Source organism: Streptomyces sp. WAC03905, from assembly GCF_057371075.1.
This window is the reverse complement of the sequence record NZ_JBXYDZ010000003.1, coordinates 6,322,458-6,435,063: the sequence shown is the minus strand read 5'-3', so window position 1 is coordinate 6,435,063 and position 112,606 is coordinate 6,322,458. Positions and strand designations below refer to the sequence as shown.

Annotated in this window: 104 protein-coding genes, 1 pseudogene and 1 riboswitch (2 of these 106 only partly in view); of the genes and pseudogenes, 23 read left to right on the top strand and 82 right to left on the bottom strand. The window is 71.7% G+C overall.

Annotated features, from left to right (window positions below; all coding sequences use genetic code 11):
* Positions 1–618: the 3' portion of a uridine kinase family protein gene (locus AC2RP6_RS31620; RefSeq protein ID WP_486449259.1), read on the top strand. The gene continues 18 nt to the left of window position 1, outside the view; the window shows 618 of its 636 coding nt (coding positions 19–636); its start codon lies off the left edge, out of view; its stop codon occupies positions 616–618.
* Between the two features lie 389 nt (positions 619–1,007).
* Positions 1,008–2,939: an AAA family ATPase gene (locus AC2RP6_RS31615; protein ID WP_486449258.1), complete on the top strand. Its 1,932-nt coding sequence runs from the start codon at positions 1,008–1,010 to the stop codon at positions 2,937–2,939.
* A 53-nt stretch (positions 2,940–2,992) separates the two neighbouring features.
* On the opposite strand, the gene AC2RP6_RS31610 is transcribed toward AC2RP6_RS31615, so the two are convergent.
* From AC2RP6_RS31610 to ribD, 10 genes are all read right to left on the bottom strand, one after another.
* Positions 2,993–4,036, bottom strand: coding sequence for a hemolysin family protein (locus AC2RP6_RS31610; protein WP_486449257.1), 1,044 nt, complete (start codon positions 4,034–4,036; stop codon positions 2,993–2,995).
* Positions 4,033–5,463 (bottom strand): hemolysin family protein, encoded by a 1,431-nt coding sequence (locus AC2RP6_RS31605; protein WP_486449256.1) that lies wholly within the window; start codon positions 5,461–5,463, stop codon positions 4,033–4,035. The genes AC2RP6_RS31610 and AC2RP6_RS31605 overlap by 4 nt, the downstream gene beginning before the upstream one ends.
* Positions 5,464–5,663: 200 nt before the next feature.
* Positions 5,664–6,128, bottom strand: coding sequence for a PH domain-containing protein (locus tag AC2RP6_RS31600; protein WP_486449255.1), 465 nt, complete (start codon positions 6,126–6,128; stop codon positions 5,664–5,666).
* A 125-nt stretch (positions 6,129–6,253) separates the two neighbouring features.
* The gene (gene hisG, locus AC2RP6_RS31595; RefSeq protein ID WP_486449254.1) at positions 6,254–7,102 is read right to left on the bottom strand and encodes an ATP phosphoribosyltransferase; all 849 of its coding nucleotides are present in this window, start codon (positions 7,100–7,102) and stop codon (positions 6,254–6,256) included.
* Between the two features lie 69 nt (positions 7,103–7,171).
* Complete coding sequence (locus tag AC2RP6_RS31590; protein ID WP_381756936.1) at positions 7,172–7,453, bottom strand: phosphoribosyl-ATP diphosphatase; 282 nt, start codon at positions 7,451–7,453, stop codon at positions 7,172–7,174.
* Positions 7,454–7,514: 61 nt separating this feature from the next.
* Positions 7,515–8,000, bottom strand: coding sequence for a 6,7-dimethyl-8-ribityllumazine synthase (ribH, locus tag AC2RP6_RS31585; protein ID WP_007262951.1), 486 nt, complete (start codon positions 7,998–8,000; stop codon positions 7,515–7,517).
* A gap of 51 nt (positions 8,001–8,051) precedes the next feature.
* Positions 8,052–9,341 carry a bifunctional 3,4-dihydroxy-2-butanone-4-phosphate synthase/GTP cyclohydrolase II gene (locus AC2RP6_RS31580; protein ID WP_486449253.1) on the bottom strand — a complete coding sequence of 430 codons (1,290 nt, stop codon included), beginning with the start codon at positions 9,339–9,341 and terminating at the stop codon, positions 8,052–8,054.
* Positions 9,338–9,991, bottom strand: coding sequence for a nicotinamide mononucleotide transporter family protein (locus AC2RP6_RS31575; RefSeq protein ID WP_486449252.1), 654 nt, complete (start codon positions 9,989–9,991; stop codon positions 9,338–9,340). The genes AC2RP6_RS31580 and AC2RP6_RS31575 overlap by 4 nt, the downstream gene beginning before the upstream one ends.
* A complete protein-coding gene (locus AC2RP6_RS31570) occupies positions 9,988–10,617 on the bottom strand; it encodes a riboflavin synthase (RefSeq protein WP_486449251.1) in 630 nt (209 codons plus the stop codon). The genes AC2RP6_RS31575 and AC2RP6_RS31570 overlap by 4 nt, the downstream gene beginning before the upstream one ends.
* On the bottom strand, positions 10,618–11,682 hold the full coding sequence (ribD, locus tag AC2RP6_RS31565; RefSeq protein ID WP_486450520.1) for a bifunctional diaminohydroxyphosphoribosylaminopyrimidine deaminase/5-amino-6-(5-phosphoribosylamino)uracil reductase RibD: 1,065 nt from the start codon (positions 11,680–11,682) through the stop codon (positions 10,618–10,620).
* A gap of 223 nt (positions 11,683–11,905) precedes the next feature.
* A riboswitch (FMN riboswitch) is annotated at positions 11,906–12,035 on the bottom strand.
* A gap of 309 nt (positions 12,036–12,344) precedes the next feature.
* Between ribD and AC2RP6_RS31560 the strand changes: the two genes are divergently transcribed.
* The 3 genes from AC2RP6_RS31560 (at position 12,345) to AC2RP6_RS31550 (ending at position 16,531) form a co-directional block, all read left to right on the top strand.
* Positions 12,345–14,699, top strand: coding sequence for a chitinase C-terminal domain-containing protein (locus AC2RP6_RS31560; protein ID WP_486449250.1), 2,355 nt, complete (start codon positions 12,345–12,347; stop codon positions 14,697–14,699).
* Between the two features lie 100 nt (positions 14,700–14,799).
* On the top strand, positions 14,800–15,699 hold the full coding sequence (locus tag AC2RP6_RS31555; protein WP_486449249.1) for an RNA polymerase sigma-70 factor: 900 nt from the start codon (positions 14,800–14,802) through the stop codon (positions 15,697–15,699).
* Between the two features lie 58 nt (positions 15,700–15,757).
* Complete coding sequence (locus AC2RP6_RS31550; protein ID WP_486449248.1) at positions 15,758–16,531, top strand: SDR family oxidoreductase; 774 nt, start codon at positions 15,758–15,760, stop codon at positions 16,529–16,531.
* A 2,196-nt stretch (positions 16,532–18,727) separates the two neighbouring features.
* Here AC2RP6_RS31550 and AC2RP6_RS31545 read toward each other — a convergent pair.
* Positions 18,728–19,870, bottom strand: coding sequence for an ROK family transcriptional regulator (locus AC2RP6_RS31545; protein ID WP_486449247.1), 1,143 nt, complete (start codon positions 19,868–19,870; stop codon positions 18,728–18,730).
* Between the two features lie 64 nt (positions 19,871–19,934).
* On the opposite strand from AC2RP6_RS31545, the gene AC2RP6_RS31540 reads away from it, so the two are divergent.
* The 4 genes from AC2RP6_RS31540 to AC2RP6_RS31525 all read left to right on the top strand — a co-directional run bounded on the left by AC2RP6_RS31540 (position 19,935) and on the right by AC2RP6_RS31525 (position 24,023).
* A complete protein-coding gene (locus AC2RP6_RS31540; protein WP_486449246.1) occupies positions 19,935–21,173 on the top strand; it encodes an MFS transporter in 1,239 nt (412 codons plus the stop codon).
* Between the two features lie 107 nt (positions 21,174–21,280).
* Complete coding sequence (locus AC2RP6_RS31535; protein WP_486449245.1) at positions 21,281–22,678, top strand: uracil-xanthine permease family protein; 1,398 nt, start codon at positions 21,281–21,283, stop codon at positions 22,676–22,678.
* A 76-nt stretch (positions 22,679–22,754) separates the two neighbouring features.
* A complete protein-coding gene (locus AC2RP6_RS31530) occupies positions 22,755–23,396 on the top strand; it encodes a DUF5995 family protein (protein WP_486449244.1) in 642 nt (213 codons plus the stop codon).
* A gap of 54 nt (positions 23,397–23,450) precedes the next feature.
* Complete coding sequence (locus AC2RP6_RS31525) at positions 23,451–24,023, top strand: hypothetical protein (RefSeq protein ID WP_486449243.1); 573 nt, start codon at positions 23,451–23,453, stop codon at positions 24,021–24,023.
* Between the two features lie 112 nt (positions 24,024–24,135).
* Here AC2RP6_RS31525 and AC2RP6_RS31520 read toward each other — a convergent pair whose 3' ends face one another.
* Entirely contained in the window at positions 24,136–25,833 is a 1,698-nt protein-coding gene (locus AC2RP6_RS31520; RefSeq protein ID WP_486449242.1) for a flavin monoamine oxidase family protein, read from the bottom strand.
* Positions 25,834–25,903: 70 nt separating this feature from the next.
* Complete coding sequence (locus AC2RP6_RS31515) at positions 25,904–26,704, bottom strand: carbon-nitrogen hydrolase family protein (RefSeq protein WP_486449241.1); 801 nt, start codon at positions 26,702–26,704, stop codon at positions 25,904–25,906.
* A 411-nt stretch (positions 26,705–27,115) separates the two neighbouring features.
* Here AC2RP6_RS31515 and AC2RP6_RS31510 point away from each other — a divergent pair, with 411 nt between their 5' ends.
* On the top strand, positions 27,116–27,307 hold the full coding sequence (locus tag AC2RP6_RS31510) for a DUF1059 domain-containing protein (protein WP_486449240.1): 192 nt from the start codon (positions 27,116–27,118) through the stop codon (positions 27,305–27,307).
* 31 nt (positions 27,308–27,338) lie between these two features.
* Here the strand turns inward: AC2RP6_RS31510 and AC2RP6_RS31505 are convergent, their stop codons facing one another.
* Together AC2RP6_RS31505 and AC2RP6_RS31500 are read right to left on the bottom strand one after the other, a co-directional pair.
* Positions 27,339–27,794: an Lrp/AsnC family transcriptional regulator gene (locus AC2RP6_RS31505; protein WP_030027017.1), complete on the bottom strand. Its 456-nt coding sequence runs from the start codon at positions 27,792–27,794 to the stop codon at positions 27,339–27,341.
* Positions 27,795–27,804: 10 nt separating this feature from the next.
* Complete coding sequence (locus tag AC2RP6_RS31500) at positions 27,805–29,295, bottom strand: amino acid permease (RefSeq protein WP_486449239.1); 1,491 nt, start codon at positions 29,293–29,295, stop codon at positions 27,805–27,807.
* A gap of 493 nt (positions 29,296–29,788) precedes the next feature.
* Between AC2RP6_RS31500 and AC2RP6_RS31495 the strand changes: the two genes are divergently transcribed.
* From AC2RP6_RS31495 to AC2RP6_RS31470, 6 genes and pseudogenes are all read left to right on the top strand, one after another.
* The gene (locus AC2RP6_RS31495) at positions 29,789–30,958 is read left to right on the top strand and encodes a GDSL-type esterase/lipase family protein (protein ID WP_486449238.1); all 1,170 of its coding nucleotides are present in this window, start codon (positions 29,789–29,791) and stop codon (positions 30,956–30,958) included.
* Positions 30,959–31,074: 116 nt separating this feature from the next.
* The gene (locus AC2RP6_RS31490; protein WP_486449237.1) at positions 31,075–32,049 is read left to right on the top strand and encodes an SCO0930 family lipoprotein; all 975 of its coding nucleotides are present in this window, start codon (positions 31,075–31,077) and stop codon (positions 32,047–32,049) included.
* Between the two features lie 126 nt (positions 32,050–32,175).
* Positions 32,176–33,001: pseudogene (locus AC2RP6_RS31485) on the top strand (LytR/AlgR family response regulator transcription factor).
* 187 nt (positions 33,002–33,188) lie between these two features.
* Entirely contained in the window at positions 33,189–33,464 is a 276-nt protein-coding gene (locus tag AC2RP6_RS31480) for a hypothetical protein (protein ID WP_486449236.1), read from the top strand.
* A gap of 96 nt (positions 33,465–33,560) precedes the next feature.
* Positions 33,561–35,291 (top strand): sodium/solute symporter, encoded by a 1,731-nt coding sequence (locus AC2RP6_RS31475; RefSeq protein WP_486449235.1) that lies wholly within the window; start codon positions 33,561–33,563, stop codon positions 35,289–35,291.
* Positions 35,288–36,535: a histidine kinase gene (locus AC2RP6_RS31470; RefSeq protein WP_486449234.1), complete on the top strand. Its 1,248-nt coding sequence runs from the start codon at positions 35,288–35,290 to the stop codon at positions 36,533–36,535. The genes AC2RP6_RS31475 and AC2RP6_RS31470 overlap by 4 nt, the downstream gene beginning before the upstream one ends.
* 143 nt (positions 36,536–36,678) lie before the next feature.
* On the opposite strand, the gene AC2RP6_RS31465 is transcribed toward AC2RP6_RS31470, so the two are convergent.
* The 28 genes from AC2RP6_RS31465 to AC2RP6_RS31330 form a co-directional block, all read right to left on the bottom strand.
* Positions 36,679–38,142 (bottom strand): GuaB1 family IMP dehydrogenase-related protein, encoded by a 1,464-nt coding sequence (locus AC2RP6_RS31465; RefSeq protein WP_486450519.1) that lies wholly within the window; start codon positions 38,140–38,142, stop codon positions 36,679–36,681.
* Between the two features lie 298 nt (positions 38,143–38,440).
* The gene (locus AC2RP6_RS31460; RefSeq protein ID WP_486449233.1) at positions 38,441–39,613 is read right to left on the bottom strand and encodes an XdhC family protein; all 1,173 of its coding nucleotides are present in this window, start codon (positions 39,611–39,613) and stop codon (positions 38,441–38,443) included.
* Positions 39,613–40,926: an IS701 family transposase gene (locus tag AC2RP6_RS31455; protein ID WP_486449232.1), complete on the bottom strand. Its 1,314-nt coding sequence runs from the start codon at positions 40,924–40,926 to the stop codon at positions 39,613–39,615. Before AC2RP6_RS31455 ends, AC2RP6_RS31460 begins: the two co-directional genes overlap by 1 nt.
* Before the next feature lie 72 nt (positions 40,927–40,998).
* Complete coding sequence (locus AC2RP6_RS31450) at positions 40,999–41,646, bottom strand: TMEM175 family protein (protein ID WP_486449231.1); 648 nt, start codon at positions 41,644–41,646, stop codon at positions 40,999–41,001.
* 101 nt (positions 41,647–41,747) lie between these two features.
* On the bottom strand, positions 41,748–42,089 hold the full coding sequence (locus AC2RP6_RS31445; protein ID WP_486449230.1) for a nuclear transport factor 2 family protein: 342 nt from the start codon (positions 42,087–42,089) through the stop codon (positions 41,748–41,750).
* 12 nt (positions 42,090–42,101) lie between these two features.
* The gene (locus AC2RP6_RS31440) at positions 42,102–43,685 is read right to left on the bottom strand and encodes an ATP-binding protein (protein ID WP_486449229.1); all 1,584 of its coding nucleotides are present in this window, start codon (positions 43,683–43,685) and stop codon (positions 42,102–42,104) included.
* On the bottom strand, positions 43,682–44,950 hold the full coding sequence (locus tag AC2RP6_RS31435) for an MFS transporter (RefSeq protein ID WP_486449228.1): 1,269 nt from the start codon (positions 44,948–44,950) through the stop codon (positions 43,682–43,684). Before AC2RP6_RS31435 ends, AC2RP6_RS31440 begins: the two co-directional genes overlap by 4 nt.
* A 42-nt stretch (positions 44,951–44,992) precedes the next feature.
* Positions 44,993–45,823 (bottom strand): FAD binding domain-containing protein, encoded by an 831-nt coding sequence (locus AC2RP6_RS31430; protein ID WP_486449227.1) that lies wholly within the window; start codon positions 45,821–45,823, stop codon positions 44,993–44,995.
* Complete coding sequence (locus AC2RP6_RS31425) at positions 45,820–48,225, bottom strand: xanthine dehydrogenase family protein molybdopterin-binding subunit (RefSeq protein ID WP_486449226.1); 2,406 nt, start codon at positions 48,223–48,225, stop codon at positions 45,820–45,822. The genes AC2RP6_RS31430 and AC2RP6_RS31425 overlap by 4 nt, the downstream gene beginning before the upstream one ends.
* A gap of 5 nt (positions 48,226–48,230) precedes the next feature.
* Positions 48,231–48,743 carry a (2Fe-2S)-binding protein gene (locus tag AC2RP6_RS31420; protein WP_436319145.1) on the bottom strand — a complete coding sequence of 171 codons (513 nt, stop codon included), beginning with the start codon at positions 48,741–48,743 and terminating at the stop codon, positions 48,231–48,233.
* Positions 48,740–49,354, bottom strand: a complete 615-nt coding sequence (locus AC2RP6_RS31415) for an NADPH-dependent F420 reductase (protein ID WP_486449225.1) — start codon at positions 49,352–49,354, stop codon at positions 48,740–48,742. The genes AC2RP6_RS31420 and AC2RP6_RS31415 overlap by 4 nt, the downstream gene beginning before the upstream one ends.
* Positions 49,355–49,380: 26 nt before the next feature.
* Positions 49,381–50,865, bottom strand: a complete 1,485-nt coding sequence (locus AC2RP6_RS31410) for an aldehyde dehydrogenase family protein (RefSeq protein ID WP_486449224.1) — start codon at positions 50,863–50,865, stop codon at positions 49,381–49,383.
* A 48-nt stretch (positions 50,866–50,913) separates the two neighbouring features.
* Complete coding sequence (locus AC2RP6_RS31405) at positions 50,914–51,654, bottom strand: type 1 glutamine amidotransferase domain-containing protein (protein ID WP_486449223.1); 741 nt, start codon at positions 51,652–51,654, stop codon at positions 50,914–50,916.
* A gap of 69 nt (positions 51,655–51,723) precedes the next feature.
* On the bottom strand, positions 51,724–52,467 hold the full coding sequence (locus tag AC2RP6_RS31400) for a MinD/ParA family ATP-binding protein (protein ID WP_486449222.1): 744 nt from the start codon (positions 52,465–52,467) through the stop codon (positions 51,724–51,726).
* Complete coding sequence (locus tag AC2RP6_RS31395; RefSeq protein WP_486449221.1) at positions 52,467–53,726, bottom strand: PP2C family protein-serine/threonine phosphatase; 1,260 nt, start codon at positions 53,724–53,726, stop codon at positions 52,467–52,469. Before AC2RP6_RS31395 ends, AC2RP6_RS31400 begins: the two co-directional genes overlap by 1 nt.
* A complete protein-coding gene (locus AC2RP6_RS31390; RefSeq protein ID WP_486450518.1) occupies positions 53,708–54,163 on the bottom strand; it encodes an ATP-binding protein in 456 nt (151 codons plus the stop codon). The genes AC2RP6_RS31395 and AC2RP6_RS31390 overlap by 19 nt, the downstream gene beginning before the upstream one ends.
* A 14-nt stretch (positions 54,164–54,177) precedes the next feature.
* A complete protein-coding gene (locus tag AC2RP6_RS31385) occupies positions 54,178–54,489 on the bottom strand; it encodes an STAS domain-containing protein (RefSeq protein WP_486449220.1) in 312 nt (103 codons plus the stop codon).
* Positions 54,490–54,505: 16 nt separating this feature from the next.
* The gene (gene glgX, locus AC2RP6_RS31380; protein ID WP_486449219.1) at positions 54,506–56,653 is read right to left on the bottom strand and encodes a glycogen debranching protein GlgX; all 2,148 of its coding nucleotides are present in this window, start codon (positions 56,651–56,653) and stop codon (positions 54,506–54,508) included.
* The gene (locus tag AC2RP6_RS31375; RefSeq protein ID WP_486449218.1) at positions 56,650–56,994 is read right to left on the bottom strand and encodes an STAS domain-containing protein; all 345 of its coding nucleotides are present in this window, start codon (positions 56,992–56,994) and stop codon (positions 56,650–56,652) included. The genes glgX and AC2RP6_RS31375 overlap by 4 nt, the downstream gene beginning before the upstream one ends.
* Before the next feature lie 37 nt (positions 56,995–57,031).
* Complete coding sequence (locus tag AC2RP6_RS31370; RefSeq protein WP_486449217.1) at positions 57,032–58,855, bottom strand: AGE family epimerase/isomerase; 1,824 nt, start codon at positions 58,853–58,855, stop codon at positions 57,032–57,034.
* Position 58,856: 1 nt separating this feature from the next.
* On the bottom strand, positions 58,857–59,279 hold the full coding sequence (locus AC2RP6_RS31365; RefSeq protein WP_486449216.1) for a VOC family protein: 423 nt from the start codon (positions 59,277–59,279) through the stop codon (positions 58,857–58,859).
* Between the two features lie 23 nt (positions 59,280–59,302).
* Positions 59,303–59,914, bottom strand: coding sequence for a DJ-1/PfpI family protein (locus AC2RP6_RS31360; protein ID WP_486449215.1), 612 nt, complete (start codon positions 59,912–59,914; stop codon positions 59,303–59,305).
* Positions 59,907–61,511 carry a GMC family oxidoreductase gene (locus AC2RP6_RS31355; protein WP_486449214.1) on the bottom strand — a complete coding sequence of 535 codons (1,605 nt, stop codon included), beginning with the start codon at positions 61,509–61,511 and terminating at the stop codon, positions 59,907–59,909. The genes AC2RP6_RS31360 and AC2RP6_RS31355 overlap by 8 nt, the downstream gene beginning before the upstream one ends.
* A 10-nt stretch (positions 61,512–61,521) precedes the next feature.
* Positions 61,522–61,893: a nuclear transport factor 2 family protein gene (locus AC2RP6_RS31350; RefSeq protein ID WP_486449213.1), complete on the bottom strand. Its 372-nt coding sequence runs from the start codon at positions 61,891–61,893 to the stop codon at positions 61,522–61,524.
* Between the two features lie 13 nt (positions 61,894–61,906).
* Positions 61,907–62,362 carry a nuclear transport factor 2 family protein gene (locus AC2RP6_RS31345; RefSeq protein WP_486449212.1) on the bottom strand — a complete coding sequence of 152 codons (456 nt, stop codon included), beginning with the start codon at positions 62,360–62,362 and terminating at the stop codon, positions 61,907–61,909.
* Between the two features lie 22 nt (positions 62,363–62,384).
* Entirely contained in the window at positions 62,385–62,819 is a 435-nt protein-coding gene (locus AC2RP6_RS31340; RefSeq protein ID WP_486449211.1) for a nuclear transport factor 2 family protein, read from the bottom strand.
* A gap of 48 nt (positions 62,820–62,867) precedes the next feature.
* The gene (locus AC2RP6_RS31335; protein ID WP_486449210.1) at positions 62,868–64,508 is read right to left on the bottom strand and encodes a thiamine pyrophosphate-binding protein; all 1,641 of its coding nucleotides are present in this window, start codon (positions 64,506–64,508) and stop codon (positions 62,868–62,870) included.
* Between the two features lie 42 nt (positions 64,509–64,550).
* Positions 64,551–65,375, bottom strand: a complete 825-nt coding sequence (locus AC2RP6_RS31330; RefSeq protein ID WP_486449209.1) for a type 1 glutamine amidotransferase domain-containing protein — start codon at positions 65,373–65,375, stop codon at positions 64,551–64,553.
* 272 nt (positions 65,376–65,647) lie between these two features.
* On the opposite strand from AC2RP6_RS31330, the gene AC2RP6_RS31325 reads away from it, so the two are divergent.
* From AC2RP6_RS31325 to AC2RP6_RS31305, 5 genes are all read left to right on the top strand, one after another.
* Positions 65,648–65,914, top strand: coding sequence for a UBP-type zinc finger domain-containing protein (locus AC2RP6_RS31325; protein ID WP_486450517.1), 267 nt, complete (start codon positions 65,648–65,650; stop codon positions 65,912–65,914).
* Positions 65,911–67,698: an FAD-dependent oxidoreductase gene (locus AC2RP6_RS31320; RefSeq protein WP_486449208.1), complete on the top strand. Its 1,788-nt coding sequence runs from the start codon at positions 65,911–65,913 to the stop codon at positions 67,696–67,698. Before AC2RP6_RS31325 ends, AC2RP6_RS31320 begins: the two co-directional genes overlap by 4 nt.
* 55 nt (positions 67,699–67,753) lie before the next feature.
* On the top strand, positions 67,754–68,263 hold the full coding sequence (locus AC2RP6_RS31315; RefSeq protein ID WP_486449207.1) for a hypothetical protein: 510 nt from the start codon (positions 67,754–67,756) through the stop codon (positions 68,261–68,263).
* A gap of 72 nt (positions 68,264–68,335) precedes the next feature.
* Entirely contained in the window at positions 68,336–68,665 is a 330-nt protein-coding gene (locus tag AC2RP6_RS31310) for a putative quinol monooxygenase (RefSeq protein WP_362635778.1), read from the top strand.
* A complete protein-coding gene (locus AC2RP6_RS31305) occupies positions 68,662–69,132 on the top strand; it encodes a group II truncated hemoglobin (protein ID WP_486449206.1) in 471 nt (156 codons plus the stop codon). Before AC2RP6_RS31310 ends, AC2RP6_RS31305 begins: the two co-directional genes overlap by 4 nt.
* A 333-nt stretch (positions 69,133–69,465) precedes the next feature.
* Here the strand turns inward: AC2RP6_RS31305 and AC2RP6_RS31300 are convergent, their stop codons facing one another.
* The 14 genes from AC2RP6_RS31300 to fmt form a co-directional block, all read right to left on the bottom strand.
* Positions 69,466–69,936 carry a barstar family protein gene (locus AC2RP6_RS31300; protein ID WP_486449205.1) on the bottom strand — a complete coding sequence of 157 codons (471 nt, stop codon included), beginning with the start codon at positions 69,934–69,936 and terminating at the stop codon, positions 69,466–69,468.
* Positions 69,933–70,361 (bottom strand): guanyl-specific ribonuclease, encoded by a 429-nt coding sequence (locus AC2RP6_RS31295; RefSeq protein ID WP_486449204.1) that lies wholly within the window; start codon positions 70,359–70,361, stop codon positions 69,933–69,935. Before AC2RP6_RS31295 ends, AC2RP6_RS31300 begins: the two co-directional genes overlap by 4 nt.
* A gap of 49 nt (positions 70,362–70,410) precedes the next feature.
* Positions 70,411–70,632 (bottom strand): CarD family transcriptional regulator, encoded by a 222-nt coding sequence (locus AC2RP6_RS31290; protein ID WP_030036649.1) that lies wholly within the window; start codon positions 70,630–70,632, stop codon positions 70,411–70,413.
* 113 nt (positions 70,633–70,745) lie between these two features.
* Complete coding sequence (locus tag AC2RP6_RS31285) at positions 70,746–71,762, bottom strand: sugar-binding transcriptional regulator (RefSeq protein ID WP_030841494.1); 1,017 nt, start codon at positions 71,760–71,762, stop codon at positions 70,746–70,748.
* A gap of 138 nt (positions 71,763–71,900) precedes the next feature.
* Positions 71,901–72,587: a ribulose-phosphate 3-epimerase gene (rpe, locus tag AC2RP6_RS31280; protein ID WP_030036653.1), complete on the bottom strand. Its 687-nt coding sequence runs from the start codon at positions 72,585–72,587 to the stop codon at positions 71,901–71,903.
* 584 nt (positions 72,588–73,171) lie between these two features.
* Positions 73,172–74,605, bottom strand: a complete 1,434-nt coding sequence (locus AC2RP6_RS31275; RefSeq protein ID WP_486449203.1) for a DUF6177 family protein — start codon at positions 74,603–74,605, stop codon at positions 73,172–73,174.
* Between the two features lie 386 nt (positions 74,606–74,991).
* Positions 74,992–75,426 (bottom strand): hypothetical protein, encoded by a 435-nt coding sequence (locus AC2RP6_RS31270; RefSeq protein ID WP_486449202.1) that lies wholly within the window; start codon positions 75,424–75,426, stop codon positions 74,992–74,994.
* A gap of 56 nt (positions 75,427–75,482) precedes the next feature.
* Entirely contained in the window at positions 75,483–77,657 is a 2,175-nt protein-coding gene (locus AC2RP6_RS31265) for a proline-rich domain-containing protein (RefSeq protein WP_486449201.1), read from the bottom strand.
* Positions 77,654–78,037 carry a DUF6507 family protein gene (locus AC2RP6_RS31260; protein WP_486449200.1) on the bottom strand — a complete coding sequence of 128 codons (384 nt, stop codon included), beginning with the start codon at positions 78,035–78,037 and terminating at the stop codon, positions 77,654–77,656. Before AC2RP6_RS31260 ends, AC2RP6_RS31265 begins: the two co-directional genes overlap by 4 nt.
* 219 nt (positions 78,038–78,256) lie before the next feature.
* A complete protein-coding gene (locus AC2RP6_RS31255) occupies positions 78,257–79,213 on the bottom strand; it encodes a hypothetical protein (protein WP_486449199.1) in 957 nt (318 codons plus the stop codon).
* Positions 79,210–81,039 (bottom strand): alpha/beta hydrolase, encoded by a 1,830-nt coding sequence (locus AC2RP6_RS31250; protein WP_486449198.1) that lies wholly within the window; start codon positions 81,037–81,039, stop codon positions 79,210–79,212. The genes AC2RP6_RS31255 and AC2RP6_RS31250 overlap by 4 nt, the downstream gene beginning before the upstream one ends.
* Before the next feature lie 6 nt (positions 81,040–81,045).
* A complete protein-coding gene (locus tag AC2RP6_RS31245) occupies positions 81,046–81,510 on the bottom strand; it encodes a hypothetical protein (protein WP_486449197.1) in 465 nt (154 codons plus the stop codon).
* Positions 81,511–81,719: 209 nt separating this feature from the next.
* Positions 81,720–83,195 (bottom strand): RsmB/NOP family class I SAM-dependent RNA methyltransferase, encoded by a 1,476-nt coding sequence (locus tag AC2RP6_RS31240; protein WP_486449196.1) that lies wholly within the window; start codon positions 83,193–83,195, stop codon positions 81,720–81,722.
* Positions 83,196–83,314: 119 nt separating this feature from the next.
* The gene (gene fmt, locus AC2RP6_RS31235; RefSeq protein WP_486449195.1) at positions 83,315–84,259 is read right to left on the bottom strand and encodes a methionyl-tRNA formyltransferase; all 945 of its coding nucleotides are present in this window, start codon (positions 84,257–84,259) and stop codon (positions 83,315–83,317) included.
* A gap of 260 nt (positions 84,260–84,519) precedes the next feature.
* On the opposite strand from fmt, the gene AC2RP6_RS31230 reads away from it, so the two are divergent.
* Positions 84,520–85,071: a hypothetical protein gene (locus AC2RP6_RS31230; RefSeq protein ID WP_486449194.1), complete on the top strand. Its 552-nt coding sequence runs from the start codon at positions 84,520–84,522 to the stop codon at positions 85,069–85,071.
* Between the two features lie 160 nt (positions 85,072–85,231).
* On the opposite strand, the gene AC2RP6_RS31225 is transcribed toward AC2RP6_RS31230, so the two are convergent.
* The 14 genes from AC2RP6_RS31225 to pyrR all read right to left on the bottom strand — a co-directional run bounded on the left by AC2RP6_RS31225 (position 85,232) and on the right by pyrR (position 101,818).
* A complete protein-coding gene (locus tag AC2RP6_RS31225; protein WP_486449193.1) occupies positions 85,232–87,361 on the bottom strand; it encodes a primosomal protein N' in 2,130 nt (709 codons plus the stop codon).
* 57 nt (positions 87,362–87,418) lie between these two features.
* Complete coding sequence (metK, locus tag AC2RP6_RS31220) at positions 87,419–88,627, bottom strand: methionine adenosyltransferase (protein ID WP_350996735.1); 1,209 nt, start codon at positions 88,625–88,627, stop codon at positions 87,419–87,421.
* 197 nt (positions 88,628–88,824) lie between these two features.
* Positions 88,825–90,039 carry a bifunctional phosphopantothenoylcysteine decarboxylase/phosphopantothenate--cysteine ligase CoaBC gene (coaBC, locus tag AC2RP6_RS31215; protein ID WP_486449192.1) on the bottom strand — a complete coding sequence of 405 codons (1,215 nt, stop codon included), beginning with the start codon at positions 90,037–90,039 and terminating at the stop codon, positions 88,825–88,827.
* A gap of 129 nt (positions 90,040–90,168) precedes the next feature.
* The gene (gene rpoZ / locus AC2RP6_RS31210; RefSeq protein ID WP_004948662.1) at positions 90,169–90,441 is read right to left on the bottom strand and encodes a DNA-directed RNA polymerase subunit omega; all 273 of its coding nucleotides are present in this window, start codon (positions 90,439–90,441) and stop codon (positions 90,169–90,171) included.
* 73 nt (positions 90,442–90,514) lie between these two features.
* Complete coding sequence (gene gmk, locus AC2RP6_RS31205) at positions 90,515–91,078, bottom strand: guanylate kinase (protein WP_403965611.1); 564 nt, start codon at positions 91,076–91,078, stop codon at positions 90,515–90,517.
* A gap of 61 nt (positions 91,079–91,139) precedes the next feature.
* Positions 91,140–91,463, bottom strand: coding sequence for an integration host factor (locus AC2RP6_RS31200; RefSeq protein WP_030008746.1), 324 nt, complete (start codon positions 91,461–91,463; stop codon positions 91,140–91,142).
* Between the two features lie 314 nt (positions 91,464–91,777).
* Entirely contained in the window at positions 91,778–92,617 is an 840-nt protein-coding gene (pyrF, locus tag AC2RP6_RS31195; protein ID WP_486449191.1) for an orotidine-5'-phosphate decarboxylase, read from the bottom strand.
* On the bottom strand, positions 92,614–93,723 hold the full coding sequence (locus tag AC2RP6_RS31190) for a quinone-dependent dihydroorotate dehydrogenase (protein WP_486449190.1): 1,110 nt from the start codon (positions 93,721–93,723) through the stop codon (positions 92,614–92,616). Before AC2RP6_RS31190 ends, pyrF begins: the two co-directional genes overlap by 4 nt.
* A gap of 99 nt (positions 93,724–93,822) precedes the next feature.
* Positions 93,823–97,131 (bottom strand): carbamoyl-phosphate synthase large subunit, encoded by a 3,309-nt coding sequence (gene carB / locus AC2RP6_RS31185; RefSeq protein WP_486449189.1) that lies wholly within the window; start codon positions 97,129–97,131, stop codon positions 93,823–93,825.
* Entirely contained in the window at positions 97,124–98,272 is a 1,149-nt protein-coding gene (gene carA, locus AC2RP6_RS31180) for a glutamine-hydrolyzing carbamoyl-phosphate synthase small subunit (RefSeq protein WP_486449188.1), read from the bottom strand. Before carA ends, carB begins: the two co-directional genes overlap by 8 nt.
* The gene (locus AC2RP6_RS31175) at positions 98,269–98,850 is read right to left on the bottom strand and encodes a PH-like domain-containing protein (RefSeq protein ID WP_486449187.1); all 582 of its coding nucleotides are present in this window, start codon (positions 98,848–98,850) and stop codon (positions 98,269–98,271) included. Before AC2RP6_RS31175 ends, carA begins: the two co-directional genes overlap by 4 nt.
* Entirely contained in the window at positions 98,847–100,133 is a 1,287-nt protein-coding gene (locus AC2RP6_RS31170; protein ID WP_486449186.1) for a dihydroorotase, read from the bottom strand. The genes AC2RP6_RS31175 and AC2RP6_RS31170 overlap by 4 nt, the downstream gene beginning before the upstream one ends.
* Positions 100,134–100,135: 2 nt before the next feature.
* Entirely contained in the window at positions 100,136–101,131 is a 996-nt protein-coding gene (locus AC2RP6_RS31165; protein WP_486449185.1) for an aspartate carbamoyltransferase catalytic subunit, read from the bottom strand.
* A gap of 111 nt (positions 101,132–101,242) precedes the next feature.
* Entirely contained in the window at positions 101,243–101,818 is a 576-nt protein-coding gene (pyrR, locus tag AC2RP6_RS31160) for a bifunctional pyr operon transcriptional regulator/uracil phosphoribosyltransferase PyrR (protein WP_486449184.1), read from the bottom strand.
* Between the two features lie 285 nt (positions 101,819–102,103).
* Between pyrR and bldD the strand changes: the two genes are divergently transcribed.
* Positions 102,104–102,604: a transcriptional regulator BldD gene (gene bldD, locus AC2RP6_RS31155; protein ID WP_030026184.1), complete on the top strand. Its 501-nt coding sequence runs from the start codon at positions 102,104–102,106 to the stop codon at positions 102,602–102,604.
* Positions 102,605–102,816: 212 nt separating this feature from the next.
* On the opposite strand, the gene nusB is transcribed toward bldD, so the two are convergent.
* The 11 genes from nusB to ruvX all read right to left on the bottom strand — a co-directional run.
* The gene (gene nusB / locus AC2RP6_RS31150) at positions 102,817–103,251 is read right to left on the bottom strand and encodes a transcription antitermination factor NusB (RefSeq protein WP_486449183.1); all 435 of its coding nucleotides are present in this window, start codon (positions 103,249–103,251) and stop codon (positions 102,817–102,819) included.
* 2 nt (positions 103,252–103,253) lie between these two features.
* Positions 103,254–103,820 (bottom strand): elongation factor P, encoded by a 567-nt coding sequence (gene efp / locus AC2RP6_RS31145; RefSeq protein ID WP_030656220.1) that lies wholly within the window; start codon positions 103,818–103,820, stop codon positions 103,254–103,256.
* 59 nt (positions 103,821–103,879) lie between these two features.
* Entirely contained in the window at positions 103,880–104,986 is a 1,107-nt protein-coding gene (locus AC2RP6_RS31140; RefSeq protein ID WP_053625032.1) for an aminopeptidase P family protein, read from the bottom strand.
* Positions 104,987–105,107: 121 nt separating this feature from the next.
* A complete protein-coding gene (locus AC2RP6_RS31135) occupies positions 105,108–105,896 on the bottom strand; it encodes an AAA family ATPase (protein ID WP_486449182.1) in 789 nt (262 codons plus the stop codon).
* A gap of 92 nt (positions 105,897–105,988) precedes the next feature.
* A complete protein-coding gene (aroQ, locus tag AC2RP6_RS31130; RefSeq protein WP_486449181.1) occupies positions 105,989–106,429 on the bottom strand; it encodes a type II 3-dehydroquinate dehydratase in 441 nt (146 codons plus the stop codon).
* Positions 106,426–107,517 (bottom strand): 3-dehydroquinate synthase, encoded by a 1,092-nt coding sequence (gene aroB / locus AC2RP6_RS31125; RefSeq protein WP_486449180.1) that lies wholly within the window; start codon positions 107,515–107,517, stop codon positions 106,426–106,428. Before aroB ends, aroQ begins: the two co-directional genes overlap by 4 nt.
* Positions 107,514–108,032 carry a shikimate kinase gene (locus AC2RP6_RS31120; RefSeq protein WP_486449179.1) on the bottom strand — a complete coding sequence of 173 codons (519 nt, stop codon included), beginning with the start codon at positions 108,030–108,032 and terminating at the stop codon, positions 107,514–107,516. Before AC2RP6_RS31120 ends, aroB begins: the two co-directional genes overlap by 4 nt.
* Entirely contained in the window at positions 108,029–109,213 is a 1,185-nt protein-coding gene (gene aroC, locus AC2RP6_RS31115; RefSeq protein ID WP_364851860.1) for a chorismate synthase, read from the bottom strand. Before aroC ends, AC2RP6_RS31120 begins: the two co-directional genes overlap by 4 nt.
* Before the next feature lie 249 nt (positions 109,214–109,462).
* A complete protein-coding gene (locus AC2RP6_RS31110; RefSeq protein WP_486449178.1) occupies positions 109,463–110,290 on the bottom strand; it encodes a shikimate dehydrogenase in 828 nt (275 codons plus the stop codon).
* Positions 110,291–110,296: 6 nt separating this feature from the next.
* Positions 110,297–112,039 carry an endolytic transglycosylase MltG gene (gene mltG, locus AC2RP6_RS31105; RefSeq protein WP_486449177.1) on the bottom strand — a complete coding sequence of 581 codons (1,743 nt, stop codon included), beginning with the start codon at positions 112,037–112,039 and terminating at the stop codon, positions 110,297–110,299.
* Between the two features lie 129 nt (positions 112,040–112,168).
* On the bottom strand, positions 112,169–112,606 hold the 3' portion of the coding sequence (gene ruvX, locus AC2RP6_RS31100; RefSeq protein ID WP_030656200.1) for a Holliday junction resolvase RuvX. Its footprint extends 33 nt past the window's final position; the window shows 438 of its 471 coding nt (coding positions 34–471); the start codon falls outside the window, past its right edge; its stop codon occupies positions 112,169–112,171.

Here is a 112,606-nt window from a genome sequence, read left to right as displayed (position 1 = left end):
CTTGAGTCACTCGCCCGGGAGCTCGCCGCCCTCCCGTGCTCCCTCGGCCCGGTGCGCCTGATCGGGATCGACGGGCACGCCGGATCCGGGAAGAGCACCTTCGCGGGGCGGCTCGCCGAGGCGCTGGGCGGGGCGCCCGTGCTGCACCTGGACGACGTGGCCAGCCACGAGGAGCTGTTCGGCTGGGAGGAGCGGCTGCGCGCGCAGGTGCTGGAGCCGCTGGCGGGCGGACGGCCCGCGCACTGGGCACCGTACGACTGGGTGGAGCGCCGCTTCGGGCCGGAGCGGGTGCTGGAGCCGGCGCCGGTGCTCCTGGTGGAGGGGGTCGGCGCCGGGCGGCGGGCGCTGCGCCCGCACCTGGCCCGGCTGCTGTGGATGGAGACCCCGCGGGCGGAGTCCTGGACGCGGGGCCGCCGCCGGGACGGGCGTGAACTGTCCGACTTCTGGGACGGGTGGGAGCGCGCGGAGCACGCGCACTTCTCCAGTGATCCTTCGCGCCCCTTCGCCGGCACCCTGGTACGCCAGAGCGGTACGGGATACGAGTGGTCTTCCGGGACCGGAGCGACGGCTGGAACCCCCGCTTCTGTCACCGACGGTGACGAACTCCCCCGGGCCTGAGGGGGCCCGGAAGTCCGCCCGGCCGGGCCCGCGCCGACCCGCTTGACCCGGGGCCCGCAGCGGCCTTACGTTCTCCATGCGGGGCCTTCACCGGTTACCGCGCACGCGGAGCCCCCGATTGTTCCCCCGTGATCGGGGGCTTCGTTCTGCCCGTGGACCCCCTCGGCACGGGCGGCGCACGGGCCATGCGGACCCCGGACGTTCACCCTGTGTCACCACTCCCGCCCGTGGCGCCCACCCGAACCGGAGCCCCCGCACCCTACGTAAGGTGCGAAAGCGCAGGTACGATGCAGCCCTGATTTCAGCGACGCCAGGCGGGGGCACCGGACAACTCGCGCGCTCGAAGCGGGGGTTGCCGCGCACCACGGGGCAGGCTTGTGGGGGACGTGATGGATTTCGGCACGCCGGGCAGCATGCACGCCCCGGCCGAACTCGCTTGGCTGCGAGGGGTCGACGCCTGCACCATGGGCGCCTACCCGCAGGCCGAGGAGGAGTTCCGGACGGCCGTGCGGCTCGACCCCTCGATGGCCGACGCGTGGCTGGGCCTGCACGCGCTCCGGGTCGACACGGGCAACGCCCTCTTACGCATGTACGCGCACCGGGACCGCTTCGGCGAGCAGCGCGGCCGGCACCGCAGGACGCTCAACTCCTGGTACTGGCTGGGCTGGTGGGTGCAACCGGTGCTGGAGAACCGGCGGGACCTGCTGCTGGCCCACGCCTCGCACTGGCTGGACGGCCGGCACGTGCCGGAGCTGGACCAGGCCCTCGCCGCGCTGCCGCCGGTGGACACCGACCCGCAGGTGCGGTTCCTGCACGCCTGCCGGGCCTATCTGGTCAAGGACTGGGAGCAGTTGGTCCGGCACACCGAGCCGCTGGTGAACGATCCGCTGCTGGGCATCGAGGCCGGGCTCTTCGGCGGTATGGCGCGGGTCCGGCTGGAGATGTACGGGCAGGCGGAGCCGATGCTGTCGGCCGCGCTGATGCGCTGCCGCAGCGAGCAGCCGCAGCGCAAGGAGCTGCGGTACTGGCTGGCCCGGGCGCACGAGGGCACGGGGCGCAGTGCGGCGGCGCTGCCGCTGTACCGGGCGGTGCACCGGGTGGACCCCTCCTTCATGGACATCGCGGCCCGGCTGACGGCCATCGAGGACGGCGACGACACCGACGGCATGGCCGATCTGGCCGGTCTGGCGGGGTATTCGGGGTACGGCGGGTACGCGGGCCACGGTCCGTCGCCGGTCGGCGGTGACTTCGCGGCGGTCGCCCTGGGCGGAGGCCCGCTGGGCGGGGGGCCCGTGCAGGACATCGCCGCGGACGGGCAGGTGGGCGCCGACCCGCTGGTGCCGCCGCCTCCCCCGCCGGGCCGGACGGAGGGCGTACGGCGCAGGGCGCCCGTCCCGCCGCAGGGCTCCGCGCAGGGGCTGCCGACGGGGCCGTCCGACCCCGCGGCGCTGGCCGAGGCGCTGGCGGAACTGGAGCGGATGGTGGGCCTGGAGCCCGTCAAGAGGCAGGTGAAGGCCCTCTCGGCGCAGCTGCACATGGCGCGGCTGAGGGCGGGCCAGGGGCTGCCGGTGCAGCCGCCGAAGCGGCACTTCGTGTTCTCGGGTCCCTCGGGGACCGGCAAGACGACGGTGGCACGGATCCTGGGCAGGGTCTTCTACGCGCTGGGGCTGCTCGGCGGGGACCATCTGGTGGAGGCCCAGCGGGCCGACCTGGTGGGCGAGTTCCTGGGGCAGACCGCGGTGAAGGCCAACGAGCTGATCGATTCGGCGATCGGCGGGGTGCTGTTCGTGGACGAGGCGTACTCGCTGTCGAACACGGGCTACAGCAAGGGCGACGCGTACGGCGACGAGGCGTTGCAGGTGCTGCTGAAGCGGGCCGAGGACAACCGGGACCACCTGGTGGTGATCCTGGCGGGCTACCCGGCCGGGATGGACCGGCTGCTGGCGGCGAACCCGGGACTGTCGTCCCGGTTCACCACGCGGGTGGACTTCCCCAGCTACAGGCCGCCGGAACTGACGGCGATCGGCGGCGTGCTGGCCGACGCGAACGGGGACCACTGGGACGAGGAGGCCCTGGAGGAGCTGCGCAGCATCAGCGGGCACGTGGTGGAGCAGGGCTGGATCGACGAGCTGGGCAACGGCCGTTTCCTGCGCACCCTGTACGAGAAGAGCTGCGCGTACCGGGACCTGCGGCTGGCGGGCTACGCGGGTGAGCCGTCGCGGGACGACCTGGCCACGCTGCGGCTGCCGGACCTCATGCAGGCGTACGGGGAGGTGCTGTCGGGCCGCGGGCCGCAGGAGCGGCCGGAGCCGCCCCTGTGACCTCGGCAGGGGCCGGACGGACCGCCGGGCGGCGCATCCGGCCCCTGCCGGTGTTACGTACGGCCGGCCGGAATCCGGTGGGCCGGGTCGCGGACCTCGCCCACCAGCATCTCCAGGACGTCCTCCAGGGCGACGAGGCCGAGGACCCGGCCGCTCTGGTCCGCGACCTGCGCCAGGTGGGTGGCGTCGCGGCGCATGACGCCGAGGGCGTCGTCCAGCGGGACGGTCGCGCACAGGGTGGTCATGCGGCGCCAGACCCGCTGGGGCACGGCCCGTTCCCGGTCCTCAAGGTCCAGTACGTCCTTGACGTGCAGGTAGCCCATGAAGGCGCCGCTGTCGGCTCGGACGGGGAACCGGGAGTACCCGGTGCGCACGGTCAGCTGTTCGATCTGGCGCGGGGTGACGGCCGGGCCGACGGTGACCAGGCGCTCCCGGTCGAGAAGGACGTCGGTGACGGGGCGGCTGCCCAGTTCCAGTGCGTCCTCCAGCCGCTCCTGCTCGACCGGTTCCAGGAGCCCGGCCTGCCGGGAGTCCTTGAGGAGCCGGCCCAGCTGGGCGGAGGTGTAGGCGGCCTCGACCTCGTCCTTGGGCTCGACCTTGAAGAGCTTCAGGACCAGCTTGGCGCAGGTGCCGAGCGCGGTGGTGACCGGTCCGCAGACGCGGGCGAAGGCCACCAGGCCGGGGCTGAACCACAGGGCGGTCTTCTCGGGCGCGGCCATGGCGAGGTTCTTGGGGACCATCTCACCGATGACCAGGTGCAGGAAGACCACGGCGGCGAGCGCGAGGGCGTAGCCGAGGGGGTGGATCAGGCCTTCCGGGACGTGGACGGCGTGGAAGACGGGCTCCAGCAGCCGGGCCACGGTCGGTTCGGCGACCGCGCCGAGGGTGAGCGAGCAGACGGTGATGCCGAACTGAGCGGCGGCCATCATGCGGGGCAGGTTCTCCAGGCCGTGGAGCACCTGGCGGGCCCGTTTGGACTCGGCCGCGAGGGGCTCGATCTGGCTGCGCCGTACGGAGACGAGTGCGAACTCGGCTCCGACGAAGAAGCCGTTGGCGAGGACGAGGAGCAGGGCGAAGACGAGCTGGAGCGCGTTCATCGGGCGGCGCCTTCCAGCTCGGCGCGCTGCGGGGCGGCTTCGCCGTGGCGGCCCGAGCCTGGCACCGGGGCGCCGGCGGGGCCCGCGCCCTGCCGGTGCGGGCCGGCGGCGGGTACGGCCGTGAGGCGGACCAGCCGCACGCGTTCGGCCCGGTTGCGGCCGACTCTGCGGACGGACAGCTTCCAGCCGGGGAGGTCCGCGCGGTCCCCGGGGGCGGGGATCCTGCCGAGCAGGTCGGCGACGAGGCCGGCGACGGTCTCGTAGGGGCCCTCGGGCACCTCCAGGCCTATCCGGCGGAGGGTCTGCACGCGGCAGCTGCCGTCCGCCTCCCAGGAGGGGCGGCCGTCCTCGGCGGGCACGGCGGCGAGTTCGGGGGTCTCGTCCTCGGCGAGGTCGTGCTCGTCGCGGACCTCCCCGACGAGTTCCTCGACGATGTCCTCCAGGGTGACGACGCCGGCGGTGCCGCCGTACTCGTCGACGACGACGGCCATCGGCTGTTCGCTGCGCAGCCGCTCCAGCAGCGGCTGCACCGGCAGGGAGCCGGGCACCAGCAGCGGGGCGACGCAGATCCGGCCCACGGTGGTGCGGTCGCGTTCGGACTCGGGCACGGCGAGGGCGTCCTTGAGGTGGACCACGCCGGTGATCTCGTCGATGCGTTCGCGGTAGACGGGGAAGCGGGACAGGCCCGTGGCGCGGGTCAGGTTCAGTACGTCGGCCGCGGTGGCCGTGTACTGGAGGGCGCTGACCTTCACCCGGGGGGTCATCACGTGCTGGGCCGTGAGCTCGCCCAGCGACAGGGTCCGGACGAAGAGGTCGGCCGTGTCCTGTTCGAGGGCGCCCGCCTGGGCCGAATGGCGGACCAGGGAGACGAGTTCGCCCGGGGTGCGGGCGGACGCCATCTCGTCGGTGGGCTCCACGCCGAGGGCCCGCACGAGCCGGTTTGCGACGGCGTTGAGGCAGGCGATGACCGGTCGGAAGGCGCGCGAGAAGGCGTTCTGCGGGCCGGCGACGAAACGGGCCACCTGGAGGGGCCGGGAGACCGCCCAGTTCTTCGGGACGAGCTCGCCGACGACCATCTGGACGGCGGAGGCGAGCAGCATGCCGATGACGACGGCGACGCCGGAGACGGCTCCCTTCGGCAGGCCGGTCGCGGTGAGCGGCCCGGCCAGCAGAGCGGCCAGGGCGGGCTCGGCGAGCATGCCGACCACGAGGGAGGTGATGGTGATGCCGAGCTGGGTGCCGGAGAGCTGGAAGGACAGCTCCCGCAGGGCCTTGACGACCGTGCGGGCACGGCGGTCTCCGTCGGCTGCGGCGCGCTCCGCCTCGGGGCGTTCCACCGTGACGAGGCCGAACTCGGCCGCCACGAAGAATCCGTTGGCGAGGATCAGGGCGAACGCCGCCGCGAGCAGCAGTAGCGGGATGGTCATGCCGCCGCCTCCGTGGGGAGGGCGGCGCGGGTATTACCGGACGATCCGTCCATTGCTGGAGGGAGTCACTCCTCGAGTTGCAGGTGCCCGCGGGCCTCGGGGTCCCGGGGCCGGTGGGCGGGCGCACGGCTGCGCCCCGCCACCAGGGTAGTCACTGACATCGCGGCCGCAACGGTAGGCGGCGACGAACGTCGGTGGGGTCAGTGGTCGTTTGCACCGGTTCCGCGGGTTTCGGCGAGGGCGCGCAGGGCGCGCGCGTCGCTGATGGCCCGCTGCCTGGCCACGCCCGGCTGGATGCCGAGCACGGGCAGGCTGGTGCCGTCGCTGAGGTCCAGGAACACCCACGGGTCGCCGGGGCGGAGGTTGACCCGGAGGATCTCCGCCCAGGCCAGACGGCGGGTGTTGGTGAGGTTGACGACGGTGACGCCGTCCTCGTCCGCGGCCACCTTGGGGCGGCTGAGCAGGACCAGTACGGAACTCAGCAGGACGGCGGTGAAGACGAAGCTGATCCGCTCGCCGGGGCTGAGGTTCTCCAGCAGCACGGCGATGGCGGTGATGGTGGCGAACATGGCGAGCCCGACGCCCAGCAGGACCGCCCGGGTGCGGGTCGGCCGGAAGGTGACCGGCAGGGCGGGCGGTGCGGGTGGGGCGGCGGACTCGGCCATGGTGCGTTGCCTTCTCGGGTGGCGTACGGGTGAGGGGCGGCATGCGCGGTGCCCGGGGGCGGCCGGCGCGACACCCCTGGGGAGTGTCTTGTCGACCGGGCCCGGCCCGAGCGACAAGACACTCCCTACAGGCGGCAGGCGTGGATCGAGGTGGTGAGGATCGCGCGGGCGCCCAGCTCGTACAGGTCGTCCATGATGCGCTGGGCCTCCTTGGCGGGGACCATGGCGCGGACGGCGACCCAGCCCTCGTTGTGCAGCGGGGAGACGGTCGGCGACTCCAGGCCGGGGGTGAGGGCGACCGCGCGCTCCAGGTGCTCGGCGCGGCAGTCGTAGTCCATCATCACGTAGCTGCGGGCCACGAGGACGCCCTGCAGGCGGCGCAGGAACTGCTGGACCTGCGGGTCGTCGGCGTCCGCGCCGTTGCCGCGGATGACGACGGCCTCGGAGGTGAGGATCGGCTCGCCGATGACCTCCAGGCCGGCGTTGCGCAGGCTGGTGCCGGTCTCGACGACGTCGGCGATGATCTGGGCGACACCGAGCTGGATGGCGGTCTCGACCGCGCCGTCCAGGTGGACGACGGCGGCGTCGATGCCCTGGTCGGCCAGGTGCTTGGCGACGATTCCCTCGTACGAGGTCGCGATGGTCATCCCGGCGAAGTCCTCGGGGCCCTTCGCCGTGCCGGGGGTGGTGGCGTAGCGGAAGGTGGAGCGTCCGAAGTTCAGCGGGAGGATCTCCTCGGCGCTGGCGCCGGAGTCGAGCAGCAGGTCGCGGCCGGTGATGCCGATGTCGAGCTTGCCGGAGGAGACGTAGATCGCGATGTCCTTGGGGCGGAGGTAGAAGAACTCCACTTCGTTCTCGGGGTCGACGACCACGAGCTCCTTGGACTCCTTGCGCATCCGGTAGCCGGCCTCATGGAGCATCGCCGACGCCGGTCCGGAGAGAGAACCCTTGTTGGGGACGGCGATGCGCAGCATGGGGCTTCCTTTGATGCGTGGTGTGCGTGGTTGACGTGGGTGCGGGCGGGGTGCGGCCCCGGCCCGGGCTCAGAGGTGCGCGTAGACGTCGTCGAGGGAGATCCCGCGCGCGACCATCATCACCTGGACGTGGTACAGCAGCTGCGAGATTTCCTCGGCGGCGGCTTCCTTGCCCTCGTACTCGGCGGCCATCCAGACCTCGGCGGCCTCCTCGACGACCTTCTTGCCGATGGCATGGACGCCCTTGTGGACGAGCTCGGCGGTGCGGGAGGTGCTGGGGTCGCCTTCGGCGGCCTTGTGCTGGAGCTCGGTGAAGAGCTCTTCGAAGGTCTTGGAGGGTTCGTTCGCCATGATGTCCTTAGAGTACGGGCTCACCCGGGTGTCCCGGTGCCGGGGTTCACTCCTCGGACACTCAGCGCCAGGGTTCACTGACGGTGCGCAGGGTCATGGCGGTGGAGACGGCGGCGGTGACCGCTTCGTGGCCCTTGTCCTCGTTCGACCCTTCGAGTCCGGCACGGTCCAGTGCCTGCTCGTCGTTGTCGCAGGTCAGTACGCCGAAGCCGACGGGGACCCCGGTGTCGATCGAGACCTGGACCAGGCCCTGGGTGACGCCCTGGCAGACGTAGTCGAAGTGCGGGGTGCCGCCGCGGATGACGACGCCGAGGGCGACGATGGCGTCGTAGCCGCGGCCGGCCAGGACCTTCGCGACGACGGGGAGCTCGAAGCTGCCGGGGACGCGCAGCAGGGTGGGCTCGTCGATGCCCAGCTCGTGCAGGGCCCGCAGGGCGCCGTCGACCAGTCCGTCCATGACCTTCTCGTGCCACTGGGCCGCGATCACGGCGACTCGCAGGTCTCCGCAGTTCTTCACACTCAGTTCGGGTGCGCCCTTGCCGCTCACAGCTCTGCTCCTCGGTGGTTCGTGGATGTTCGTACGGGTGGTGGTGCGTGCCTACTGGTTGCCGCAGGCGGAGGTGGTCACGGCCCCGTCCAGCCAGGGCAGGTCGTGGCCCATCCGGTCCCGCTTGGTGCGCAGGTACCGCAGATTGTGCTCGCCCGCCTCGACCGGCATGGCCTCCCGGCTGGCGACCGTGATGCCGTGGCGTTCCAGGGCGGTGGACTTGTCGGGGTTGTTCGTCAGCAGCCGGACGCTCCGGACGCCGAGGTCGGCGAGGATCTGCGCGCCGGCGGCGTAGTCGCGGGCGTCGGCGGGCAGGCCCAGTTCCAGGTTGGCGTCCAGGGTGTCGCGGCCGCGCTCCTGGAGTTCGTAGGCGCGCAGCTTGGACAGCAGTCCGATGCCGCGGCCCTCGTGGCCGCGGAGGTAGACGACGACGCCGCGGCCCTCGGTCTTGATCCGCTCCATGGAGGCGTGCAGCTGGGGGCCGCAGTCGCAGCGCTGGGAGGCGAAGATGTCGCCGGTCAGGCACTCGGAGTGCATGCGGACGAGGATGTCGGAGCCGTCGCCGATCTCGCCGTGGACGAGGGCGACGTGCTCGACGCCGTCGACGGTGGAGCGGTAGCCGTGCGCGGTGAAGTCGCCGAAGGCGGTCGGCAGGCTGACTTCGGCCTCGCGCCGGACGGTGGGTTCCGCGGAGCGGCGGTAGGCGATCAGGTCCTCGATGGAGATGATCGTCAGGCCGTGCTTGCGGGCGAAGGGGATCAGTTCGGGCAGGCGCAGCATGACGCCGTCCTCGCCGGCGATCTCCACGATGGCGCCGGCGGGGCGCAGGCCCGCGAGGCGGGCGAGGTCGACGGCGGCCTCGGTGTGGCCGTTGCGGACCAGGACGCCGCCGGGCTTGGCGCGCAGGGGGAAGACGTGGCCGGGGCGGACGAAGTCGCCGGGGCCGCTGACGCCGTCGGCGAGGAGGCGCAGGGTGGTGGCGCGGTCGGCGGCGGAGATGCCGGTGGAGACGCCGTGGGCGGCGCTCGCGTCGACGGAGACGGTGAAGGCGGTCTTCATCGATTCGGTGTTGTTCTGGACCATCTGCGGGAGTTCGAGGCGGTCCAGCTCGTCGCCCTCCATGGGGGCGCAGATCAGGCCGCGGCACTCGCTCATCATGAAGGCGACGATCTCGGGGGTGGCCTTCTCGGCGGCGATGACGAGGTCGCCCTCGTTCTCGCGGTCCTCGTCGTCGACGACGACGACGGGCCGGCCCGCGGCGATGTCGCGGATCGCCTGCTCGACGGGGTCGAGGCGGAAGGTCTCTTCGGGGATGTCGGGCACGGGCTTGAGGGTGGTCATGCCGCTGCTCCTTCGAGGGCCGGGGCGGGAGTGGTGCGGGAGCGCTGGTACCAGTCGTAGGCGCCCCACACGACGAGGGCGAAGTAGACGACGTAGACCAGTCCGGAGAAGGCCAGGCCGCCGGTGAAGGCGAGGGGGACCCCGACGAGGTCGACGAGGAGCCAGGCGAACCAGAACTCGACCAGGCCGCGGGCCTGCGCCACCATCGCGACGATCGTGCCGACGAAGATGTAGGCGTCGGCCCAGGGGCTCCAGGACAGCGACGGGTAGAGGGTGAAGAGGCCGCCGACGGCGAGGGTGCCGAGGGCCGCTCCGCCGAGGAGCAGTCCGCGCTCGGTCCAGGTGGCGGTGCGTACGGCGATGGAGCCGTCCTGGGCCTGCTGCTTGCCGCGCTGCCAGGCGGTCCAGCCGAAGACGGCCACGCCGATGACGAGGAGCTGCTTGCCGACGCCGCCGGCGAGGTGCGCGGAGGCGTAGGCGGCGATGAGGATGAGGCCGGAGAGCAGCTGGGCGGGCCAGGTCCATATGGAGCGGCGCCAGCCGAGGGCGAGTGCGGCCAGGCCCATCAGGTTGCCGATCATGTCGGACCAGATGACCTTCTGGCCGAAGACGGTGAAGGCCTCGGTGTTGAGCCAGTTCAGGGCGGTCACCGGGCTTCTCCCGTCGGGTCGGCGTGCAGCGGGTCGATGCCGGCGGCGAGGAGGCGTTCGACGTATTTCGCGAGGACGTCGACTTCGAGGTTGACCGGGTCGCCGGGCTGCTTGATGCCGAGGGTGGTCAGCGCGAGGGTGGTGGGGATGAGGCTGATGGTGAACCAGTCGGCGGCGGCCTCGACGACGGTGAGGCTGACGCCGTCGACGGTGATGGAGCCCTTCTCGACGACGTAGCGGGAGAGGTTCCGCGGGAGGGCGACCTTGACGATCTCCCAGTGCTCGGAGGGGGTGCGGGAGAGGATCTCGCCGGTGCCGTCCACGTGTCCCTGGACGAGGTGGCCGCCGAGCCGTCCGCCGAGTGCCATGGGGCGTTCGAGGTTGACGCGGGAGCCCGCGGTGAGGGCGCCGAGGCTGGAGCGGTTGAGGGTCTCCTGCATGACGTCGGCGGTGAACTCGCCTTCGGCGGTCTCCACGACGGTGAGGCAGACGCCGTTGACGGCGATGGAGTCGCCGTGCTTGGCGTCCTCGGTGACGAGGGGGCCGCGGAGCCGGAAGCGGGAGGCTTCCGGGAGCGCCTCGACGGCGGTGACCTCACCCAGTTCTTCGACGATTCCGGTGAACACTCAGTGCTCCTTGGGGGCGGTGGCGGGAAGGGCGGTGATGCGCAGGTCGGGGCCCACGCGGACGGCCTCGGTGATGTCGAGGCGCAGGGCGTGGGAGATGTTCGTGACGCCGGCGTCGGCGAGGGCGGCGGGGCCGGCGCCGAGCAGGGCGGGTGCGAGGTAGCCGACGACGCGGTCGACGGTGCCGTGTGCGAGGAAGGTGCCCGCGAGGGTGGGGCCGCCTTCGAGGAGGAGGGAGCGCACGCCGCGGGCGTAGAGCTGTGTGAGGAGCGCGCCGACGGGGATGCGGCCGTCGTGCGGGGGCAGCCGGAGGACGTCGACGCCGGGCAGGTGGCGGGTGTCGGCGTCCTCGGCGACGACGAGGAGCGTCGGGGCGGCGTCGTCGAGGATGCGGGCGGAGGGCCGGAGGCCGGCGCGGGTGTCGAGGGCGACGCGCAGGGGCTGGGTGGCGCCGTCGATGCCGCGGACGGCCAGGTGCGGGTCGTCGGCGCGCAGCGTGCCGCCGCCGACCAGGACGGCGTCGGCCTCGGCGCGCAGCCGGTGGACGTCGGCGCGGGACTCGGCGGAGCTGATCCAGCGGCTGCTGCCGTCCGCGGCGGCGCTGCGGCCGTCGAGGGTGGCGGCGTACTTCCAGGTGACGTGGGGCCGGCCGAGGCGTACGGCGGTCAGCCATGCGGTGTTGCCGGCCTCGGCCTCGGCCCGGAGCAGCCCGGCCGTGGTGTGGATCCCGGCGGCGCGCAGGGTGGCGGCGCCGCCGCTGGCCTGCGGGTTCGGGTCGGGGACGGCGTAGACGACGCGGGCGACGCCGGCGTCGGCGAGGGCCTGGGCGCAGGGCCCGGTCCGGCCGGTGTGGTTGCAGGGTTCGAGGGTGACGTAGGCGGTGCCGCCGCGGGCGGCGGTGCCCGCGGCGTGCAGGGCGCGGACCTCGGCGTGCGGGCCGCCGGCCCGTTGGTGCCAGCCCTCGCCGACGACGGTGCCGGAGGCGTCGGTGATGACGCAGCCGACGACCGGGTTGGGGCTGGTGTGGCCGAGGCCGCGGGCGGCGAGCTCGACGGCCCGTCGCATGGCACGGGCACCCGCGTCGGGTGCGGGTGCTGCGTGCGCGGCGTGTGTCGCCACCGGGTCCTCCTGCCTCGATCGGGCACGGACTCCGGGGCCTGTCGGGATACGACAGATGGAGCGGAACAGCTCACGCGGGGACGCCGAGGCCGGAGAAACGGTTCGACCGGGCATGTCCGCAGGGATATGCCGAGGAACCGCCGACGGCGGCGTACCGGTGACTGGCCCGCCGCGCACTGCCTCCCATCCGGACTTTAACCGTCGGTCCAGGAATTTCACCTGGTCAACCGGCCGCTGGCTGCGGACGGGTCGCGGACTATACCGCCGGTTCGGAATTGCACCGACCCCGGAGTGCGCTGCTACTGGTACTCCAGCCAGTTTGCCACGGCCGATCGCCGACCATGCGGGTGAAGTGGTGTGGCCTGGCTCACAGAGGGTGACTCCGGGGCTACCGGAGAGCGCCGACAGGGATGGACCTGGACGCGGGCCGGCGCGGTTGGTCCAGACCTATTGACGGGTTGGTCTAGTCCTCTTAACGTTCCCTTCATCTTCCCGGGAACGGCCCGTCAGATGTGCGCACGTCACGGGCCAACACGCTTCTGCACCCGTCACGTTGCTCCATGTTGTGTCCACTTGTGTCCTGCATCCTCCCCTCCCCAGGAGGCACAATGCCGTCCCCCACACGTACGAGAGCGATGCTCCTGGCAGCCGGCGCCGCAATCGCCGGCCTGCTGGTCGGCGGGCTCTCGGCGGGCGTCTCCCACGCGGCCGACAACGAGAGCTGTCGCCCCGACGGCCTCTACAAGACGGCCGGCGTCGACGTCCCCTACTGCTCGGTCTACGACACCGAGGGCCGCGAGAAGATGGGCGCCGACCACCAGCGCCGTGTCATCGGCTACTTCACCGGCTGGCGCACGGGCAAGGACGGCACCCCCGCCTACCTGGCCAACAACATCCCGTGGTCCAAGGTCACCCACCTGAACTACGCCTTCGCCCATGTGGGCGCCGACAACAAGATCTCGGTCGGCACCGACAACGCGAACAACGCCGCCACCGGAATGACCTGGCCCGGCGTCGCGGGAGCCGAGATGGACCCGGCGCTCCCCTACAAGGGCCACTTCAACCTGCTGAACAAATTCAAGAAGCAGTACCCGAACGTGAAGACGCTCGTCTCGGTCGGCGGCTGGGCCGAGACCGGCGGCTACTTCGGCGACGACGGCAACCGGGTCGCCTCCGGCGGCTTCTACTCGATGGCCACCAACGCCGACGGCTCCGTCAACCAGGCCGGCATCGACACCTTCGCCCAGTCCTCCGTCGACTTCATCCGCGCCTACGGGTTCAACGGCGTCGACATCGACTACGAGTACCCGACCACGATGAAGGACGCCGGCAACCCGCTCGACTGGCAGCTGTCCAACGCCCGCCGCGCCGGCCTGGTCCAGGGCTACGCGGCCCTCATGAAGTCGCTGCGCGAGAAGCTCGACCGCGCGGGCGCCGCCGACGGCAAGCACTACCTCCTCACCGTCGCCGCCCCCTCCTCCGGCTACCTGCTGCGGGGCATGGAGACGTACCAGATGCAGAAGTACCTGGACTACGTCAACATCATGTCCTACGACCTGCACGGCGCCTGGAACGAGTACGTCGGCCCCAACGCCTCGCTCTTCGACGACGGCAAGGACGCCGAACTGGCCGCCGCGGGCGTCTACTCCACCTCCCAGTACGGCGGCATCGGCTACCTCAACACCGACTGGGCCTACCACTACTTCCGCGGCTCCATGCCGGGCGGCCGCATCAACATCGGCCTGCCCTACTACACCCGCGGCTTCAAGAACGTGCAGGGCGGCACCGACGGGCTGTGGGGCAAGGCCCCCGCGACCACCTGCCCGGCCGGCGCGGGCCTGACCAAGTGCGGTGACGGCGCGGTCGGCATCGACAACCTGTGGCACGACAAGGACACCAACGGGGCCGAGTCCCCGGCGGGCTCCAACCCCATGTGGCACGCCAAGAACCTGGAGAAGGGCGTCGTCGGCGACTACGTCACCAGGTACGGCTTCCCGGCGAACACCGCCCTGACCGGCACCTACGCCCGCAAGTACGACTCCACCCTGGTGGCGCCGTGGCTGTGGAACGCGCAGAAGAAGGTCTTCCTCTCCACCGAGGACGAGCAGTCGGTCGCCGCCAAGGCCGACTACGTGGTGAACAAGGGCATCGGCGGCACGATGGTCTGGGAACTCGCGGGCGACTACTCCTACAACGCGGCCAAGGGCCAGTACGAGATGGGCGACACGCTCACCGACACGATGTACCAGAAGTTCAAGTCGGCCTCCCCGTACGGAGCGAAGAAGGCCGGCGCGGCCCTCCCGACCCAGGCCGTCGACATCCGCACCGAGTTCACCGAGTTCAAGCTCGGCGACTCCAACTACCCGCTGACCCCCAAGCTGAAGATCACCAACAACACGAACGCCACCCTGCCCGGCGGCACCGAGTTCCAGTTCGACTACGGCACCTCGGCCCCCAACAACGCCTCCGACCAGTCAGGCTTCGGCACGGCCGTGATCAGCAGCGGCCACACCGGCAGCAACGTCGGCGGCCTCAAGGGCGACTTCCAGCGGGTCTCCCTGAAGCTCCCCGCCTGGCAGACGCTCGCCCCGGGCGCCTCCGTCGACCTGGCGTTCAACTACTACCTGCCGGTGTCCACCCCCTCCAACTGGACGGTGAAGATCTCCGGCACCACCTACGCCCTCGCCGGCGACCTGGCCCGCGGTACGACCCTGGTCCAGCCGGGCGGCGGCACGCAGCCCCCGACCACCCCGCCGACCACTCCCCCCACGACACCGCCGACCACCCCGCCGACCACCGGCGGGACCTGCACCAACCCGGCGTACGTGGCGGGCACGGTCTACAACGGCGGCAACGTCGTCTCCCACAAGGGCCGCAACTGGAAGGCCCAGTGGTGGACCCAGAACGAGGAACCCGGCACCACGGGTGACTGGGGCGTCTGGAAGGACCAGGGCGCCTGCTGAGTGCCTGCTGAGCACCTGCTGAGAACGTGAGGACCCGGTGGCCCGGCGGCCACCGGGTCCTCGCACGTCCCCGCCCCGCCGGCCCTCGTAGGGTGGCCACGTGAGCACTCATGTCACCGCGACCGCAGCGGACTTCGAGGAACACCGGCCCCGGATGTTCGGCATCGCCTACCGCATGCTCGGCTCCGCCGCGGAGGCCGAGGACATCGTCCAGGACGCCTACCTGCGCTGGGCCGGCGCCGACCGCGCCGCCATCGAGCACCCCGGCGCCTGGCTCGCCAAGGTCGTCACCAACCTCTGCCTCAACAACCTCACCTCGGCGCGTGCCCGGCGCGAACAGTACGTCGGCCCCTGGCTCCCGGAGCCCGTCCTCACCGGCGACGGCGCCCTGGGCCCGCTGGAGTCCGCGGAACAGCGCGACAGCGTCTCCATGGCCCTGCTCCTGCTGCTGGAACGCCTCACCCCGGTCGAGCGCGCGGTGTACGTACTGCGCGAGGCCTTCGCGTACAGCCACCGGGAGATCGCCGGCCTCCTCGACCTCGGCGAGGCCAACTGCCGCCAGATCTACCGCCGCGCGGCGGGCCGGGTGGCAGCGGAGCGGGAGGGCACGCAGGAGAAGCGCTTCTCCGCCGACCCCGAACGCTGGCAGGGGCTGCTGGAGAGCTTCCTGACCGCCGCCCGCAGCGGTGATCTCACCCGACTGGAGGGGGTGCTGGCTGCCGACGTGCGGTACGTGTCGGACGGCGGCGGCGTGGTCAACGCGGCCCGGCGGCCGATCGTCGGACGGGACAAGGTGGCCCGCTTCGCGCTGGGCGCCATGGCGAAGTACGTCGCCGGCGTGCCGGTCAGCGTCGCGGAGGTCAACGGCACGCCCGCCGTGCTCTTCGGCGAGGTGGCGGTCCTGCTGGTGGAATTCGACAACGGGCTGGTCAGCGACATCAGCACGGTGGTCAACCCGGAGAAGCTGGAATTCCTCCGGCGGCAGCTGTCACGTTCCTGAAGGCCGTCCGGTCCCAGCTGCTGCACGCCCCCCACCGCACCAGCGAAGGACGGACACCATGAGCACCATCGTCGTCACCGGAGGCACCGGCACCCTCGGCTCGCTCGTCACCGAACGGCTGAGGGCGGCCGGCCACCAGGTCCGGGTGGTGAGCCGGCACGCCCCCGACCATCCCGTCGACCTCCAGGACGGCACCGGACTGGACGCGGCACTGGCGGGCGCGGAGGTGGTCGTGCACTGCGCGAGCAACACGCGCGGGGCGGGCAAGGGCGACGAGGTGGCCGCCCAGCGCCTGATCGAGGCCGCCCGGCGGGCCGGGACCGTCCGGAACCTGCTCTACATCTCCATCGTCGGGGTCGACGTGGTGCCGCTCGGCTACTACAGGCGCAAGCTCCGGGTCGAGCGGCAGCTGGAGGCGTCCGGGCTGGGCGTGACGATCCTGCGCACGACGCAGTTCCACGACCTCGTGGCCACGCTGACGGACGCGGCGGCGAAGCTGCCCGTCGCGCCGATCCCGAAGGACGTACGGATCCAGCCGATCGCCGTCGGCGAGGTCGCGGCCCGCATGGCGGAACTGGCGGTCCCGACCCCGGCGGGCCGCGTCCCGGACATGGGCGGCCCGGAGATCCACACCCTGCCGGACCTGGCCCGCACCTACCTGGCGGCCACGGGCCGCCACCGCCGCGTCCTCCCCGTCCCCCTGGCCGGCAGGACCTACGCGGCCTTCCGCCACGGCGGCAACCTGACCCCGACCCACGCCACGGGCACGGAAACCTTCGCGGAATTCGCCCGGGGTCGGGGGCGGGGGCGGGGGCGGGGGCTTGGGCGGTAGAGGCCGGGCGGGGCGGGGGCTTCGGGAAGGGAAGCGGGCTTCGGGAAGGGAAGCGGGCTTCGGGAAGGGAAGCGGGCTTCGGGAAGGGAAGCGGGCTTCGGGAAGGGAAGCGGGCTTCGGGAAGGAACGGGATCCAATCGACCGGCATCAGAGCTGTCCTGGGGTTTCCCGTCAGTCCCATCGTCTTCCGTGTCGGGCCGGCCCCTCAAGGGCGCTCCCTACGGTCGCGTCACTTCGTGATGGCCTCCGGCCACCCTTGACCGCCCGTCCCGCCACGGAAAATCCGAGGACTGCCAGGAAGCCCCCAGAAGAACGGGCCGAGCGTTCCGTTCCAGGGACGGGGCGTCACAGAAGCGGGCCGGTGGCCGAGTGCGCCCCACATCGCTACGCGCTCCTCGAAGACGGCGTCAGCAGACCCCGTGGGCTGGTCATAAGCCGCCACCCATCGCTACGCGCTCCTCAACGACGGCGCCTGCGAGCCCCTGTGGCTGGTCATAAGCCGCCACCAATCGCTACGCGCTTCCCGACGACGGCGCCTGCGAGCCCCTGTGGCTGGTCATAAGCCGCCACCAATCGCTACGCGCTCCTCGACGACGGCGCCTGCGAGGCCCTGTGGCTGCTCATAGGCCGCCCACTACGGCCCGGCTTGCTCCCTCACGCGTCTGCCGTCCGTCCGGGGCTGAGCAGAAGTCGCAGAAAGCTTTCCTCTCCTCTTCGCGGTCGGCGACCGACGCTTGTTCGTGGTCGGGAGGGGCGAAATCGGGGGCAGGGGGGCGATCCCTCGGCTCAGCCGATGCCAACCCCGGAGAGCGGGACGGTGGGATCCCATCCCGCCGGTACAGAAAGGTGCGATCGGGGCATATTCGGCGTCTTTCCGTGGCGCCCACCCACGCACACATGGATTGGGTTCGCTCCAGCCGTCGTCTGACGCTTTTCCACCCCGTGGGAGGGTCTGACGCCGTCTGTGCGGTGGCTTTGTTCACGAGAACGGGCAGCAGAAGTTCACCCACTTCTGGAGGCACATGGTTGGAGGTTGTTCAAACCGGAGGTGTCCGGAAGGGGCTGTATCTGCGATGGTTACCGGCATGAACGTGATCTTCGAAGTCGGGCGCAGGTCCGCCGGGGCGTGGGCCAGATGAGCGGCAGCGGAAGCTGGTGGGTGCTCGTGGAGACCTCCGTCAGTGGAGATTTCCGATGGGAACTGGTCGACACGATCCCGGTCGACGGAGGTCGAGACAGAGCCATCGCGCGGGCTGCCGAGCTGGCCCGTACGTGCAGTAATCGCGGGTTTGAGGCCAATGATCCTGACGCCTACGGTCGACGGAGTTTCCGGACAGCGGAGACAGCATGGCTCGTGGAGGTCGGTAGCTCGTACTGGTCGAACGACACGAAGAGCTCGATTGCGAGCAGGACTCTCGTTCGGATCACCGTCGGCGAACTGGAACACGAGAACGAGACGCCGGTTGCGCAACCTCCGGCCAAGGGTCGGCTACGGCGTGCGTTGGGCGGAGGCTGACGAGACAGCGGCGGGGCGTTCAGCTTACGGACGTTCGATACGGCTGTGCCTCCCGAAGTGGTGAACATTTGCCGTCCGTTCTGGTGAACAAAGCCACTGCGCGGGGCGGTGGAAGGTTTCTGCGGCTTGCGACCTGCCCCGGACGAACTGCGGACGCGTGATCGAGAGCGCGCCGCGATCGATCGCGGCTTATGCCCAGCATCAGGCGGACCGCGGCCGCGTGAAAGAGGAGCGTGCGCGACAGGTGGCGGCCTGTGCCCAGCCCAAGGGGCTCGCAGGCGCCGTCGTCGAGGAGCGCGTAGCGATTTGAGGCGCGCCCCGACCACCGGCTCGCGTCGCTGAGGTGCCCGTCCCTTGATCGATGGCCCGGCCCGTTCTTCTGGGGGCTTCCTGGCAGTCCTCGAATTTTCCGTGGCGGGGCGGGCGGTCAAGGGTGGCCGAAGGCCATCACGAAGTGACGCGACCGCAGGGAGCGCCCTTGAGGGGCCGACCCGACACGGAAGACGATGGGACTGACGGGAAACCCCAGGACATCTCCGATACCGCCCTGCCGAAGTCCCGCCCACCGCATCCCGACCCGCAAGCAACCGCCCTCCGCCCCCGACACCGTCAGAGGCGGGTGGGCAACCACCGGCCCAGGGGGCGGGGCCGCGGGGGTGAAGGCCCCGCCCGGCCAGGCCTCACCCCCCGAACAGCACCCCCTGGGCCGATTCGCGGGCGGCCAGGCGGGCGCCGGCGAGGACTGCGGGGTCGCCCAGGGTGGTGGCGCGGATCTCCGTGGGGACGGGGGTGAGTTTCGCGAGGCGCTGGGAGACGAGGGCGGCGAGGGCGGGGCCGCCGGCGCGGCCGAGTTCTCCGGCCAGGACGACGCAGCCGGGGTCGAGGAGGGCCGCGGCGGCCGCGGCGCCCAGGGCGAGGCGTTCGGCGAGGGCCTCGAGGAAGGGCTCGCCCGCGGCCCCGGCGACGGCCTGTTCGGCGGGGCCGGTGAAGCCGTGTTCGCGCGCGAGCGCGGTCACGGCGTCCCGGCCGACCAGCGCGTGGAACCCGCCCGCGCAGTCGGCGGCCGAGGGCAGTCCGCCGGTACCGGGCACCGGGAGGAAGCCGATCTCGCCCGCGCCGCCGGAGGCGCCGCGGCGCAGCCGGCCGTCCAGGACGACGGCCGCGCCCACTCCGGCGCCGAGCCACAGCAGGACGAAGGAGTCGAGGTCCCGGGCGGCGCCGAGGCGCTGTTCGGCGAGGGCGGCCAGGTTGGTCTCGTTCTCGACGACGACGGCGGCGGGCAGGGTGCGCTGCAGGGCCGTGACCAGGTCGCGGTGCCAGGCGGGCAGGCCGATGGTGTCGCGGAGTTCGCCGGTGGCGGGGGCGACCAGGCCGGGGGCGCCGACGACGACGGTGTGCAGTGCGGTGGCGCCGGCCCCGTGGGCGGTGCGCAGCAGGGCGGCGACGGCGTCCTCGGGTGCGCCGACGGGGAGGGCGGCTTCGGCGAGGGGGTGGCCGAGGAGGTCGGTGACGACGGCGGTGACCCGGTCGGTGCGGACGTCGAGGGCGGCCAGGTGGGCGCGGCCGGCGACGATTCCGTAGAGCTTGGCGTTGGGGCCGCGGCGCTGTTCGCCGGATTCGCCGACGACTTCGATCAGGCCGGCTTCGGTGAGCCGGTCGACGAGGTCGGCGACAGAGGGGCGGGAGAGGCCGGTGAGGGTTTTGAGCTGGGTTGCCGTCAGCGGTCCGGAGTCCTGGAGGAGTTGCAGGGCGAGGCGGTCGTTGATGGCCCGGGCCGTGCTGGGTGAGGCGGGGGACGGTACCGGGGCGGTCGCTTCAGTCACGGCGCCCATCCTAGGGAGTCGGGGCCATTATCTATCAGGCAGGGTCCCTGATAGTTTAAGCGTCATGACCGGGGACACCGACCTCAGCCCGGCGCGCCTGCGCCATGCCCGTTTCGCCATCGCCGCCGTGTTCTGCGCCCATGGCGCCGTCACCGGTTCCTTCGCCACGCGCATCCCCTGGATCCAGGACCACGCCCAGCTCGGCGCGGGCACCCTGGGGCTCGCGCTCGCCTTCCCCGCCCTGGGCGCCGCGCTGGCGATGCCGCTGGCCGGGCGGATCAATCACCGATTCGGGGCACGGGTCGCGCTGCGCGGGCTGCTGGCGATGTGGACCCTCTCCCTGATCCTGCCGAGCCTCGCCCCGAACCTGCCCGTCCTGTGCCTCGCGCTCCTCGTCTACGGGGCCACCGCGGGCATGTCGGACGTGGCGATGAACGCGTTGGGCGTGGAGACGGAGAACCGGCTGGGCCGTTCGATCATGTCCTCCCTGCACGGCATGTGGAGCGTGGGCGCACTGCTGGGTTCGGCCGCCGGTACGGTCGCCGCGCACACCGGGACCGACGCCCGGCTGCACCACCTCGTCGCCGCGCTCGTGCTGACGGTGCTCGGGCTGGTCGCCGTACAGGGGGTGCTGGACCTGCGCAGTGACGAGGGGGCGGAGGCTCCGCCGCACTTCGCGCTGCCGCCCAGGTCCGCGCTGCTGATCGGGGCGATCGGGTTCTGCGCGGTGTTCGCCGAGGGCGCGAGCCTGGACTGGTCGGCGGTGTACCTGCGGGACGTCCTGGACACGGACGCGGGTCTCGCGGCCGCCTCCACCACGGCTTTCGCGCTGACCATGGCCGTGGCCCGGCTCGTCGGCGACCGGGTGGTGGACCGTTTCGGGCCGGTGCGCACGGTCCGCGCCGGCGGGGTGCTGGCGACGCTCGGCGGGCTGCTCGTGGTCGGCGTCAGGCACCCGGCCGGGGCGCTGGCCGGCTTCGGTCTGATCGGCCTCGGCATCGCGGTGGTGGTCCCGCTGGCCTTCGCGGCGGCCGGGCGCAGCGGCCCGAATCCGGCGCAGGCGATCGCCGGTGTCGCGACGATCACGTACACGTCGGGGCTGATCGCTCCGTCCGCGATCGGTGCGGTGGCCGACGCGACCTCGCTGGTGGTGTCGTTCGCCCTGGTGACGGTGCTGGCGTTCGCTCTGGTGGTGGGCGCTGCGGTGCTGCGCCCGAAGTCCCCGGTGGGGCAGTCTGGGAGCGGGTTCTCCGGGAAGGCCGGTGCGGCCGATCGGGACGAACCTGCCGATATCCGGCCGTAATATGTCGACTGGCCGCAGCGGCACTCCGTGCGCTGCGGCCTCGATGTGCGCGCGGCCGCGGCCGTGCGCGTCCGGAGACCGGGCTGACCGGGAAAGAGGAGTGGAACATGGGCCTCGGCGTGGGCTGGACCCTGCACGGTGACGGGCGGACCCCCGCCCCCGGCGCGGTGGTCCGGCCGGAGGAGCGGCTGTCGTGGCCGCGGACCGCCGGGCTGGGTGCCCAGCACGTCGTGGCGATGTTCGGCGCGAGTTTCGTCGCGCCGGTCCTGATGGGCCTGGATCCGAACCTGGCCATCATGATGTCCGGAGTCGCGACGGTCATCTTCCTGCTGGCGACGCGCGGCCGGGTGCCCTCGTACCTGGGCTGCTCGCTGTCCTTCGTCGGTGTCGCGGCGGCGATCCGGGCGGCGGGCGGGGACAGCGCGGTCGTCACGGGTGCCGTGTTCGTGGTCGGCGGGGCGCTGTTCCTGGCCGGTCTGGCGGTGCGGCGCTTCGGGGCCCGCATCATCCACGCCGCGATGCCGCCGATCGTGACCGGCGCGGTGGTGATGCTGATCGGCTTCAACCTGGCGCCGGTGACGGCGTCGACGTACTGGCCGCAGGACCAGTGGACGGCGCTGCTGACCATGCTGTTCACCGGCTTCGCCGTGGTGTGTCTGCGCGGCTTCTGGTCGCGCGTCGCGATCTTCCTGGGGCTGGTCTTCGGGTACGCGCTCTCCTGGCTCTCCGACCTGCTCTTCGGGAAGATCCACTCGACGGTGGGGGGTGAGGCGGCCGTGGACCACTGGCGGCTGGACCTCTCCGCGGTGGCGAAGGCCGACTGGGTCGGCCTGCCGTCCTTCCACGGGCCGTCCTTCGAGTGGTCGGCGATCCTGATCGCCCTGCCCGTGGTGATCGCGCTGATCGCCGAGAACGCGGGGCACATCAAGGCCGTCGGCGAGATGACCGGCGATCCCCTCGACGACGAGCTGGGTACCGCCATCGCGGCGGACGGCGCCGCGTCGATGCTGTCCACGGCGGTCGGCGGCCCGCCCAACACCACGTACTCCGAGAACATCGGCGTCATGGCGGCCACCCGTGTCTACTCCACGGCGGCCTACTGGGCGGCGGCGGGTTTCGCGCTGCTCTTCGGCCTGTGCCCCAAGTTCGGCGCGGTCGTCGCGGCGATCCCGGGCGGCGTCCTCGGCGGCATCACCGTCATCCTCTACGGGATGATCGGCCTGCTCGGCGCCCAGATCTGGATCAACGGCCGGGTGGACCTGCGCAATCCGCTGAACCTGGTGCCGGCCGCGGCGGGCATCATCATCGGCGTGGGCGGTGTGAAGCTGCAGATCACCGACGGCTTCGAGCTGGGCGGCATCGCGCTGGGCACGATCGTGGTGATCGGCGGCTACCACGCCCTGCGGTGCTTCGCCCCCGCCCACCTGAAGCCCCAGCCGCCCCTGCTCGACGCGGGCACGTCGGACTACGACGACGGCGGGGAGGCGGAGGACAAGCCCCGTTGACGGGGTTTCGCCCGAACCGGGGAAGCGTACGGCCAAGTTCCCCGGATCCGCGTCGGCGCCTGCGACCCTGCCTCCCATGGAAGCGGTGCTGGCGCGGATGCGCGCCCTGGAGGAGCGGCTCCCGCCGCAGGACGGTGTCGCCGTCTTCAACCGGGTCTACCTGACGGTCACGGAGACCCTGCACCATCGGATCGCCCACGGGGGCTTCCCCGCGCCCCGTCGGGCGGCGACCCTCAGCGTGCGGTTCGCGGAGCGGTACCTGACGGCGGTGGAGGCGGAGCGGGCCCCGGCCTGCTGGCGCCCGCTGCTGCAGTACCGCCGCCACCCCGGGATCCGGCCGCTCCAGCACGCGCTGGCCGGGATCAACGCACACATCGGCCACGACCTGGCGCTCGCGGTCGTGGCCACCTGTGGTGAGCTGGACTGCGAACCGCGGGCCCTGGAGGCCGACTTCGACCGGGTCGGCGACACGCTGGTGTCCCTGGAGGAGCACATCCGGGAGGACCTGATGCCGGGCCCGGACCTGCTGGAGATCGCCGATCCGCTGACCCACCTGGTCGGCTCGTGGAGCCTGGAGCGCGCCCGCGCCGGAGCCTGGTCGGCGGCCCGGCTGCTGTGGACGCTGCGCCGGGCACCGGACCTGGCCGAGGAGTTCACCGACTCCCTCGACGCGGGCGTGGGCCTGGTCGGCCGCTGCCTGCTGACCCCGCGGGGCTGAAAGGCCGTACGGGCCGCCCGGACCGCTGTCGGCGCCGGCAGGTAGGTTCCGGCCATGACGACGCTTCTCCTCGACGGCGGGCCGCTCGCCGCGGACGCCCCGGTCAGCCGGACCGGTGGCGTGCCGCTGGGCCCCGTCGGAACGGTCTGGCCCGTGTGCGGCGCGTGCGCGGGTCCGCTGCAGTTCCTCGCCCAGCTCGTGCTCGACGCGGGCGTACTGGCCCTGTTCATGTGCGCGCACCGGCCCGGCGGATGCGAGCAGTGGAGCCCCTCCGCGGGCGGGAACCTGGCCCTGCTGCTGCCCGCCGGCGGCCTCTCGCCCGTACCGGCGCCGCGCGGTGCGGATCCGGAGGTGCTGGGGCTGGGCGCCGTACGGGCGGCCGTGCCGTCGGCGGACGGGGCGGCCGCGGCGGACGGGCGGGCGGTGCTGGGCTCGCTCGGCGGCGAGCCCGACTGGCTGCAGTACGACGAGACCCCCGACTGCCCTTCCTGCGCCCGGCCGATGGAATACGCGGCGCATCTGGAGGAGGGACCGGACCCGGTCACGGCCATGAACTTCGGCTCGGGGCGGGCGTACGCGCACGTGTGCCGCGGGTGCGTGCGGGCGACGCTGCTGTGGCAGTGCTGAGGGGGCCGGGGGCCCGGGGGCGGGCGGGCATGAGAACGGGCCGCCGGCCCGCGTGCTGACGGCGCGGGGCGGCGGCCCGTGATCGGGAGGCCCTGGTCAGGGCCCGGGAGGGTCAGTCCTCCGGGAGTTCGACCGGGGCGATCTCGTCGTAGACGTCGCCCGGGCCGGGGTTGGTGGAGTCGGTGGACCCCCCGAGGTGGTGCATGACGCCCCAGACGGCGTTCAGCGCGGTCTGGACCGCGCCCTCGGCCCAGCCGGCCGTCCAGGAGATGTCGTCGCCCGCGAGGAAGATGCCGCGCTTGTCCTCGGGGAGGCGGTCCTGCATGAAGTGGGTGAACAGGCGGCGCTGGTAGCGGTAGTGGCCGGGGAGGTTGGCCTTGAACGCGCCCATGAAGTAGGGCTCGTCCTCCCAGGAGACGGTGACGGGGTTGCCGATGATGTGGCGGCGGATGTCGACCTTGGGGTAGATCTCGCCGAGGGACTTCAGCATGACCTCCATCCGCTCGTTCGCGGACAGCGGCAGCCACTTGAGGCTGTCGTCGCACCAGGTGTACGACAGGCAGATGACGGCGGGCTTGTCGGGGCCGTTGTCCAGCAGGTACGTGCCGCGGGTCATCCGGTCGGTCAGCGTCATCGACATGACGTCACGGCCGGTCTCCTCGTCCTTGTCCAGCCAGAACGGCCGGTCGACGGGGACGAACAGCTTGGACGACTCCATGTAGTGGGTGCGCTCGATCGCCGTCCAGTGGTCGATCGGGAACAGCGTGTCGTCGCACGCGATCTTCGACAGGAGCATCCAGGACTGAGCCGTGAAGATCGCGGCGCGGTACGTGCGGATGTCGCCGGAGGAGTCGGTGACGGTGATGCGGTTGCCGGCCGTGCGGTGCAGGCGGGTGACCGCCGGGCGCGGGGTGCCGTCGTGGAGGGAGGACAGCGAGGTGCCCTGGGCCCAGTGGACGATCTTCTCGGGCTCGCGCTCCCACAGGCGCAGCGGCAGCTGCTGGGAGCCGCCGACGATGCCGCGGTGGTGGTCGTCGGCCTCGGTGTAGACGACGCGCAGGATCTCCAGGATGGAGTTGGGGAAGTCGGTGTCCCAGCCGCCGGTGCCGAAGCCGACCTGGCCGAAGATCTCGCGCTTGCGGAAGGACTTGAAGGCCTCCGACTTGCAGAGGAAGCCGTAGAAGGTCTCGTCGTCGAGCTTCTCGACGAGCTTGGCCCAGATCTCGCGGATGCGCGGGACGTCCCGCTCGCGCATCGCGGTGTTCATGTCGGAGAAGTCGGCGCCCTCGTCGAGGCAGGCGTTCCAGGCGTCGGCGACGTCGCGGTAGATCTGCGGGAGGTCGGCGATGGTCTCGGCGTAGTGCGTCTCGCCCTTGAGGTCGACGACCGTGGAGGGGGTGGCCTCGGCGAGCGGGTTCGGGAAGGGCTCGGTGACCAGCCCGACGAGGTCGATGTAGTGCTGCAGGGCCGTGGAGGAGGGCGGGAAGCGCATGGCGCCCATCTCGGCGGTGAGGCCCTCGGTCTCGGCGCCCTCGAAGCCGACGGTGCGCAGGCGGCCGCCGATCTGGTCGGCCTCGTAGACGACGGGCTTGAGGCCCATCTTCATGAGCTCGTAGGCGGAGATGATGCCGGAGAGTCCGCCGCCGATGACGGCGACCTCGGTGCCGAACTCGGTCGCGGGTATCTGGCCGAGGCCTGCCGGGTGGGCCAGGAAGTCGTCGTACGCGTACGGGAAGTCCGGACCGAACATGGTGATCGGCGGCTGTCCGTCGCTGTGCGGGACGGCGGTGGTGGGCACCGTGGACGTCATGGGGTACGACTCCTTGCGGGCAGGGCTCGGGGGGTGGAGCGGTGGGGGCGGGGAGGGGTGCTGGTGCGGGTCAGACGAGCGAGGCGTAGAGCCCGGGCCGGCGGTCGCGCAGGTAGGGGTTGTTCTCGCGCGAGGCGCTGAGCATCTCGGGGTCGACCTCGCCGAGCACCATTTCCTCGCCGCGGCCGGCGCGCGTGCGGGTGGTGCCGTCGGGGCTCGCCAGGCAGCTGAGGCCGACGAACTCGAATTCGCCCTCGGGTCCGGTGCGGTTGACGTACGCGACGTACATCTGGTTCTCGAAGGCCCGGACGGGGACGAGGTGCTCGGCGACGAACTGGAAGGGGTGCATCTGGGCGGTCGGCACCAGGAGGAGGTCGGTGCCGGCGAGCGCGTGGGCGCGGACGTTCTCGGGGAACTCCACGTCGTAGCAGATCATGATGCCGATGCGGAGGCCGCCGAGCTCGGCCTGGACGACGGGGGTGTCGCCGGGGGTGAAGGCGTCCTGCTCGAAGCAGCCGAAGAGGTGGGTCTTGCGGTAATTCGCGAGGGAGGCGCCGTCGGGGCCGATGAGCTGGGCGGAGTTGTAGACCGTCTCGCCGTCGCGCTCGGGGTAGCCGTAGAGGACCGCGAGTCCGTGGCGCCGGGCGATCTCGCCGATGGCCCGGGCGGAGTCGCCGTCGTGGGTCTCGGCGATGCCGGGGACGGCGTCGAGGTCGAGGGCGTAGCCGGTCAGGAACATCTCGGAGGTGACCAGCAGGCCGGCCCCGGCCCGTGCGGCGCGCTCGGCGGCCTCGTCGAGCGCCTTGAGGTTCTCGGCGACGTCGCCGAGGACTCCGGAGCTCTGGAGGAGGGCGGTGCGCAGCGGGGGCATGGGCGTACCTCTGTGGCAGGAGGGGTGGATGCGGTCCTATAGACGGTACGTTTCGCCCTCCCGGCGCAACAAGGCGCCGATGTTGCGCGCTGGTGTGCGATTCGTTGCGCGTTACGGGGCCTGAACGGCGATTCGTTGCGCGGGGGTGTCGGGTGGGGCGGTCCCCGGCGTCCGGGGGCGGCGGGAAGGCGGCGAAGCGCCTGGTGGGGCGGGGTCCGCGGAGGGGGCTCGACGCGTCGGCCGGCCCTGCGGTGACCGTACAGGGAGGGCCCGTCGGCCGCTGTGACCTGGGCTACGCCGAGCGGTGGTGCGTCCGTACGGGTTTCGCCGCGCCCCCGCGAAGAGGATCGTGGGAGGTGACACCGTCCGCCGGTGTCGGCGCCGGCGGACGCCCGTTCCGGGAGGCACGTCATGCGCAAGGTCATGGACTGCAGGGACTACCCCAGCGAGATGGACTGCACCCTCGCGATCGCGGGCGAGGAGGAAGAGGTCGTGGCGGCTGCCACCCAGCACGCGGTGGCCGTTCACGGGCACGAGGACACTCCGGAATTCCGCAATGCGCTGCGCGGGATGCTGAAGGACGAGGCGCCTCAGCACGCGTGAGGCGCACCGCCCGCCGGCCGGTTCGGGAGCCCTACGCCGGGGCGCCCGAGGTGAAGCGGCGCAGCAGCGGGGACAGGACGAGGACGGACTTCGTGCGTTCGACGAAGGGCTCGCCCGCGATGCGTTCCAGGACCCGCTCGAAGTGGCGCATGTCGGAGGCGAAGATCTGGACGAGGGCGTCCGCGTCGCCGGTGACGGTCGACGCGGACACCACCTCGGGGTATCGCTCCAGACCTCGCCGGATGTCGTCCGGCGAGGTGTTGTGGCGACAGTAGATCTCGATGAAGCCCTCGGTCTCCCAGCCCATGGCGGCCGGGTCGACGCGGACGGTGAAGCCGGTGATGGCGCCTTCGGCGCGCAGCCGGTCCACGCGCCGCTTGACGGCGGGGGCGGAGAGCCCGACCTCGGAGCCGATGTCCGCGTAGGAGCGGCGGGCGTCCTCGGCGAGGGCGTGCACGATGCGTTCGTCGAGATCGTTCAGTCGCACGGGGGGTGAATCACTTCTGTTCAGCGACCTCCGCGGCCGGGGCGGCCACGTCGGCCACGGTGGCCAGGCTGGAGCGGCGCATGCCGTAGAAGAAGTAGATCACGAGCCCGACCGCCATCCAGCCACCGAAGCACACCCACGTGGCCATCGGCAGCTCGATCATGAGGTAGGCGCAGAAGAGGAAGCCCAGGATCGGGGTGACCGGGAAGAGGGCGACCTTGAAGGTGCGGTTCATCTCGGGGCGGGTGTAGCGCAGGATGACGACCGCCACGTTGACCAGGCCGAAGGCGAAGAGCGTGCCGATGCTGGTGGCGTTGGCCAGTTCACCCAGCGGGATGAACGCGGCGAGCAGTCCGCAGAAGAGGCAGACGATGATCGTGTTGATCTTCGGGGTGCCGGTCTTCTCGTCGACCTTGGCGAATGCCTTGGGCATCAGGCCGTCGCGGGACATCGCGAAGAGGATGCGGGTCTGGCCGTAGAGCACGGCGAAGACGACGCTGGCGATGGCGACGACCGCGCCGGCGGCCAGGATGACGCTCCAGAAGGAGTGGCCGGTGACGTTCTCCATGATCTGCGCCAGGGCGGCCTCGCTGCCCTCGAACTCCTGCCACGGCATGGCGCCGACGGCGACCAGGGCGACGAGGCAGTAGATCGCGGTGACGATCAGCAGCGAGAGCATGATCGCGCGGGGGAGGTCCTTCTTCGGGTTCTTGGCTTCCTCACCTGCGGTGGAGGCCGCGTCGAAGCCGATGTACGAGAAGAAGAGCATGGAGGCGGCGGTGCTGATGGCGGTGACGCCGAGCGGGGCCAGCGGGGTGTAGTTGCCGGCCTTGATGCCCATGAAGCCGATGACGATGAACAGCGCCAGGGTCACCATCTTGACGACGACCATGATCGTGTTGATCCGGGCGCTCTCCCGGGCTCCGCGGAGCAGGAAGACCATGCACAGGAGCACCACGACGAGGGCGGGGAGGTTGATGTAGCCGCCCTCGCCCAGGGGGGCCGAGAAGCCTTCGGGGATGGTGAAGCCGAGCGTGCCGTCGAGCAGCTCGTTGAGGTACTGGCCCCAGCCGACGGCGACGGCCGCGACCGAGACGCCGTACTCCAGGACCAGGCACCAGCCGCAGATCCAGGCTATGAGCTCGCCCATGGTGGCGTAGGCGTAGGAGTACGAGGAGCCCGAGACGGGGATCGAGCCCGCGAGCTCGGCGTAGGACAGCGCCGAGAACAGCGCGGTGAGGCCCGCGACGATGAAGGCGATGAAGACGGCCGGGCCGGCGACCGGGGTGGCCTCGCCGAGGACGACGAAGATGCCGGTGCCCAGGGTCGCACCGATGCTGATCATGGTCAGCTGCCACATGGTGAGCGAACGCTTCAGCGCGCCGCCCTCACCCTGGCCGCCCTCGGAGACCAGCTGCTCGACCGGCTTGCGGCGGAGCAGCGGGTTGGCGGGCCTGCGGGGCTCGGAAGCGAGCGGTGGCGCCTGGCCGTGGTCGAGCACGAGGGGACTCCTTGTCACTGCGGATCGACAGAGGTCGGGGATGAGGCGTCGACCGCGACGGTCCGGAGCAGGACAGGGCCCGACGGGGGGAAGGGCCTGGCATGGGGGACCGCCGAGCAGGCGATCCGCGCCACTCCACGTACAGCGAGTGAGCCTACGAGCTGAGTGATACCGCCCGTAATGGACCATCCTTGCACATTGGCGCACGATCGTTGCGCGGATCGGTCACGGACAGTCGTTTGTTGCGTATGGATGATCGATCGCTGCGCAGGTCGCCAGGAACCCCCATTCTTGACACATCGTCAGATCTACCGCAGTGTGCCGCCTTGGATCCGGCCCGGTGCCGCCACCGCAGCGGCGTGCCGCGCGACGGTGGAAACGGGGTCCGCGCGGGGTACTGGTGAACGCGGTGACAACGGGGTGACGGGGCAGGCGCCCGGGTGGACGGCGGAGTCGGCGCGGAGCTCCCGGGTCCGACGATCGGAGGCGAAGGATGAGCGCACCGGTGCACGACGAGGGCAGACCCGGACCGTGGCACGACGCGGGACGGGGCCCGGTTCCGGGCGCCCGGCAGGCGGCGGGACAGGACCCCCGCGGGGACGCGCGGCAGGACGGCCGGCAGGGGGCGGGGCGGGATGCCGGGCAGGGCGCGGGACAGGACGCCTGGCAGGATCCGCACCCCTTCCTGCGCGGGGTCGCCTGGCTGGACCGGGGCCGCCCGGTGCGCGCCGACCCGGCGGACACGATGCGGCTGCCCTGGGACACCGGGGAGCGGGCCACCCTGCCGATCGGGGTCCGGCTGGAGTTCACCACCGAGACCGCGCGGGCCGTGGAGATCCGCTACCGGGCCACGGTGCCCGGCCCCACGGACGCCCTGCGCGACCTCGCGCACGGCTTCGCCCTGTGGGACCGCCACGGGGTGGTCGGCGAGGTGTTCACCGAACCGGCCGCGGAGGCCGTCGTACGCATCCGACTCGGATCCGGCGACGGCCCCTTCCCCGGCCCCTTCACCATCCACCCGCCGGAGAACCAGTCCCCGCTCGTCCTCGGCCTGCGCGGAATCGGCGGCGCCCTCTCCCCCGCGCCGCCCGCGCCGCGCTGGGTGGTGCACGGCGACTCCATCACCGAGGGCTGGTGGTCCACCCGCCCCGCCCACGGCTGGCCCGCGGTCGCCGGCCGGTCCCTCGGCTTCGACACCGTGAACCTCGGCTACGCGGGCGCCGCACGCGGCGAACTGGCCACCGCCGAACAGCTCGCGGCCCTGCCCGCGGACGTCCTCACCCTCGCTTTCGGCACCAACTGCTGGTCCCGGGTGCCCTATTCGGTACCGCTGCTGTACGAGACCACGCGCGCGTTCCTCGAACTGGTCCGCCAGGGCCACCCCCGGACCCCGCTGCTCCTGGTCTCCCCCGTGCTGCGGCCCGACGCCGAACGCACCCCGAACAAGCTCGGCGCCACCCTGGGCGCCCTGCGCGACGCGATGGAGCGCGCCACGCGGGACCGGATCGCCGCAGGCGACGACCGGCTGGCCGTCCTCCCGGGCCGTGACCTGCTCGGACCCGAACACCTCGCGGACGGACTGCACCCCAACGACTCCGGACACCAGGTGCTCGGCCTCGCTGTGGCCACGGCCCTGCGGCGCGCCGGGTTCGACGGGGGGTGAGTGAAACAGCCCACACCGGGCCGGGTGAACAGATCCGGTCCGACGAGGCGTGTCCTGTGCACAGTTGCCGCCGCCGGGGGCGGCGGTACGACAGACACGATGTGGGAGAGAACAACATGGGCATGAAGCGCGCAACCACCTTCGCCGCGGCCGCCGTCGCCGTCGTCCTGGCGGCCAGCGCCTGCGGCCCGTCGGACTACAAGGCCTCGGACACGACCCAGCCCGCCGGTGCCGCCGCCGACGCCGCGCCGGCGGCCGCGGGCGGCCCGGGCAACCAGCCCGGCGGGCAGCTCGCGGCGTCCACCACCGAGCAGCTCGGTCCCGTCCTCACCGACAGCGCCGGCCTGACGCTCTACCGCTTCGACAAGGACACCGCCAAGCCCCCGAAGTCGAACTGCGAGGGCGACTGTGCGAAGACCTGGCCCGTTGTCGCGGCCGGTGACGTCACCGCCGCCGCGGGCATGGACCCCTCACTGCTCGGCGAGGTGGTGCGCGGGGACGGCTCGAAGCAGCTGACGGTGGGCGGCTGGCCCGTGTACCGCTTCAACAAGGACTCCAAGCCGGGCGACCTGAACGGGCAGGGCGTCGGCGGGGTGTGGTTCGCCTTCGGCCCGGACGGCAAGAAGGCGGCGAAGGGCGCCCCGGCCGAGGCCGCCCCGGCGCCCGCCGCCTCCGCCGCCCCGGGGGAACCGGCCCCCGCGCAGCCGGCCCCCGCGGAGGCCGCCGAGCCGGCGCCCGGCCTGTCCGTGGCGAAGGACCCGAAGCTGGGCGAGCACATCGTGGACGGCAAGGGCATGACGGTCTACCGCTTCAAGAAGGACAGCGCCTGGCCGATGGTCTCCAACTGCGTCGGCGACTGCCTCACCAAGTGGCCGGTGGTGCCCCCGGTGGACAAGGCCAACGCCAAGGGCATCACGGAGAAGAACTACCGCGTCATGGACCGCCCGGACGGCAAGAAGCAGCAGACGGTCGACTGCTGGCCGGTCTACACCTTCTCGGGCGACAAGAAGCCCGGTGACACCAACGGGCAGGGCGTGGGCGGCACGTGGTACGCCGTGTCCCCCGACGGCAAGCTGATCACCGTCCAGTAGCCGGCCCGGTCCCCCGCCCCCCACCACGGTCCGCGCGGCCCCTGCCCCACCTCCCCCCGGGCAGGGGCCGCGCTCCGTCGTTTCCGCCGGAGCGCTCCGGGCACCCCGCGTCATAGACTCGGCCGCATGCTGCGAGTGCTCGCTGTCGACGACGAGAAGCCGCTCCTGGAGGAACTGCTCTACCTGCTGCGCTCGGACCCCCGGGTGCGCAGCGCGGAGGGCGCCTCGGACGCCACCGAGGCGCTGCGCCGGGTCACTCGGGCGCTGGAGTCCGGTCCGGACGGACCCGACGGCATCGACGTGGTGTTCCTCGACATCCACATGGCCGGCCTGACCGGGCTGGACATCGCCCGGCTGCTGGCCGGGTTCGCGCGGCCGCCGCTGATCGTGTTCGTCACCGCCCACGAGGGTTTCGCCGTACAGGCCTTCGACCTGAAGGCCGTGGACTACGTCCTGAAGCCGGTGCGCCCGGAGCGGCTGGCGGAGGCCGTCCGGCGGGCCTGTGCGCAGCTGGGCCGGGCCGAGGAGGCAGCGCCGGCCGTCGCACCGCCCGCGGGTCCGCCCGCCGTGGTCGCGCCGCGCCGACCGGCCCCGGAGACCGCGGTCGCCGACCGGGGCCCGGAGCAGATCGCCGTCGAACTGGCCGGTGTCACCCGCTTCGTGGCGATCGCCGACATCGCCTACGTCGAGGCGCAGGGCGACTACGCCCGCCTGCACACCGACGACGGCAGCCATCTGGTGCGGATCCCGCTGTCCACGCTGGAGGAGCGGTGGGGGGCGCGCGGGTTCGTGCGGATCCACCGTCGCCATCTGGTGGCGCTGGCCCGGATCGACGAGCTCCCGGCTGGACTCGGGCACCACCACCGTCCGGGTGGGGGCGGCCGAACTGCAGGTGAGCCGCAGGCACGCGCGTGACCTCCGCGATCTGCTGATGCGGCACGCGACCGGCTGAAACCGGTCGCCGCCGGGCCCCGTCCGGCCCCGTGCGGCGACCGCCGGGCGCGCCAGGCTGCCGTTCACCGCACCGGGAGGGGCGTACGGCGATCCACGGGAGCCGCCTGCCGCACCGGTGGCGGGAACGGGCCGCCGAGGCGGTCACCGCTGCGTATCGTGGATCTTCCCGGCGCGGGAGGAGCGAAATGTCCGAGGTCCAGGCGCTGGTCGAGACCCTGAGCGGGCTGCCGCGGAGGCGGCCGGCGGGGCCCACCGAGGCCGAGGCACTGCTGGCCCTGCTGCGCAGCGCGGCCGCCCGCTGGGCGGACATCCTGTACGAGGCCGGCGAGGGGGTCCGCGAGCAGGTCCCGCCGCGCGCGGAGGCGGCGTTGACGCTGGCGTTCCGGCGGGCCGAGGAGTCGTACGTGGAGCTGGAGATCGCCGTGCGCGACTGCGCCGAGCACCGCGACCCGGCCGTCTGAGCGCGGCGGCTGCGCGGGTCCGAATCGTGCCTGTCGCCCCGTCGGGGGCGTGCGTAGACTCCGGTCAGCCCGCCCTCCGGCCGAAGGACCGCCCCGGTGAACCAGACGTACGCGCTGACCGCGGTCGCCGTCGTCGTCCTGGTGACGCTGCTGCTGGGCGCCCTGGGCCTGCGGATCTCACGGACCACTTCCGACTTCTACGTGGCCTCGCGCACGGTGGGGCCGCGGCTGAACGCGGCGGCCATCAGCGGGGAGTACCTCTCCGCGGCGTCCTTCCTCGGGGTGGCCGGGCTGGTGCTGCTGCAGGGCCCGGGGATGCTCTGGTACCCGGTGGGGTACACCGCCGGGTACGTGGTGCTGCTGGTGCTGGTGGCGGCCCCGCTGCGGCGCTCGGGCGCGTACACGCTGCCCGACTTCGCGGAGGGGCGGCTGGAGTCCCGGGCGGTGCGGCGGATCGCGGTGCTGTTCGTGGTCGGGGTGGGCTGGCTGTACCTGCTGCCGCAGTTGCAGGGGGCCGGGCTGACCCTGGAGGTCCTGACCGGTGCTCCGCACTGGGTCGGGGGCCTGGTCGTCGCCTGTGTGGTGAGTGTCGCGGTGGCCGCCGGGGGGATGCGCAGCATCACCTTCGTGCAGGCCTTCCAGTACTGGCTCAAGCTGACGGCGTTGCTGGTCCCGGCGTTCTTCCTGATCGGCGCGTGGGCCGGGGACGGTGCGCCGCGGGCGTCCTTCGACGCCCCGGCGGTCTTCCGGGAGCGGACGTCGGTGACGCTCGCGCAGGACGTGCGGCTGTCGGTGAAGGAGCCGCTCGCGGTGACGGTGACCGGGCAGGTCGACGGGCGCGGTCTGGTGTCGGTACCGCTGGTGCTGTCGCCCGGCGAGCATTCCGTACGGGCCCACGCGCGGCTGGAGTTCGCCCCGGACACGCCGGTGCCCGATGCCCGGGAGGCGCCGGGGGCGGGGGTGGGCACGTGGTCGGAGCCGCCGTCCGGGGAGCTGCGGGAGTACCGGCTGTACGCCACGTACGGGCTGATCCTGGCGACGTTCCTCGGGACGATGGGGCTGCCGCACGTCGCGGTGCGGTTCTACACGAGCCCCAACGGGCGGGCGGCGCGGCGGACGACGCTGGTGGTGCTGGGGCTGGTCGGGGTCTTCTACCTGCTGCCGCCGGTGTACGGGGCGCTGGGCCGGATCTACGCCCCCGAGCTGGCGTTGACGGGTGACGCGGACGCGGCGGTGCTGGTGCTGCCCGAGCGGATGCTGGGCGGGCTGCTGGGCGAGTTGCTGGGGGCGCTGCTGGCCGGGGGTGCCTTCGCGGCGTTCCTGTCTACGGCGTCGGGACTGACCATGGCGGTGGCCGGGGTGCTGCACCAGGACGTGCTGCCGAAGTGCGGGGCGCGCAGTTTCCGCTTCGCGGCGCTGGTGGCGATCCTGGTGCCGCTGGGCGGGAGCGTGGCGGTCGCGGAGGTGCCGGTGGCGGATGCGGTGGGGCTGGCGTTCGCCGTGTCGGCGTCGTCGTTCTGCCCGCTGCTGGTGCTGGGCATCTGGTGGCGCGGGCTGACCCCGCCGGGGGCGGTGGCCGGGCTGGTCACCGGTGGCGGGGCGGCGTTGGGTGCGGTGGTGGCGACGCGGGCGGGGCTGGCTCCGGCGGGCTGGACGCACACGATGCTGGCCTGGCCGGCGGTGTGGTCGGTGCCGCTCGGGTTCCTGACGATGGTGGTGGTGTCGCTGGCCACGCGGGCCCGGATCCCGGCGGGGACGGCGGCGACGCTGGCCCGGCTGCACCTGCCCGAGGCGGTGGCCGGGGAGCGGGCGGGGGGCCGGTGGTGACCGGGGCGGGGCAGGCGCTGTGCGTCGTCCTGGGGGTGGTGGTCGCGGCCGTGATGCTGGGCGTCGGCTGGGCGGCGGGCCGCTGGCACGCGCGCCGCGGGGAACGCCTTGCTGGCCTGGACCTGGGGACCCCGGTGGAGCGGGCGACGTTCCACACGCTGCACACGGCGTCGCTGGCGGCTCCTCCGCTGCGGGCCGGCCTGACCGAGGACGCGGCCCGCAAGGCCGCCCGGCGGCTGCGGTCGCTGCTGGGGACGGAGGCGTTGTGCCTGACGGACCGGGAGGCGGTGCTGGCGTGGGACGGGCCGGGCGCCGACCATCATCAGCGGCGGGCGATGGCCCGGGTGGCGGTGATGCTGGAGTCGGGGCGCAGCCAGAGCGTGCGGACCGGGTGCCAGCGGCCGGAGTGTCCGCTGAAGTGGGCGGTGTTCGCGCCGCTGACCGGTGAGGACGGTGTGCTGGGCGCGCTGGTGGCGTACGGGTCGCGGGAGTCGGCGGTGCTGGTGCGGGCGGCGACGGAGGTGGCGCGGTGGGTGTCGGTGCAGCTGGAGCTGTCCGAGCTGGACCGTTCGCGCACGCGGCTGATGGAGGCGGAGATCAAGGCGCTGCGGGCGCAGATCTCCCCGCACTTCATCTTCAACTCGCTGGCGGCGATCGCCTCGTTCGTGCGGACGGATCCGGAGCGGGCGCGGGAACTGCTGCTGGAGTTCGCGGACTTCACGCGGTACTCCTTCCGGCGGCACGGGGATTTCACGACGCTCGCCGAGGAGTTGCGTTCGATCCAGCAGTATCTGGCGCTGGCGGGGGCCCGGTTCGGCGACCGGTTGAACGTGACGTTGCAGGTGGCGCCGGAGGTGCTGCCGGTGACGCTGCCGTTCCTGTGTCTGCAGCCGCTGGTGGAGAACGCGGTCAAGCACGGGCTGGAGGACTCCACGAAGGAGTGCCGGATCACGATCACCGCGCAGGACGCCGGGCCCGACGCGGTGATCACCGTCGAGGACAACGGGGTCGGGATGGATCCGGCCCTGCTGCGCCGGATCCTGGCCGGGGAGCGGGCGGGTTCCTCGTCGGGGGTCGGGCTGCCCAACGTCGACGAGCGGATCCGGCAGGTGTACGGGGACGCGTACGGCCCGGTGATGGAGACGGGGATCGGGGCGGGCATGAAGGTGACGGTGCGGATCCCCAAATACCGTGCGGGTGTGCACAGTTCGCCGTCGGGGCCGGTGCCGCCCCCGAGGTCGTGAGACGCCCGTGGCCCCCGGGCCGTCCGTGGTGGACGGCCCGGGGGCCACGGGGTCGTGCGTGTGGAGGGACTAGGGGGTGTCCGGCGGATCAAGGCCGGGCCCGGCCCGCCCGGCGTGTCCGACCTTGACCCGCCGGACACCCCCTAGCTCCAGCTGGCGTGCAGCGGCTTGCCCTCGGCGTAGCCGGCGGCGGACTGGATGCCGACCACGGCCTTCTCCTCGAACTCCGCGAGGGAGCCGGCACCGGCGTAGGTGCAGGAGGAGCGGACGCCCGCGATGATCGAGTCGATCAGGTCCTCGACGCCGGGGCGGGCCGGGTCCAGGAACATGCGCGAGGTGGAGATGCCCTCCTCGAACAGGCCCTTGCGGGCACGGTCGTAGGCCGACTCCTCGCTGGTGCGGTTCTGCACCGCTCGGGCGGAGGCCATGCCGAACGACTCCTTGTAGAGGCGGCCCTCGGCGGACTGCTGGAGGTCGCCCGGGGACTCGTACGTTCCGGCGAACCAGGAGCCGATCATGACGTTGGAGGCGCCGGCGGCCAGCGCCATCGCGACGTCGCGCGGGTGGCGGACGCCGCCGTCGGCCCAGACGTGCTTGCCGTACTTCTTGGCCTCGGCCGCGCACTCCAGGACCGCGGAGAACTGCGGGCGGCCGACGCCGGTCATCATGCGGGTGGTGCACATGGCGCCGGGGCCCACGCCGACCTTGATGATGTCCGCGCCGGCGTCGATGAGGTCCTTGACGCCCTCGGCGGCGACGATGTTGCCGGCCACGATCGGGACCTGCGGGTCCAGGGCGCGGACGGCCTTGATCGCGTTGATCATCGACTCCTGGTGGCCGTGCGCCGTGTCGATGACGAGCGTGTCCACGCCCGCGTCGAGGAGCTGCTTGGCCTTGGCCACGAAGTCGCCGTTGATGCCGACGGCGGCCGCGATGCGCAGCTTGCCGTTCGCGTCGGTGGCCGGGGTGTAGAGGGTCGCGCGCAGGGCGCCCTTGCGGGTGAGGATGCCGACGAGCTTGCCGTCGCCGTCGACGGCGGGGGCCAGCTTGCGGTGGCCCGCGTCGAGCTTGTTGAAGGCCTCGCGCGGGTCGATGTCCGCGTCGATGAGCAGCAGCTCCTTCGACATGACCTCGGAGAGCTGGGTGAAGCGGTCGACGCCGCTCAGGTCGTGCTCGGTGACGACGCCGACCGGGCGGCCCTCGGCGTCGACGACGACACCGGCGCCGTGGGCGCGCTTGGGCAGCAGGGACAGTGCGTCGGCGACGGTCTGGGTGGGCGCCAGCGTGATCGGGGTGTCGAGCACGAGGTGGCGGGTCTTCACCCAGGAGATGACGTCGGTGACGACCTCGATGGGAATGTCCTGCGGGATGACCACGATGCCGCCGCGGCGGGCGACGGTCTCGGCCATCCGGCGGCCGGCGATCGCGGTCATGTTCGCCACGACCAGGGGAATGGTGGTGCCGGTGCCGTCGGGCGAGGAGAGGTCTACGCCCTGGCGGGAACCGACCGCGGAGCGGCTCGGCACCATGAACACATCGTCGTACGTGAGGTCGTACGGCGGCTTCAGGTCATTGAGGAAACGCACGTGCTGAACATCCCAGTCAATCGGAGGTGCCTCGACAGGGTGCAGCCGAGGAAACGCACGTACTTCATTCTCCCACGACCTGGCGTTCATGCCGCCCGGGCCGAACGTCCAAGGCGGCCGGGGCCGGGTGGTGGTTTCCTACGGGACCTTGGTCCCGCGGGAGCCCGGCGGGCCGCTCCCGCACGGGCAGGATGCACCGGGCGGGGTCACAGGGGAAGGGTCCGAACCGGTTCTGGCGGGTCCGGGACGAGCAGCTCAAGGGGTTCCGGCGACGTCGCCTTCTCCCCGGCCGCCGAGTTCCACCGGGTCGTGGAGCACGTCAGGGGCGGGGCGGGCCGAGGGCTTCCGCGCGGGGTGGTGCGGGCGCCGGTCTTCGGTGGATGGGGGCGGCGCCGCCGGTGAGCGGGAGCGCGGAGCCGCCGTGCCGGAAGGCCGTGAACTCGGCGGCGATGGCCAGGGCGGTCTCCTCGGGGGTGGCGCCGCCGAGGTCGAGGCCTATGGGTGAGCGCAGCCGGGCCAGCGCGGCGTCCGTCACGCCCTCTTCGCGCAGCCGCCTCTCGCGTTCGGCGTGGGTGCGGCGTGAGCCCATGGCGCCGACGTAGCCGAGCGGCAGCCGCAGGGCGAGTTCCAGCAGCGGTACGTCGAACTTCGCGTCGTGGGTGAGGACGCAGACGGCGGTACGGGAGTCCAGCCGGCCCGCCTCCCACTGCGCGGCCAGGTGCCGGTGCGGCCAGTCGACGACGACCTCGTCGGCGTCGGGGAAGCGCGCCGGGGTCGCGAAGACGGGCCGGGCGTCGCACACCGTGACCCGGTGGCCCAGGAAGGCGCCGATCCGGGCCAGGGCGGCCGCGAAGTCGATCGCGCCGTAGACGATCAGGCGGGGCGGTTCGGCGGCGGACTCGACGAGCAGGGTCAGGGGCTCCCCGCACAGCCCGCCGGCGGTACCGAGCTCGGTGGTGCCGGTGCGCCCGGCGAGCAGCAGGGCGCGGGCCCGGCCGGCGGCGGCCCGGTCGAGGGCGGGGCCGCCGGCGAGGCCGCCCTCGTAGGAGCCGTCGGCGCGGACGGCGAGGGCGCGGCCGAGCTGGCGGGGCGGGCCGGACACCACGCGGGCGAGGGCGGCCCGGGTGCCGTCGGCGGCGGCGGCGAGGACCGAGCCGAGGACGGGGCGCACCGGGTCGCGGCCGCGGACCGGGGTGACCAGGACGTCGAGGACTCCGCCGCAGGTCAGGCCGACGGCGAAGGCGTCGTCGTCGCTGTAGCCGAAGCGGTGCAGGCCGCCCTCGCCGGAGGCGAGCGCGTCGAGGCACAGCTCGTGGACGGCGGACTCCACGCAGCCCCCGGATATGGACCCGAGGGCGGTGCCCCGGTCGTCGACGGCGAGCGAGGCACCGGGGCCCCGGGGGGCGCTGCCGCTGACGGCGACCACGGTGGCCAGGGCGAACTCCCGGCGCGCGGCGCACCACGCGCGTAGCTCTTCTGCGATGTCGAGCATCAGCGGATGTAGGCGCGGCGAGGGGTCTGACCGGGCACGAGCGGGTGCGGCGGCAGCACGGCCGGGGTGGCCGGTCGGGCTGCGGCGGGGCGGGGTGCGATGCCGGCCGGCCGGGTGAGGGCGGCCGGGCGCGCGGGGAGGTGGTCGTGGGCGTGGGGGCGCGCACCGAGCAGTTTCGCGGCGTGGGCGACGCTCGCCAGGGTGGCGTGGTGGTGCCAGCCGCGGAAGGAGCGCCCTTCGAAGTCGCGGATGCCGACCGGTTCGCAGGTCTCGGCGAAGTCCAGGGAGACCCGGTCGGTGAGTTTGGCGAGCAGGAAGAGCTGGGCGAGTGGCCGGTCGCCGATGTTGGTGATCCAGAACTCGGAGGGCAGCAGCGCCGCTTCGGTCCAGGCTCCGACCAGCAGCAGCGGGGTGGGCGGGGCCGGGGCGGGCCGGTCCTCGCCGGGGGTGGCGAAGATGGGGGCGGAGGTCAGCAGGGTGACCGCTCCTTCGGCCCGGCCGTGCCGGGTCCATTCGACGACGCGGCGCTGGGAGCGCAGGGAGTCGATGAGTTCGCGTGCGGGGGCGGTGTGCGGGCCGGGCTTGTGGCGGCCCGCACCGCCGAAGGAGACGGGCAGGGAGCCGTCGACCTTGAAGACGAAGGGGATGTCCTGGAGGGCGAAGGAGTCGATGCTCTGCTGCAGGTCGCCGTTGGCGACCTCCATCACCACGGGCCGGCGCTGGAGTTGCCAGGTGGCGGCCATCCGCTGGACGGCGTGTACGGCGTCCTGGGCGGGGGTGAGGGAGCGGGCGGTGTCCGGGATGCCGGCCCGTCGGCGGCGCATGAGTTCGCTGGTCCAGGGTCCGGGCAGGGTGAGGGTCCACTCGACGGGGAAGCTGGCCTCGCTGGAGGCGAGCCAGATCCCGCTGGCCTGCTGACAGTTGGCGGTGCGTCCGAGCTGGGGGACGAACTGCCGGCCGACGCCGACCGAGCGGTCACCGGCCTTCTCTATGACCATGGGCTGGAGCACCCAGGCGAGGGGGCGCTGTGCGGTGCGTTCGAGGTGCTGGGCGAGGGAGCGCCGTACGGGCGTCCAGTCCCAGGGGGACTTGCTGATGAACTGCTGCAGGCTCTGCTCGACGGAACTCGCTCCGGTTCCGGCGATGTTACGGATTGTTTTCTTCCCGTTGGTCCGCACGAGGCCGTTCAGATAAACGCGGGCCCAGTTTCGCTGGTCCCGCCGGGGTAAGGACTCAAAGAGAAGTGAGATCATGACATCGATCAATTCGGAGACTTCCTTGACGGAATCCTCCGGCATGACTGCGCGAGCCATCTGGGCCTCCCCCGCGACCAGCTAGATCCAATACCCTACGTGACCGCGGAGAACGGCTGTAGGCCCCTGCGGCTACTTCCTGAGGTCGCTGGCAGATTCGAGCCGCTCTTCCTCTACCACGAGGGGGATGGGGATCTGGTTCGCCGCATAGTAGATCGCGATCAGGAAGTGTGCGACAAGCGTGAGCGGTGCGGAGAAGAAGGCCAGGAGCACCGTGCACGGGTAGGCGATGGCACCGAGGCCGAAACGCACCCTGGTGGCCCGTGCGCCGTCCTTGTCCACCTGCTCGTGGAAGAGGTGCCCGACTCGGGTGACGTACCACCAGAACAGCAGGAACGCCAAGGCGTAGGCCACGGTGACGAGGCTGTAGAGGACGGCCGCCGGGTTGGCGGAGCCGCCGCCCTCGGTGAGGTGTTCGGCGAGCACGTTGGTCGTGTACGGAATCACCGAGACCACCATCAGCACCATCAGGTTCAGGAACAACAGCGGACGGTCGACCCGCTTGAGGTGACTGAAGATGGTGTGGTGGTTCACCCACATCACGCCGATGATGAGGAAGCTCACCACATAGGCGGCGTAGTGCGGCCATTGTTCACGGACTCCGTGCCAGAAGGCCGAGCCGGTTTCTTCCGGAACCTTTAGTTCCAGGACGAGGATCGTAATGATGATGGCGAATACGCCGTCACTGAATGCCTCGACCCGCCCGGTTTCATTTTCCATGACCTCCCCTTTACCTTTTCCTGCGTGCGCGCCGTGGGCCGCGCATACGGGGAGGACGCGTTCACCCGCCCTCCCCGCACACGCTACCCAGATTTCCGGTCTCAGCTGCCGAATCCGGCGGTCTGGCGCCAGATTCGGCCATCGCGGACCACGAGTGTCCCGAACGCGTGCTCCGGTTCACCGTTCAGGTTCATGATCGCCCGGTAGAAGATGGTGTCCTCGGTCTCGATGTACTCCTGCAGTTCCACCAGGGTGGGCTTGACGGCGAGGTAGCCGGTGAAGGTCTCGCGGACGGCCTCGATGCCCACCGAGGCGCCCTCGAAGCGCAACAGCACGGCGTCGTCGGTGTAGTTCTTCATCACCGCCTCGATGTCCAGGGCGGCCAGGGCTTCCATCTGGCGGACGAACACCGGGTGCAGCGTGGAGATGTCGTACGTGGCCATGTCGACTCCGTTTCAGCTGGGAGAGGTGCCCGGGACGGATGCGGCCCCCGGGGCGGTATCGGGTGTGTGCGCAGGTGGGGCGCAGGACTGGGCGCTGCCGGCGAAGGGCAGCCGGACGACCATGCGGGTCTCGCCGGGCCGCGAGCGGGCCGTGAGCGACCCGTGGTGGCGCTGGGTCACGATGCGGTAGCTGAGGTGCAGCCCGAGGCCCGTGCCCTTGCCCACGTCCTTGGTCGTGTAGAAGGGTTCGAAGATCCGCGGCAGGACGTCCGCGGGGATGCCGCGCCCGGTGTCGGTGACCTCCACGACCATGCAGACGCCCTCGGACCGGGCGCTCAGCGTCAGCACGCCGGCGCCTTCCATGGCCTCGACGGCGTTGTCGACCAGGTTGGTCCACACCTGGTTCAACTCGCTCGGATAGCCCGTCAGTTCGGGAAGGTCCGGTTCGTACGCACGCACGATGCTGATGCCGTCGAGCTTGGCACGCAGCACGACCAGCGTGTTCTCCAGTCCCTCGGTCACGGGGAAGCGCTGTTCGGGCGCCCGGTCGAGATTGGCGTAATCCCGGGTGGCGGAGACGAGTTGGGAGATCCTGGGACCGGCGGCGCGCAGCTCCGCCGCGAGCGAGCGGACCTCCAGCAGCGCCGCCAGGTGGTCCAGCGCGCGGGCGAGGGACTCCTTGCCGATGCCGTCCGTCCCCCGCAGCAGCCAGTCCAGTTCCAGGCCGAGGTCGGAGACGCCCGAGCCGAGCAGACCGGGCCGTTCGGCGCCGGCGCCCTCGGCCCAGTCGGCGATCTCCTCCTCGGCGTCGGCCTGGGCCAACGGGTCGGTGGTGACCGGCGGGGGCAGCACGTCCAGCTCCGCGGTGAGCCGGTCGAGGACCGAGCGCTCGGCGGGGGCGGCGGCCGCGCCCCAGTCCTGGGCGGTCCGGGTGAGCCGGTCCAGGGCGGGGGCCAGCTCCTGCGCGGCCCGGGCGACGGCCGCGGCCGGATTGTTCAGCTCGTGCGCGAGCCCCGCGGCGAGCGTGCCGAGCGCCTCCACGGTGGCCCGTTTGCGGGCCTGTACCTCGGAGGACTTGATGCGCCAGGCCAGTACGGGGATCAGGACGGCCGCCACCCCGTGGCAGCGCGTGAGCATCTCGAAGAAGACCGGCTTCGGATACGCCACCACCGTGGTCGACGGTCCGCTCGCGGCGGCCGTCGCCACGTACGCGCCGTCCGTCAGCAGGGGCAGTTCGCCGGTGAACCGGTGGGCGGCCGACGGCTTGCCGTCGTGCTCCTCGGCGGCGGCGTTCTCCTCCTCGGTGGAGTGCCGGGTGAGGACCTCCTCCCGGCCGTCGACGACCTTGGTGACGACGAGCCCCCCGGAGAGCAGGACGTGGAAGCCGGTGGCCTCCTCGCCGTCCCGGAAGAGGACCTCGCCGTCGGCGAGGACCTGCGGCCGGGAGACCGAGACCAGCCAGTCCAGCTGGTCCTCGGTGATCCCCGCGAAGACCTCCAGCCCGCGCAGGGCGGAGCGCAGCTCCGCCGCGGTCATGCCCGGTGCCGTCGTGCCGGGTGCGGTCGTGTCCGGTGCGGTCGTGTCCGGTGCGGTCATGCGCTGCTCCCCTCGGCCTTGGTACGGGCGGCCAGGCGCAGGGTGGCCACCAGGGCCACCGCGCACACCGCGGCGACGGCGGCCATGAAGCCGACCGAGGTGCGGTGCAGCCCGTGGATGTTGGTCAGCATCCCGGCGAGTACGGCCGGCACGCTCATCGCCAGGTAGGCGAAGACGTAGACGGCGGCGGTCAGTTCACCCCGGTGGGCCGGTTCGGCGAGCCCGCTCAGCGCCCGGAAGGCGCCGAGGAAGGCGGCTCCCCAGCCGCTGCCGAGGACGGCCGTGGCCACCAGGAACACGGTGGCGGATCCGAGGCCCAGCGCGAGCAGCACCAGCGCCAGTCCGGTGAGCAGGCCGAGCAGGCCGAGCACGGCGGTGCGCAGCGCCCCGGTGCGGCCCAGCATGAGCTGGGCGACGGTGGCGGCGCCGGCGAGCAGCGCGACCGTGGCCCCGCCGACGAGGTAGTTCGTGGACCGCAGCAGGGAAAGGGCCAGGTGCGGCCCGAGCGAGAGGTAGAAGCCGCCCACGGACCAGACGGCCACGATGGTCAGGACGAGGACGGCGAAGCGGCCCCGGGCACCCTCCGGGACGTGGATGCGGTGCGGGACCACGCGCAGCCGGCCGCCGGCGCCGGGAGCGCTCTCTCGCATGCGGACGACGCCCACCAGAGTGACGGCGAAGGCCCCGATGAGCAGCAGATAGCTGAGGACGGTCGGTGCGGGGGCGTACTGGACGAGCAGGCCCGCCCCGATCCCGCCGAGCCCGATGCCGACGGTCGGGCCGGCGCTGTTGACCTGGGCGCCGAGCGCGGGCCGGGCGGCGGGGCTGAGTTCGAGCAGGGCCGCGCCCATCGCGCCGGTGGCGAGGCCGACGGCGAGTCCTTGCACGGCGCGGGCGGCGAGGAGCAGGCCGAGGCCCTGGGCTCCGGCGAAGAGGGCCATCGAGACGATCGCCAGGACCAGTCCGACGCCCAGGACCGGGCGCCGGCCCAGGGTGTCGGAGAGGGATCCGAAGAGCAGCAGCCCGACCAGCACGGTGACGGCGTACAGGGCGAAGACCACCGTGATCGTGCCGGAGGACAGGCCCCACTTCTGCTGGTAGAGCACGTAGAGGGCGGAGGGCACGGAGGAGGAGAGCATCAGCAGCACGAGGACGGCACCCACCACCCAGAAGCCGGAGCCTCTGGGCGCGGCGGCCGCGCGGGCGGCCGGGTGCACGGTCGTCCCCGTGGTCGTTTTGAACGGTTCGGCCACTGCTTCACTCAACTCCCCCGTGATGAGCCCCGATCGGGCCCCGTGATCGGACGGTCAGGCGAGGGCCCGTGCGGCCCTCTGCAGTGCTCGGGCGGTGAGGACCCCTGCGAGGTGGCCGAGGTACTCGGCCGAGGTGCCGCGCCCGGGGACGAACAGCTCCCGGGGTTCGGCGCGGAAGGCGGCGAGTACGGCCTCCGTGGCGTACGGGCCGCCGCGCAGCCGGTCCTCGACGCCGCGCAGGCGCAAGGGCCGGGGGGTGGCCGCGGTGACGGCGATGCGCGGCCCGTCGGGGGTGATCCGTACGGCGGTCGCGCAGACCGGGTAGCGGGTGGCGCGGTCGGCGGACTTCTCGAAGGCGGCGGCCGGGCCGGCGGCCGGGACCAGCAGGGCGGTGAGGAGTTCGCCGCCGGGAGCGCTCCCGGCGGCGAACTCCTCGGCCGGGAGGGTGGTGCGGCCGCCGGGTCCGGCCAGTTCGACGAGGGCGTCGGCGGCGATGGCGGCGACGGGCAGGTCGGTGGGCCGTCCGGCTGCGGCCAGGTTGCCGCCGACGGTGCCGAGGTTGCGGACCTGCGGGTCGCCGTTGGAGCGGGCGGCGGCGGCCAGTTCCGGTGCTTCGGCGAGCACGAGGGGGTCGGCGGCGAGGTCGGCGAGGGTGGTGAGGGCCCCGATGCGCAGGAGCCGTCCGTCGGGGGTGCGGGTGGTGCCGCGCAGCTCGGCGAGCCGGCGGATGTCGACGAGCAGCCGGGCGCTGTCGGCTCCGGTGCGCAGGTCGGGCAGCAGGCTCTGGCCGCCGGCCAGCACGCGGGCGCCGCGGGTCCCCGCCAGCAGGGCCAGCGCCTCGTCGAGGCAGGTGGGGCGGGCGTAGTCGAACTCGGTGAGGATCACTGGGATTCCCCTCTCAGGCGGCGCCAGACCTTCTCGGGGGTGAGCGGCATGTCGATGTGCCGGACGCCGAGGTCGGAGAGGGCGTCGACGACGGCGTTGACGACGGCGGCGGCGGGCGGGACGGTGGCGATCTCGCCCGCTCCCTTGGCCCCGAGCGGGTTGTGCGGGCTGGGCGTGACGGTCTTGTCGAGGGCGAAGAACGGCACGTCGGCGGCGCGCGGCAGGGCGTAGTGGCCGAGGTCGGCGCTGATGAGCCGGCCGTTGTCGTCGTATTCGGCGGCTTCCAGGAGGGCCTGGCCGAGGCCGTGCACGATGCTGCCCTCGATCTGCCCCTGGACGATCTTCGGGTTGCCGATGTTCCCGGCGTCGTCGACGGCGGTGTAGGCGACCACCTCGGTCTCGCCGGTCAGTTCGTCGATCTCGACGACGGCGACGTGCGTGCCGAAGGGGTAGTTGAAGTCCGGCGGGTCGAAGTGGGTGGTCTCGTCCAGGGCGGGTTCGATCTCGGGGGGCAGTCCCCAGCCGTACCACATGGCCATGGCCAGTTCGGCGAGGGTCTTGGCGTTCTCCGGGTTGCCGTCCTCGTGGATGCCGCCGTTCTCGTAGACCACCTTCTCCTCGGGGACGCCGAGGAAGACGGCGCCGGCCCGGACGAGTTTGGCCTTGAGCTTGCGGGCGGTGAGGGCCACGGCGGGGGCCGCCATGCTGTAGGAGCGGGAGCCGTAGGTGCCCTGGCCGTAGGGGGCCTTCTGCGTGTCGCCCTCGTGGACCTGGACGGTCTCGGGGTCGACGCCGAGTTCGTCGGCGGCGACCTGCGCGAAGACCGTTCCGTGGCTCTGGCCGGTGGAGGCGGAGCCGACGGTGACGGTGACCTCGCCGGTGGGGTGGACGCGGATGTTGGCGCTCTCCCAGGTGCCGCCGAGCATGCCCTCCTGCGACATCCGGGTGGAGGGGCCGACGCCGCAGATCGCGACGTAGGTGGCGATGCCGACGCCGAGGCGCTTGCCGCGGGTGCGGGCCTCGGCCTTGCGGGCGGGCATGTCGGCGTAGCCGGCCAGCTCGACGGCCTTGTCGAAGTTCAGCCGGTAGTCCCCGGAGTCGTAGGTCCAGCCGAGCCCGTTGTCGTAGGGGAACTTCTCCTTCGGCACCAGGTTCTTGCGCCGTACCGCCGCCGGGTCCATGCCGATCTCGGAGGCGTACCGGTCGACGAGCCGCTCCATGAGGAAGGCGGCCTCGGCGCGTCCGCTGCCGCGCTGGGCGCCGAGGGGAACGGTGTTGGTGAAGGCGGCGTAGACCTCGCAGAAGGCGGCGTCGATGTCGTACATGCCGCTGATGGAGCGGCCCATGAGGGCGGTGGCGACGCCGGGGCCGATCGTCGAGGGGTAGGCGCCGAGGTTGGCGTAGCTGGTGCAGCGCACGGCGGTGATGCGGCCGTCGCGGGTGCCGGCGAGGGTGACGTGCTGGCGGTGGTCGCGGCCCTGGACGGTGGAGTTCATCAGCCCGGCGCGGGTGTCCACCCATTTCACGGGTCGGCCGAGCGCTTTGGAGAGCAGCAGGACCAGGGGCATGTCGGGGTACAGGTAGCCCTTGGTGCCGAAGCTGCCGCCGACGGTCGGGGCGATCACCCGGAGCTTGTTGAAGGGGATGCCGAGGACGAGGGCGGCGAGCAGGAAGCGGTGGTTGTGCGGGCCCTGCGTCGAGGCGTAGAGGGTGTACTCGCCGGTGGCCGGGTCGTAGTCGCCGACAGCTCCGCGCGGCTCGATGGGGCTGTTGATGGTGCGCTGGTTGACCAGGTCGAGCTCGACGGTGACCTCGGCCGCGGCGATGGCCGCGTCGGTGCGGTCCTTGTCGCCGCAGGTCCAGTACGCGTTGAGGTTGCCCGGGACGGCTTCGTGGAGCTGGGGCGCGCCGTCGGCGAGGGCTGCGTCGGCGCGGGTGACGACGGGCAGCGGCTCGTACTCGACGTGGACGGCGGCCAGTGCCGCGGCGGCCTGCCGGGGGGTTTCGGCGACGACCACGGCGATGGGGTCGCCGACGTGGCGGACGGTGTCGCCGGTCAGGACCGGGCGGGCGCCGGGAAGTCCGTAGGGGTGCGGCGGGAAGTGGCTCTCGACCCCGCCGGGGATCCAGATGCAGGGCAGCGGCATGACGTCTGCGAAGTCGGCTGCGGTGGCCACCTTCAGTACGCCGGGCAGTTGCTCGGCCGCCTTGGTCTCGATGGACAGGATCCGCGCGTGGGCGACCGGGCTGCCCAGGATGGCCATGTGCGCGGTGCCCGGCAGGTCGATGTCCGCCACGTACGTGGCCTCGCCGCGCAGGAGCTGCGGGTCCTCGCGGCTGTCCAGCGGCTTCCCGAGCACACCGCCCCGGTCGGCCGGGGCCTCCCCCGTCACTGTGGTCATGTCCCTCACACCTCCGGTGCGGCTGCGGTGGATGCGGCGGAGCCGGCGGGCACCTCGTCACGGGCGGCGGCGCAGGCCCGCTGAACCCCCCGTACGACGCTGTGGTATCCGGTGCAGCGGCACAGGTTGCCGGTGAGCCACTCGCGGATCTCTGGTTCGGTGGGGGCCGGGCCGTCGGCGGTGGCGTCGACGAGCTCGCCGAGGGCCATCACCATGCCGGGGGTGCAGAAGCCGCACTGGGTGCCGTGCTCCTGGCGCAGGGCCTCCTGGAGGCCGGACAGCTCCCCGCCCCGGGTGGTGACGCCCTCGATGGTGGCGACCTCGGCGCCGGCGGCGGAGGCGGTGAGGACCAGGCAGCTCTTGACGGACCGGCCGTCGAGGCGGACCACGCAGGTGCCGCACTGGCCGGTGTCGCAGCCGACCTTGGTGCCGGTCAGGCCGAGGCCGTCGCGGAGCCGTTCGACGAGCAGTTCGTTCGGCTGCGCCGAGAACTGCTCGGGTCTTCCGTTCACGTTCAGTGTGATATCCATGCCAGCGCCTGCGCTTCCGTGAGCGGCCGGTTGAAGAGGGGCCCGCCGGGTTGCTGGAGAATTCCCCCGGAGTGCAGCGGGCCGGTGTCGACGGGGGCGAATCCGAGATCCGTGATGATTCCCGCGACGATTTCCTTCGCTTTCACGTCGTCACCGGCGGTGAAATGCGCCAGGCGCTCTCCGGGTGCGGTTCCGGCGACGGCGAGGGTTTCGTAATGCATGGTGTTCAGGGATTTCACGACCTGGGCGTCGGGGTACCACTCGGCGACGAGGTCGCTGGAGCCGCGTCCGCCGAGGTCGGCGGGCGCGCCGGGGCCGCCGAACGCGTTCGTCGCGTCCACCAGCACCTTGTCCTGCACGGCGTGCGGCGGGAGCAGTCCGCGGACGCGTTCGAAGGGCACCATCAGCACCACGAGTTCGGCCTGGGCGGCGGCCTCGGCGGGGTGCGCCGCCGAGGCCGCCGGTCCCAGCTCGGCCACGAGCGGGCCGAGGGCCTGCGGGCCCCGGGCGCCCGCGAGGACCACGGGGTGGCCCGCCGCCACGAGGATCCTCGCGAGGACCGTGCCGATACGCCCGGTGCCGATGATGCCTGTACGCATTGCCGCTCCTCGGAAAGGGGGGAATGTCAGTCCATGCCGATCCAGACCGACTTGGTCTGGGTGTAGCTCTCCAGGGATTCCGGACCGCATTCGCGGCCGAAACCGGAGGCCTTGTAGCCGCCGTAGGGCACCGCGGGGTCGTACTGGTTGTAGCAGTTGACCCAGACCGTGCCGGCCTTGATCTGGGAGGCGACGCGGTGGGCGCGGCGCAGGTCCTTGGTGTGGACGCCGGCGGCAAGGCCGTACGCGCTGTCGTTGGCGATGCGTACGGCGTCCTCCTCCGTGTCGAAGGGGATGATCGACAGGACCGGGCCGAAGATCTCCTCCTGGGCGATGCGCATCCCGTTGTCGACGCCCGTGAACACGGTCGGCAGGAAGTAGAGGCCCTCCGCGGAGGCGCCCTCGGGGGTCCACCCGGTGCCGCCGGTCCGCAGGACCGCGCCCTCCTTCTCTCCGACCTCGATGTAGGAGCTGACCTTGTCGAACTGGGCGCGGTGGGCCAGAGGCCCGAAGAGGGTCGCCGGGTCGCGCGGGTCGCCGGGCCTGAGGGCGGCGGCCCGCCGGACGAGGCGTTCCACCAGCTCGTCGTGGACGGGGCGCTGGAGGAGCAGCCGGGAGCCGGCGGTGCAGATCTCGCCCTTGTTGTAGTAGATGCCGAAGAAGGCGAGTTCCTCGGCGGCGTCGAGGTCGGCGTCGGCGAAGACGATGTTGGCGGACTTGCCGCCGAGTTCCATCGTCACCTTCTTCAGGGTGCCCGCCGCCTTCCGGATGATGGACTGACCGACCACGGTGGACCCGGTGAAGGCGATCTTGTCGATGTCGGGGTGGCCGGTGAGCGTCTCGCCGAGCTCCACGCCGGGGCCGGTGACGACGTTCAGCACCCCGTCGGGGATCTCCGCCTCCTGGAACAGCTCGGCGATCTTCAGGGCGGTGAGCGGGGTGGCCGGGGAGGGCTTGTGGACGACCGTGTTGCCCGCCGCGAGGGCCGGCGCGATCTTCGTCATCGACAGCAGCAGCGGGAAGTTGAACGGGGTGATCGCGCAGACCACGCCCAGCGGTTCGCGCAGGGTGTAGGCGAGCTGACCGCCGGCCGGGGCGCGCGAGGAGCCGTCGACGCGGGTCACGGCCCCGGCGTAGTAGTGCATGAGCTGGGCGGCCATGGGGGCGTCGACCGTGCTGGAGAAGGCGAACGGCTTGCCCATGTCCACGGTCTCCAGCAGGGCGATCTCCTCCAGGTCGCGCTCGATCAGCTCACCGACCCGGTTCAGCCGCAGTGCCCGCTCCTGGGCGGACAGTCTGCTCCACGGACCTTCCTCGTACGCCGTCCGGGCGGCGGCGACGGCCGCGTCCGCGTCGGCCGCGGCGGCCTGGGCGACCGGCACGATCTCCTGGCCGTCCACGGGGCTGATGTCCGGTTCGGTGCGGCCGTCCCGGGCCGGGACCCATTTGCCGCCGATGAACAGTTTCCCGGGGTTGGCGAGGGGCGGGCCGCTCAGCTCACGCTTGGTCATGGCTGCCTTCCGGTGTCGGATGCGGGGCGGGCGGGGTGGGGTGTCCCCTCAGCCCTTCGCGAGCTGGCTCAGGAACGTCTCCGCGAGGGCCTTGGAGGAGTAAGGGTTCTGGCCGGTCGTCAGTTTGCGGTCGACGACCACGTGCGAGTCCCAGATCGCGGCTGCCTTCTCGTAACGGGCGCCGAGCCGGGTGAGCTCGACCTCCAGGATCAGCGGGAGCCGGCCGGCCATGTTGGTGACCAGTTCCTCGTCGTGGGAGAAGGCCGTCATCCGGTAGCCCTCGAAGGGCCAGCGGCCCTCGCCGTCGCGCAGCGCCAGCAGCGAGGTGTGGCCGTGGCAGACCGTGGCGAGGGGCTTGTCCTGGGCGATGACCCAGCGCAGGATCTGGGCGAGCTCGTCGGACTTCGGCAGGTCGCCGATCGCGCCGTGGCCGCCGCTGACGTAGACGCCGTCGTAGTCGGCGATGTCCTTCTCGGTGAGGGACTCCAGGGCGAGGGGGGTGCGCAGCTGGGGGGTGTTCTCGATGACCCGGACGTATTCGGCCGCGTTGGCCGCGTCCTCGTCGGGTGAACCCTGGGGCCGGACCCACTGGAGGAACTGGGGGTCGATGCTCGTCAGGTCGACCGTGGGCGCGCGGCCCGCGATGGTCGCCACGTCCACGTCGTGGCCGGCGGCCTTGAAGAGCGAAAAGGGAACGACGAATTCCTCTGCCCAGAATCCCGAGGGATGCTGTTCGCCGTCCAGCAGGTGCAGGGTCGCCTTGGCGGTCATGACGACGAGAATCTTCATGATTCTCTCCTTGTTCTGGATTCGCTGCCGATTCAACACGCCCCCCGCAGGGGGCGTAAGGGGGTGACGTCAGGCCCGCGATACTTCGTCACGTGCGTCCAACGCCGAGATGATGGTGCGGAATTCACCGACCAGAGGGTGGTCGGGATGGGCTTCTGCAAATATGCGCTCGCCGTACAGGGAGGCCATTTCCGGCGAGTAGGGAAGGATTCCGGCCACGGGTGCGCCGTAGACCTCCTCGGAGCGCCGCCGGGCCGCGTCCCGGTCCATGCCCGCGGGTGCCATGCTCAGCACCAGGGTGCGCCGGCAGGCCAGGCGCCCGGCGAGGGCGAGGGTCTCCTCGACCCCTGAGAGGTCGATCCGGTCGGCCCGAGCCATGATCATCAGTACGTCGGCGCTCGCCATCGCGGTCACCGACTCGTTGTTGAGGCCGGCGTGCGTGTCGAGCAGCAGGACGTCCAGGGCGTAGTGCTCGGCCAGCCGGTCGAAGCCCTCCGGCAGCAGGCCGACGTCATAGCCTCCGGCCATGAGCTCCCGCAGGGCCGCCGTCCCGGTCCGGGCCGGTACGACGTACAGCCCGGGCACGCCGGCCGGCTGGGCGGCGGACTCGATCTCGCAGCGGCCGAGGAGGTAGTCGGCCAGGGAGGGTCCGGGGCCGAGCCGGAAGAGCAGGTCCAGGGTGGGTGACTGGATGTCGGTGTCCACCACCCCCACCCGGCGTCCCCCGGCCGCGATGAGCAGCGCGAGGTTGGCCAGTACCGAGGACTTTCCCGTCCCGCCGCGGTGCGAGTGCACCACGATGGTGCGGGTCACTAGGCCACCACCTGGTGGCCGGCGCCGTCCGCGTACGGCCCCCGCGCCGTACGTGGCCGGTGCAGGGCGAGCATGGTGACGTCGTCGTGCTGTTCGGCGGTGCCGGTGTGTTCGCGCACCGCCAGGTCCATGCGGTCGACGACGTCCTTGCCGCTGACCAGGGGGCCGGCGAGCAGTTCGAGCATGCGCTCGTCGCCGAGGAAGCTGCCGTTGGGGCAGCGGGCCTCGGGGACTCCGTCGGTGAAGACGAAGAGGGTGTCGCCCGGGTCCAGCTGGGCGTAGCCGAGGGTGTAGACGCAGTCCGGCAGCACCCCGACGGCCGGTCCGGTGATGTCCAGGGCGGCGGGCGGGCTGCCGTCGGCGGGCAGCAGCAGGGGCGGGTTGTGGCCGCCGTTGATGTAGACGAGGCTGCCGGTGAGCGGGTCCAGCACCCCGAAGAACAGGGTGGCGAAGTAGCCCTGCCGCAGGTGGTTCCTCGTGAGGTAGCCGTTGGTGGCCGTGACCGCGTTGAGCAGCGGGGTGGCGCCGACCACCGGGATCCGCCGGCTGCCGCCGGTCCGTCCGGCGGCGACCAGGTGCTGGAGTCCGCTGTTCTGTGCGGTGTGCCGGAGCAGGGAGCGGATGAGCGCCATGAAGAGCGCGGCACCGACCCCCTTGTCGCAGACGTCGGCGACGACGAAGGCCAGCCGGCGGCCGCGGGAGATCTCGAAGACGTCGTAGAAGTCCCCGGCGACCTGCCGGGCGGGCCGGAAGCGTACGTCGATCTCCCAGCCGTCGGGGACGGGCAGTGATTCGGGCAGGAAGCCCGCCTGGATCTCCCGGCCGATCTCCAGTTCCTTCTCGTAGCCCATGAGTTCGGCGCGGGCGTCGGCCTCGCGCAGGGTGCGGCCGAGTCCGGCGCGCTCCGAGCAGCTGTGCAGCCGCGCCCCGACGAGGGCGGGGAGGAAGGGGGGTACGAGGTAGTCGTGCCCGATCCGGACGTGTTCCTCCAGGGCGGCGAACTGCGTCACGGTCCAGACGACCACGATGGGGGCCCCGGCCCAGCGGCGCAGCCGGCGTACGGCCATCCGTACGGCGTCCCCGTCCGACTCGGCCGGGGCGAGGAGCACGTCCGCGACGGGCAGCAGTTCCTGCGGGCCTTCGCGCAGCTCCGTCAGCGTGCGGGTGACGAGGGAGGCGTCCATCGTCCGCAGGGCATCGAGCAGTTCCGGCGGTGGCGACGGGTGCTCGTCGAGGATGATCACGGTCGTGGAGGGCATGGGTCCGTCCCCTCAGCCTTCACAGTCAGCGTGCTGATGTTGCGGCCGTCCCTGTACGCATAGGCGAACTCGTCCACGCTGGTCAGGGCCAGGTGGATGCCGAGGCCGCCGATCCGCCGGTCCTGCGGGGGCACCCCGGGGCAGGGCGGCAGGCGGCCCGCGACGGGGTCGAAGGCGGGGGCGGAGTCCTCGATCGTGATCTCCACCCCGCCGGGGCCGGAGCGGCCGCGGACGGTGATCCGTCCGTCGCCGCCCCGGTACCCGTGCATCACGATGTTCGTGGCCAGTTCGTCGACGGCCAGCCGGAGCCGGTAGGAGGCGCGGGTGCTGAGCCCCGCCCGTCCGGCCAGCCGCAGGACGAACGCGGCGATGTCGCCCAGTGCCCCGACCGTGGCGGGCACTTCCAGTACGACGGGCGTTCTCGCCAGCTCGGCCATGTCAGTCACGGTCGTCACTCATCGGAGATGACGATGCTGCGGTCGAGGCCGGCCGTCCGGATGGTCCGGGAGACGGGCTCGATGGCACCGACCACCTTGATGGTGACGTTGTCGGCGATCTTCTGCTGGGCGAAGACCAGGGAGCGCAGTCCGGCGCTGGCCATGTAGCCGACGCCGGCCATCCTGATCTCGACGGTGGTGGTGCCGTGGCCGGCGGCCTTCTCGATGGTCTGGTGGAAGTCCGGCGCGGTCTCGGCGTCCAGCTCGCCGGACAGGTCGATCACGGTGGTGTCGCCCTCGATGCTCAGGGACACGGAAAGCGGCATGTCAGGTCTCCTTCGGTCAGGGCGTGTCGGAGGGGTCGGGGTCGTTGGTGCGGCCCACGAGGACGACCACGGAGCGCGGGCCGATCAGGTACTTGCCGGCGTTGTCCAGCTCGGCCTCGGTGCCCGGGGTGCAGATGTCGTACGGCGCCTCGGCACCGGTGTCGGCGAACAGGTGCCAGCTGCGTCCGCCGGGCAGGGCGGGCAGTTCCAGGTCGTGCGACTCCCAGTGCGCGTTCATGGCCACGTACACCACGTCGTCGTCCCCGGCGCCGCAGCGGGCGACCGCCACGAGGCGGCTGTCCGCCGACCAGTCGGGCTGCCAGGCCCGTTCGCCGTGCCAGCTGATGTCGGGCAGGCCCAGGTGCTCGCGGACCCGTCCGGTGGGGTGGGAGGTGGAGCGCAGCTCGCGGTGGCGGCCCCGGAAGGCGATCATCTCGCGGGTGAAGCGGAGCAGTTCGGCGTTCTCGTCGACCTGGTCCCAGTCGAACCAGGACAGTTCGTTGTCCTGGCAGTAGGTGTTGTTGTTGCCCTGCTGGGTCCTGCCGACCTCGTCGCCGGAGAGGAGCATCGGGATGCCCTGGCTGGTGAGGAGGATGGCGAGGGCGTTCTTCATCTGCCGGGTGCGCAGGGCGTTGATCGCCGGGTCGTCGGTGGGGCCTTCGGCGCCGCAGTTCCAGCTGTTGTTGTCGTTGGCGCCGTCGTTGTTGCCCTCGCCGTTGGCCTCGTTGTGCTTGTCGTTGTAGGAGACCAGGTCGGCGAGGGAGAAGCCGTCGTGCGCGGTCAGGAAGTTGACCGAGGCGGCGGTGCCGCGGCTGGAGTAGAGGTCGGGCGAGCCGGCGATGCGGGTGGCCAGTTCGCCGGTGACGCCGGGGTCGCCCTTGAGGAAGCGGCGCACGGTGTCGCGGTACTTGCCGTTCCACTCCGCCCAGCGGCCGTACGCCGGGAAGTTGCCGACCTCGTAGAGGCCGCCCGCGTCCCAGGCCTCGGCGATGAGCTTGGTGTGCCGCAGGACCGGGTCGTAGGCGAGGAGTTCCAGGAGCGGCGGGTTGGGCAGCGGGGTGCCGTCCAGGGACCGGCCGAGGATGGCGGCGAGGTCGAAGCGGAACCCGTCGATGTGGTAGTCGGCGACCCAGTGGCGCAGGCAGTCGAGGACGAAGTTGCGGACGACGGGGTGGTTGCAGTTGACCGTGTTGCCGGTGCCGCTGAAGTTGAAGTAGTAGCCCTCGGGCGTGAGCATGTAGTAGGTGGCGTTGTCGAGCCCCTTGAAGGAGATCGTCGGCCCCTGCTCGTTGCCCTCGGCGGTGTGGTTGAAGACGACGTCGAGGATGACCTCGATGCCGGCCGCGTGCAGATCCTTGATCAGCGTACGGAACTCGTCGCCCTGCATCCCGTAGCGTCCGGTGGCCGCGTAGCCGGCCTTGGGCGCGAAGAAGGAGACGGTGTTGTAGCCCCAGTAGTCGAAGAGCTTCTCGCCCGTCTCCGGGTTGGAGCGGGGATTGTCGCTCTCGTCGAACTCGAACACGGGCAGCAGTTCGATGCAGTTGACCCCGAGTTCCTTCAGGTACGGGATCTTCTCGCGCAGTCCGGCGAAGGTGCCGGGGGCGGTGACGCCCGAGTTGGGGTGCCGGGTGAAGCCGCGCACGTGGGCCTCGTAGACGACGAGGTCCTCGGCGGGGATGCCCAGCGGGGTGTCGTCGCCCCAGTCGAAGTCCTGGAGGCAGACGCGGGAGCGGTACTGGTAGCCGCGGCTGTAGTCCGGTTCCACGCCCCACACGTCGCGGCCCGCGATGAGCCGGGCGTAGGGGTCGGAGAGGATCTGGCGGGCGTCGAAGCGGTGGCCGGTGACCGGGTCGTAGGGGCCGTCGGCCCGGTACCCGTACTCGATGTTCTCGTGGTCGAGGCCGAAGACGGTCATGGCGAACACGCTGCCGGTGCGGAATTCCTCGGGGAACTCCAGTTCGGCCATCGGTTCGGGTTCTCCGCGTTTGAAGATGACCAGGGTCATGGAGGTGGCCTGGTCGGAGAAGACGGAGAAGCTGACCCCGCCGGGGACCACGTTGGCCCCGAAGGGGAACGGTTTGCCGGCGCGGACGCGGTACCCGCCCACCTCGTGGGTCGGGTACGCGTCGACGCGCAGGACCTGCTCGGACCGGGTCTCGCTCATCGCGCGGCCTTGGCCCTGGAGGCCGCCGCGGCGGCCTCGCCGGTCTCGAAGAAGTCGAGGAAGCCGGTGGCCGACATGACGAACCGGACCTCCTCGCTCACCCCGTAGAGGGTGACGGCCACACCGGCGTGCTGGGCCTCGCGGTAGACGACGAGGAGGGTGCGCAGGCCGGCGCTGGAGACGTAGGTCACCGCGGTGAGGTCGATCCGCAGCGGCTTGCCCTCGCGGACGAGCGGCAGCAGGGACTGGAGCAGCGTGCCGGACGTCTCGCTGTTGATCTCACCGGTGGCGACGAGCACGGTACCCGTCTTGTTCCGGCGTTCTTTGACGTTGAGAGTCATTGCGTTCCCCTCTGTTTGGGGCGCCCCCCGTTGAGCGCTACTTCGTGGCCGTCGGCCGCAGCCGGACCTTCACCTTGACGCGGCTCTGGACGTCGGGCAGGCGTACGGTGAGCGCCTCCGCGTCGAAGTCGGTGTAGGGCTTCTCGTCGATCTCCACGGATGCGATCCGCACCGAGCCGGCGGGCAGCAGGTCGGGCGAGACGCGCAGGATGCGGTCGGGCAGGCCGGTCGGGTCGGGCTGGAAGTGGAAGTCCATCTCCCGGCCGTTGATCAGCAGGTTGTTGTAGACGGCGGCGAGGTAGCAGAGCTCCGCCGAGTGGTACATGGACATCGAGTGGCTGCCCTTGAGCCGCTCGGTGCCGAGCAGGTACGGCGTACCGCTGGCGAGGACGTTGAAGTAGACGGCGCCCTCGTCGTGGTCGAGGAAGAAGGTGTTGTAGAAGGCCTGCGCCTGCCGGGCCTCGCGCAGGTTCGCGTCGCCGCCGACGGTGCCGTTCAGGATGAGGTAGGCGAGGATCGCCTGCTCCTGCTGCCACCAGGCCTTGCGGTCGTGCCAGGCGAAACGATACGTCTCCTGGTCCCCCTGCTTCACTCGCTCCACGACGTCGTACCAGCCGCCGCGCTGCACGTCGCTGCCGACGGCCGGCATGATCTCGCCGATCTTCTTGGCCAGCTCCTCGTACGCGGGCTTGGCCTTCAGCGAGTTCATCCGCATCAGGTTCCAGGCGATCTTCAGGTTGTGGCCGACGACCGCGCGGTCCTGCTGCCAGCTGTGCGCCTTGTCGTGCGACCAGTCGCGCATGAAGCGCTCCTGCACGAAGGGACTGTTCTCGTAGTCCGGGAACTTGTCCGCGATCGTGTCGAAGGTGTACTCGAGGAAGTCGGCGTACTTCTGGTCTCCCGTCGCCAGGTACAGGTTGATCAGGTAGGCGGGGGCGTGGTCGCCGACGGAGTTCCAGTTCTTGCGCTCGGCGTTCTCACCGAGGGACTCGTGGTCCGCGCTGAAGAGGATCGGGTCGATGTGGGAGTAGTAGCCGCCCTGCTCCGGGTCGAAGAAGAACTTGTCGAACAGCCGGATGGTGGCGTCCGCGTCGTTCTTGATCCGCACGTCACCGGTGACCCGGTAGGTCTGGACGGGGCCGGCCAGCGCGTAGATCTGCTCGTACATCGGGATCGCGTCGTAGTCGTCGGAGAACTCCGAGGTGAACAGCTTGCGCTCGCTGTCCCCGTCGACGCTGATGCCGTGGTACCAGAAGACCACGTCCTCCTCGCCGTCCACGACCCGCATGTGCTTGCGCAGGTACTCGGTGCCGCGCTCGGCGACCTCCAGGTACTCGTCCTTGCCGGTGAGCAGGTAGGCCGAGGCCATGCCGTACACCAGGCGGGAGATGGTGTCCGTCTCCTGGACGTGGCTCGCGGTCTTGTCACCGCCGAGCCGGATCTCGGTGCGGTACTCGTCGAAGTCCACCGGCCCGTCGCCGAACTGCGCCCGCTTGTAGAAGTCGGCCAGCGACTCGATCTGCTTGATCCACCAGCTGCCCTCCTCGAAGCGGTAGTCCTCGGCGCCGCGCCCCAGGAACACCAGGCGCTTGGCGTCGAAGCGGCCGCCGTGCTCCGGGTAGTGCACGCCGTAGACGAAGAGGAACCGCCCCGGGGAGAGCATCTCGTCGATGTGCCCGGAGGCGTCGATGTAGGGCTCGTCCAGGTTGCGGACCAGTTCGGCGCTGGGGTCGCCGGCGAGGGACACGTCGAACTCCCTGCCGTCGGAGGTCTTCAGCCGCAGCAGGCGCGTCCCGGAGTCGAAGCGGACGACGTAGCCCGCGATGGTGTCGGAGAAGGAGAAGCTCACGGCGTCCGCCATGTCATGCACCGTCCTTGTCGTGAGTGTCGTCGTCCTCGTATCCCTGGCTCACTTCGACGATGACCCCGTCCGGGTCGCGGACCCACACGGTCCGCCAGCCGCAGATGAAGTCGTCGAAGTCCAGCGGTCCCAGGGTCACTTCCGCCGCGTCGCCCAGGTCCGCCAGGAACGCGTCCACGCTGTCGGTCCGGAACGCCAGGTGGCGCATCCGGCCCGGTGCCTGCGGCCCGTCGTCGTGCGCCGGCCGGGCCGGGTCGGCGGTGGCCGCGAAGAGCTCCAGGTAGGCGTCGCCCTTGCGCAGGAACACGATCTGCGCGTCCCCGAGGTCGACCACCCGGGCCCGGGTGAAGCCGAAGTAGCGGGTGTAGAAGTCCTCGGTGGTCTTCTGGTCCGCGCAGTTCAGGCCCACGTGCGACCAGACCATCGGGCGGTCCCCGGAGCCCGGCATCAGCCGGCCCCCCGGCCCCGCCCGGCCGCGATCAGCTCGATGATCCGGCGGGCGAACAGGTGGTGGTGGGCGCCGGTCCGGCCGGTGACCAGGTCCCCGTCGACCACCACGTCCGCGTCGACGTACTCCCCGCCCATGTTGCGGACGTCGCCGATCAGGTTGTTGTGGCAGACGACCTTGCGGCCGCGGATCCTGTCCGGGATCGAGGACGCCAGCCACATGCCGTGGCAGATGATCCCCTTCAGGACCGTCGGCTCTTCGAAGGCCCGGCGCAGCAGCTCGGTCGCCGGGGCGAGGACGTCCACGTCCTCGGTGTAGCGCAGCCGGTCGGCCACCATGCCCGAGGGCACGATGAGCGCCGCGTACCGGCGCAGGTCCTCGTCGCTCAGCCCCTCCAGGGACCGGTTCACGGTGAACGGCGCCCGGTACTCGTGCCCGGTGAAGGTGATGGAGTCGTTGCCCCACAGCCGGGTCAGGAAGTCGACCTCGGCGCCCTCCTCCGCGAACCGGTGCTGGTAGTAGAAGATCTCGGGCTCGTAGTAGTCGCTCTCGACCAGGACCGCGATCCGGGTCCCGGACAGCGCCCCCTCGCGCAGGACGGCATCAGGCACGGCGGGTCCCCCTCAGGAAGTCCGCCGCGCGCTCTGCGATCATCGCGATGGCGGTGTGGCAGTTGCCCGACGGGACCGCGGGCATCACGCCGGCGTCCACGACGCGCAGGTTGCGTACGCCGTGCACCCGCAGCTCGGGGTCGACGACCGCGAGGTCGTCGACGCCCATGCGGCACGAACCGGCCTGGTGGTGGTAGCTCTCGGACTTCTGCTTCACGAAGGCCCGCAGGTCGTCGTCGCTCACGCAACCGGGGCCGGGCTGCAGCTCCTGCTTGTACCAGGGCGAGAACGCCGAGGTCGCGAAGATCTCCCGGGCGATCCTGACGCCCTGCACCATGCGCTCCAGGTCCCACCGGTCGCCCAGGTAGTTCGGGTTGATCAGCGGATGGGCGAGCGGATCGGCGCTCGCCAGCCTGATCCAGCCGCGCGAGACCGGGCGTACGACGCCGGGCAGGATGGACACCGTGTTCGGGTGGTCCTGGCCGACGATCACGTCGAAGGGCACGTGGACGAAGGCGATCTGCAGGTCTGGGGCCGGCAGCCCCGGCTGGGAGGCCAGGAACAGAGCGCTCTCCGAAAGGTTTTGCGCGGGCGCCGGGAGCTCCTGAGTGACCTCGGCCATCAGCCCGGTCAGAACGTGGTTGTGGAAGTTCTCGCCGACACCGGGCACGGCCGCGGTGACCCCGATGCCGTGCTCGCGCAGCTGCTCGGGGTGGCCGATGCCGGACAGCAGCAACAGCTTCGGCGACTCGATCGCGCCGGCCGCCACGACCACCTCGCGGCGGGCCCGCACGGTGTGCGGTCCGGGCGCGGAGACGGTGCTGTGGCCGTCGCGGACGGTCCGGCCGGGGAACTCGGCGGGCGCCTCCAGCTGGACGTACTCGACGCCCGTGCAGGTGTCCCCGTCGAAGAGCAGCCGGCTGCTCTGCGCGTTGGTGCGCAGCGTCAGGTTGGGCCGGGCGAGCGCGGGCTCCAGATAGGCGGCCAGAGCGCCCTGTCGGCGGCCGTCGGCCACGTCGATGTGGTGCCAGCCGGTGCCGAAGAGCCCGCGCCGGGGCCCGTCGGTGTTGAAGTCGGCGATCTCCTCGTGCCCCAGCTCGACGGCCGCGTCGATGAAGGCGCGGGAGACCGGGTTGGGGCCGTGCAGACCGGCGTTGGTGATCCGCTGCGGGCCGCGGGTGCCGGTGGTGGGGGCGGTGACGTCCTCCTGGCCCTCCAGCAGCGCGAAGTACGGGAGCACGTCCTCGTACGCCCAGCCGGCCGCGCCCTGGTAGGCCCAGTTGTCGAAGTCCGAGGCGTGGCCGCGGACGTGCATCATGATGTAGAGGTTGCTGCTGCCGCCCGGGGCCTTGCCGCGCGGTTCGTACGTACGGCGGCCGTCGAGCCCGGGTTGCGGTGTGCTGGTGTAGCCCCAGTCCACGGGGCCGCCGAGGAGCTTGTACCAGGAGGACGGGTCGTCCACCTCGGGCGGGATGCGGGAGCCGCCCGCCTCCAGGACCAGGACGGAGACGTCCGGGTCCTCGGAGAGCCGGTTCGCCAGGACGCTGCCCGCGGTGCCGGATCCCACGACGATGTAGTCGTACTCTTCCACGCTCACCGGTCCCCCCTCAGTCCTGGCCCAGCACCTGGAAGGGGACCGTGTCGTGGTGGTTCGCCATGTAGGCGATCTTTCCGTCCACGATCCGGAAGAAGTTCATGACGTCGGCCTCGATGGGCTCACCGGAGGCGCTGACCGCGCTCAGGTGGGAGACGGCCGCGGCCTTCTCCCCGTCGACGAGGAAGTGCACGGGCTCGTTGCGGAAGACCCGGTACATCGTCCCCATGCCCTTCATCATCGAGCGGAGCACCTCGAGGCCCTCGATGTGGCCGGCGAGCTGCTCGTCCATGACCTGGTCGTCGGCGAACAGGTCGCACCAGCGGTCCCAGTCCCCGGCGTTGGCGTACTCGTAGTACTTCTGCAGGATCTGTCGTGCGTCCATCGCGCTCATCCCCCTATCCGTCCCTGCGTGTTCCGTCCGGCGCGAACGGCGCCCAGAACTGGCTGAAGGCGGTCGCCGAGTCCCCGAAGAGCCCGTCGCGGCCCTCCACGATCCGGCCGTCCCGCCACCGCATGAAGTGGAAGACGGGGTAGTCCATCCGCTCGTACGGGGAACCGCTCGTCTCGGCCGCACCGGCCCGCAGGGCGACGTTGCGGCACACGTCCGCCGAGCAGTCCTCGCCGACCAGCACCGCTTCCAGGTCCATCCGGAAGGTGCCCCCCGTGAGCTTGTGGGTCTGCCCCATCAGCTCCAGGAAGGCGTCCAGGCTCTCGTACCAGCCCGCCAGGGGGTGGTTGCCCGGCACCAGCCAGCGCAGGTCCTCCGCGTAGTACTCCAGGATCCTCGCGCGGTCGCCGGAGCCGAGGGCGGCGTACGCCTCCCCGACCCGCTCCCGTGTCACTCCGGTCATCGCCCCTCCTCCTTCACCGCGGTCACAGGGAGCCGGAACCGGGCATCGGTGCCAGGTCGTTGACGGTGTACTGCTTGATCAGCGGCCCGTCGGGGCCCGCGACCACGGTCCAGGTCTGGTCGGCGTCGAAGCCGAGCCACTCGCTGCGCGCGGCCGGCGGGTCCCACATCTTGGCCTGCCAGTTGACGAGGACCCGGACGACCGCCCGGTCCCCCTCGATGACGGGCTCCACCTTGGTGACCGTGTGCACCTCGTCGAAGAAGCGGTGGGTGACGGCCTCGTACCAGCGGCCGAAGCCCTCGTGGCCGAGGAAAGTGTCCTCGGGGACCTTGAACTCCAGGTCCTCGGTGATCATGGCGAGCACATCGGCCGGCCCCACGTGCTGGTCCAGCGCCGCGTACCAGTTCTCGGCGAAGGCGCGGATCGCGTCCTCGGTCAGCTGTCGCTCGGCGGGCATGCGGTCTCCTCCTGTTCCGTGTCGTGCGGGGTGACGGGTCGGGTCGGTTCAGATCTGGACGTCGACGAGGAACGGCCCGGGGTGGGACAGCATCCGGCCCACCGCGGCGACCGCCTCGTCCGGCTTCTCCACCCGCATCCCGCCGGCGCCCAGCGAGCGGGCCAGCCCGGCGAAGTCGATCTCGGGGTGCGAGAGGTCGAAGGAGCCCGGGAAGCCGTGCTCCGGGATGTCCCGCTCCCGCCAGTACTGGGCGATGTTGTCGTCCAGCAGCCGGTACTTGCGGTTGTTGCAGACGACGAACTTGGCGTCGATGCCGTGCCGGGCGGCCGTCCACAGCGCCTGGTAGGTGTACATGGACCCGCCGTCGCCCGCGAAGCCCACGACGAGCCGGTCCGGGCGGGCCAGCTTGGCCCCCACCGCGCCGGGGAAGCCCACGCCGAGCGAACCGCCGCGGGTCAGGTGGTAGTCGCCGGGGCGCTCCGCCGGCAGGTACCGGGTGACCAGCGGCGACGTGGTCAGCGCCTCGTCGAAGACGATCAGGTCCCCGCCGGTGCGCTCGGCCAGGGTCCGCAGGAAGACGGCCATCGGCGTGCCGTCGTCCTCGCCCGCCGCGCCCGCGGCCCGGACCCGCTCGCGGGTCCGTACGTCGAGCCGGGCGGCCGCGGCGGCCCGCCGCTGCGGGGTCAGCTGCCGCTCCAGTACGCCGGCCAGCGCGTGCAGCGCCTGCCGCGGATCCGCGGCGAGTCCGAGGTCCACCGGGTGGTTCTTGGCGATCTCGTAGGCGTTGAGGTCGATGTGGACGACCTTCGCGCCCGCCCTGAAGGGGCTCTCCAGCTCGGGGAACACCTCCGGGAAGACGTAGGTGCCGACGATCAGCACCCCGTCCGCGTCGCCGATCAGCTCCTTGCTGTGCGGGCCGAACATGTGGCCCGTCTGGCCGCGCCGCAGCGGGTGCGAGGCGGCGATGTTCACCTCGGAGGAGTCGACCTCGTACACGTCGGCGCCCAGCAGCTCGGCGACGGCGACGAGTTCGCGCTGCGCCCCGGAGAGCGCCACTCCGTCCCCGACCAGCACGACCGGCCGCTCGGCGGACGCCAGCAGCTCCGCCGCCCGGCCCACTGACGCCGGTGAGGGGGCCACGTCCGTGAGCGGGACCGTGGCCGGCAGCACGGGCTCGGAGTTCAGCTCGTCCAGCACGTCCATCGGCAGCGCGACGAACACGGGCCCGCGCGGCGGGGTGAGCGCGATCTTGACGGCCCGCCGCACGGTGCGCAGGACGGACCGCGGGTCGGTGACGCGGGTCGCGTACTTGGTCACGGGCCTCGCCATCGCCACCAGGTCGGACGCCATCTGCGCGTCCATGGCGTCGTAGCGCACCCCGGCGTCGCCGGCGACGACGACGAGCGGGGTGTGGCCGCGCAGCGACTGGTAGAGCATCCCGATGCCGTTGCCCAGGCCCACTCCGGAGTGCAGCTGGAGCAGGGCCGCGCCGCCGGTCGCCCGGGCGTACCCGTCGGCGATGCCGGCGGCCACGGTCTCCTGGAGGGCCAGGACGTACCGGAAGTCCTCCGCGGCGTCCACCGCGTCGAGGAATCCCTGTTCCACCGTCCCCGGATTTCCGAACATCACCTTCAGGCCGTCGGCCTTGAACTGCTCGATCAGCCTTTCCCGTCCGGGAGTGGCTTCCATGAATTCCCCCTCGACTTTCCGATTTCCCGGCGGTTTCCGGGATTACCAGCCGTATCGGGTGAGCCCGTCCTCCAGGACCTCCACGATCTTCTGCCCCGTCAGATAGGAGTCGGGTGTGGAACGTCCGGTGACGAAGGGGAAGTCCACGATCACGGAGACCGGTTTCCCGAAGTTCCCGTGGTACGCGCCGCTCGGTCCCGTCGCGTCGCGCAGGATGTACTCCAGCGGATACGGCGGCGGCCCCATGTTGAAGTCGGTACCGAGGAATCCGGTGCCGTCCTTGTAGTCGTACTCCTTGCAGTGGCCGGTCACGTGCTTGCCCCAGATGATGCTCTTGCGGTCGTCCCAGTCCCGGGCGAAGGCCAGGCAGGCGACCCCGTAGCACTCGGCGGCCACGACCTTGCCGGCCTTCCGGAAGCCCAGGATCAGGGCGTGCACGCGCTCGTTGTTGGCGAGGTCGGCGATCGGGCCGCTGCCGCCGACGATGAGGATCGCGTCGTATCCGGCGATGTCGGCGTCGAGTTTGTCGAGATCGCGGTGGTACTGCTCCAGCTTGGGCAGGTAGGCCGCGTCGCTCGTGTACGGGCGTTCGGGCACCCACGCCTCGATGTCGAGCGGCGAGTCCAGCCGGCTCGACTGCTCGAACTCCCGGCCCAGCCGGGCGTTCTCCTCGGTGGTCACCGAGCGTCCGAGCGGCGGGTCGACGTAGTGCGCGTCGAGGCTCGGCGGGAGAGCGTGCGCACGCTTTCCGGTCGGCGTCGCGAATATGACTTCGTAGCCCCGCTCGTCGAACTTCGAGACGGGGCCTATCAGTTCCTCGGCCCAGTAACCGTGTTCGGAGACAATGACCAGAATCTTTCTGCTCACGTATTCCTCCAGGCGCCGCCTGTTGTCGTTGGCGTCCCCCACACTGGCCGGGCCGGGAGCCTTCGTCAAAGCGCCGGCATGCGACTTCGTGAGGTAGCCGGACAGGTGACCGCGGCACCTCAGGAAGTCGTTCGCGGACGTCATGAAGTAGCCGCAGGACTACGTGACTTCGGCCGAATCGGTGAACCTTTTCGCGAGGCCCGTCCTAAGGTCTGGACGCGCCGTGAATCGCGGGCGCGCGAAGCACGAGGAGAAGGACGGCGACGATGACGATGGACCTGTTGTGCACACACATCGATCAGATACGTCCGGTGAGGCCCACAGCGGTGGGCTGCGAGGAGTGCCTCATCGCCGGCGATACCTGGGTGCACCTGCGGCTGTGCCTCAGCTGCGGACACGTCGGGTGCTGCGACTCGTCGAAGAACCGTCACGCCACCCGGCACTACCGGGTCACCGAGCACCCGATCGCGGCCTCCCACGAGCCGGGCGAGGACTGGGCCTGGTGCTACGCCGACCAGCTGATGCTGGACCCGGCATGAGTACGGCCCGCGAGACCTCCCCCGCCGCCGGCGCCCCCACCGCGCCCGCCGCCCCGGGCCCGGTCCCGGAGCCGGTTCCGGTCCCCGCCGCGACCGCCGCCCCGGCCGCCGCCGAGCGCGCGGAGAGCCGCAAGCCGGTGATCCTGGCCGTCGACGACGACCCGCAGGTGCTGCGGGCCGTCCGGCGCGACCTGCGCAGCGCCTACGGCGACCGCTACCGGGTCCTCGGCGCGTCCTCGGCGGCCGACGCCCTGAAGATCCTGGACTCCCTCGACGAGCGGGGCCACGACCCGGCGCTGTTCCTCGTCGACCAGCGCATGCCCGACGTGACCGGCGTCGAGTTCCTGCTGGAGGCCGTCAGCCGCTTCCCGGACGCCCGCCGGGTGCTGCTGACCGCGTACGCCGAGACCGACGCGGCGATCACCGCCATCAACCGGGTCCGGCTGGACTACTACCTGCTCAAGCCGTGGGACCCGCCGCACGAGCGGCTCTTCCCCGTCCTGGACGACCTGCTCTCGGACTGGCTGGCGACCTACCGCCCCGCCTATGACGGGATCATCGTCGCCGGCCACCTCGTCTCCCCCGGCACCCACGCCGTACGGGACTTCTTCACCCGCAACGGCCAGCCGTTCCGCTTCCTCAACGTCGAGCGGGACCCCGAGGCGCTCACCCTGATCGCCGCCCAGCCCGACGTGACCCTGCCGCTGGTCCGCTTCCCGGACGGAGCGGTGCTCTCGGCCCCGACCGACACCCAGCTCGCGCAGCACCTGGGCCTGGCCACCACCGCCTCGCGCCCGCACTACGAGTGCGTCATCGTCGGCGCCGGCCCCGCGGGCCTCGCGGCGGGCGTCTACTCGGCCTCCGAGGGCCTGTCCACGCTGATGCTGGACTCCCGCGCCCCGGGCGGCCAGGCCGGCACCTCCAGCCTGATCGAGAACTACCTCGGCTTCCCCTCGGGCCTCTCCGGCGGCGACCTGACCCGCCGGGCGACCATCCAGGCCTCCCGCTTCGGCGCCGAGATCCTGCACCCGGTGGAAGTGGTCTCGCTGACCAGGGACGACCCGGCGAAGATCCTCACCCTTGCCGACGGCACGGAGATCTCCGCCGAGACGGTCCTGCTCGCGACCGGGGTCTCGTACAACCGGCTCGACGCCCCGGGCGCCGACCGCTTCGAGGGAGCCGGCCTCTACTACGGCGCGGCGACCACCGAGAGCTCGGCCTGCATCTCCCAGCACGTGTTCATCGTCGGCGGGGCCAACTCGGCGGGGCAGGCCGCCGTGCACTTCGCGAAGTACGCCGCCCGCGTGACCATCCTGGTCCGGGCGTCCTCGCTGGACGCGAGCATGTCCCGCTACCTCGTCGACGAGATCGAGCGCACCCCGAACATCGAGGTGAAGGTGCGCACCACGGTGGTCCGGCTCGACGGCGACGAGCACCTGGAGCGGCTCACCCTGCACGACGCGGACAGCGGCAAGGACACCGAGGTCGCCGCCCGCTTCATGTTCACCTTCATCGGGGCCCGTCCGCACACCGACTGGCTCGCGGGCGTCGTCGAGCGGGACGAGTACGGCTTCGTCCTCACCGGCTCGGACCTGATCTCGAACGGCGGCGAGCTCCCGGCCGAATGGAGCCTGGAGCGCGCGCCCTACCCCTTGGAGACGAGCGTGCCCGGCGTCTTCGCGGCGGGCGACGTCCGCGCCCACTCGGTCAAGCGGGTCGCCTCGGGCGTGGGCGAGGGCGCGATGGCCGTCTCGCTGATCCACCGCTACCGATCGATGGGCTGAGAGCGAACGCTCCAGGGCTTGTGATCAAGGACGCACCGGACGCAACGTTGATTACATGATTACAGTCGAACAGAGCGAACAGCTCCGCGCGTGGTTCGCCGAGCGCCTGCCGGTCGACGTCTACGAGTCCCTCGACTCGGTCACCGCCGATCGCGAGGAGATCACGGTCGTCGGCACCGTCCCGCCGACCGAGTCCGTACGGGAGTTCCGCGAACGCACCCGCGAACAGCGCATCGAAGTGGCCCGCGAGGCCGAGGAGCTCTACCGCCGCAAGGTCGCCTGGGGCGTACGGGTGGGTGAGGAGACGACCCTCTTCACCCACCTCGCCGTCCCCGTCATGACCCGTCTGCGCCAGTCCGAACGCCAGGTCCTCGACACGCTGGTCGCCGGCGGCGTGGCCCGCAGCCGGGCCGACGCACTGGCCTGGTGCGTCCGCCTCGTCGGGCGCAACACCGACAGCTGGCTGACGGACCTGCGCGACTCCCTCGACCAGGTCGGACGGGTCCGCGCACAGGGTCCCGACGTCGTGGGCCCGACCGACTCCATGAAGTCCGGGTCCGAATGACGAATACGCCCCACGGAGCCGTGTGATCGCGTAAGGCTGACCGAGACCTACACCCAGGGAGAGGTACGCACCATGACGACCACCGTCGAATACATCCGCTACCGGATCGCATTGGACGACCAGCAGGCCTTCGAGGACGCGTACGCCCGGGCGGCCGAGGCCCTGGCCGCCTCGCCCGAGTGCATCGACTACGAACTGGCCCGGTGCGAGGAGGAGAAGGAGCGCTACATCCTCCGGATCCGCTGGACCTCGATCGAGGCCCACCTGGGCGGGTTCCGCAAGGGGGAGCACTTCCCGGCCTTCTTCAGCGCGATCCGCCCGTACGTGACGGCCATCGAGGAGATGCAGCACTACCTCGTGACGGGCGTCGTGGGCACGGGAAAGGGCGCCGGACAGCGATGAGCACCACACCCACCATCTACGAGTGGATGGGCGGGGCGGAGGCGATGGAACGCCTCACCGACGCCTTCTACGCCCACGCCCTCCAGGACGAGATCCTGGCCCCGGTCTTCGCCGGCATGGACGCGGAGCACCCGCAACACGTCGCGGTCTGGCTGGCGGAGGTCTTCGGCGGCCCGGCGGAGTACACCGCCCACCACGGCGGCCACCAGCACATGGCCACGAAGCACCTGGGCCGCGCGATCACCGAGGAGCAGCGCCGCCGCTGGGTGGACCTGCTCATGGACACGGCCGACGAGGTCGGCCTCCCGACGGACCCCGAGTTCCGCGGGGTCTTCGCCTACTACATCGAGTGGGGCACCCGCATGGCCCTGATCTACTCGGGCCCCAACCCCCCGCCGGTCGACGCGGCGAAGATCCCGGTCTGGTCCTGGGGCCAGACCCCGCCCTGGATCCCCGAGACCGACTGAGCCACCCCCGAACCGGGCGACCCCAGGCCGCCCGGTTCCCGTCTCCAGCCCCGCCGTCGTTCGAGGCGCGAGGCCCGGGGCACACTTCAGCCCCGCCGGCGTTCGAGGCGCGGAGCCGGGGCACGATTCAGCCCCGCCGGCGTTAGAGGCGCGGAACCGGGGCACGATTCAGCCCCGCCGGCGCTTGAGGCGCGGGGCCCGGGGGGGGGAGCCCCCGCACTCTCAGCCCCGCCGGCGTTTGAGGCGCGGGGCCCGGGGCGGAGCCCCGCACTCTCAGCCCCGCCGGCGTTTGAGGCGCGGGGCCCGGGGGGGGGGGGGGGAGCCCCCGCACTCTCAGCCCCGCCGGCGTTTGAGGCGCGGGGCCCGGGGCGGAGCCCCGGCGGCCGGCCCGCGCCCGGCCTCGAAGCCCTCCGCACCGCCGGCCACCACCACCGTGAGCCCGAGCCGCCCGGACTCCTCCCCCACCCCCCGCCAGAAGTCCACGGCCTCCTCCAGCACTTCCACGAAGGTCTCCCACTCCTCCGGCCGCGCCCCCGCGTACCCCCGCCACGCCGTCACGGCGACCACCCACCCGGCGGGAGCCGACGCCGCGTCAGCGGGCGCCGACCAGGACAGATCCCGCAGCGCATCCGCGAGCGCGTCCCAGTTGCCGCCCACCCACTCCGGCAGCCGCAAGGCCTCCCCGCACCGCCTCATCAGCCCGGCCTTGTCCCGTACGCCGTCCAGGTCCAGCCGTACGGCCGTCCGGCCCGCCGCCTCCGCGGCTGCGAGCGCCGGGGCGAGCGGCTGCGGATCCAGGCTCATCGCAGAACCGCCTTGAAGGTCTCGTAGTGGTCGTCCGTGTAGTAGAACTCCCCACCCCCGCCCGTCACGATCCGCCGGGCCCCACGATCCCGCTCCCCCGGCGTACGCACCGTGAACTCGTGGTAATAGCCGCGCTTCTGTCGCGGCAGAACCTTCTCGAAGTTGCCGAAGACGGTGCCGTCCTGGCGGTACGGATACGGCCCGCCCCGGTCGATGAGCGCGAGCACGTCCCGCGCCTCCCGCGGCAGCGCGTCGGCCCGCACGGCCGCCATGCCCCGCGCCCAGCCCGGCACGTCCTCCGAGGCCGCGGGCGCGGCGGGGCCGGGTCCCCGCGTACCGCAGCCCGCCGTCGCGACGAGCGCCACGCAGAGGAACACGGCCCCCAGCGAACGCAACAGCCATCGGGGCACGTTCCGGCAGATCATGCACCGATCGTGCCAAATATCCGATTCGCCCGCGAATCGCTCGGTCGCGTCAGAGCGCGGCCATCTTGCTGTACGGACTCAGGATGCGCTTCTGGACCGAACCGAAGTCGACGAGAACGGCGATCCCCTCCTCGATTCCGACGACACGGCCGAGGCCGTGCTCGTCGTGAGTGACCCGGTCGCCGACGTTGAACTGCCGGATGGGCTGTTCCACGGGGGCTTTGAACGGGCTGGACGGCAAATGGCGGCGAGGCACTGCTGATTTTGTCATCGGACCCAGTATGCGCCCCGCGAGCCGCCCCGCGGTCGCCCTTCGCATCTCGATCCGGGCACCATCCGCACCACGCGCCGCACAGAGAGCGGCCCGGGCCGCCCCACGGGCCCCTACAGGTCGTCGGGGTCGGCCCGGTCGAGCGCCGGCCGCAGCCCGGGGGCCGACTCCGTCAGCAGGTAGTCGGCGACCGCCGTGTCCGTGACGAGGCTGGTGACCAGCCCCGACCTCAGCACCGCACCGATCGCGGAGGCCTTGCGCAGGCCGCCCGCGATCGCCACCACCTCGGGGATCCGTCGCAGCCGGTCCGCCTCGACCGTGATGCAGCGCTCGCCGAGGTCACGGCCGACGCGTCGGCCCTCGGCGTCGAAGAGGTGGGCGGACATCTCGGCCGCGACGCCCAGCGAGGCGTAGTGCGCCCGCTCCTCGTCCGTCAGCATGTCGTGGACGGTCGAGATGCCCGGCTCCCACGAGCCGATGGAGACGGCCGCGACCGTCACCTTGTCGAAGTAGTCGAAGGCGCGCGCGATCCCGGTCTGGCTGCGCAGCGCGGCCGCCGTCGCCGGGTCGGGCAGCAGCATGGGCGCGTAGATCGGGTGCGCGTCGCCGCCCGAGACCTGCGCGGCCCTGCGTACGGCCTCCACCGAGCCGCGCTCCGCCGTACCGGCGTCGTACACCCCGGTGAGCTGCACCACCGTGCACTGCGGCAGACGGTGCAGGGAGGCGGCCATGTGGATGGTCGACCGCCCCCACGCCAGACCGAGTACGTCGCCCTCACTCACCAGCTCGCCCAGCAGGTCGGCGGCGACCGCGCCGAGGTTCTCCGGGTCCGGAGCGTCCTCGGTGGCGTCGGCCGGCGACTCCACCACGACGGCGTGCCGGAGCCCGTACCGGGCCCGGAGCGCGTCCGACCGCTCCGCGTCGAGCTCGGCCGGAACGCGGATCTCGATGCGCACGAGGTCGCGTTCGAGGGCGGTCTCCAGCACCCGCGCCACCTTGAAGCGGCTCACGCCGAACTCCTCGGCGATCTGGATCTTGGACTTGCCCTCCAGGTAGAAACGGCGGGCCATGGCCGCCGCCTGCACCAGCTCCGCGGGTCCCATCCGCAGGGCTGACCGTCCCGCCGACATTGCAGACACCGCGTTCTCCTCACTGCTGTTCACACTCTCGTGTTCACACTCTCGACTCGCCGTTCATCCTGTCAGATCCGACGGCCGTTGATCAGCCTGGACAGCTCCCGTTCACCGAGCTGTTCACCAATGCTCGGCTCAGTGGTCGCAAGCCCACGGCGCCGCCGCGATCGCCGCACCCGCCTGGTCACGCAGCGTGCGGACGGCGGCCGCCGGATCGACTGCCCCGTAGACCGCGCTGCCCGCCACGAAGACGTCCGCGCCGGCCTCGGCGCACCGCTCGATGGTCGAGGCCGAGACCCCGCCGTCGACCTGCAGCCACAGCTCCAGACCGTGCTTGGCGATCAGCTCCCGGGTGCGGCGGATCTTGGGGAGCATGATGTCGAGGAAGGGCTGGCCGCCGAAGCCGGGCTCGACCGTCATGATCAGCAGCATGTCGAGCTCGGGGAGGATGTCCTCGTACTGTTCGATCGGCGTCGCGGGCTTGAGCGCCATGGAGGCACGCGCCCCCTTCGCCCGGATCTCGCGCGCGAGGCGCACGGGAGCCGCCGCGGCCTCGGCGTGGAAGGTGACCGAACCCGCACCGGCCTCCACGTACTGCGGGGCCCAGCGGTCGGGGTTCTCGATCATCAGGTGCAGGTCCAGCGGGATGTCCGTGGCGCGGCTCAAGGACTCCACGACCGGCATGCCGAGGGTGAGGTTCGGGACGAAATGGTTGTCCATGACGTCGACATGCAGCCAGTCGGCCCCCTCGACGGCCTTCGCCTCCTCGGCGAGACGGGCGAAGTCGGCGGACAGGATGCTGGGATAAATCTGAGCGGCCATGCCCCAAGCCTGCCATGCCTGGGGCCGGTTCCGGCCACGACCCCGCAAGAGGCGTACTCCGTAGCAAGCCTTAACCACATCCGCGCGACACTTAACCGGGTCTTAGGGTTGGGGGCGGAAAGAGGCGGCGGGGGCTCCGGGAGGGGGCGGGGTCCACTCGACCGGCCTCGGAGACGTCCTGGGGTTTCCCGTCAGTCCCATCGTCTTCCGTGTCGGACCGGCCCCTCAAGGGCGCTCCCTGCGGTCGCGTCACTGCGTGATGGCCTTCGGCCACCCTTGACCGCCCGTCCCGCCACGGAAAATCCGAGGACTGCCAGGAAGCCCCCAGAAGAACGGGCCGGGCGTTCCGTTCCAGGGACGGGCAGATCACAGATCCCAGGCGGCGGTGGGGGTGCGCCCCGCATCGCTACGCGCTCCTGCCGGACGGCGTCCGCGAGCCTCTTGGGCTGGGCATAAGCCGCCACTGATCGCTACGCGCTCCTGCGGGACGGCGTCCGCAGGAGCAGTGGGCTGGTCGTAAGCCGCCCTCCACGGCTGCGGAGGAGCGGCTGGGGTGAGTGTGCCTATGCCTCCAGCCTTCGTCGTCAGGCGGACGGCTCCCCGCGGAGGTGTCGTAGGAGGCGTTCGAACGCCGTCCAGCTCTCGGCCGTCTCGGCGTCGCCGAGGGCGTAGTAGTAACCCGGCCTGGCGTTCGGGCCAAGCTGCACCGGGCGTTCTTCCAGCGGTGTGCTGCTCGCGGTGTCACGGCCCGCCTCCTGGACCTCCGCGGGGCCGAGTGCGAACGCGTACGGCAGCGGCGGGTCCTCGTAGTGGGGCGGGGCGCTCAGGTCCCGGCGGGCGTTGCGGAGCCGGCACAGCATGGTCTGGAGCCCGTACCGGGTCACCAGCTCCTCGGCCAGTTCCGGCAGCGCGCCCAGGGGCATCTCCTCGTCCGGGCCGAAGCCGACGGTGAGGGTGACGTCCTCCTCCACCCCGTCGGGGGTGCGGCTCACGCGCAGGGTGGCGACCGCGGGCCGTTCGGGGGTGCCGACGACCACGGTCCAGGTGGAGCGGGGGGCCCGCTCCTGGGCCAGCTCGGTGAGCTGGCGCCTCGACCAGGTCAGACCCGCCGGTTCCGAGGTTCCCCAGCCGGCCGGCAGCCCGCCGGTGAGCGCCTGCCAGGCGGCTTCGAGCGCGCCGCCGAGGACGAGGTCGGGCGTGGGCCGGTGCAGGGTACGGAAGGAGAGGCTGAGCTGACGCCCACCGGCGGGGCCGGCCCCGGCCTCCGTGAAGGCGTCCGCCACCGGCGTCTCGCCGTTCTCGGCCCGAGCCGGGGCGAAGGCGTCGTCCTGCCAGGTGAGTACGGCGCCCGTGAGTCCGTCGTAGTAGCCGCACCGCTCGTCCTGCACCACCCACCGGCCCGGCATGGACTGCAGCAGCAGGCGGGTGGGCGTGGAGAGCCGGCAGTGAGGCGGGGTGACGATCTGCAGGGACCGGTCGCTCTCCACGGTGGCCCGGAGCACCTCGGAGAGCCAGCTCGTCATGGGGATGACCGGCCGGTCCTGGAGGACGACGGCGGCCTTGTCGGTGAGCATGTCGACGGCGGGCTGGGCGGCGGCCGGGGCCGGCACGGCGGTGATGCCCGAGACGTCGACCGGACGGGCCGCACCGACCGCGCCCGGGGCGTCCGGCGGCCAGACCGTGCCGCCCAGCAGCATGGTCAGGCGGGCGGCGAACGCACCCGCGAGCTCCTCCGCCTGCGGTACGCCCGCGGCGGCGCGCGCCTCGACCCACCAGGCGGGCCCGTCACCCTCCCACGCGGTACCCGACCCGAGCAGCCGGGCCGCCTCGCCCGGCACCTGCAGCATGAGCGGGACCTCGATCGAGACGAGCGGCCGGCCGTCGGCATCACAGAGCTGGACGACGGCCCCCTCCCCGGCGGTCTCGACCACCAGGTCCGGGCCCCCCGCGAGCAGGCCGGCCAGAACGCCGAGCGCGTCCGGCATGCGCTCGGTGAGCGCGATCACGTCCTTGGTCATGCCGTGTTCCTTGTCGTCATGCAGGGTTCATCAACCGCGCGTTGCCTCGGTGACATCGGGCCCCAACCCGTCGACCCTCTCGAGCTGCCGCTAGGCGGCGGCGAGCCGGGGAGCGTCGTGTGCGTGGATGCGCGGCGTCCGTCTCATCAGGCGCCAGAAGGAGTTCCGCCGACCGGTTCTCCCGGTGCCGTTCGCCGTCCGCGTCGAACCAGGCGCCCGTCCCCAGCACGGTGAACGAGCCGATCCGCGCTTTCGACCGCATGCGCGAGCTACGGCGCTCATGCGCGCCCCGGTCGTGAGCGCGAACTCCAGAACGGACAGCGCTGCGTGATGCGACGCGCGCATCACGAGGTCCGGCAGCCTCGCGAGGCGCCGGCGGCGTCGCCTCAGGCCCTGATGAGAGACTTGGCCCGGAGGAAGATCTCGTCGTCTTCCAACTGGACGGACTCCGCATCGATGTCGGTCACGATCCGCCGCAGGACCTTGGCCCACTCGGTCACGAACACGTCCGCGCGGACCACAGCATCGCCCCGCTCGGCCAGCAGCGACTCGTAGTTGCCGAGCGTGCTGTGCCAGCGCGCCCGGATCCTCAGCGAGTCACCCTCGCGGACGATTTTCCACTCTGCCGAGAACGTGTCAGAACCCCAGAAGACATCGGTCTCCACGAATTCCGGTCGCTGAACTTCTTCAAGAAGGGGCACCAAGTCGTCCAGAAGGGCCGCGAGGTCATAGCCGTACGGCAAGCGGACCGGCACGAGATTCCAGACGAGAATGGCGTCCTCCACATCGGAGGAGTACATCTCCCCGACGGCGTCAGCCATGTCGGCAGCGGATTCACACTTTCGAACGGCCGGGCAGCCTGCCTGAATCGAGAAATTCATCGTGATTCCTGTCTCGTGGTCGGGTAAGCGTGCACCTTGCCATTGGGGTACACCTTGACGAAGAGGGAATTCGGCGTACGCGTCGTACCGTCGGGCATGTACTCGATGCAGCCATGGCCTTCCGGAAGCTTGAAGAATCCGGTTTTTCCAGGCCCAAGATCAGCAGCGCGTTCCGTAGCATACTGGACGTCCGCAGGCGTCCCAAATTTCCCCTGCGGCTTGGCTTCCTTGCTCGCGCGAGCCGGTCCTTCGGTCCAGTCGATTCCATGCTTTGCACCCTTGAGCAGAGGCGCTTCCGGCTTGTATTTCTGACCGTTCACCTCAATCCCTCGGCCGACCGCGTCGATTTGCTTCTTCCTGCTGAGCCCCTCCAGTTCACTCTGGCTCTTCATGAAATCGGCTTGCTGCGCCTCGGTCACCGGGTGGGGGTTCTCCGGCGTACCCAAGGGATGTTCGTTGACGGGAGTTCCGTCCCCACCGCCTCCGGCGCCCTCATCGCCGCCGGGGCCAGGCGTATCGCCCGTTCCTCCATCGTGGAAGGTCGGATCCTGGCCCGGGCCGGTGGGGGTCCGGGGTGCGTCGGAACCATGCCCGTGGCCCGTTCCCGGGGTCTCGGGATACCCGCCCGTCGCGCTGCCGCGCGGACCCCCACCGTGCCCGCTGTCAGGGGCGGTCCCACGGGGGCCTCCACCGGCCGGGTCGTGCCCGGCGTGCGGTACCCCTCGGCCATCGTGGTGCTGACCGCCGCCCGTGAGGTGGGGCCTTGAGTTTTCTGCGTGGCCGGGGCCGCCCGCGCCTTCGAGGACGCGGTCCCTGGCCGGCGCCGGCTCGTGGGTGCCGGGCAGATCGTCCTTGTGCGGCTCGCGGACCGGCTCGGTGTCGGGGACGACGTTGCCGTGCTCGTCGCGGATGGTGCCGTCGCGGCCGATGACGCGCTTGTTGCCGTTCGCGTCGGTGTACTCGTGGCCGGCCGGGGGCGGGGGCGCTTCCGCGGGGTGCGGCGAGGTCCCGCCGGGCATGTGGTGGGCCATGTCGTCGACGCCCGCACGGCTGGCTTTGAAGCCCTCCATGAGGTCGCCGACCTTGATCTTGGTGACGTTGGTCGCCCTGCCCAGGTAGCTCATCGGGTCGACGAGCGCGCCCGCCCTGCCCATCGCGGTCGCGACCTCCGCGCCCACGCCCAGCTTTCCGGCCCTGCCGAGCTTGAGCAGCGAGCCGGAGCCGATGGTCAGGACGTTGAACAGCACCGTCCCGCCGGCCCGCGCCGGGTCCTTGCCCCACTCGTCCCACGCGACCAGCGATTTGCCGAAGTTGCGCAGGGCGGCCTTGCCCTTGTCCCAGTCGCTGTGGTCGGTGGGGCCGAGCATCTTGTCCATCGCCCAGTCGTAGGGCGTGACGAGGTAGCCGCTGATGCCGATGAAGACATCGGCGACACCCGACCAGGTGTTCGAGAAGTTGTCCCAGTCGAAGACGTTGGCCATGCTGCCGAGGCCCTTGAGGGTGCCCCAGACGCCGTCGACGAAGAAGCCCTTGAGGCCACTGCCGACCTTGTCTTTCGTCCACTCCCACGCGGCCCGCAGACCGGTGTACTCGCGCTCGTCGGCCGTCCCCCACGGCGTTTCCGCGGCGTCCTTGACGTCGCTCTCCTTGAAGCCGTACATGCCGGCCTCGTGGGAGCCGTCGTCGACGACGAAGTGCGTACCGCCCACCAAAGCGGTGATCTTGTTGGCCGCATCGCGTTCGACGCCCTGGAAGGCCACCCACGTCACGCCGACCTCGCGCACCAGGCGGGCGTTCTCGTCGATCTTGCCCTGGTCCTGCTGCCAGTCCTCGTCGTCCTTGTTGGCGGCGACGAACTTCTCGGCATCCGCACGGAGTTGCTTCATCCTGTCGACCAGCGGCCGGGCGCTCGTCGCGAAACCCGTCAGCGCACCACTGACGGACTCCAGCTTCGTGGCGAAGGCGTCCGCCCCGTCCCGTACCGGCTTGGTCGAGTCGAGCAGTTCTTCCTGCTCGGGAGCGTCGTAGACGGCGTCCAGCGCCTGGAAGGCGTTGTGCACGTCCTTGCCGGTGCCGCGGATGCCGGAGGCGGTCGTCTTCAGCGAGGCCGCGTGCGTCTCCAGGGTCTCCAGCTTGCCTGTGAAGGTCGGTATCTTCCCGACGTCGATCACTTCCCGGGGCCCTTCAGCTCTTCCGCGGTCGGAGCCTTCGCATACTCCTCCTGCTTGTTCTTCGCCATCTGGAGGTCGCCCTTGACGTACTCCTGCGTGGCGAGGCGCGCCCCGGTGATGGACTTGCCCGTCCGCACAGGAAGGAACTTCAGGTCGCTTTCCGTTCGCTGCTGAAACTCCAGCAACGCCTGAGCCACAGGCCCGAACGCGCCTTCCTTGGGCAGTTCGGTCCCGCCCAGCACCATCGTGCCCGCAGACGCCGCGGCGCCGACCACACCGTCGCCGTACGAGGTGAACTCTTCCTCGAACTTGCTTCCCGCCTCGGCGGTCTTGCTCAGGACGCCCTGGACGCCGGCCGGCTTGATGTCCCACGTGGACACGTCGTCCCCCCGTTCCTCACAACGCTTCCCCCGTGCCCCGACAGCGGCCGGCAGCAGCGCCGCCCACCCGCACAGGTGATCCATTTCTATCAACCTGTCGTTGCTGTCTGCAAAGTGAATGACTGTCATTCCGGGCTGCGACCGGTCCCTGTCACGCAGTTGTGACAGGGCGCGGCCGGGCTCGCCCGTCGTCCGCCCCGGCGCGTCGGACCGGCCGCGTCATGCCTCCGCGGGCGCCGGACCCGCGGCGGGCACCGTCACCGCGACGCGTACCGCACCGGTGGCCGACACGGCGACCTGCGCGACCGTGCGCTCTTCGGGATGGCCCGCGAGGAAGGCCGGGGCGCCCGCAGGCGTCGGCAACGGTCGTACGCGCCATCCCGCGCTCCGGAAGTACCCCTCCGCGCGCGCCACGGCGGCGGCCCTCTCGTCCTCCGGCAGCGGGACGGTGGACCAGGCGTGGTGGACCGAGGCACCCGAATGGTCCCGGACCGTGCTGAGGCCCTCTCCGGGCTGCGTGGGCGCCGAGCCGACCTGCAGCGCGTCGTAGATCCGGCTGGAGTGGCCCAGGGCGCGGCGGGCGGCGGGATCACCCGGCGACGGGGTCTCGAAGGCGGCGGGACTGGCCGGGGCCGCTCCCGCGGCCTTGCTCCTGCCCGGCGGGAGGAAGCACGGCGACACCACCTTGAGGGTGGCGAGGCCCTCGCCCTTGGCGCGGTCCAGGACCCCGGTGATGGCTTCCATCCAGAAGTCGTCCGGCTCCGTACGCATGCTGACCCAGGGGAAGGGCCCGGACATGTCCTGCTCGTTCGACGAGTTGTACGTGTAGCCCTGCTTCAGCCAGGCGTCCCGCGCCTGCAGCACCAGATTCCTGGCCTCGGTCCCGGGAACCCCGGTGAGCTTGTAGAAGAGGGTCGCCTGCAGCCGGTCGTCACTGCGGCTGTCGTCCCTGGCGATGCAGGGGCCGATGGTCGCGGGGCCGAACCGCTCCAGCGTCGGTCGGGGCGACATGGTGTCCACCGCCTGCCGGACGATCTCTTCCGCGCGGTCGGCGGCCTGCTGCTCGTTCATGGTGACCTGCTTCGCCTTCTCTGCGTTGCCCGACCCCCCGCACCCGGTCACGACGACCGTCAGTGCGAGCAGTGCGGCGAGCGAATGTGCCTTCCGTGGTTTCACGGCTTTCCTCCGGTGACGATCCCTGCCAGGCTCCTGAGCGGCTTGTCGTCCCAGTACTGGGAGTGCGCGGGCATCATTTCCCAGTCCTCCACCGGCCACTTCCCGTCGGGGACCTCGAAGACCTGACCCCCGAAGTCGTCCGAGGTCGGGTCGGTCCCGTGGACGATCGTGTGGTCGTCGAAGGAATCCCACCACGCCTTCGGGCTGAGCGGGTCCCGGGCGACCGGCGGGGCCAGGTTGATGAGGTCGTGGTCGGCCGTGGCCGCGAAGACCCGGTCCGGTGGGATGTTCAGGTCCTTCGCGTGGTCCACTCCCACGCCCGGACTGCCCACCATGATCGCGCTGTCGACCGGCAGGTCCACGTGCATGCTCATCGTCTCTCCCACCACCAGGGACCCGTAGCTGTGTCCGAGGAGCGTCTGGTTCACGCCGCCCTCCCGGTGGTTGGCCTCCTCGATCCCCTGGATGAAGTTGCCGAGCGGTTCGCGGGCGTTGTCCGCCCACTTGGTCTCCGTCGCGTCGGTCGCGATGCCCTGCGGGGCGTCGTAACCGAGCCACACGATCGAAGCCGTCGACTGCGTGGGGTCGGTGGCTTCCGCCTGGGCCTGGAGGCGCTCGGCCCGGCCGATGTCCCCGTCGATGGACTTCAGCTCGGCGAACGTCCCGGGCACGTACGTCACCACGTTGTCGGCGGTGTCCGGGTTGCCGATCGCGACGACGGCGCGGCCCATGTCCTTGCCGTCGAAGCCGAGAAGGTAGGGGCGGCTGCTCTCACTCGTATAGGTGTCGAATCGTTTCTGTATGGCGTCCATGCCCTGGTAGCCGCCCTCGATCTCCTTCCGCTTCTCGTCCCACTTCTTCCACTCTTCCGTCGGGACCATCGCGCCCTTCACCTCGCGGCCCGTGATGGGGCTGATGTAGGGCCGGTAGTGCTCGGGCTCCTTCTTGAGCCAGGCGTCGTACTCCACCTGCTTGGCGGCGCGCTGTTCCGCGAGGACGAGGCGGTTCGCGTCGTCGCGTACGGCGGAGGGAAGGCCGTCGAGGCCCCCGATGCTCGCGGGGTGCATGGAGACGTAGGCCTCGCGCTGTTCCTCCGTGAGGCCGTTCCACCAGTTGGCGTTGTCCTGGGGCCAGTCGTTGGCCGGCGGCGGCTTGATCGTGCCGAGGTACGCGTCGGCGGCCCCGCGCACGCCTCCCGCGTCGGCGGTGGCGTCGGTCCAGTCGCCGGCGGACACGGTCAGGTCGTCATCGGCTTTGAGGGCCCGTATCTTCGGCTCCCACTTGGTGTCCGCGTCCGTGGCTTCCTTGAGCGCGTCGGCGACGCGGTTCGCGTACCCCATCGCCTTGCCGTAGTTCGGGTTCGGGTGGATGTTCGCCGCTTGGCGCTCCAGGGCGTCGGAGGTCTCGTTCCCTCCCGCGCTGCCGGTCACCGTGCCGCCTTCCGAGGATTTCTCGGCCCCCGGCTTCTGTCCGGCGGGAAACGCGACCGACCCGTCGTCGTTCACCCTGCAGCCGTCCGCCTGCGCGTCGGCGATCGCGGCCTCCAGCTTCCGCTTGGCAGCGGCCATGTCGTACGCGAACCCGTTGAGCGCAGTGCTGATCACACCGCATTCGGTCTGCGTGTAGTGGAAGTTCTTCGCCAGGGCCTGCAGCTGCTTGTGCGCGGCGTCCGCCGCTTCGCCGTTCAGCGACTTGCGCATGCCCGTGGCGATCGTGTTCTCGATGTGCTCACGGGCCGCCTGGGCGGAGTTGCCCATGGTGCGGTAGCCGTCGGCCGCGTCCTCGAACTCGGAGGGTTTGAAGGCCTTGAGGGTGGCGAAGTCCATCGCGCGTCACCGTCCCCCGGCCCGGCCGCCGACGGCGTCCGTGTCCGCGTACGCGGCGGCCAGCCTGTTCATTTCCGCCTGGACGCCCTCGTCGGTCGTCAGCAGGTCACGGCCCACCTGGTTCAGGATCCCCTGGAGCGCACCGCACCGTTCGCTGACGCTCTCGGCGTACTTCTTCCAGGAGTCGTAGACGTCCTTCTGCGCCGCCGCGCTCAGGCACCCGGTGGTCGGGCCCGTTCCGGTCTGCCCGTCCTCGAGCTTCTTGAGCGCCGTGCCGATCGTCTGGCGCAGGGATCCCACGCCCTCACCGGCCGCGGTCCACGCCTTCTTGCTGGACTGCAGTCCGCCCGTCACGGCGCTGGGAGCGCCGGTTCCGGGATCGGCGGGCACCTGGTTGAGCCTCATGGCAACGTGCCGGCCGTCGCCCGCGTCCGCACCGGCCTTGATCTGTTCCCATTCGTCCCACGCCATACGAGCAGCCCCCCGAACGTTCCTGTTGATCACACCGAGCAGGAACGCTACTTCGTCGTGCGGCGCGGCTCATGAGTACGCGTACCTACACGAGCGGGATTCCTACCCGGCCCGAACGGGCGGCGGAAACCACCGCGGGCACGGAAGGCTCCGTGCCCGCGGTCGTTCCAGGGGGACCGGCCCGCGGCCGCCGGTGCCGCGGGGCCGCGCTACGCGGTGCGGCGCAGCAGGGCCAGGTACATCGCGTCCGTGCCGTGCAGGTGGGGCCAGAGCTGGACGTCCGGGCCGTCGCCCAGCGCCGGGACGCCCTCCATGAAGGGCCTGGCGTCGATGAGTTCGGCGGACACCGGGGAGGCGCCCGCGCCGCGGCCCTTGAGGACGTCGTCCACCACGACCCGGGTCTCCGCCAGGTGCGGCGAGCACGTCGCGTAGCCGACGATGCCGCCGACCCGCACCGCCGACAGCGCCTGCCGCAGCAGGCCGCGCTGCAGCGGCGCGAAGCCTTCGAGGTCCTCCGGGCGGCGCCGCCAGCGGGCCTCCGGGCGGCGGCGCAGCGCGCCCAGGCCGGAGCACGGCACGTCCATCAGGACACGGTCGAAGGAGCCCGGCAGCCATGCCGGTCGGGTGCCGTCCGCCGCGATGACCTGGTACGGGCCCGGGTTTCCCGAGAGGGCCCGCTCCACCAGCCGGGCCCGGTGCGGCTGCTTCTCCGAGGCCAGCAGGAACGCCCCGCGCTCGGCCGCGAGCGCGGCCAGCAGCGCCGCCTTGCCGCCGGGGCCGGCACAGCCGTCGAGCCAGCGCTCGTCGCGGCCCTCCACCGGCGCGGCCGCCAGGGCCATCGCCACCAACTGGCTGCCCTCGTCCTGCACGCCGGCGCGGCCCTCCCGCACGGCCTCCAGCGCGCCCGGCTCGCCGCCCTCGGCCATCCGGACGGCGTACGGCGACCAGCGCCCGGGCAGCGCGGACTCCTCGCCGACCGCCTCCAGCAGCTCCTGGGGCGTGGACCGGCCGGGCCGGGCGACCAGGGTCACCTCGGGCCGTTCGTTGTCGGCCTCCAGCAGGTCCTCGATCCCGGCACGCCCGCCGCCCAGCGCGTCCCACAGGGCGCTGACGACCCACCGTGGGTGCGAGTGGTAGATGGCGAGGTGTTCCTCGGCATCGTCCTCGTACGGCGGCGCGACCCGCTCCAGCCAGCCGTCCAGGTCGTGCGCGGCGATCTTGCGCAGCACGGCGTTGACGAACTTGGCGCGCCCGTCGCCGAGCACCACCCGGGCCAGTTCCACGCTGGCCGAGACGGCGGCATGGGTGGGGATCCGGGTGCCCAGCAGCTGGTGCGCGCCGAGGGAGAGGACGTCCAGGACGGGCGGGTCGACCTCGCGCAGCGGGCGGTCGATGCAGGCCTTGATGACCGCGTCGTACGTGCCCTGGCGGCGCAGCGTTCCGTAGACCAGCTCGGTGGCCAGCGCGGCGTCGCGCGCCTCGAACTTCTCGTCCTGGCGGGCCTTCCTGAGCAGCGGCGGCAGGACGAGGTTGGCGTAGGCGTCGCGTTCGTCCACCGCCCGCAGCACCTCGAAGGCCAGCATCCGGACGGGGTCCTTCTGGGGCCGGCGGTACGGCTTGGCCTGCTTGCCGCCCGGTCCCGCGGGGGCGGGCTTGCGACGGGGCCGGTGGGGCTGTTCGCTCACGTGAAAGGTGCTCCGGATGTACGAGTGCCACGAATGCTACGAATCCTGCGGGTGCAGCGGCCTGCCGGGCCGAGGCTCGGTCGTCCTGCCGCTGCCGGGACGGCGCGGGGCCCCTCCGATCAGCCTACGTCGGCTCGGCCGAGCCGCTCGCCGGGGGCGATCCGCACCCCGCGCGCCCAGTCGGCGGCGCGCATCGGCTTCTTGCCCTGCGGCTGGACCCAGAGCAGCTCCACGGCGTGCGAGCCGGTGCCGACGTGGACGTTGTTCTTGGCCGCGGACAGCGCGCCCGGCGCCAGGTCCGTACGGTCGGCGACCATGCCCAGCTGGATCAGCTTGAGCCGCTCGCCCCGGAAGACGGTCCACGCGCCCGGCGCCGGCGTGCAGCCGCGCACGACGCGGTCGGCGCGCATCGCGGGAGCCGTCCAGTCGATCCGGGCGTCCTCCACGGTGATCTTGGGGGCGAGGGAGATCCCGTCGAGGGGCTGGGCGACGGCGCGTAGGGTGCCGTCCTCGATGCCGTCCATGGTGGCGGCGAGCAGTCCGGCGCCGGCGAAGGCGAGGCGGGTGAGCAGGTCGCCGCTGTTGTCGGTCGGCCGGATCTCCTCGGTGAGGACGCCGTAGACCGGGCCGGAGTCCAGGCCTTCCTCGATCTGGAAGGTGGAGGCGCCGGTCAGCTGGTCCCCCGCCATGATCGAGTGCTGGACGGGGGCCGCCCCGCGCCAGGACGGCAGGAGCGAGAAGTGCAGGTTGACCCAGCCGTGGCGGGGGATGTCGAGGGCGCTCTTGGGGAGGATGGCGCCGTAGGCGACGACGGGGCAGCAGTCCGGGTCGATCTCGCGCAGCCGGGCCTGGAAGTCGGGGTCGCGCGGCCGGGTCGGCTTGAGGACCTCGATGCCCGCCTCTTCGGCGCGCTCGGCGACCGGGCTGGCCACGAGCCGCCGGCCGCGGCCGGCCGGTGCGTCGGGCCGGGTGACGACGGCCGCGACCTCGTGCCGCCCGGAGGCGATCAGGGCGTCCAGGGCGGGTACGGCGACCTCGGGGGTGCCTGCGAAGACGAGCTTCACTGGGGTCCTACCTCGCTATGTCGGCTGTCAGCAGCGCACCAGTCTATGGGGCGTCGGCCGGGCGGCCCACCTGTGGTGCCCCGAGGTGGGGAGGGGGCGTGCGCACACGCGCGCGCCACTCGCATATGCCGACACGCCCCCATAGCGTGACCTGGGCGACGGGTGGCGCGTTGGTCAAGAGAGATTGACCGAAACGGGCCGCGTGCGAACGATGTCTGCGGCCCGATCCGCCCTTCAGCACCGGTTCGAGAGGCTTCTTCATGGCCGACCACGCCACCCACGACGCCCAAGCCCGGGCCAGCCTGCACCTCCTGGTACGGGACATCGAGCGGGTTCGCCGGCAGGTGGATGCCCTGCGTACGCTCACGGCCCAGCTCGGCAACGTGTACCGCCCGCGTCGTTCGGGCCCCTCCACTGGCTTCGTCGTCTACGGCCGGGCGCCCGCGCCCACCGTCCGCCTCGCCCAGGAGCTGCGGGACAGCGTGGAGACGCTGGTCACCGCCGCGGTGGACTTCGACCGCTCGCTCGGCTTCTCGTGGGACGCGGTCGGCTCGGCGCTCGGTGTCACCAAGCAGGCGGTGCACCGCCGCTACGGTGCCCGGCGGGCACAGTCCGCGGAGGCCGCGGAGCCGCTGGCCGAGGGGACCACCACGCGGACCATGGGGCCTCTGCCGACCGTCCCGGCCGCCCGTTCGGTGCCGCCGCAGCCGGTGCGCGAGGAGGCCCAGGCCGCCGCCGCGGGCGGTGCCCCGGCGCGTGCTCTCGGGGAGGCTCCGCGCTCCCCCGCCTTCCCCGGCCCGCGCAACGGCTGATCCTGTCCCGCCGCCGGGACGCCGACCCCCGACGGCCGGCCCCGGGCCGCCCCGCACGACGCCGAAGCCCCGACGGGCAGGACCGTACGCTTCCCCGTCGGGGCTTCGGCGTGCCGCGCCGCCGGGCACCCGGCGGGGCGGCGCACCGGAGCCGGCGGTGTCAGCCGATGTCCGACGGGTCGATGCGGACCCGCACCGCCTCGGCCGCCGGTACGCCGCGCGCCAGGCGCGCCGCCTGCGCGGACTTCAGCGCGGCCGCCAGGGCGGCTCCGCTGCCGGGCGGGACCCGTACGAGGGCCCGTTCCCCGGGGGACGGTTCCCCCCGGCGTCCGGGCAGCGGCACCGGGCCCAGGACCTCGGCGTCGGGCGGCAGCCCGGCTCCGGCCAGGAAGGCCTCCACCGCCTCGCCCCGACCGGCGACCGCGGCCATCCGGGAGACGGGCGGGAAGCCGAGCTGGGCCCGCTCCGACAGCTCGCGCACGGCGTGGCCCACGGGGTCCCAGCGGACGAGGGCCTGGACGGGGCGCAGCGTCGGCTCGGCGACCACGACGACCTGGCCGTCGGCCCGTACGAGGGAGGCGGCGGCGATCCAGCGGCGCAGGGCGTCCTCGCCGGCGCGCAGGTCGGGGCGGGTCAGCATGGCCCAGCCGTCGAGGAGCAGCGCGGCGGCGTATCCGGTGCCCGTCGCCACGGGCTCGGCGCCGGGGGTGCTGACGACGAGGGCGGGCCGGTCGGGGACCTCGTCCAGGACGTGGTCGCGGCCGGAGGTCCGTACGGGCACGGTCGGGAAGGCCCGCCCCAGTTCCTCGGCGGTGCGGCGGGCGCCTACGACCTGGGCGCGCAACCGGAAGGAGCCGCATTCCTCGCAGTGCCAGGACGGCTCGCCGCGGCCGCACCAGCCGCAGGTGAGGTCCCGTTCGTCGGGGGCTTCCAGGGGTCCGGCGCAGACGGTGCAGCGGGCGGGTGTCCGGCAGCGTTCGCACGCCAGGCGGGGTACGTAGCCGCGGCGGGGCACCTGGACGAGGACGGGCCCGGTCCGGAGTCCCTCCCGTACGGTCTCCCAGGCGAGGCTGGGCAGTCGGGCGGCGCGGGCCGCCTCGTCGCGGGCGAGCAGTTCGTCGCCGACGGTACGGATCCGGGGGGCGTGGGCCCGTACGGTCTCGCGGGCCGCCACCAGCGGGCGGGCCCAGCCGGTCTCGACGAGCTGGGCGGCCTCCACGGTGCAGCTGGTGCCGCCGGCGAGGAAGGCGCAGCCGTCGCTGACGGCGCGCAGTTCGAGCACCTCGCGGACGTGCGGGAAGGGGGCGCGGTCCTCGCTGTGGCTGGAGTCGCCGTCGTCCCAGATCGCGACCAGTCCGAGGTCGCGGACGGGGGCGAACATGGCGGCCCGGGTGCCGATGACGGCGCGGACGGAGCCGCGGTGGACGGCGAGCCACTGGCGGTAGCGCTTCTCGGGGCCGGACTCGGCGGTCAGCAGGGCGTGCCGGCCGTCGCCGAGGAGGGCGGTCAGGGCGGCGTCGACCCGGGCGGCGGTCCGGCCGTCGGGGAGGACGGCGAGGGCGCCGCGGCCGGAGGCCAGGGTGGCGGCCATGGCCCGGGCGAGTTCGTCGGCCCAGCCGGGGCCGGGCAGGGCGGTCCACACCGCGCGGGGGGTGGCGCCGGTGGCGAGGGCGCGCAGGAAGCCGGGGCCCGCGCCGTAGCGCTCCCAGCCGCCGGGTTCGGGGGCCGGGGGCGGGGGCAGCGGCTCCGGTGAGGGTTTGGCCTCGGCGCGGGCGTTGCGCGGGGGCAGGGCCAGCTGGAGCACGTCGGCGAGGCTGCCTGCGTACCGGTCGGCGACGGCGCGGGCGAGCGCGAGCATGCGCGGGCTGAGCACGACCTCGGGCGAGACCACCTGGGCGAGGGCGGCGAGGGCTCCGTTGTAGTCGGACTCGGCGCGGCGCTCCACGATGAAGCCGTCGATGAGGCCTCCGCCCTCGCGGCGGCCGCCGTGGACCTGGTGGGCACCGGCGCCGAAGCGGACGCGGACGCGGACACCGGGCTGGGCGGCCTCGGACAGCTCGGCGGGCACGGCGTAGTCGAAGGTCCGGTCGAGGTGGAGCACGCCCTTGTTCACGAGAACCCGGGCGACGGGCAGTTCCTGGGCCAGGGCGGCCCCCCGCCAGGTACGCGGCTTCGCCTTGGGCGCCTTGGCCTTGGCCTCGGCGACCATCTCCCGGATCAGGGCGAGCTGCTCCGGCGGGGAATCGTTCGCGCTGCTCACATCAGCATTCTTACCAAACGGCTCTGACATGCGGGGACGTGCGAAAGGCCCCGGACCGTGGGGTCCGGGGCCTTGTCGCGGGTGGTCCTACAGGCCGGCGGCGGCGCGCAGGGCGTCCACGCGGTCGGTGCGCTCCCAGGTGAAGTCCGGCAGCTCGCGGCCGAAGTGGCCGTAGGCGGCGGTCTGGGCGTAGATCGGGCGCAGCAGGTCGAGGTCACGGATGATCGCGGCCGGGCGCAGGTCGAAGACCTCGCCGATCGCGTCCTCGATCTTCTGCGTCTCGACCTTGGCGGTGCCGAAGGTCTCGACGAAGAGGCCGACGGGCTCGGCCTTGCCGATGGCGTACGCGACCTGGACCTCGCAGCGCGAGGCGAGGCCGGCGGCGACCACGTTCTTGGCGACCCAGCGCATGGCGTAGGCGGCGGAGCGGTCGACCTTGGACGGGTCCTTGCCGGAGAAGGCGCCGCCACCGTGGCGGGCCATGCCGCCGTAGGTGTCGATGATGATCTTGCGGCCGGTGAGGCCGGCGTCGCCCATGGGGCCGCCGATCTCGAAGCGGCCGGTGGGGTTGACGAGGAGCCGGTAGCCCTCGGTGTCGAGCTTGATGCCGTCCTCGACGAGCTGGGCCAGGACGTGCTCGACGACGAACTCGCGGATGTCGGGCGCGAGCAGCGAGTCGAGGTCGATGTCGGAGGCGTGCTGCGAGGAGACCACGACGGTGTCGAGGCGGACGGCCTTGTCGCCGTCGTACTCGATGGTGACCTGGGTCTTGCCGTCGGGGCGCAGGTACGGGATGGTCCCGTTCTTGCGGACCTCGGAGAGGCGGCGCGAGAGCCGGTGCGCGATGTGGATCGGCAGCGGCATGAGCTCGGGGGTCTCGTCGCAGGCGTAGCCGAACATCAGGCCCTGGTCGCCGGCGCCCTGCTTGTCGAGCTCGTCCTCGTCGCCCTCGACGCGCTTCTCGTAGGCGGTGTCGACGCCCTGCGCGATGTCCGGGGACTGCGCGCCGATGGACACCGACACGCCGCACGAGGCGCCGTCGAAGCCCTTCTTCGAGGAGTCGTAGCCGATCTCGAGGATCTTTTCCCGGACGAGCTGCGCGATCGGCGCGTAGGCCTTCGTCGTCACCTCACCCGCGATGTGCACGAGACCCGTGGTGATGAGGGTCTCCACGGCGACGCGGGAGGTGGGGTCCTCGGTGAGGAGTGCGTCGAGGATCGTGTCGCTGATCTGGTCAGCGATCTTGTCGGGGTGGCCCTCGGTGACGGACTCCGAGGTGAAGAGACGACGGGACACAACGCTCCCTGGGGTTGCAGCGGCTGCTGGCTGATCATTTGGCGGAACCACATCGGGGGCTGCGCCCGATCACGTTCCGGGTGCAGTTTATCGGTCGCCACCGTTGCCCGGACCATCCGTCTCGCCTTCTGGGAGCCGTGTGACCTGCGGCACTCCCATTCTTGCCTACGGAGGTGACCGAGTGAAAGGGAATCGGCTCAGGCGCGTCGCGATGCGAACCGCTGCGTAACCCGGTCCCAGATCGCTTCGGCGAGGGCTTCCTTCGGACCGTACGGCACCGGGATTTCCGAGCCGTCGGAGGACAGGATGACGGCCTCGTTCTCCTCGGATCCGAAGGTACGGCTCTCGCCGACCTCGTTCACGACGAGAAGATCACATCCCTTGCGGCGGAGCTTGGCGCGACCGTTGTCGAGGACGTGGTCGGTCTCCGCGGCGAATCCCACGACCACCTGGCCCTCGCGGGCCCGGTCGGCGGAGACCTCGGCGAGGACGTCGGGGTTGCGCACGAGCGCGACCGGGGCGGGGTCCTCCCCGTCCTTCTTCTTGATCTTGCCGCCGGCGTACTCGGCGGGCCGGAAGTCGGCCACGGCCGCGGCCATGACCACGACGTCGGCGTCGGCGGCCGCCTTGAGGACGGCCTCGCGCAGTTGTACGGCGGTCCCCACGCGTACGACGTCCGCCCCGGCGGGGTCGGCGAGCGCGGTGTTGGCCGCCACCAGGGTGACCCGCGCGCCGCGGGCGACGGCCGTACGGGCGAGCGCGTAGCCCTGCTTGCCCGAGGAGCGGTTCCCGAGGAAGCGCACCGGGTCCAGCGGTTCGCGGGTGCCGCCCGCGCTGATCACGACGTGGCGGCCGGCGAGGTCCGGCTCGGCGACGCCGCGGCGCAGGACCTGCCGGCAGACCTCGAAGATCTCCTCGGGGTCGGGCAGCCGCCCCTTGCCGGTGTCCTTGCCGGTGAGCCGGCCCACGGCGGGCTCGATGACGACGGCGCCGCGGCGGCGCAGCGTGGCCACGTTCTCCTGGGTGGCGGGGTGCTCCCACATCTCGGTGTGCATGGCGGGGGCGAAGACGACCGGGCAGCGCGCGGTGAGCAGGGTGTTGGTGAGCAGGTCGTCGGCGAGCCCGTGGGCGGCCTTGGCCAGCATGTCGGCGGTGGCCGGGGCGACGACGACGAGGTCGGCGCCCTGGCCGATGCGTACGTGGGGGACCTCGTGGACGGTCTCCCACACCTCGGTGGAGGCCGGGTTCCCGGAGAGGGCGGCCCAGGTGGCCTCGCCGACGAAGTTCAGGGAGGCGGCCGTGGGCACGACCCGTACGTCGTGGCCGGACTCGGTCAGCCTGCGGAGCAGTTCGCAGGCCTTGTAGGCGGCGATCCCGCCGCTGACGCCCAGCACGACCTTCGGCTTACCCATCCGAGCACACCCCTTTTGACACTCTCGACTCGTCCGACGCTTCGGCTCTGACCGTCGTACCCACCCATGACACACCACAGGCCCGGCAGATGTTCTGCCGGGCCTGTGGTGAAGGAATTTCTCGGTGCCTTACTGGGCCGGGGCCTCGATGGCCTCGGAGGTCAGCAGACCCGCGTTGATCTCGCGCAGCGCGATCGAAAGCGGCTTCTCGTGGACGTGGGTGTCCACCAGCGGGCCGACGTACTCGAGCAGGCCCTCACCGAGCTGCGAGTAGTACGCGTTGATCTGACGCGCGCGCTTGGCCGCGTAGATCACGAGGCTGTACTTCGAGTCAGTGGCCTCGAGCAGCTCGTCGATCGGCGGGTTGATGATGCCCTCGGGCGCAGTGATGGAAGAGGACACGCTCTACCTTCCGAAGATGGATGAAAGATTGGGCCGTCTGGGTCGGCCGGATCCGTGAGGATCGATCGACGATTCAGACAACTTCCATCAAGGCTAGCAGCTCACGGGCTACGTCCTCGACGGAGGTGTTGACCAGGGTGACGTCGAACTCCGACTCGGCAGCGAGTTCGATCTTGGCAGCGGCGAGCCGGCGCTCGATCACCTCGGCCGATTCGGTGCCCCGGCCGGTCAGCCGGCGGACCAGCTCCTCCCAGCTCGGCGGGGCCAGGAAGACCAGCTGTGCCTCCGGCATGGACTCGCGGACGAGCCGTGCGCCCTGGAGGTCGATCTCCAGCAGTACGGGCTCGCCGTTTTCCAGGCGTTCCAGCACCGCGCCGCGCGGTGTGCCGTAGCGGTTGCCCGCGAACTCGGCCCACTCCAGCAGCTCGCCGTTGGCGATCAGCTTGTCGAACTCGTCGTCGTTGACGAAGAAGTACTGGACTCCGTGTCGCTCACCGGGCCGCGGCTTGCGGGTGGTGGCCGACACCGAGAGCCATACCTCGGGGTGAACCTTGCGCATATGCGCGACGACCGTGCTCTTGCCGACCCCCGAAGGGCCGGAGAGCACGGTCAGCCGCGGACGAACCTCTGCTGCCATAGAGCGATTATCCAGGTTCTCGGGACTGCCTGAGAACACCGGGAGAACGCCAGGCGACGCCTCAGGCGCCGGTGCTGCCGAACTCACGCTCCAGAGAGGCGATCTGGTTGGAGCCGAGACCTCGGACACGCCGGGACTCGGAGATGCCGAGACGCTCCATGATCTGCTTGGCGCGCACCTTGCCCACGCCAGGCAGGGACTCCAGCAGGGCGGAGACCTTCATCTTGCCGATGACGTCGTTCTCCTGGCCCGTCTTGATGACCTCTTGGAGCGAGGCGCCGGAGTGCTTGAGTCGATTCTTCACCTCGGCCCGCTCCCGGCGAGCCGCGGCGGCCTTTTCGAGCGCGGCTGCGCGCTGTTCAGGGGTAAGGGGCGGAAGAGCCACGCCTACGTCACCTCGGATGTCGAACTGTCGGATACGGACCGGTGGGGAACCCAAGGGCACCACACCAGGCGAGCTCCCGAACAGCGATGGAACTCGTTCGCTGCGCGTTCACTCTGCTCGGAGACTAGCGGTGAACACCGCTCCAGTCAGCGAGAACGAACGAAAAGTCCTGGTCAGCCTCCACTGAACCGTACATCACGGACAAAATACCCCTGTTTTGTCCGGTGAAGAGCGTTCGAATTTCGTCAGAAAGTGCGAGACCCCGCTCCGCGGGCGTGCGGAGCGGGGTCCCGTGGAGGTCCCGGCGGGGCCCGTCAGGCGGAAACGGCCTCGCGGATCTCGTCGGCGAAGCGGCGCGCCGAGTCGCGCAGGGCGGTCACGTCCGGGCCGTGGCGCAGGACGCCGCGCGAGACGTTCGGGACGACGTTGCGCACGGCCTTGCCGAAGACCGCCGGGAGGTCCGCCGCGGTCGCGCCCTGCGCGCCGATGCCCGGCGCCAGCAGCGGCCCGTTGATGTCCAGGTCGAAGGAGGACAGATCGCCCAGGGTGGCGCCGACCACCGCGCCGAAGGACCCCATCGGGGCGGCGCCGGCGTTCTCGGCGGCCAGGTGCGCCAGCATCGTGGCCCCGATGGTCCGGCCGTCCTCGCGAACGGCCCGCTGGACCTCGGCCCCTTCCGGGTTCGAGGTGAGGGCCAGGACGAACAGGCCCGCGCCCGAAGCGCGCGCCAGCTCCACCGCTGGTGCGAGCGAGCCGTAGCCGAGGTACGGGGAGACCGTCAGCGCGTCGGAGAACAGCGGCGAGGCCGGGTCCAGGAAGGCCGAGGCGTACGCGGCCATGGTCGAGCCGATGTCGCCGCGCTTGGCGTCCATGACGACCAGGGTCCCGGCGGACCGGGCGTCCGCGACGGTCCGCTCCAGGACGGCGACGCCCCGGGAGCCGAACCGCTCGAAGAAGGCGGCCTGCGGCTTGAAGACCGCCACCGACTCCGCGAGCGCCTCGACGACCGTGCGGGAGAAGCGCTCCAGGCCCGCGATGTCGTCCTGCAGGCCCCACTGCTCCAGCAGGGCGGCGTGCGGGTCGATGCCCACGCACAGCGGGCCGCGGGAGTCCATGGCGGCGCGCAGGCGGGCGCCGAACGGGGTCAGGGTCACTGGGCGGCCTTTCGGGTCTCGGCGCCCACCGCGTCGGCGAGCGTCGCGTACGGGCTGGCGGCCAGGCGCGCGGCCAGGCCCTTGTGGATGGCGCGGGCGTAGCAGGGGCCCTCGTAGATGAAGGCGCTGTAGCCCTGGATCAGCGTGGCGCCGGCCAGGATGCGCTGCCAGGCGTCCTCGGCGTTCTCGATGCCGCCGACGCCGATCAGGACCAGGCGGTCGCCCACGCGGGCGTACAGGCGGCGCAGAACCGCCAGGGAGCGGTCCTTGACGGGCGCGCCGGAGAGTCCGCCGGTCTCCCCGACCAGGGACGGGGAGGACTTCAGGCCGAGGCCCTCGCGGGCGATGGTGGTGTTGGTGGCGATGATGCCGTCGAGGCCGAGTTCCAGGGCCAGGTCGGCGACGGCGTCGACGTCCTCGTCCGCGAGATCGGGAGCGATCTTGACGAGGAGCGGGACCCGGCGGCCGGTCACGGTGCGGTCCGCGGCCTCGCGCACGGCGGTCAGCAGGGGGCGCAGCGACTCGGTGGCCTGGAGGTTGCGCAGCCCGGGGGTGTTGGGCGAGGAGACGTTGACGACGAGGTAGTCGGCGTGGCGGGCGAGGCGCTCGGTGGAGGTGACGTAGTCCCCCACGGCCTCCTCCTCCGGGACGACCTTCGTCTTGCCGATGTTCACGCCGACGACGGTCCTGAAGACCGCCTCGCGGGAGGCCAGGCGGGCCGCGACGGCTTCGGAGCCCTCGTTGTTGAAGCCCATGCGGTTGATCAGCGCGCGGTCCGGCACGAGCCGGAAGAGCCGCTTCTTCGGGTTGCCGGGCTGGGGCTGGGCGGTGACCGTGCCGATCTCGACGTGGTCGAAGCCGAGCATCGACATGCCGTCGATGGCGACGGCGTTCTTGTCGAAGCCGGCGGCCAGGCCGAAGGGGCCGTGGAAGCGCAGGCCGAGGGCCTCGGTGCGCAGTTCCTGGTGGCGGGGGGCGAGGTAGGCGGCGACGAAGGTGCGCAGCACGGGGGTGCGGGCTGCCAGGCGGATCCAGCGGAAGGCCGTGTAGTGGGCCCGCTCGGGGTCCATCCGCTTGAAGACCAGGTTGAAGAACAGCTTGTACATCGTCCGATTTTTCCCTTGAATCCCTTGTGCGCTCGGAAGGACCTCATGAAAGGGGGGACACCGGTCGTGGTCGCCGGTGCCCCCCTTTCGTACGGGCTGCTAGTCGCGGGCCGCGGTCAGGTGCTCCGCGTGCTCCTGGAGGGAGCGGACGCCCACGTCGCCGCGGTTGAGCGCGTCGATGCCCTGGACGGCCGCGGCGAGTGCCTGGACCGTGGTCAGGCACGGGACGCCGCGCGCCACGGCGGCGGTGCGGATCTCGTAGCCGTCGAGGCGGCCGCCGGTGCCGTACGGGGTGTTGACGATCAGGTCGACCTGGCCGTCGTGGATGAGCTGGACGATGGTCTTCTCGCCGTTCGGGCCCTCGCCCTCGCTGAGCTTGCGCACCACGGTGACGTTGATGCCGTTGCGGCGCAGGACCTCGGCGGTGCCGGAGGTGGCCATCAGCTCGAAGCCGTGGGCGACGAGCTCGCGGGCCGGGAAGATCATCGAGCGCTTGTCGCGGTTGGCCACGGAGATGAAGGCGCGGCCCTTGGTGGGCAGCGGGCCGTAGGCGCCGGCCTGGGACTTGGCGTAGGCGGTGCCGAAGACGGCGTCGATGCCCATGACCTCGCCGGTGGAGCGCATCTCCGGGCCGAGGACCGTGTCCACGCCGCGGCCGTGGATGTCGCGGAAGCGCGACCACGGCATGACGGCCTCCTTGACGGAGATCGGCGCGTCGATCGGCAGGGTGCCGCCGTCGCCCGTCTTCGGGAGCAGGCCCTCCTCGCGCAGTTCGGCGATGGTGGCGCCGAGCGAGATGCGGGCGGCGGCCTTCGCGAGGGGGACGGCGGTGGCCTTCGAGGTGAAGGGCACGGTCCGGGAGGCGCGCGGGTTGGCCTCCAGGACGTAGAGGATGTCGCCGGCCATCGCGAACTGGATGTTGATCAGGCCGCGGACGCCGACGCCCTTGGCGATGCCCTCGGTGGAGGCGCGCAGGCGCTTGATGTCGTAGCCGCCGAGGGTGATCGGGGGCAGGGCGCAGGCCGAGTCGCCGGAGTGGATGCCGGCCTCCTCGATGTGCTCCATGACGCCGCCGAGGTAGAGCTCGTTTCCGTCGTAGAGGGCGTCGACGTCGATCTCGATGGCGTCGTCGAGGAAGCGGTCGACCAGCACGGGGCGGGTCGGGGAGATCTCGGTGGACTCCGCGATGTACGACTCCAGGCGGGTCTCGTCGTAGACGATCTCCATGCCGCGGCCGCCGAGCACGTAGGACGGGCGGACCAGGACCGGGTAGCCGATCTCGTCGGCGATCGCCTTGGCGCCGGCGAAGGTGGTGGCCGTGCCGTGCTTGGGGGCGGGCAGGCCGGCCTCGGCGAGGACGCGGCCGAAGGCGCCGCGGTCCTCGGCGGCGTGGATGGCCTCCGGGGAGGTGCCCACGACGGGGACGCCGTTGTCCTTGAGGGCCTGGGCGAGGCCCAGGGGGGTCTGGCCGCCGAGCTGGACGACGACCCCCGCGATGGGGCCGGCCAGGGACTCGGCGTGGACGATCTCCAGCACGTCTTCCAGCGTCAGCGGCTCGAAGTACAGGCGGTCGGAGGTGTCGTAGTCGGTGGAGACGGTCTCCGGGTTGCAGTTGACCATCACGGTCTCGTAGCCGGCGTCGCTGAGGGCGAAGGAGGCGTGGACGCAGGAGTAGTCGAACTCGATGCCCTGGCCGATGCGGTTCGGGCCGGAGCCCAGGATGATGACCGCGGGCTTGGTGCGCGGGGCGACCTCGGACTCCTCGTCGTAGGAGGAGTAGAAGTACGGGGTCTTCGCGGCGAACTCGGCGGCGCAGGTGTCGACCGTCTTGTAGACCGGGCGGACGCCGAGGGCGTGGCGGACCTCGCGGACGACGTCCTCGCGCAGGCCGCGGATCTCGGCGATCTGGGCGTCGGAGAAGCCGTGCCGCTTGGCCTCGGCGAGCAGCGCGGGCTCCAGCTTCTCGGCGCCGGCGAGCTCGTCGGCGATCTCCTTGATGAGGAAGAGCTGGTCGACGAACCAGGGGTCGATCTTCGTGGACTCGAAGACCTCCTCCTGGGTGGCACCGGCGCGGATGGCCTGCATGACGGTGTTGATGCGGCCGTCGGTGGGGCGCACGGCGGTGGCGAGGAGCTCGTCCTTGTCGCCGGGCTCGCCGACGAAGGTGAACTGCGAGCCCTTCTTCTCCAGGGAGCGCAGGGCCTTCTGGAGGGCCTCGGTGAAGTTGCGGCCGATGGCCATGGCTTCGCCGACCGACTTCATGGTGGTGGTGAGGGTGGCGTCGGCGACCGGGAACTTCTCGAAGGCGAAGCGCGGGGCCTTGACGACGACGTAGTCGAGGGTCGGCTCGAAGGAGGCCGGGGTCTTCTCGGTGATGTCGTTGGGGACCTCGTCGAGCGTGTAGCCGATGGCCAGCTTGGCGGCGATCTTGGCGATCGGGAAGCCGGTGGCCTTCGACGCGAGCGCCGAGGAGCGCGAGACGCGCGGGTTCATCTCGATGACGATGACGCGGCCGTCGACCGGGTCGATCGCGAACTGGATGTTGCAGCCGCCGGTGTCGACGCCGACCTCGCGGATGATCGCGATGCCGATGTCGCGCAGCCGCTGGTACTCGCGGTCGGTGAGCGTCATGGCGGGGGCGACGGTGATGGAGTCGCCGGTGTGGACGCCCATCGGGTCGAAGTTCTCGATGGAGCAGACGACGACCACGTTGTCCTTGGTGTCGCGCATCAGCTCCAGCTCGTACTCCTTCCAGCCGAGGATGGACTCCTCCAGGAGCACCTCGGTGGTCGGGGAGAGCGTGAGGCCCTGGCCGGCGATGCGGCGCAGTTCGTCCTCGTCGTGGGCGAAGCCGGAGCCGGCGCCGCCCATGGTGAAGGAGGGGCGGACGACGACGGGGTAGCCGCCGAGGGTGTCGACGCCCTTCAGGACGTCGTCCATGGAGTGGCAGATGACCGAGCGGGCGGACTCGCCGTAGCCGATCTTGGCCTTGACGGCCTCCACGACGCCCTTGAAGAGGTCGCGGTCCTCGCCCTTGTTGATGGCCTCGACGTTGGCGCCGATGAGCTCGACGCCGTACTTCTCCAGCACGCCCTGCTCGTGCATGGAGATGGCGGTGTTCAGCGCGGTCTGGCCGCCCAGGGTGGGGAGCAGCGCGTCGGGGCGCTCCTTCGCGATGATCTTCTCGACGAACTCGGGGGTGATCGGCTCGACGTACGTGGCGTCGGCGATCTCCGGGTCGGTCATGATCGTCGCGGGGTTGGAGTTGACCAGGATGACGCGCAGGCCCTCGGCCTTGAGTACGCGGCAGGCCTGGGTGCCGGAGTAGTCGAACTCCGCGGCCTGGCCGATGACGATCGGGCCGGAGCCGATGACCAGGACGGACTGGATATCGGTGCGCTTAGGCACGCTCGGCCTCCATCAGGGATACGAAACGGTCGAAGAGGTACGCGGCGTCGTGCGGGCCGGCGGCAGCTTCGGGGTGGTACTGGACGGAGAAGGCCGGCTGGTCGAGCAGCTGGAGACCTTCGACGACCTGGTCGTTCAGGCAGACGTGGGAGACCTCGGCGCGGCCGTAGGGGGTCTCGGAGACCTTGTCGAGGGGCGCGTCCACGGCGAAGCCGTGGTTGTGCGCGGTGACCTCGACCTTGCCCGTGGTGCGGTCCTGGACCGGCTGGTTGATCCCCCGGTGGCCGTACTTCAACTTGTAGGTGCCGAAGCCGAGCGCGCGGCCGAGGATCTGGTTGCCGAAGCAGATGCCGAAGAGCGGGGTCCTGCGCTCCAGGACGCCCTGCATGACGGCGACGGGGCCGTCGGCGGTGGCCGGGTCGCCCGGGCCGTTGGAGAAGAACACGCCGTCCGGGTTCACCGCGTACACGTCCTCGACGGTGGCGGTGGCGGGCAGCACGTGGACCTCGATGCCGCGCTCGGCCATGCGGTGCGGGGTCATGCCCTTGATGCCGAGGTCGACGGCGGCGACGGTGAAGCGCTTCTCGCCGATCGCGGGGACGACGTACGTCTCCTTGGTGGCGACCTCCGCGGAGAGGTTCGCGCCCTTCATCTCGGGCTGGGAGCGGACCTTGGCCAGGAGGGCCTCGTCGCGGATGCCGGTCCAGGCCTCGCCGGAGAAGATGCCGACGCGCATGGCGCCGCGCTCGCGCAGGTGCCGGGTCAGGGCGCGGGTGTCGACGCCGGAGATGCCGACGACGCCCTGCCGGACGAGTTCCTCGTCCAGTGTGCGCCGGGAGCGCCAGTTGGACGGGACGCGGGCGGGGTCGCGGACGACGTAGCCGGAGACCCAGATGCGGGAGGACTCGGGGTCCTCGTCGTTGACGCCGGTGTTGCCCACGTGCGGGGCGGTCATCACGACGACCTGCCGGTGGTACGACGGGTCGGTGAGGGTCTCCTGGTAGCCGGTCATGCCGGTGGAGAACACGGCCTCGCCGAAGGTCTCCCCCACTGCGCCGTAGGCGCGGCCGCGGAAGATGCGGCCGTCCTCCAGGACGAGTACGGCGGGAGCTTTGGCTGCTCCCCTGGTGGAGGTCGTCATCGTTCGGCGCCTTCCGTCGTGATGGATGGGTTCATGAGGTTGATCGCTTCGACCCAGGCGGCGTGTTCGGCCGCCCGGTCGGAGCGGAATCCGGAGTCGATCAGCTTGTCGCCGTGCGCCCATGTGACGACGAGCAGACCGCCCTCGGTGAGTACCTTGCCCGCGATTCCCTTGTCGAGGCGGGCGCCGCGCAGCTGCGCGGCCGGTACGAAGAAGTCGTTCGCACCCGGTCGGACCACGTCCAGGCCCGCGTCGGTGAGCGTGAGCTCGACCCGGCTGCGGAGGCCCAGACCGTGGGCGACGATCCGGTCGAGCCACTGCCCGGCGGTGGTGGAGCCGTGGTACCGGCCGGTCAGGGCCAGGCGGTGCGCGGGGAGGCCGTCGGGGGTGGTCGGGAGCTCGGGCAGATCGTTCTGCAGGGCCCCTCGCCACTTCCAGCCCTGCCGCATCAGCCAGTACACGAACGCGATGAAGACGACCAGGCCGACCACCCACGCGATGCGTGCGCCGACCTCGGTCACCTCCGCCGACTGTCGTTCGGCGGCCTCGGCGGCCAGTTGGATCACTGCAGGTGTCACGCCAGTTTCCCGTCCACGACCGTTGCCCGGCCCCGCAGGAAGGTGTGAGTGACGCGTCCCGGAAGCTCACGGCCCTCGTAGGGCGTGTTGCGGCTCCGGGAGGCGAAGTGTGCGGGGTCCACGACACCACGGTACGAGGTATCGACCAAGGTCAGGTTCGCGGGTTCACCTGCCGAGACGGGACGGCCGTGGCCCGCGAGGCCGCCGATGCGCGCCGGGGCGAAGGACATCCGCTCCGCGACGCCCGCCCAGTCGAGGAGTCCGGTCTCCACCATCGTCTGCTGGACGACGGAGAGCGCGGTCTCCAGGCCGACCATGCCCATGGCGGCGGCGGCCCACTCGCAGTCCTTGTCCTCGTGCGGGTGCGGGGCGTGGTCGGTGGCGACGATGTCGATCGTGCCGTCGGCGAGGGCCTCGCGCAGGACCGTGACGTCGCGCTCGGTGCGCAGCGGCGGGTTGACCTTGTAGACCGCGTTGTAGGAGCGGACCAGCTCGTCGGTGAGGAGCAGGTGGTGGGGGGTGACCTCGGCGGTCACGTCGATGCCGCGGGACTTGGCCCAGCGGACGATCTCGACGGAGCCGGCGGTGGAGAGGTGGCAGATGTGGACGCGGGAGCCGACGTGCTCGGCCAGGAGGACGTCGCGGGCGATGATCGACTCCTCGGCGACGGCGGGCCAGCCGCCGAGGCCGAGCTCGGCGGAGACGATGCCCTCGTTCATCTGGGCGCCCTCGGTGAGGCGGGGCTCCTGGGCGTGCTGGGCGACGACGCCGCCGAAGGCCTTCACGTACTCCAGGGCGCGGCGCATGATCACGGCGTCGTCGACGCACTTGCCGTCGTCGGAGAAGACGGTGACGCGGGCGGCGGACTCGTGCATGGCGCCCAGCTCGGAGAGCTGCTTGCCCTCCAGGCCGACGGTGACGGCGCCGATGGGCTGCACGTCGCAGTAGCCGGACTCCTTGCCCAGGCGCCAGACCTGCTCGACGACGCCGGCGGTGTCGGCGACCGGGAAGGTGTTCGCCATGGCGAAGACGGCGGTGTAGCCGCCGGAGGCTGCGGCGCGGGTGCCGGTCAGGACGGTCTCGGAGTCCTCGCGGCCGGGCTCGCGCAGGTGGGTGTGCAGGTCGACGAGGCCGGGGAGGAGGACCTGGCCCTCGGCCTCGATGACGGTCGCGCCCTCGGCGGAGAGGTTCCGGCCGACCTCGGCGATGGTCTCGCCGTCGATCAGGACGTCCTGCGCCTCGCCGCCGAGTACCTTCGCGCCACGGATAAGGATCTTGCTCATGGTTACTTGGTCTCCTCGGTACGGGCGGGGGCGGCGGGGGTGGTCGTGACGGCGGGCTCGGAGCCCCCGAGCAGCAGGTAGAGGACGGCCATCCGGGTGGAGACGCCGTTGGCGACCTGCTCGACGGCCGTGCAGCGGTCGGAGTCGGCGACCTGGGCGGTGATCTCCATGCCGCGGTTCATCGGCCCGGGGTGCATCACGATGGCGTGCTCGGGCATCTTGGCCATGCGGTCGCCGTCGAGGCCGTAGCGGCGGGAGTACTCGCGCTCGGTCGGGAAGAAGGCCGCGTTCATGCGTTCGCGCTGCACACGGAGCATCATCACCGCATCCGACTTCGGCAGCACGTCGTCGAGGCTGTACGAGACCTCGCACGGCCAGGTCTCGACGCCGATCGGGACCAGCGTGGGCGGGGCCACCAGGGTGACCTCGGCGCCGAGGGTGTGCAGGAGGTGGACGTTGGAACGGGCGACGCGGCTGTGCAGGACGTCGCCGACGATGGTGATGCGGCGGCCGCCCAGGTCCTTGCCGAGGCCGGCGTCGCGGCCGACGAGGCGGCGGCGCATGGTGAAGGCGTCCAGCAGGGCCTGGGTGGGGTGCTCGTGGGTGCCGTCGCCGGCGTTGACGACGGCGGAGTCGATCCAGCCGGAGGTCGCGAGCCGGTAGGGGGCGCCGGAGGCGTGGTGGCGGATGACGACCGCGTCGGCGCCCATCGCCTCCAGGGTCAGCGCGGTGTCCTTCAGCGATTCGCCCTTGGAAACCGAGGAGCCCTTGGCGGAGAAGTTGATGACGTCGGCGGAGAGCCGCTTGGCGGCGGCCTCGAAGGAGATCCGGGTACGGGTCGAGTCCTCGAAGAAGAGGTTGACGACGGTCAGGCCGCGCAGGGTGGGCAGCTTCTTGATCGGCCGGTCCGCGACGCGGGCCATCTCCTCGGCGGTGTCGAGGATCAGGACGGCGTCGTCGCGCGTGAGGTCGGCGGCCGAGATGAGGTGGCGCTTCATCTGGATGGCTCCGTAGGTCGGGAGGGCATGCAGGCGGACGGACGTGCAGGGGTGCGGGCGGGCAGGGCAGGGCTCGGCGCGGACCCCGCCGGGGCCCGTCGTCGTGGTGGGCTACAGCCCTGCTGCCCGGTCGGTCCGCTGGCCGAGCAGCACGGCGTCACGGCCGTCCTCCTCCTGGAGCTGGACCTTGACGGTCTCCCGCAGCGATGTGGGGAGGTTCTTGCCGACGTAGTCGGCGCGGATCGGCAGCTCGCGGTGGCCGCGGTCGACGAGGACCGCGAGCTGGACGGCGCGCGGGCGGCCGAGGTCGCCGAGGGCGTCGAGCGCGGCGCGGATGGTGCGGCCGGAGAAGAGGACGTCGTCGACGAGGACGACGAGGCGGCCGTCGAGGTCGTCACCGGGGATCTCGGTGCGGCCGATGGCGCGGGCGGGCTTCATCCGCAGGTCGTCGCGGTACATGGTGATGTCGAGGGAGCCGACCGGGATCTTCGTGCCGGTGATCTCTTCGAGCTTGGCCGCAAGCCGGCGGGCCAGGTACACACCGCGGGTGGGGATGCCGAGGAGCACCACGTCGTCGGCGCCCTTGGCGCGTTCGACGATCTCGTGGGCGATACGGGTCAGGACCCGTGCGATGTCCTGCGCCTCCAGCACGGGGCGCGCGGAATCGGAGTTCTGCTGGGCGTCCATGAAAAGGACCTCCTTCTCCGCCTCACGGGACGGACCTTAAAGGACGTCTGATGTACGTCTCCCACGGTACCAGGGCAGCGGCGGTGGCCCGGCACCCGGGGCCGGCGCGGGGGCGTCCACGGCCCCGCTGGCGCCGCCTTCGCGGGGGGACGAAGACCATTCGGCTTGACGCACCCAAGTAACGCTGCGTAACCTCACAGTGAGTTACCAGCCGCGCGGCGCAGCCGCACAGTTATGCAGTCGCAGTGTCCATGCAGTCACAGCGTCACAGCGTCCGGGAGCGTTATGTCCAGCGAATACGCCAAACAGCTCGGGGCCAAGCTCCGCGCCATCCGCACCCAGCAGGGCCTTTCCCTCCACGGTGTCGAGGAGAAGTCGCAGGGCCGTTGGAAGGCCGTGGTGGTCGGGTCGTACGAGCGCGGGGACCGCGCCGTGACCGTCCAGCGCCTGGCCGAGCTGGCGGACTTCTACGGGGTGCCGGTGCAGGAACTGCTGCCGGGCACGACTCCCGGCGGTGCGGCCGAGCCGCCGCCGAAGCTGCGCCTCGACCTGGAGCGTCTGGCGGGCGTCCCCGCAGAGAAGGCCGGCCCGCTGCAGCGTTACGCGGCGACGATCCAGAGCCAGCGCGGTGACTACAACGGCAAGGTGCTGTCGATCCGCCAGGACGACCTGCGCACCCTGGCCGTCATCTACGACCAGTCGCCGTCGGTCCTGACCGAGCAGCTGATCAGCTGGGGCGTGCTGGACGCGGACGCCCGTCGCGCGGTGGCGCACGAGGACGTCTGATCCTCGGACCGCACACCAGCAGAAACGTTTACCGGTGGGTGCCGGGCTCTTGCGGGGGCCGGGTGCCCACCGGTTTTTCGTGCCCGCCGCCCTCACCCCGCGCCCCTGCGGCCGTCGGACGGCTGGGTCCGGCGACATCGGAAGGGCCCGCAGCGCGTGCGCTGCGGGCCCTTCCGAATGGCGGTGCCGGTGCTGCCGTCGGCGGCGTGCGGTCAGCTCTCGCTGCGCCGCAGGCTGGCCTTGAGGTCCTTGAACCGGGCCAGCAGCCCGTTCACGAACGAGGGGGACTCGTCCGTCGAGAACTCCTTGGCGAGCTGGACGGCCTCGTCGATGGCCACGGCGTCCGGGGTGTCGTCCACCCAGATCAGCTCGTAGGCACCGAGCCGCACGATGTTCCGGTCCGCGACCGGCATGCGGTCGAGGTCCCAGTCCACGGCGTAGGTGACGATCAGGTCGTCGATGCGGTTCACCTTGTCGGCGTAACCCTCGACGAGATCCATCGTGAAGGCGCTGACCGGCGGCTGCCGGTCGTCCGACCGCGCGTGGCGGATCCAGTCCGCGAGGACCTCGCGGACGGACACCCCGCGCTGGTCGGCCTCGAAGAGGATCTGGAAGGCGCGCTTGCGCGCGTTGCTCCGGGCAGCCACGGTTAGCTGTTCACCCGGCCGAGGTAGGCGCTGGTGCGGGTGTCGACCTTGATCTTCTCGCCCGTGGTGACGAAGAGCGGGACCTGGATCTCGTGGCCGGTCTCCAGCTTGGCGGGCTTGGTGCCGCCGGTGGAGCGGTCGCCCTGGACGCCCGGGTCGGTGTGCTCGATGGTCAGCTCGACGGCGGCCGGGAGCTCAACGTAGAGCACCTCGCCCTCGTGCTGCGCCACGGAGGCGGTGAAGCCCTCGATGAGGAAGTTGGCGGTGTCGCCGACGGCCTTCTTGTCGACCATCAGCTGGTCGTAGGTCTGCATGTCCATGAAGACGAAGTACTCGCCGTCCATGTACGAGAACTGCATGTCACGGCGGTCGATGGTGGCCGTCTCGACCTTCGTGCCGGCGTTGAAGGTCTTGTCGACGACCTTGCCGGAGAGCACGTGCTTGAGCTTGGTGCGCACGAAGGCCGGGCCCTTGCCGGGCTTGACGTGCTGGAACTCGACGACGGACCAGAGCTGGTCACCGTCGAGCTTGAGCACCATGCCGTTCTTGAGGTCGTTCGTGGAAGCCACGGTTGCGGAATCTCCTGCACTGGAAGACCACGGGTGCGCGCACTACCCGGCAGTGCGGGCTAGAGCGCGAGCAGCTCCTTGGTCGTAATGGTGAGTAGCTCGGGACCGCCGTCCGCCTCGGGGCGTACGACGAGCGTGTCATCGATCCGGACACCTCCCCGGCCGGGGAGGTGAACCCCCGGTTCGACGGTGACCGGCACGCAAGCGTCCAGTTTACCCATTGCCGTAGGTGCAAGCTGCGGGTCCTCGTCGATTTCGAGGCCGACCCCGTGTCCCGTCCATGGAGCGAGGGCTTCCGCGTGCCCCGCGGAGTCCAGTACGGACCGGGCCGCGTGGTCCACTTCCCGGTAGGCGGCCCCCGGCAGGAGCGCCTCCCGGCCCGCCCGCTGGGCGGTGAAGACGCAGTCGTAGAGCTCGATCTGCCAGTCGGCCGGGGTGGTGCCGATGACGAAGGTCCGGCCGATCTCGCAGCGGTAGCCACGGTAGTTGGCGCCCAGGCAGACGGAGAGGAAGTCCCCCTCCTCCACCCTGCGGTCGGAGGGCCGGTGCCTCGACCGGCCGCTGTGCGGGCCGGTGCCGACGGAGGTCGGGAAGGCCGGGCCGTCCGCGCCGTGGTCGACGAGCCGGCGCTCCAGCTCCAGCGCGAGGTGGCGTTCGGTGCGCCCGACGAGGATGGACTCCAGCAGCTCGCCCAGGGCCTGGTCGGCGATCTCGGCGGCAATCCGCAGGCAGGCGATCTCGCCCTCGTCCTTGACGAGGCGCTGCTGCTCGACCGCGTTGCCGAGGTCGGCGAGGCGCAGCTTGGGCGCGACGGACCGCAGCGCCCGGTGCCGGGCGACGGTGAGGTGGTGCTCCTCCACGGCGAGCGAGTCGGCCCGTACGGCCGAGGCGGCGTCGGCCGCCGCGACGGCGGGGTCTCCACCGCGGCCGGCCAGCACGGTGACCCGGAGGTGCTCGTCCAGGCGACCCTCGTCGGCCTCGCCGGTGGGGGCGCCGGCGCAGAACATCGCGTCCTCGGTCGGCCCGACGAGCAGTACGGCGCCGAGCGGTGACGCCCCGGAAAGGTAGCGGACGTTCGCCGGACGCGTGATCAGCGCTGCGGCGTTCCCCGCGGCGGCGCATCGGTCGCGAAGCAGGCCCCGACGGGCGGCGTACACGTCTGACATGTCTTCGAGGGTACGAGCGCCCTGCGGATCCGGCCCGGCGAGCGCGTCCGGACGAGGCGCGGTACGGCGGGCCGCCCGCCCCCGTTCCCGGCCCGGCCCGCCGGGCCGCACCTCTGGACCGCTACCAGCCGTTGGGGGCCGGAAGGGCTCTGGCCAGGGCCTCGTCGAGGGCGCGGGCGGTGCCTTCGACGTCGAGGTGGGAGTTGTCGATGATCGGCAGTCCGGATCCGTACCAGCCCGCCATGCGGCCGTGGATGCGGGCGACCTCCTCGTCGGAGAGTCGGCGGTTGCCGGAGCGTTCGGCGTTGCGCTCCAGGACGATCTCCAGGCCGGGCAGCAGCACGACCGGCAGCAGCGTGGGGCCCACGTGCCGCTTCCAGCCGCCCAGTCCCACCACGGGCCGGTCGGGGAAGACGGCGTCGTCGAGGATGCAGGAGATGCCGTTGGCCAGGTAGTTGCGGGCCGCGAAGCCGCAGGTGCGGCGGGCGAGCCGGTACTGGGCCTCGGAGTGCTCGTTCCAGCCGGCCTGCGGGTCGGCGAAGCCGGAGCAGACCCATTCGCGGACGTCGTCCAGGCTGACGTGGGCGGTCGGCACGGGACGGGTGCTGGCCCAGTGCCGGGCCACGGTCGTCTTGCCCGCCCCGGCGGGCCCGATCAGCAGGACGGCGAGCACGGCGCCGCCGGTTCCCGCCACCGCGGGCGGCAGCGGGATGTGCCCGGTGGTCTCCGGTACGGGCGCCACCGGGGGCGGCGGGGCCGGCGCCTGGTGCGGGGACGGGGCCTGCTGCTGGGCCGGCGGCGGGGGCGGGTGCGCACCCGGCCAGCCCTGGGCCGGGGGTATGGGCGGCTGCGGGGGCGCCGGACGCTGCCCCGGCTGCCCCCAGCCCCCGCCACCCACTCCTTGGTGCATCCGCTGCCACTCCGTCTCGTTCCTGCGACTGATGCGAGAACGTTATATGACCGCGGAGGCCCGGCCGTCCACCAGGCCACCGGGCGGGTGTGTCAGGAGTCGATCTCTTCCGCCAGCGCACGCAGCGCCAGCCGGTAGGAGCCGATCCCGAAGCCCGCCACCGTCCCGGTGGCCACGGGTGCGATGACCGAGGTGTGCCGGAACTCCTCGCGGGCGTACGGGTTCGAGATGTGCACCTCGATCAGCGGCGCCGTGCGCTGCGCGGCCGCGTCCCGCATGCCGTACGAGTAGTGGGTGAAGGCCCCGGGGTTGATGACCACGGGGATCTTCCCGTCCGCCGCCTCGTGCAGCCAGCGGATGATCTCGCCCTCGTCATTGGTCTCGCGGACCTCTACGTCGAAGCCGAGCTCCTCGCCCAGGGAGCGGCAGCTCTCCACCAGGCCCGCGTACGAGGTGGCCCCGTACACGTCGGGCTCGCGCGAGCCGAGACGGCCCAGGTTCGGGCCGTTCAGCACGAGGACGGGGCGGCTCACGCCGACACCTCGCCGTAGGCGGCGATCAGGTGCGCCGGGTCGGGGCCCTCCAGGACGGTCGGCTTGCCCAGGCCGTCGAGGACGATGAAGCGCAGCAGGTTGCCGCGGGACTTCTTGTCGACCTGCATGGTCTGGAGCAGCTTGGGCCACTGGTCGCCGCGGTAGGTCAGCGGCAGGCCTACGGAGGCGAGGACCTCCTTGTGCCGGTCGGCTGTCGCGTCGTCGAGGCGGCCGGCGAGCCGGCCGAGTTCGGCGGCGAAGACCATGCCGACGGAGACGGCCGCGCCGTGCCGCCACTTGTAGCGCTCGTTCTTCTCGATGGCGTGCGCGAGGGTGTGGCCGTAGTTGAGGATCTCGCGGAGTCCCGACTCCTTGAGGTCGCTGGAGACGACGTCGGCCTTGACCCGGATGGAGCGCACGATCAGTTCGGCGGTGTGCGGACCGGCGGGCGTGCGGGCCGCCTGCGGGTCCTCCTCGATCAGGTCGAGGATCACCGGGTCGGCGATGAAGCCGGCCTTGATGATCTCGGCGAGGCCGCTGACGTAGTCGTTGACCGGCAGCGACTCCAGCGCGGCCAGGTCGCACAGAACGCCGGCGGGCGGGTGGAAGGCGCCCACGAGGTTCTTGCCCTCGGCGGTGTTGATGCCGGTCTTGCCGCCGACGGCCGCGTCCACCATCGCCAGGACGGTGGTCGGTACGGCGACCCAGCGCACGCCGCGGAGCCAGCCGGCCGCCACGAAGCCCGCGAGGTCGGTGGTGGCTCCGCCGCCGACGCCGACGATGACGTCGGTGCGGGTGAAGCCGGACTGGCCCAGCGCCTTCCAGCAGTAGGCGGCGACCTCGACCGTCTTGGCCTCCTCGGCGTTCGGCACCTGGATGGCGACCGCCTCGTAGCCCTGGTCGGCGAGGTCGTCGCGCAGTGCCTCACCGGTCGAGGCGAGGGCCTCGGGGTGGATGACGGCGACCCGCTGGGCCTTCGTACCGATCAGGGAGCCGAGCTCGCCGAGCAGCTGCTGCCCGACCAGCACGTCGTACGGGTCATGGCCGGCGCTTCCGCCGACGTGGATCCGCGTCACCTGGTCTGTCATACGTCCTTCAACTCCAGAGCGTCGAGGACCGCCTGGGCGACCTCTTCGGGGGTGCGGTCGTCGGTGGCCACGACGACGCGAGCGACTTCGGTGTAGAGGGGGCGCCTGGCCTCCATCAGCTCGCGCCACTGGCGGCGCGGGTTGACGGCGAGCAGCGGGCGGGCGGCGCCGAGGCCCACGCGCCGTACCGCTTCCTCGACGTCCATCGAGAGGTAGGCGACGGGCAGACCGGTCAGCAGCGCGCGGGTGCCCGCGTCGAGGACGGCGCCGCCGCCGAGGGCGAGGACTCCGGTGTGTCCGGAGACGGCGGCCGCGACGGCCTGCCGTTCCAGCTCGCGGAAGTACGGCTCGCCCTCGTCGACGAAGATGTCGGAGATCGGCCGCCCCTGGGCGCTGACGATGTCGGCATCGGTGTCCCGGTAGGGGACGCCGAGCCGCTCGGCGAGCAGCGCCCCCACCGTGGACTTGCCGGACCCCATGGGCCCGACGAGGACGACGAGCGGTCCGGCCGTCACCGGATCTGCAGGTTGTCGAGGTAGGAGCGGACGTTGCGGCGGGTCTCGGGGACCGAGTCGCCGCCGAACTTCTCGACGACGGCGTCGGCCAGCACGAGGGCGACCATCGCCTCGGCGACGATGCCGGCGGCCGGCACGGCGCAGACGTCGGAGCGCTGGTGGTGGGCGACGGCCGCCTCGCCGGTGGCGACGTCGACGGTGGCGAGGGCGCGCGGGACGGTCGCGATGGGCTTCATCGCGGCGCGGACGCGGAGCAGCTCGCCGGTGGTCAGGCCGCCTTCGGTGCCGCCGGAACGGCCGGAGGTGCGCTTGATGCCCTCGGGGGTGGAGACGATCTCGTCGTGCGCCTTGGAGCCGGGCACCCGGGCGAGTTCGAAGCCGTCGCCGACCTCGACGCCCTTGATGGCCTGGATGCCCATGAGGGCGGCGGCGAGGCGGGCGTCGAGACGGCGGTCCCAGTGGACGTGGGAGCCGAGGCCGACCGGGACGCCGTAGGCCAGCACCTCGACGACGCCGCCGAGGGTGTCGCCGTCCTTGTGGGCCTGGTCGATCTCCGCGACCATCGCCTTCGAGGCGTCGGCGTCGAGGCAGCGCACCGGGTCGGCGTCGAGCCGGTCGACGTCGGCGGGGGTCGGGTAGACGCCGTAGGGCGCCTTGGCCGCGGCCAGCTCGACGACGTGGGAGACGATCTCGATGCCGGCGACCTCCTTGATGAAGGAGCGGGCGACGGCGCCGAGGGCGACGCGGGCGGCGGTCTCACGGGCGCTGGCGCGCTCCAGGATCGGCCGGGCCTCGTCGAAGCCGTACTTCTGCATGCCCGCGAGGTCGGCGTGGCCGGGGCGCGGACGGGTCAGCGGCGCGTTGCGGCCGGTGTCCTTGAGCAGCGAGGGGTCGACCGGGTCGGCCGACATGACGGTCTCCCACTTCGGCCACTCGGTGTTGCCGATCATGACCGCGACCGGTCCGCCCTGGGACAGGCCGTGGCGGACACCGCCGAGGAAGGTGATCTCGTCCTGCTCGAACTTCATGCGGGCACCGCGGCCATAGCCGAGCCGGCGCCTGGCCAGGTGATCGGCCACCAGCTCGGTGGTGACCGGGACGCCGGCGGGAAGACCCTCCAGCGTCGCGACCAGTGCCGGTCCGTGCGACTCTCCCGCGGTCAGCCAACGCAACCTGCTCAACGATGCTCCTCATGCTCGCGCCTGGTACTGCGACGGCGCGATCGGGTGCGCGGCCCGGACCCGCCTCACCCGAATCCTCCCACGTCCGGAACGGTTTCTTGGGCCCCGGTCCAGCTGTCGGACGCCCCGGTGGTCAGCGGACCGGGCTGCGGCGGCCGCGGAGCCGGCTGACGGCGGTCCACGGACCCACGGAACCGACGGGTCCGGGGAGGACGGCCGCGACGTCACCGCCGGGTGACAGCCGGGATGTCAGTGGGCTCCCGACAGGGCCGCCAGGCCCGCTCGCCGCATCACTTCGAGCGGCGCCGGGGAACGGCCGGTCATCTGCTCGACCTGGAGGACCGCCTGGTGCACGAGCAGGTCCAGGCCGCCCAGGAGCTTTCCGCCGCGCTGCGACCAGGCCGCGGCGAGGGCGGTCGGCCAGGGGTCGTAGAGGACGTCGAACAGGGTGCCCGGCGCGGCCGGGACGGCCGCGGCCAGTGCGTCGGTGGCTCCCGCCGGGGTGGTCGCGATGACCAGGGGCGCCTCCAGCGCCGCGGCCGCCCCGGACCAGTCGGCCGTGCGGACGGGGACGCCGAGCCGCTCGCCCCACTGCCGCATCTCGTCGGCGCGCGCCGAGGAGCGGACGTAGGCCGTGACCTCGCCGGTGCAGATCCGCGAGAGGGCGGCCAGCGCCGAGGAGGCCGTGGCCCCGGCGCCGAGGACGGCGGCCGAGGGCACCTTCTCGACGCCGCGCTCGTGGAGCGCGGCGACGATGCCGGGGATGTCGGTGTTGTCACCGAGGCGCCGGCCGTCCCGCGTGAGGACGACCGTGTTGACGGCCTCGACGGCGGCGGCCGTGTCGCTGACGCCGTCCAGCAGCGGGATGACCGCCCGCTTGAGCGGCATGGTCAGCGACAGCCCGGCCCACTCGGGGCCGAGCCCCGAGACGAACCCGGGGAGCGCGGCCTCGTCGATCTCGAAGCGGTCGTAGGACCAGTTGTCGAGGCCGAGCTCCCGGTAGGCGGCACGGTGGAGCACCGGTGAGAGCGAATGCTCGATGGGCGAACCCAGCACCGCGGCCCGTATCCGTGTCATGTCCTGCTACCCGCCGTTCTTCTGCTTCTGCCGTTCCTGGAACTCCGCGACGAGCTTGAGGTGCTCGTCGTAGGTCTTGGTGAAGGTCGTCGTGTTGCCGTCGACCGACACGAAGAACATCCAGCCACCGTGGTCCGGGTTGAGCGTAGCGGTCAGCGCGTCCATGCCCGGGTTCCCGATGGGGCCGACCGGCAGCCCCTTGATGAAGTGGGTGTTGTACGGGTTGTTGAACGCCTGGGCTTCCTTGAGGTTGAAGTTGATCTCGCTCTGGTTCTTGACGTAGTTGTACGTCGAGTCGAACTCGATCTTCTGGTTCGTGACGTCGTTGGTCTTCTTCATGCGGTTGTAGACGACCTCGGACATCTTGCGGAAGTCGTCGTGGTTCTTGCCCTCGGCGTTGACGAGGCTGGCGACCGTGACGACCTGGAGCGGGTTCTCCAGCCCCAGCTCCTTGGCCTTGGCCTCGATGCCCAGCTCCGCGTACTTGTCGGAGGCGTTCTTGACCATCAGCTTGAGCAGCGACTCGGGGGTGCTGTCCTTGCTCAGGTCGTAGCGCGTCGGGAACAGGAAGCCTTCGAGCGGGTCGATGAGCTTGGGGTTGTTGCCGGCCCAGGCGGGCAGCCCCAGGTTCTTGGCCTCGCGCTGGGCGATCTCCTTCGTGGTGCCCTCGGGCTTGCCCAGCTTCTTGTCGATCGCCTCGTACACCTTGGAGTTGCGCATGCCCTCGGTGACGGTGATGACGTTCAGCTTGGTGGGGTCGATCATCAGCGCGACGGCGGCCGCACCCGACATCTTCTTGTTCATCGGGTAGACGCCGGGCTGGATGGACTTGCCCTTGGGGTTGGCGTTGGCCGCGTCGACGAACGCCTGGGCGCTGGCGACGACGCCCGCCTCCTTGAGGATGCGGCCCATCTGCCCCAGGCCCGCGCCCTTGGGGATCTCGACGTCCACGACCTCGCCGGCGCCCTCGCCCGCGAAGTCCTCGGCGGGCGCGAACCTCACCTTGATGTAGTTGTAGCCGTAGTAGCCGCCACCGCCGAGCACGCCCAGGATGACCACGGCGGCGAGCAGGCAGGCCGTGCCGCTGCGCTGCTTCTTGCCGCCCTTGGGCGTACGGCCGCCGCGACGGCCCGCGGGCTCGTCGCCCTCGGCGTCGTCGTCGCCGTCGCGACCGCCCGCACCGCCGACGGGGAGGTCCGTCTCGGGCTCCTCCTCCTCGACCGGTTCCGGTTCCAGGTGGCGCCGGCCCGGGGGCTGCGGCGGCGGGTAGGCCTCCGGCGTGCCGTAGAGGTCGGGGGTCTCGCCCGGGTATCCGGCCGACGGGTGCTGCGCGTAGTCCGCGCCCGCGTACGGGTCGGTCTGCACCGCCGCCGTGTACTGGCCCTGGCCGGTGTCCCAGCCCTGGCTGTCGTACACCGGCTGCTGGGGCTGCCCCTGCTGGGCGTACTGCTGCGGCGCCTGCTGCGGGTGCTGGGCCTGCTGCGGGGCGTACCCCTGCTGGGGCTGTGCGTACTGCTGCTGCGCGTACGGCTGCTGCTGGTACTCGGGGTACTGCTGGTACTCCTGGTACTGCGGCTGCTGGGGGTACTGCTGCTGGTACTGGGGCTCCTGCTGGTACTCCTGCTGCGGGGCACCGTTGTACGGCACCTGGCCCTGCTGGGTCTGGTGCCCGGTCCACCCCTGGTCCCCGTACAGGGGGTCCTCGGGGTGCCAGGGTTCGGGGCCACGGCCCCGGCCATACTCAGTCATCGGTCCCCTAGAGCCGCGAGACGCAGGGCCACGGACCTCTTCGTCCCTGGCGCCCGGTTCCGCCTCTTTGACGGTGGGCGACGGCTGTTCGAATGCCGTCTCATCGCGCGGAACGTTACCGTATCGCGATCAGACAACCACTTCGACGCACTCGCCAGGCGGATTACCTGATACCCGTTCGGTCTCAAGAGCGTTCTGGAGGATCACCACAGCGGCGGCCTGGTCGATCACCGACCGCCCCTTCTTCGCGTTCCTGCCGGAGGCCCGCAGACCCTGGGCGGCAGTGACCGTGGTCATCCGCTCGTCCACCAGACGGACCGTCACCGGCTTGATGCCCTTGGCGAGTTCACCCGCGAAGGCGCGCACCTTGGCCGCGGCCGGCCCCTCCCGCCCGCTGAGCGAGCGGGGGAGGCCGACCACGACTTCGAGGGGCTCGTACTCCTCGACGAGCTGCCGCAGCCGCCGGTGGGCGAAGGGGATGTCCCGGCCCGGAACGGTTTCCACCGGTGTGGCCAACACCCCGTCGGGGTCGCAGGACGCGACCCCGATCCGGGCGTCCCCGACGTC

Excerpts from the sequence above, each read along its gene's own strand:
- AC2RP6_RS31560 (WP_486449250.1), top strand. The coding sequence starts at position 12,345 with ATGCCGTCCCCCACACGTACGAGAGCGATGCTCCTGGCAGCCGGCGCC.
- AC2RP6_RS31480 (WP_486449236.1), top strand. The coding sequence starts at position 33,189 with ATGTCCGAGGTCCAGGCGCTGGTCGAGACCCTGAGCGGGCTGCCGCGG.
- AC2RP6_RS31340 (WP_486449211.1), bottom strand. The coding sequence starts at position 62,819 with ATGCCCGCCGAGCGACAGCTGACCGAGGACGCGATCCGCGCCTTCGCC.
- rpe (WP_030036653.1), bottom strand. The coding sequence starts at position 72,587 with ATGGCCGCTCAGATTTATCCCAGCATCCTGTCCGCCGACTTCGCCCGT.
- AC2RP6_RS31320 (WP_486449208.1), top strand. The coding sequence starts at position 65,911 with ATGAGTACGGCCCGCGAGACCTCCCCCGCCGCCGGCGCCCCCACCGCG.
- AC2RP6_RS31325 (WP_486450517.1), top strand. The coding sequence starts at position 65,648 with ATGGACCTGTTGTGCACACACATCGATCAGATACGTCCGGTGAGGCCC.
- mltG (WP_486449177.1), bottom strand. The coding sequence starts at position 112,039 with ATGACTGAGTATGGCCGGGGCCGTGGCCCCGAACCCTGGCACCCCGAG.
- AC2RP6_RS31370 (WP_486449217.1), bottom strand. The coding sequence starts at position 58,855 with ATGGCGGACGCCGTGAGCTTCTCCTTCTCCGACACCATCGCGGGCTAC.
- AC2RP6_RS31385 (WP_486449220.1), bottom strand. The coding sequence starts at position 54,489 with ATGCCGCTTTCCGTGTCCCTGAGCATCGAGGGCGACACCACCGTGATC.
- AC2RP6_RS31295 (WP_486449204.1), bottom strand. The coding sequence starts at position 70,361 with ATGATCTGCCGGAACGTGCCCCGATGGCTGTTGCGTTCGCTGGGGGCC.
- AC2RP6_RS31140 (WP_053625032.1), bottom strand. The coding sequence starts at position 104,986 with ATGTCAGACGTGTACGCCGCCCGTCGGGGCCTGCTTCGCGACCGATGC.
- gmk (WP_403965611.1), bottom strand. The coding sequence starts at position 91,078 with ATGGCAGCAGAGGTTCGTCCGCGGCTGACCGTGCTCTCCGGCCCTTCG.
- AC2RP6_RS31345 (WP_486449212.1), bottom strand. The coding sequence starts at position 62,362 with ATGACCGGAGTGACACGGGAGCGGGTCGGGGAGGCGTACGCCGCCCTC.
- AC2RP6_RS31270 (WP_486449202.1), bottom strand. The coding sequence starts at position 75,426 with ATGGCTGACGCCGTCGGGGAGATGTACTCCTCCGATGTGGAGGACGCC.
- AC2RP6_RS31415 (WP_486449225.1), bottom strand. The coding sequence starts at position 49,354 with ATGCGTACAGGCATCATCGGCACCGGGCGTATCGGCACGGTCCTCGCG.
- AC2RP6_RS31490 (WP_486449237.1), top strand. The coding sequence starts at position 31,075 with ATGGGCATGAAGCGCGCAACCACCTTCGCCGCGGCCGCCGTCGCCGTC.
- bldD (WP_030026184.1), top strand. The coding sequence starts at position 102,104 with ATGTCCAGCGAATACGCCAAACAGCTCGGGGCCAAGCTCCGCGCCATC.
- AC2RP6_RS31460 (WP_486449233.1), bottom strand. The coding sequence starts at position 39,613 with ATGCTCGACATCGCAGAAGAGCTACGCGCGTGGTGCGCCGCGCGCCGG.
- AC2RP6_RS31580 (WP_486449253.1), bottom strand. The coding sequence starts at position 9,341 with ATGACCACCCTCAAGCCCGTGCCCGACATCCCCGAAGAGACCTTCCGC.
- AC2RP6_RS31390 (WP_486450518.1), bottom strand. The coding sequence starts at position 54,163 with ATGGCCGAGCTGGCGAGAACGCCCGTCGTACTGGAAGTGCCCGCCACG.
- AC2RP6_RS31520 (WP_486449242.1), bottom strand. The coding sequence starts at position 25,833 with ATGACGTCCACGGTGCCCACCACCGCCGTCCCGCACAGCGACGGACAG.
- AC2RP6_RS31365 (WP_486449216.1), bottom strand. The coding sequence starts at position 59,279 with ATGGTCTGGTCGCACGTGGGCCTGAACTGCGCGGACCAGAAGACCACC.
- AC2RP6_RS31600 (WP_486449255.1), bottom strand. The coding sequence starts at position 6,128 with ATGGCCGAGTCCGCCGCCCCACCCGCACCGCCCGCCCTGCCGGTCACC.
- AC2RP6_RS31405 (WP_486449223.1), bottom strand. The coding sequence starts at position 51,654 with ATGAAGATTCTCGTCGTCATGACCGCCAAGGCGACCCTGCACCTGCTG.
- AC2RP6_RS31550 (WP_486449248.1), top strand. The coding sequence starts at position 15,758 with ATGAGCACCATCGTCGTCACCGGAGGCACCGGCACCCTCGGCTCGCTC.
- AC2RP6_RS31300 (WP_486449205.1), bottom strand. The coding sequence starts at position 69,936 with ATGAGCCTGGATCCGCAGCCGCTCGCCCCGGCGCTCGCAGCCGCGGAG.
- AC2RP6_RS31515 (WP_486449241.1), bottom strand. The coding sequence starts at position 26,704 with ATGCCCCCGCTGCGCACCGCCCTCCTCCAGAGCTCCGGAGTCCTCGGC.
- pyrR (WP_486449184.1), bottom strand. The coding sequence starts at position 101,818 with ATGGACGCCCAGCAGAACTCCGATTCCGCGCGCCCCGTGCTGGAGGCG.
- coaBC (WP_486449192.1), bottom strand. The coding sequence starts at position 90,039 with ATGGGTAAGCCGAAGGTCGTGCTGGGCGTCAGCGGCGGGATCGCCGCC.
- AC2RP6_RS31305 (WP_486449206.1), top strand. The coding sequence starts at position 68,662 with ATGAGCACCACACCCACCATCTACGAGTGGATGGGCGGGGCGGAGGCG.
- AC2RP6_RS31335 (WP_486449210.1), bottom strand. The coding sequence starts at position 64,508 with ATGGAAGCCACTCCCGGACGGGAAAGGCTGATCGAGCAGTTCAAGGCC.
- AC2RP6_RS31290 (WP_030036649.1), bottom strand. The coding sequence starts at position 70,632 with ATGACAAAATCAGCAGTGCCTCGCCGCCATTTGCCGTCCAGCCCGTTC.
- ribD (WP_486450520.1), bottom strand. The coding sequence starts at position 11,682 with ATGCGACGGGCCGTCGAGCTCGCCGCCCGCGGCCTCGGCCACACCAGC.
- AC2RP6_RS31590 (WP_381756936.1), bottom strand. The coding sequence starts at position 7,453 with ATGGCGAACGAACCCTCCAAGACCTTCGAAGAGCTCTTCACCGAGCTC.
- AC2RP6_RS31350 (WP_486449213.1), bottom strand. The coding sequence starts at position 61,893 with ATGGACGCACGACAGATCCTGCAGAAGTACTACGAGTACGCCAACGCC.
- AC2RP6_RS31495 (WP_486449238.1), top strand. The coding sequence starts at position 29,789 with ATGAGCGCACCGGTGCACGACGAGGGCAGACCCGGACCGTGGCACGAC.
- AC2RP6_RS31425 (WP_486449226.1), bottom strand. The coding sequence starts at position 48,225 with ATGACCACAGTGACGGGGGAGGCCCCGGCCGACCGGGGCGGTGTGCTC.
- AC2RP6_RS31315 (WP_486449207.1), top strand. The coding sequence starts at position 67,754 with ATGATTACAGTCGAACAGAGCGAACAGCTCCGCGCGTGGTTCGCCGAG.
- AC2RP6_RS31510 (WP_486449240.1), top strand. The coding sequence starts at position 27,116 with ATGCGCAAGGTCATGGACTGCAGGGACTACCCCAGCGAGATGGACTGC.
- AC2RP6_RS31230 (WP_486449194.1), top strand. The coding sequence starts at position 84,520 with ATGGCCGACCACGCCACCCACGACGCCCAAGCCCGGGCCAGCCTGCAC.
- AC2RP6_RS31225 (WP_486449193.1), bottom strand. The coding sequence starts at position 87,361 with ATGTCAGAGCCGTTTGGTAAGAATGCTGATGTGAGCAGCGCGAACGAT.
- AC2RP6_RS31455 (WP_486449232.1), bottom strand. The coding sequence starts at position 40,926 with ATGGCTCGCGCAGTCATGCCGGAGGATTCCGTCAAGGAAGTCTCCGAA.
- carA (WP_486449188.1), bottom strand. The coding sequence starts at position 98,272 with ATGACGACCTCCACCAGGGGAGCAGCCAAAGCTCCCGCCGTACTCGTC.
- AC2RP6_RS31190 (WP_486449190.1), bottom strand. The coding sequence starts at position 93,723 with ATGTACAAGCTGTTCTTCAACCTGGTCTTCAAGCGGATGGACCCCGAG.
- AC2RP6_RS31275 (WP_486449203.1), bottom strand. The coding sequence starts at position 74,605 with ATGACCAAGGACGTGATCGCGCTCACCGAGCGCATGCCGGACGCGCTC.
- AC2RP6_RS31310 (WP_362635778.1), top strand. The coding sequence starts at position 68,336 with ATGACGACCACCGTCGAATACATCCGCTACCGGATCGCATTGGACGAC.
- AC2RP6_RS31610 (WP_486449257.1), bottom strand. The coding sequence starts at position 4,036 with ATGAACGCGCTCCAGCTCGTCTTCGCCCTGCTCCTCGTCCTCGCCAAC.
- AC2RP6_RS31605 (WP_486449256.1), bottom strand. The coding sequence starts at position 5,463 with ATGACCATCCCGCTACTGCTGCTCGCGGCGGCGTTCGCCCTGATCCTC.
- AC2RP6_RS31170 (WP_486449186.1), bottom strand. The coding sequence starts at position 100,133 with ATGAGCAAGATCCTTATCCGTGGCGCGAAGGTACTCGGCGGCGAGGCG.
- AC2RP6_RS31250 (WP_486449198.1), bottom strand. The coding sequence starts at position 81,039 with ATGGACTTCGCCACCCTCAAGGCCTTCAAACCCTCCGAGTTCGAGGAC.
- AC2RP6_RS31110 (WP_486449178.1), bottom strand. The coding sequence starts at position 110,290 with ATGACACGGATACGGGCCGCGGTGCTGGGTTCGCCCATCGAGCATTCG.
- AC2RP6_RS31540 (WP_486449246.1), top strand. The coding sequence starts at position 19,935 with ATGACCGGGGACACCGACCTCAGCCCGGCGCGCCTGCGCCATGCCCGT.
- AC2RP6_RS31375 (WP_486449218.1), bottom strand. The coding sequence starts at position 56,994 with ATGACTCTCAACGTCAAAGAACGCCGGAACAAGACGGGTACCGTGCTC.
- AC2RP6_RS31165 (WP_486449185.1), bottom strand. The coding sequence starts at position 101,131 with ATGAAGCGCCACCTCATCTCGGCCGCCGACCTCACGCGCGACGACGCC.
- AC2RP6_RS31445 (WP_486449230.1), bottom strand. The coding sequence starts at position 42,089 with ATGGCCACGTACGACATCTCCACGCTGCACCCGGTGTTCGTCCGCCAG.
- AC2RP6_RS31410 (WP_486449224.1), bottom strand. The coding sequence starts at position 50,865 with ATGACCAAGCGTGAGCTGAGCGGCCCGCCCCTCGCCAACCCCGGGAAA.
- AC2RP6_RS31135 (WP_486449182.1), bottom strand. The coding sequence starts at position 105,896 with ATGCACCAAGGAGTGGGTGGCGGGGGCTGGGGGCAGCCGGGGCAGCGT.
- aroB (WP_486449180.1), bottom strand. The coding sequence starts at position 107,517 with ATGACAGACCAGGTGACGCGGATCCACGTCGGCGGAAGCGCCGGCCAT.
- AC2RP6_RS31440 (WP_486449229.1), bottom strand. The coding sequence starts at position 43,685 with ATGACCGCACCGGACACGACCGCACCGGACACGACCGCACCCGGCACG.
- hisG (WP_486449254.1), bottom strand. The coding sequence starts at position 7,102 with ATGCTGCGCATCGCCGTCCCCAACAAGGGTTCTCTCTCCGGACCGGCG.
- AC2RP6_RS31530 (WP_486449244.1), top strand. The coding sequence starts at position 22,755 with ATGGAAGCGGTGCTGGCGCGGATGCGCGCCCTGGAGGAGCGGCTCCCG.
- AC2RP6_RS31535 (WP_486449245.1), top strand. The coding sequence starts at position 21,281 with ATGGGCCTCGGCGTGGGCTGGACCCTGCACGGTGACGGGCGGACCCCC.
- AC2RP6_RS31615 (WP_486449258.1), top strand. The coding sequence starts at position 1,008 with ATGGATTTCGGCACGCCGGGCAGCATGCACGCCCCGGCCGAACTCGCT.
- AC2RP6_RS31525 (WP_486449243.1), top strand. The coding sequence starts at position 23,451 with ATGACGACGCTTCTCCTCGACGGCGGGCCGCTCGCCGCGGACGCCCCG.
- glgX (WP_486449219.1), bottom strand. The coding sequence starts at position 56,653 with ATGAGCGAGACCCGGTCCGAGCAGGTCCTGCGCGTCGACGCGTACCCG.
- AC2RP6_RS31285 (WP_030841494.1), bottom strand. The coding sequence starts at position 71,762 with ATGTCGGCGGGACGGTCAGCCCTGCGGATGGGACCCGCGGAGCTGGTG.
- AC2RP6_RS31395 (WP_486449221.1), bottom strand. The coding sequence starts at position 53,726 with ATGCCCTCCACGACCGTGATCATCCTCGACGAGCACCCGTCGCCACCG.
- AC2RP6_RS31450 (WP_486449231.1), bottom strand. The coding sequence starts at position 41,646 with ATGGAAAATGAAACCGGGCGGGTCGAGGCATTCAGTGACGGCGTATTC.
- AC2RP6_RS31245 (WP_486449197.1), bottom strand. The coding sequence starts at position 81,510 with ATGGCGTGGGACGAATGGGAACAGATCAAGGCCGGTGCGGACGCGGGC.